The organism is Motilibacter peucedani, assembly GCF_003634695.1.
Lineage (GTDB): Bacteria > Actinomycetota > Actinomycetes > Motilibacterales > Motilibacteraceae > Motilibacter > Motilibacter peucedani.
On the sequence record NZ_RBWV01000009.1, the window covers coordinates 54,471 to 167,877 of the forward strand.

General features: G+C 73.3%; 104 protein-coding genes and 1 pseudogene (2 of these 105 only partly in view). 53 read left to right on the forward strand and 52 right to left on the reverse strand.

Going from position 1 to position 113,407, the window contains the following annotated elements; genetic code table 11:
* Positions 1-1,391 carry the 5' portion of a LamG-like jellyroll fold domain-containing protein gene (locus CLV35_RS20310; RefSeq protein WP_121191717.1) on the reverse strand. 943 nt of this gene lie to the left of the window's left edge, so 1,391 of the gene's 2,334 nt are visible here — the first part of the coding sequence; the start codon lies at positions 1,389-1,391; its stop codon lies off the left edge, out of view.
* Between the two features lie 153 nt (positions 1,392-1,544).
* Here CLV35_RS20310 and CLV35_RS01780 point away from each other — a divergent pair, with 153 nt between their 5' ends.
* Positions 1,545-2,012, forward strand: a complete 468-nt coding sequence (locus CLV35_RS01780; RefSeq protein WP_121191718.1) for a hypothetical protein — start codon at positions 1,545-1,547, stop codon at positions 2,010-2,012.
* A 2-nt stretch (positions 2,013-2,014) separates the two neighbouring features.
* Here CLV35_RS01780 and CLV35_RS01785 read toward each other — a convergent pair.
* Positions 2,015-2,656: pseudogene (locus CLV35_RS01785) on the reverse strand (TetR/AcrR family transcriptional regulator); the annotation flags it as partial.
* A 160-nt stretch (positions 2,657-2,816) separates the two neighbouring features.
* Between CLV35_RS01785 and CLV35_RS01790 the strand changes: the two are divergent.
* Positions 2,817-4,271, forward strand: coding sequence for an MFS transporter (locus tag CLV35_RS01790; protein WP_121191719.1), 1,455 nt, complete (start codon positions 2,817-2,819; stop codon positions 4,269-4,271).
* On the opposite strand, the gene CLV35_RS01795 is transcribed toward CLV35_RS01790, so the two are convergent.
* On the reverse strand, positions 4,231-5,646 hold the full coding sequence (locus CLV35_RS01795; protein WP_231121317.1) for an NAD(P)/FAD-dependent oxidoreductase: 1,416 nt from the start codon (positions 5,644-5,646) through the stop codon (positions 4,231-4,233). The genes CLV35_RS01790 and CLV35_RS01795 overlap by 41 nt on opposite strands.
* Positions 5,616-6,371, reverse strand: coding sequence for an SDR family oxidoreductase (locus CLV35_RS01800; RefSeq protein WP_121191720.1), 756 nt, complete (start codon positions 6,369-6,371; stop codon positions 5,616-5,618). The genes CLV35_RS01795 and CLV35_RS01800 overlap by 31 nt, the downstream gene beginning before the upstream one ends.
* A 102-nt stretch (positions 6,372-6,473) precedes the next feature.
* On the opposite strand from CLV35_RS01800, the gene CLV35_RS01805 reads away from it, so the two are divergent.
* Positions 6,474-6,947, forward strand: a complete 474-nt coding sequence (locus CLV35_RS01805) for an RrF2 family transcriptional regulator (protein WP_121192261.1) — start codon at positions 6,474-6,476, stop codon at positions 6,945-6,947.
* A gap of 10 nt (positions 6,948-6,957) precedes the next feature.
* On the opposite strand, the gene CLV35_RS01810 is transcribed toward CLV35_RS01805, so the two are convergent.
* Positions 6,958-7,818 (reverse strand): SDR family oxidoreductase, encoded by an 861-nt coding sequence (locus CLV35_RS01810; RefSeq protein ID WP_121191721.1) that lies wholly within the window; start codon positions 7,816-7,818, stop codon positions 6,958-6,960.
* Positions 7,815-9,116, reverse strand: coding sequence for a low temperature requirement protein A (locus tag CLV35_RS01815; RefSeq protein ID WP_183061603.1), 1,302 nt, complete (start codon positions 9,114-9,116; stop codon positions 7,815-7,817). The genes CLV35_RS01810 and CLV35_RS01815 overlap by 4 nt, the downstream gene beginning before the upstream one ends.
* A gap of 361 nt (positions 9,117-9,477) precedes the next feature.
* Here CLV35_RS01815 and CLV35_RS01820 point away from each other — a divergent pair, with 361 nt between their 5' ends.
* Positions 9,478-13,656, forward strand: a complete 4,179-nt coding sequence (locus tag CLV35_RS01820) for a carbohydrate-binding protein (protein ID WP_183061605.1) — start codon at positions 9,478-9,480, stop codon at positions 13,654-13,656.
* Positions 13,657-13,689: 33 nt separating this feature from the next.
* Here the strand turns inward: CLV35_RS01820 and CLV35_RS01825 are convergent, their stop codons facing one another.
* Positions 13,690-15,870, reverse strand: coding sequence for a glycoside hydrolase family 3 protein (locus tag CLV35_RS01825; RefSeq protein WP_121191724.1), 2,181 nt, complete (start codon positions 15,868-15,870; stop codon positions 13,690-13,692).
* Between the two features lie 115 nt (positions 15,871-15,985).
* Between CLV35_RS01825 and CLV35_RS01830 the strand changes: the two genes are divergently transcribed.
* A complete protein-coding gene (locus tag CLV35_RS01830; protein ID WP_121191725.1) occupies positions 15,986-16,588 on the forward strand; it encodes a TetR/AcrR family transcriptional regulator in 603 nt (200 codons plus the stop codon).
* Here CLV35_RS01830 and CLV35_RS01835 read toward each other — a convergent pair.
* Positions 16,585-16,902 (reverse strand): DUF3817 domain-containing protein, encoded by a 318-nt coding sequence (locus tag CLV35_RS01835; protein WP_231121320.1) that lies wholly within the window; start codon positions 16,900-16,902, stop codon positions 16,585-16,587. The two genes, CLV35_RS01830 and CLV35_RS01835, sit on opposite strands and share 4 nt — an antisense overlap.
* Entirely contained in the window at positions 16,899-17,705 is an 807-nt protein-coding gene (locus CLV35_RS01840) for an SURF1 family protein (RefSeq protein WP_183061607.1), read from the reverse strand. The genes CLV35_RS01835 and CLV35_RS01840 overlap by 4 nt, the downstream gene beginning before the upstream one ends.
* 41 nt (positions 17,706-17,746) lie before the next feature.
* Between CLV35_RS01840 and CLV35_RS01845 the strand changes: the two genes are divergently transcribed.
* From CLV35_RS01845 to CLV35_RS01865, 5 genes are all read left to right on the forward strand, one after another.
* Complete coding sequence (locus tag CLV35_RS01845; protein WP_121191727.1) at positions 17,747-21,778, forward strand: FtsK/SpoIIIE domain-containing protein; 4,032 nt, start codon at positions 17,747-17,749, stop codon at positions 21,776-21,778.
* A gap of 118 nt (positions 21,779-21,896) precedes the next feature.
* A complete protein-coding gene (locus CLV35_RS01850; protein ID WP_121191728.1) occupies positions 21,897-22,190 on the forward strand; it encodes a WXG100 family type VII secretion target in 294 nt (97 codons plus the stop codon).
* Between the two features lie 202 nt (positions 22,191-22,392).
* Positions 22,393-23,499 (forward strand): ABC transporter ATP-binding protein, encoded by a 1,107-nt coding sequence (locus CLV35_RS01855; protein WP_121192264.1) that lies wholly within the window; start codon positions 22,393-22,395, stop codon positions 23,497-23,499.
* A gap of 95 nt (positions 23,500-23,594) precedes the next feature.
* A complete protein-coding gene (locus CLV35_RS01860) occupies positions 23,595-24,908 on the forward strand; it encodes a DUF4032 domain-containing protein (RefSeq protein WP_121191729.1) in 1,314 nt (437 codons plus the stop codon).
* Positions 24,909-24,989: 81 nt separating this feature from the next.
* Complete coding sequence (locus CLV35_RS01865) at positions 24,990-26,285, forward strand: diguanylate cyclase domain-containing protein (protein WP_121191730.1); 1,296 nt, start codon at positions 24,990-24,992, stop codon at positions 26,283-26,285.
* On the opposite strand, the gene rlmB is transcribed toward CLV35_RS01865, so the two are convergent.
* The 6 genes from rlmB to CLV35_RS01895 all read right to left on the reverse strand — a co-directional run bounded on the left by rlmB (position 26,282) and on the right by CLV35_RS01895 (position 31,178).
* Complete coding sequence (gene rlmB / locus CLV35_RS01870) at positions 26,282-27,256, reverse strand: 23S rRNA (guanosine(2251)-2'-O)-methyltransferase RlmB (RefSeq protein ID WP_121191731.1); 975 nt, start codon at positions 27,254-27,256, stop codon at positions 26,282-26,284. The two genes, CLV35_RS01865 and rlmB, sit on opposite strands and share 4 nt — an antisense overlap.
* Before the next feature lie 10 nt (positions 27,257-27,266).
* Entirely contained in the window at positions 27,267-28,685 is a 1,419-nt protein-coding gene (gene cysS, locus CLV35_RS01875) for a cysteine--tRNA ligase (RefSeq protein ID WP_231121323.1), read from the reverse strand.
* Between the two features lie 20 nt (positions 28,686-28,705).
* Positions 28,706-29,344: an MBL fold metallo-hydrolase gene (locus CLV35_RS01880; RefSeq protein ID WP_121191732.1), complete on the reverse strand. Its 639-nt coding sequence runs from the start codon at positions 29,342-29,344 to the stop codon at positions 28,706-28,708.
* A 9-nt stretch (positions 29,345-29,353) separates the two neighbouring features.
* Positions 29,354-29,860 (reverse strand): 2-C-methyl-D-erythritol 2,4-cyclodiphosphate synthase, encoded by a 507-nt coding sequence (gene ispF / locus CLV35_RS01885; protein ID WP_121191733.1) that lies wholly within the window; start codon positions 29,858-29,860, stop codon positions 29,354-29,356.
* Entirely contained in the window at positions 29,857-30,606 is a 750-nt protein-coding gene (gene ispD, locus CLV35_RS01890) for a 2-C-methyl-D-erythritol 4-phosphate cytidylyltransferase (RefSeq protein ID WP_121191734.1), read from the reverse strand. Before ispD ends, ispF begins: the two co-directional genes overlap by 4 nt.
* Positions 30,607-30,695: 89 nt before the next feature.
* Positions 30,696-31,178 carry a CarD family transcriptional regulator gene (locus tag CLV35_RS01895; RefSeq protein WP_121191735.1) on the reverse strand — a complete coding sequence of 161 codons (483 nt, stop codon included), beginning with the start codon at positions 31,176-31,178 and terminating at the stop codon, positions 30,696-30,698.
* A 205-nt stretch (positions 31,179-31,383) separates the two neighbouring features.
* Between CLV35_RS01895 and CLV35_RS19840 the strand changes: the two genes are divergently transcribed.
* From CLV35_RS19840 to CLV35_RS19845, 3 genes are all read left to right on the forward strand, one after another.
* A complete protein-coding gene (locus CLV35_RS19840; protein WP_183061608.1) occupies positions 31,384-32,121 on the forward strand; it encodes a hypothetical protein in 738 nt (245 codons plus the stop codon).
* Between the two features lie 58 nt (positions 32,122-32,179).
* Positions 32,180-32,749 (forward strand): hypothetical protein, encoded by a 570-nt coding sequence (locus tag CLV35_RS01905; protein WP_121191736.1) that lies wholly within the window; start codon positions 32,180-32,182, stop codon positions 32,747-32,749.
* 200 nt (positions 32,750-32,949) lie between these two features.
* Positions 32,950-36,174 (forward strand): protease pro-enzyme activation domain-containing protein, encoded by a 3,225-nt coding sequence (locus CLV35_RS19845; protein WP_183061610.1) that lies wholly within the window; start codon positions 32,950-32,952, stop codon positions 36,172-36,174.
* Between the two features lie 108 nt (positions 36,175-36,282).
* Here CLV35_RS19845 and CLV35_RS01915 read toward each other — a convergent pair whose 3' ends face one another.
* A complete protein-coding gene (locus CLV35_RS01915; protein ID WP_121191737.1) occupies positions 36,283-36,963 on the reverse strand; it encodes a response regulator transcription factor in 681 nt (226 codons plus the stop codon).
* Positions 36,960-38,138 carry a sensor histidine kinase gene (locus CLV35_RS01920; protein ID WP_231121325.1) on the reverse strand — a complete coding sequence of 393 codons (1,179 nt, stop codon included), beginning with the start codon at positions 38,136-38,138 and terminating at the stop codon, positions 36,960-36,962. Before CLV35_RS01920 ends, CLV35_RS01915 begins: the two co-directional genes overlap by 4 nt.
* A gap of 203 nt (positions 38,139-38,341) precedes the next feature.
* Here CLV35_RS01920 and phoU point away from each other — a divergent pair, with 203 nt between their 5' ends.
* Both phoU and CLV35_RS01930 read left to right on the forward strand, forming a co-directional pair.
* Positions 38,342-39,007, forward strand: coding sequence for a phosphate signaling complex protein PhoU (phoU, locus tag CLV35_RS01925; protein WP_121191739.1), 666 nt, complete (start codon positions 38,342-38,344; stop codon positions 39,005-39,007).
* A gap of 63 nt (positions 39,008-39,070) precedes the next feature.
* Complete coding sequence (locus tag CLV35_RS01930; RefSeq protein ID WP_121191740.1) at positions 39,071-39,472, forward strand: hypothetical protein; 402 nt, start codon at positions 39,071-39,073, stop codon at positions 39,470-39,472.
* A 41-nt stretch (positions 39,473-39,513) separates the two neighbouring features.
* On the opposite strand, the gene CLV35_RS01935 is transcribed toward CLV35_RS01930, so the two are convergent.
* Both CLV35_RS01935 and mshA read right to left on the reverse strand, forming a co-directional pair.
* Positions 39,514-40,284: a phosphoglyceromutase gene (locus CLV35_RS01935; RefSeq protein ID WP_121191741.1), complete on the reverse strand. Its 771-nt coding sequence runs from the start codon at positions 40,282-40,284 to the stop codon at positions 39,514-39,516.
* A gap of 24 nt (positions 40,285-40,308) precedes the next feature.
* Positions 40,309-41,556 carry a D-inositol-3-phosphate glycosyltransferase gene (mshA, locus tag CLV35_RS01940; protein WP_121192268.1) on the reverse strand — a complete coding sequence of 416 codons (1,248 nt, stop codon included), beginning with the start codon at positions 41,554-41,556 and terminating at the stop codon, positions 40,309-40,311.
* A gap of 118 nt (positions 41,557-41,674) precedes the next feature.
* Between mshA and CLV35_RS01945 the strand changes: the two genes are divergently transcribed.
* Positions 41,675-42,484: a methyltransferase domain-containing protein gene (locus CLV35_RS01945; RefSeq protein WP_231121330.1), complete on the forward strand. Its 810-nt coding sequence runs from the start codon at positions 41,675-41,677 to the stop codon at positions 42,482-42,484.
* On the opposite strand, the gene CLV35_RS01950 is transcribed toward CLV35_RS01945, so the two are convergent.
* Genes CLV35_RS01950 through CLV35_RS01960 form a run of 3 tightly spaced genes read right to left on the reverse strand, consistent with a single transcriptional unit; the run spans position 42,481 to position 43,965 of the window.
* Entirely contained in the window at positions 42,481-43,008 is a 528-nt protein-coding gene (locus CLV35_RS01950; protein ID WP_121192272.1) for an O-acetyl-ADP-ribose deacetylase, read from the reverse strand. The two genes, CLV35_RS01945 and CLV35_RS01950, sit on opposite strands and share 4 nt — an antisense overlap.
* Positions 43,005-43,346, reverse strand: a complete 342-nt coding sequence (locus CLV35_RS01955; protein WP_231121334.1) for a DUF2516 family protein — start codon at positions 43,344-43,346, stop codon at positions 43,005-43,007. Before CLV35_RS01955 ends, CLV35_RS01950 begins: the two co-directional genes overlap by 4 nt.
* 4 nt (positions 43,347-43,350) lie before the next feature.
* Positions 43,351-43,965: an RsiG family protein gene (locus tag CLV35_RS01960; protein WP_231121336.1), complete on the reverse strand. Its 615-nt coding sequence runs from the start codon at positions 43,963-43,965 to the stop codon at positions 43,351-43,353.
* 78 nt (positions 43,966-44,043) lie between these two features.
* Here CLV35_RS01960 and dtd point away from each other — a divergent pair, with 78 nt between their 5' ends.
* Complete coding sequence (gene dtd / locus CLV35_RS01965) at positions 44,044-44,475, forward strand: D-aminoacyl-tRNA deacylase (protein ID WP_121192278.1); 432 nt, start codon at positions 44,044-44,046, stop codon at positions 44,473-44,475.
* 57 nt (positions 44,476-44,532) lie between these two features.
* Here dtd and CLV35_RS01970 read toward each other — a convergent pair whose 3' ends face one another.
* The 4 genes from CLV35_RS01970 to CLV35_RS01985 all read right to left on the reverse strand — a co-directional run bounded on the left by CLV35_RS01970 (position 44,533) and on the right by CLV35_RS01985 (position 48,234).
* On the reverse strand, positions 44,533-46,038 hold the full coding sequence (locus CLV35_RS01970) for a sugar transferase (protein ID WP_231121348.1): 1,506 nt from the start codon (positions 46,036-46,038) through the stop codon (positions 44,533-44,535).
* Between the two features lie 129 nt (positions 46,039-46,167).
* Complete coding sequence (gene ygfZ, locus CLV35_RS01975; protein WP_121191742.1) at positions 46,168-47,202, reverse strand: CAF17-like 4Fe-4S cluster assembly/insertion protein YgfZ; 1,035 nt, start codon at positions 47,200-47,202, stop codon at positions 46,168-46,170.
* Positions 47,199-47,618 (reverse strand): Fur family transcriptional regulator, encoded by a 420-nt coding sequence (locus CLV35_RS01980; protein WP_121192282.1) that lies wholly within the window; start codon positions 47,616-47,618, stop codon positions 47,199-47,201. Before CLV35_RS01980 ends, ygfZ begins: the two co-directional genes overlap by 4 nt.
* Before the next feature lie 40 nt (positions 47,619-47,658).
* A complete protein-coding gene (locus CLV35_RS01985) occupies positions 47,659-48,234 on the reverse strand; it encodes an FABP family protein (RefSeq protein ID WP_231121353.1) in 576 nt (191 codons plus the stop codon).
* 130 nt (positions 48,235-48,364) lie between these two features.
* Here CLV35_RS01985 and CLV35_RS01990 point away from each other — a divergent pair, with 130 nt between their 5' ends.
* On the forward strand, positions 48,365-48,736 hold the full coding sequence (locus tag CLV35_RS01990; protein ID WP_121192286.1) for a DsrE family protein: 372 nt from the start codon (positions 48,365-48,367) through the stop codon (positions 48,734-48,736).
* A gap of 105 nt (positions 48,737-48,841) precedes the next feature.
* Here CLV35_RS01990 and CLV35_RS01995 read toward each other — a convergent pair whose 3' ends face one another.
* From CLV35_RS01995 to CLV35_RS02015, 5 genes are all read right to left on the reverse strand, one after another.
* A complete protein-coding gene (locus CLV35_RS01995) occupies positions 48,842-49,138 on the reverse strand; it encodes a DUF1416 domain-containing protein (protein ID WP_121191743.1) in 297 nt (98 codons plus the stop codon).
* A gap of 5 nt (positions 49,139-49,143) precedes the next feature.
* The gene (locus CLV35_RS02000; protein WP_121191744.1) at positions 49,144-49,980 is read right to left on the reverse strand and encodes a sulfurtransferase; all 837 of its coding nucleotides are present in this window, start codon (positions 49,978-49,980) and stop codon (positions 49,144-49,146) included.
* Between the two features lie 280 nt (positions 49,981-50,260).
* A complete protein-coding gene (locus CLV35_RS02005) occupies positions 50,261-50,953 on the reverse strand; it encodes an LmeA family phospholipid-binding protein (protein ID WP_183061612.1) in 693 nt (230 codons plus the stop codon).
* A 42-nt stretch (positions 50,954-50,995) separates the two neighbouring features.
* The gene (locus CLV35_RS02010; RefSeq protein ID WP_231121355.1) at positions 50,996-51,259 is read right to left on the reverse strand and encodes a MoaD/ThiS family protein; all 264 of its coding nucleotides are present in this window, start codon (positions 51,257-51,259) and stop codon (positions 50,996-50,998) included.
* Complete coding sequence (locus CLV35_RS02015) at positions 51,247-52,011, reverse strand: alpha/beta hydrolase (RefSeq protein ID WP_121192289.1); 765 nt, start codon at positions 52,009-52,011, stop codon at positions 51,247-51,249. Before CLV35_RS02015 ends, CLV35_RS02010 begins: the two co-directional genes overlap by 13 nt.
* 127 nt (positions 52,012-52,138) lie before the next feature.
* Here CLV35_RS02015 and CLV35_RS02020 point away from each other — a divergent pair, with 127 nt between their 5' ends.
* From CLV35_RS02020 to CLV35_RS02030, 3 genes are all read left to right on the forward strand, one after another.
* A complete protein-coding gene (locus tag CLV35_RS02020; protein ID WP_121191746.1) occupies positions 52,139-52,852 on the forward strand; it encodes a winged helix-turn-helix transcriptional regulator in 714 nt (237 codons plus the stop codon).
* Positions 52,853-53,016: 164 nt separating this feature from the next.
* On the forward strand, positions 53,017-54,888 hold the full coding sequence (locus tag CLV35_RS02025) for a glycoside hydrolase family 55 protein (protein ID WP_231121357.1): 1,872 nt from the start codon (positions 53,017-53,019) through the stop codon (positions 54,886-54,888).
* A 97-nt stretch (positions 54,889-54,985) separates the two neighbouring features.
* Positions 54,986-55,807: a PHP domain-containing protein gene (locus CLV35_RS02030; RefSeq protein ID WP_183061614.1), complete on the forward strand. Its 822-nt coding sequence runs from the start codon at positions 54,986-54,988 to the stop codon at positions 55,805-55,807.
* Positions 55,808-55,825: 18 nt separating this feature from the next.
* Here the strand turns inward: CLV35_RS02030 and CLV35_RS02035 are convergent, their stop codons facing one another.
* Complete coding sequence (locus tag CLV35_RS02035; protein WP_121192290.1) at positions 55,826-57,439, reverse strand: purple acid phosphatase family protein; 1,614 nt, start codon at positions 57,437-57,439, stop codon at positions 55,826-55,828.
* A gap of 136 nt (positions 57,440-57,575) precedes the next feature.
* Between CLV35_RS02035 and CLV35_RS02040 the strand changes: the two genes are divergently transcribed.
* Together CLV35_RS02040 and CLV35_RS02045 are read left to right on the forward strand one after the other, a co-directional pair.
* Positions 57,576-58,661, forward strand: a complete 1,086-nt coding sequence (locus CLV35_RS02040; protein WP_121191749.1) for a LacI family DNA-binding transcriptional regulator — start codon at positions 57,576-57,578, stop codon at positions 58,659-58,661.
* 156 nt (positions 58,662-58,817) lie between these two features.
* Positions 58,818-59,990, forward strand: coding sequence for an endo-1,4-beta-xylanase (locus CLV35_RS02045; protein ID WP_121191750.1), 1,173 nt, complete (start codon positions 58,818-58,820; stop codon positions 59,988-59,990).
* Positions 59,991-60,106: 116 nt separating this feature from the next.
* Here the strand turns inward: CLV35_RS02045 and CLV35_RS02050 are convergent, their stop codons facing one another.
* A complete protein-coding gene (locus CLV35_RS02050; protein WP_231121359.1) occupies positions 60,107-62,428 on the reverse strand; it encodes a beta-xylosidase/alpha-l-arabinosidase in 2,322 nt (773 codons plus the stop codon).
* Between the two features lie 308 nt (positions 62,429-62,736).
* On the opposite strand from CLV35_RS02050, the gene CLV35_RS02055 reads away from it, so the two are divergent.
* The 5 genes from CLV35_RS02055 (at position 62,737) to CLV35_RS02075 (ending at position 68,850) form a co-directional block, all read left to right on the forward strand.
* A complete protein-coding gene (locus CLV35_RS02055; protein ID WP_121191751.1) occupies positions 62,737-64,050 on the forward strand; it encodes an ABC transporter substrate-binding protein in 1,314 nt (437 codons plus the stop codon).
* A gap of 6 nt (positions 64,051-64,056) precedes the next feature.
* On the forward strand, positions 64,057-65,073 hold the full coding sequence (locus CLV35_RS02060) for a carbohydrate ABC transporter permease (RefSeq protein WP_121191752.1): 1,017 nt from the start codon (positions 64,057-64,059) through the stop codon (positions 65,071-65,073).
* On the forward strand, positions 65,073-65,954 hold the full coding sequence (locus CLV35_RS02065) for a carbohydrate ABC transporter permease (protein WP_121191753.1): 882 nt from the start codon (positions 65,073-65,075) through the stop codon (positions 65,952-65,954). The genes CLV35_RS02060 and CLV35_RS02065 overlap by 1 nt, the downstream gene beginning before the upstream one ends.
* A gap of 61 nt (positions 65,955-66,015) precedes the next feature.
* Positions 66,016-67,251: an endo-1,4-beta-xylanase gene (locus tag CLV35_RS02070; protein WP_231121363.1), complete on the forward strand. Its 1,236-nt coding sequence runs from the start codon at positions 66,016-66,018 to the stop codon at positions 67,249-67,251.
* Between the two features lie 9 nt (positions 67,252-67,260).
* Positions 67,261-68,850: an alpha-N-arabinofuranosidase gene (locus CLV35_RS02075; protein WP_121191755.1), complete on the forward strand. Its 1,590-nt coding sequence runs from the start codon at positions 67,261-67,263 to the stop codon at positions 68,848-68,850.
* An 81-nt stretch (positions 68,851-68,931) separates the two neighbouring features.
* Here the strand turns inward: CLV35_RS02075 and CLV35_RS02080 are convergent, their stop codons facing one another.
* A complete protein-coding gene (locus CLV35_RS02080) occupies positions 68,932-70,701 on the reverse strand; it encodes a bifunctional metallophosphatase/5'-nucleotidase (protein WP_121191756.1) in 1,770 nt (589 codons plus the stop codon).
* Positions 70,702-70,810: 109 nt separating this feature from the next.
* Between CLV35_RS02080 and mshD the strand changes: the two genes are divergently transcribed.
* From mshD to pstB, 8 genes are all read left to right on the forward strand, one after another.
* Positions 70,811-71,797 (forward strand): mycothiol synthase, encoded by a 987-nt coding sequence (gene mshD / locus CLV35_RS02085; RefSeq protein ID WP_231121365.1) that lies wholly within the window; start codon positions 70,811-70,813, stop codon positions 71,795-71,797.
* 34 nt (positions 71,798-71,831) lie between these two features.
* Positions 71,832-73,958 carry an RNA degradosome polyphosphate kinase gene (locus CLV35_RS02090; protein ID WP_231121367.1) on the forward strand — a complete coding sequence of 709 codons (2,127 nt, stop codon included), beginning with the start codon at positions 71,832-71,834 and terminating at the stop codon, positions 73,956-73,958.
* Positions 73,951-75,543: a CYTH and CHAD domain-containing protein gene (locus CLV35_RS02095; protein ID WP_121191758.1), complete on the forward strand. Its 1,593-nt coding sequence runs from the start codon at positions 73,951-73,953 to the stop codon at positions 75,541-75,543. The genes CLV35_RS02090 and CLV35_RS02095 overlap by 8 nt, the downstream gene beginning before the upstream one ends.
* A complete protein-coding gene (locus CLV35_RS19620; RefSeq protein ID WP_183061616.1) occupies positions 75,540-76,427 on the forward strand; it encodes an NUDIX hydrolase in 888 nt (295 codons plus the stop codon). The genes CLV35_RS02095 and CLV35_RS19620 overlap by 4 nt, the downstream gene beginning before the upstream one ends.
* 210 nt (positions 76,428-76,637) lie before the next feature.
* Entirely contained in the window at positions 76,638-77,756 is a 1,119-nt protein-coding gene (gene pstS / locus CLV35_RS02105; RefSeq protein ID WP_121191759.1) for a phosphate ABC transporter substrate-binding protein PstS, read from the forward strand.
* Positions 77,757-77,888: 132 nt separating this feature from the next.
* A complete protein-coding gene (gene pstC / locus CLV35_RS02110) occupies positions 77,889-78,866 on the forward strand; it encodes a phosphate ABC transporter permease subunit PstC (protein ID WP_121191760.1) in 978 nt (325 codons plus the stop codon).
* Positions 78,863-79,936 (forward strand): phosphate ABC transporter permease PstA, encoded by a 1,074-nt coding sequence (pstA, locus tag CLV35_RS02115; RefSeq protein WP_121191761.1) that lies wholly within the window; start codon positions 78,863-78,865, stop codon positions 79,934-79,936. Before pstC ends, pstA begins: the two co-directional genes overlap by 4 nt.
* Positions 79,937-79,955: 19 nt before the next feature.
* Positions 79,956-80,732 carry a phosphate ABC transporter ATP-binding protein PstB gene (gene pstB, locus CLV35_RS02120; protein ID WP_121191762.1) on the forward strand — a complete coding sequence of 259 codons (777 nt, stop codon included), beginning with the start codon at positions 79,956-79,958 and terminating at the stop codon, positions 80,730-80,732.
* 47 nt (positions 80,733-80,779) lie between these two features.
* Here the strand turns inward: pstB and CLV35_RS19850 are convergent, their stop codons facing one another.
* Entirely contained in the window at positions 80,780-80,929 is a 150-nt protein-coding gene (locus CLV35_RS19850; protein ID WP_231121369.1) for a hypothetical protein, read from the reverse strand.
* A gap of 207 nt (positions 80,930-81,136) precedes the next feature.
* Between CLV35_RS19850 and CLV35_RS02125 the strand changes: the two genes are divergently transcribed.
* Positions 81,137-81,355 carry a hypothetical protein gene (locus CLV35_RS02125; protein WP_121191763.1) on the forward strand — a complete coding sequence of 73 codons (219 nt, stop codon included), beginning with the start codon at positions 81,137-81,139 and terminating at the stop codon, positions 81,353-81,355.
* A gap of 37 nt (positions 81,356-81,392) precedes the next feature.
* Here CLV35_RS02125 and CLV35_RS02130 read toward each other — a convergent pair whose 3' ends face one another.
* Genes CLV35_RS02130 through CLV35_RS02140 form a run of 3 tightly spaced genes read right to left on the reverse strand, consistent with a single transcriptional unit; the run spans position 81,393 to position 83,129 of the window.
* Positions 81,393-82,106 (reverse strand): DUF429 domain-containing protein, encoded by a 714-nt coding sequence (locus tag CLV35_RS02130; RefSeq protein ID WP_121191764.1) that lies wholly within the window; start codon positions 82,104-82,106, stop codon positions 81,393-81,395.
* 13 nt (positions 82,107-82,119) lie between these two features.
* A complete protein-coding gene (locus tag CLV35_RS02135; protein ID WP_121191765.1) occupies positions 82,120-82,344 on the reverse strand; it encodes a hypothetical protein in 225 nt (74 codons plus the stop codon).
* Positions 82,345-82,367: 23 nt separating this feature from the next.
* Entirely contained in the window at positions 82,368-83,129 is a 762-nt protein-coding gene (locus CLV35_RS02140; RefSeq protein ID WP_121191766.1) for a GntR family transcriptional regulator, read from the reverse strand.
* A gap of 119 nt (positions 83,130-83,248) precedes the next feature.
* On the opposite strand from CLV35_RS02140, the gene CLV35_RS02145 reads away from it, so the two are divergent.
* Positions 83,249-83,443 (forward strand): hypothetical protein, encoded by a 195-nt coding sequence (locus CLV35_RS02145; RefSeq protein ID WP_121191767.1) that lies wholly within the window; start codon positions 83,249-83,251, stop codon positions 83,441-83,443.
* A gap of 36 nt (positions 83,444-83,479) precedes the next feature.
* On the opposite strand, the gene CLV35_RS20315 is transcribed toward CLV35_RS02145, so the two are convergent.
* From CLV35_RS20315 to CLV35_RS02165, 4 genes are all read right to left on the reverse strand, one after another.
* Positions 83,480-83,650, reverse strand: coding sequence for a hypothetical protein (locus tag CLV35_RS20315; RefSeq protein WP_231121370.1), 171 nt, complete (start codon positions 83,648-83,650; stop codon positions 83,480-83,482).
* Positions 83,651-83,806: 156 nt separating this feature from the next.
* Positions 83,807-84,229, reverse strand: coding sequence for a hypothetical protein (locus tag CLV35_RS02155; RefSeq protein ID WP_121191769.1), 423 nt, complete (start codon positions 84,227-84,229; stop codon positions 83,807-83,809).
* Positions 84,198-84,413 carry a helix-turn-helix transcriptional regulator gene (locus CLV35_RS02160; RefSeq protein ID WP_121191770.1) on the reverse strand — a complete coding sequence of 72 codons (216 nt, stop codon included), beginning with the start codon at positions 84,411-84,413 and terminating at the stop codon, positions 84,198-84,200. The genes CLV35_RS02155 and CLV35_RS02160 overlap by 32 nt, the downstream gene beginning before the upstream one ends.
* Before the next feature lie 127 nt (positions 84,414-84,540).
* A complete protein-coding gene (locus tag CLV35_RS02165) occupies positions 84,541-88,128 on the reverse strand; it encodes a glycoside hydrolase family 3 C-terminal domain-containing protein (protein WP_231121372.1) in 3,588 nt (1,195 codons plus the stop codon).
* 277 nt (positions 88,129-88,405) lie between these two features.
* On the opposite strand from CLV35_RS02165, the gene CLV35_RS02170 reads away from it, so the two are divergent.
* Positions 88,406-89,404 (forward strand): alcohol dehydrogenase catalytic domain-containing protein, encoded by a 999-nt coding sequence (locus CLV35_RS02170; protein WP_121191772.1) that lies wholly within the window; start codon positions 88,406-88,408, stop codon positions 89,402-89,404.
* On the forward strand, positions 89,404-90,249 hold the full coding sequence (locus CLV35_RS02175; protein WP_121191773.1) for a PhzF family phenazine biosynthesis protein: 846 nt from the start codon (positions 89,404-89,406) through the stop codon (positions 90,247-90,249). Before CLV35_RS02170 ends, CLV35_RS02175 begins: the two co-directional genes overlap by 1 nt.
* A gap of 3 nt (positions 90,250-90,252) precedes the next feature.
* Here CLV35_RS02175 and CLV35_RS02180 read toward each other — a convergent pair whose 3' ends face one another.
* Both CLV35_RS02180 and CLV35_RS02185 read right to left on the reverse strand, forming a co-directional pair.
* The gene (locus tag CLV35_RS02180; RefSeq protein WP_121191774.1) at positions 90,253-90,420 is read right to left on the reverse strand and encodes a DUF1059 domain-containing protein; all 168 of its coding nucleotides are present in this window, start codon (positions 90,418-90,420) and stop codon (positions 90,253-90,255) included.
* A complete protein-coding gene (locus CLV35_RS02185; RefSeq protein ID WP_121191775.1) occupies positions 90,417-91,595 on the reverse strand; it encodes an EAL domain-containing protein in 1,179 nt (392 codons plus the stop codon). The genes CLV35_RS02180 and CLV35_RS02185 overlap by 4 nt, the downstream gene beginning before the upstream one ends.
* 151 nt (positions 91,596-91,746) lie before the next feature.
* Between CLV35_RS02185 and CLV35_RS02190 the strand changes: the two genes are divergently transcribed.
* Positions 91,747-92,442 carry an NADPH-dependent F420 reductase gene (locus CLV35_RS02190; RefSeq protein WP_121191776.1) on the forward strand — a complete coding sequence of 232 codons (696 nt, stop codon included), beginning with the start codon at positions 91,747-91,749 and terminating at the stop codon, positions 92,440-92,442.
* A 45-nt stretch (positions 92,443-92,487) separates the two neighbouring features.
* Here the strand turns inward: CLV35_RS02190 and CLV35_RS02195 are convergent, their stop codons facing one another.
* Positions 92,488-93,384, reverse strand: a complete 897-nt coding sequence (locus tag CLV35_RS02195) for a LysR family transcriptional regulator (protein WP_121191777.1) — start codon at positions 93,382-93,384, stop codon at positions 92,488-92,490.
* 90 nt (positions 93,385-93,474) lie between these two features.
* Here CLV35_RS02195 and CLV35_RS02200 point away from each other — a divergent pair, with 90 nt between their 5' ends.
* The 10 genes from CLV35_RS02200 to nagA all read left to right on the forward strand — a co-directional run bounded on the left by CLV35_RS02200 (position 93,475) and on the right by nagA (position 104,456).
* The gene (locus CLV35_RS02200; RefSeq protein ID WP_231121374.1) at positions 93,475-93,954 is read left to right on the forward strand and encodes a GNAT family N-acetyltransferase; all 480 of its coding nucleotides are present in this window, start codon (positions 93,475-93,477) and stop codon (positions 93,952-93,954) included.
* Positions 93,955-94,084: 130 nt separating this feature from the next.
* Positions 94,085-95,413, forward strand: coding sequence for an ROK family protein (locus CLV35_RS02205; protein WP_121191779.1), 1,329 nt, complete (start codon positions 94,085-94,087; stop codon positions 95,411-95,413).
* Between the two features lie 197 nt (positions 95,414-95,610).
* The gene (locus CLV35_RS02210; protein ID WP_269203881.1) at positions 95,611-96,591 is read left to right on the forward strand and encodes a Gfo/Idh/MocA family protein; all 981 of its coding nucleotides are present in this window, start codon (positions 95,611-95,613) and stop codon (positions 96,589-96,591) included.
* Complete coding sequence (locus CLV35_RS02215) at positions 96,588-97,562, forward strand: Gfo/Idh/MocA family protein (RefSeq protein ID WP_121191781.1); 975 nt, start codon at positions 96,588-96,590, stop codon at positions 97,560-97,562. Before CLV35_RS02210 ends, CLV35_RS02215 begins: the two co-directional genes overlap by 4 nt.
* Positions 97,563-97,565: 3 nt before the next feature.
* A complete protein-coding gene (locus CLV35_RS02220) occupies positions 97,566-98,585 on the forward strand; it encodes an ABC transporter permease (protein WP_121191782.1) in 1,020 nt (339 codons plus the stop codon).
* A gap of 57 nt (positions 98,586-98,642) precedes the next feature.
* On the forward strand, positions 98,643-99,725 hold the full coding sequence (locus CLV35_RS02225; RefSeq protein WP_121191783.1) for a sugar ABC transporter substrate-binding protein: 1,083 nt from the start codon (positions 98,643-98,645) through the stop codon (positions 99,723-99,725).
* 81 nt (positions 99,726-99,806) lie between these two features.
* On the forward strand, positions 99,807-101,345 hold the full coding sequence (locus CLV35_RS02230; protein WP_121191784.1) for a sugar ABC transporter ATP-binding protein: 1,539 nt from the start codon (positions 99,807-99,809) through the stop codon (positions 101,343-101,345).
* Complete coding sequence (locus CLV35_RS02235) at positions 101,342-102,346, forward strand: SIS domain-containing protein (RefSeq protein WP_121191785.1); 1,005 nt, start codon at positions 101,342-101,344, stop codon at positions 102,344-102,346. Before CLV35_RS02230 ends, CLV35_RS02235 begins: the two co-directional genes overlap by 4 nt.
* A complete protein-coding gene (locus CLV35_RS02240; protein WP_183061617.1) occupies positions 102,340-103,293 on the forward strand; it encodes an ROK family protein in 954 nt (317 codons plus the stop codon). The genes CLV35_RS02235 and CLV35_RS02240 overlap by 7 nt, the downstream gene beginning before the upstream one ends.
* Entirely contained in the window at positions 103,290-104,456 is a 1,167-nt protein-coding gene (gene nagA / locus CLV35_RS02245; protein ID WP_121191787.1) for an N-acetylglucosamine-6-phosphate deacetylase, read from the forward strand. Before CLV35_RS02240 ends, nagA begins: the two co-directional genes overlap by 4 nt.
* Before the next feature lie 78 nt (positions 104,457-104,534).
* Here nagA and CLV35_RS02250 read toward each other — a convergent pair whose 3' ends face one another.
* The 6 genes from CLV35_RS02250 to CLV35_RS02275 form a co-directional block, all read right to left on the reverse strand.
* A complete protein-coding gene (locus tag CLV35_RS02250) occupies positions 104,535-106,742 on the reverse strand; it encodes a catalase (RefSeq protein WP_231121375.1) in 2,208 nt (735 codons plus the stop codon).
* A 43-nt stretch (positions 106,743-106,785) separates the two neighbouring features.
* Entirely contained in the window at positions 106,786-107,760 is a 975-nt protein-coding gene (locus tag CLV35_RS02255; protein WP_121191788.1) for a M56 family metallopeptidase, read from the reverse strand.
* Positions 107,757-108,158, reverse strand: a complete 402-nt coding sequence (locus tag CLV35_RS02260) for a BlaI/MecI/CopY family transcriptional regulator (RefSeq protein WP_121191789.1) — start codon at positions 108,156-108,158, stop codon at positions 107,757-107,759. The genes CLV35_RS02255 and CLV35_RS02260 overlap by 4 nt, the downstream gene beginning before the upstream one ends.
* A gap of 53 nt (positions 108,159-108,211) precedes the next feature.
* On the reverse strand, positions 108,212-108,757 hold the full coding sequence (locus tag CLV35_RS02265) for a DUF2231 domain-containing protein (protein WP_121191790.1): 546 nt from the start codon (positions 108,755-108,757) through the stop codon (positions 108,212-108,214).
* A gap of 75 nt (positions 108,758-108,832) precedes the next feature.
* On the reverse strand, positions 108,833-109,801 hold the full coding sequence (pip, locus tag CLV35_RS02270) for a prolyl aminopeptidase (protein WP_121191791.1): 969 nt from the start codon (positions 109,799-109,801) through the stop codon (positions 108,833-108,835).
* Complete coding sequence (locus CLV35_RS02275) at positions 109,801-110,691, reverse strand: SAM-dependent methyltransferase (RefSeq protein WP_121191792.1); 891 nt, start codon at positions 110,689-110,691, stop codon at positions 109,801-109,803. Before CLV35_RS02275 ends, pip begins: the two co-directional genes overlap by 1 nt.
* Before the next feature lie 160 nt (positions 110,692-110,851).
* On the opposite strand from CLV35_RS02275, the gene CLV35_RS20715 reads away from it, so the two are divergent.
* Positions 110,852-111,859, forward strand: a complete 1,008-nt coding sequence (locus CLV35_RS20715; RefSeq protein ID WP_269203874.1) for a methyl-accepting chemotaxis protein — start codon at positions 110,852-110,854, stop codon at positions 111,857-111,859.
* On the opposite strand, the gene CLV35_RS02285 is transcribed toward CLV35_RS20715, so the two are convergent.
* The gene (locus CLV35_RS02285; protein ID WP_231121377.1) at positions 111,856-112,356 is read right to left on the reverse strand and encodes a DUF3291 domain-containing protein; all 501 of its coding nucleotides are present in this window, start codon (positions 112,354-112,356) and stop codon (positions 111,856-111,858) included. The genes CLV35_RS20715 and CLV35_RS02285 overlap by 4 nt on opposite strands.
* Positions 112,357-112,544: 188 nt before the next feature.
* Here CLV35_RS02285 and CLV35_RS02290 point away from each other — a divergent pair, with 188 nt between their 5' ends.
* Positions 112,545-113,407, forward strand: the 5' portion of a protein-coding gene (locus tag CLV35_RS02290; RefSeq protein WP_121191794.1) for an ATP-binding cassette domain-containing protein. It continues 100 nt past the right edge of the window; the window shows 863 of its 963 coding nt (coding positions 1-863); its start codon is at positions 112,545-112,547; its stop codon lies off the right edge, out of view.

The window sequence follows — 113,407 nt, forward strand, 5'->3', positions numbered from 1 at the left end:
TCGAGCGCGTACTGCACCCAGCCCTTCGTGTCGAAGGCGAGCCACTTGGTGCCGCTGTCGGCATCCCTCAGGTTGACGGCGACCTCGTTCGGCGCGTTCTCCGCGCTGGCGGTGACGGTCTTGACGTGTCCGGCGATGCTGCCGGGCAGGGCCGACGGGGCGCCGGACCCGATGCTGCGCGACACCAGGTCGTTCCCGTTGCCGGAGAGGTCCTTGATCCTCGTACCGGCGGCGACGGCCGCGCCGGCGATCCCGGCACCCGAGTAGCCGGCCGCGTCGAACCGCCAGTAGGCGAGCGTGCCGCGCGGGAGCACGGCGCTCGCCGGCCGGGGAGCAGGGAGCGCGAGCGGTGAAAAGCCCTTGAACCGCTGGGCGAAGTCGATGCCCAGCGTGAAGCGGTCGACGTCGCTGGTGAGCTCGACCGTCTCGGCGGCCAGCGGCGAGCGCTTCGCCGGGTCACGGTCCAGGAACCACGGGGAGAAGGTCTCGACGTCGATGACCCCGCGAGCGAGGTCGAAGTGGTAGAGCCGGACCATGCCAGCGCCGCCGTAGTAGCGGTCCTGGTAGTTCGTGATGTGGGCGTGCACCTCGTTGCCCGCGTCGTTGTGGAGCACCGTGCGCGCCGGTGGCCAGTAGTGCCCGTTCAGCATGAGGAACACCTGGTCGTTCTTGCGCACCAGTGCCTCCCAGAGCCGCTCTCCGTTGTCCGACAGCGCAGCCCCGCCGTCACCGGCCGGGGCGACGAGGTCGTGCGTGGTCAGAATCACAGGCAGGTCGTGGTGCGCGTCGATGACGCCCTGCACCCACGCCACGCCCTTGTCCGACGTGCGCCAGTCCAGCGCCAGAACCAGCCACTCCTGGCCGGCTGCCGTGAGGACGTGGTAGCTGTTGTAGCCGTCCGGTGAGGCACCTCCGAAGGTCGGCATCACCGCGAACCGGCTCGGGCCGAAGGCCTGGAGGTACGGTGTGGTGCCTCGCTGGTCGTCACCCGAGACGTCGTGGTTGCCGCCGAGGACGCTGTAGGGCATCTGGTCAGCGAGGCCCGCGTCGAAGGTGCTGGCTGCCAGTGAGATCTCGTCCTGCGTCCCGTGCTCGGTGACGTCGCCGAGGTGGGTCATGAAGACGATGTTGTCGTCCTTGCGCTGCTTCAGCAGGTAGTGGAACGTCTCCGCGAGCGGGCGCGGGTCCGCCGCGTCGTGGTCGAAGAGGTACTGCGTGTCGGGCAGTACGGCGAGGGTGAAGCGCGGGCTGTCGGCGTCGACGCGGCCATAGGCGGCGCCCGTGCTGGCGGCCGAGGCGCGCGCCGGGCCGGCGACCGCGGGAAGCGCGAGCGCGGCGGGGGCGACGGCGGCGGCCTGCAGGAGACTGCGGCGGCTGACGTGTGCAGGCACGAGGAACCTCTTCGGGGCAGTTCGGGTTGGTGCCCCGACTCTTCGAGGCGTCGGTGTCACGCCGCCGACGCGCAGGTGGACGACCGGTGTGACCTCGGAGAACACGGCCGGTCCCCTCTCGACACCCGCCCTTCCCCGGGGTGCACTGGCGGCATGGCTCTGATGGTCCAGGCGACCCGCATGCTGGCCGGTGGTCTTCCGGTGTCCGACACGACGCTGCGCTCGTGCGGCGTCGCTGCCGTCGGGCTGCTCGTGGAGCAGGACGTGACCGGCTTGTCCCTGCAGCAGATCCGTGACGTGGTGCACCTCGGCGTCAGGCAGGTCTCGGCGGAGCTCCACGCCCGCCAGCTCCACGACTTCGTCACGGCCGAGGAGGGGATCGCGGTCGTGACGGTCACCCGGCACGGCCAGCGGCCGCTCGCCGGGCGGATCACCGGTCCCTACCGCTACGACCCGGCGGGCTATCCCGGCAATCCGCACGTGCGCGACGTGCGGTGGGGTGCCTACCTGCCCCCGGGCGTCGAGATCTCAGACCGCTTGCGCCGCACGGTCTTCCCGGTCAACGGCGCGCTGGTCGCCCCGCTGGTCGAGCTGGCCGCCGGCCTGCCCGTGCCTGCCTGAGCGGACGCCTGCAGCCGCAGGCCCTCGAGGAGAAGGTCGAGCCCCGCGCGGAACTGCGCCGCGTCGTCGTGGCCGGCGAACTCCTCGACGACGTAGTGCACGAACGGGTACGCCGCAGGGTCGAGCTGGCGCCAGCTGTCGGCGAACCGCTCGAGGTAGGCCTCGCGAGTGACGGTGCCGTCGAGGACCTCCTGCGGCGGCTGCTGGCCGAGGTCGGCGGCCGTGCCCACGACGTAGCCGATGACCGCCGACACGGCGTCGAAGCTCTGGCGCGGCGGCAGCTCGAGCCTCAGGACCTGCTCGCCCATGCGCTCGAGGAGCATCAGCGCGTTCGGTTGCAGCTCGGTGTCGCGCATCAGGTAGGCGCCGAGCCAGGGCCGGTCGGCCACCGCGTCGAAGAGCGCGACGGCGATCGCGCGCAGGTCCGCGACCGGGTCCTCGCTCTCCGGCAGCTCGTCGGCGAAGGCGACCACGCCCGCCAGGACGTGGTTGGTCGCGCGGTCGAGCAGCTCGTCGCGGCCGGAGACGTACCAGTAGATGCTGCCGACGCCGCCGCCGAGGCGCGCGGCCAGCGCGCGGAAGGTGAGCGCCGACTCGCCCGACTCGTCCAGCAGCGCTACCGCCTCGCGCAGCACGGCCTCCATCGAGTGGGTGGCGCGCCGCCGCGGTGGGGCGCCGGCCGTCGGTGAGCGTCGCGGTGCCATGGCTCCATCCCATCACACCTTGCGCCCGGTCGAACGCTGTTCTATATTACCGAACAGTGTTCGACAATCGAACGCCGTTCGCTCCTTCGGAGGTGCCCCCATGAGCTCGACCACCGCGGCCGTCCCGGCCACGACCTACCCCTCCCTGCGAGCGGCGTGGATCCCGCTGTTCGCCCTGTGCCTGGCCTTCTTCGTGGAGATGGTCGACAACACGCTGCTGACCATCGCGCTGCCGACCATCGGTCGCGACCTCGGCAGCGGCACGACGGGCCTCCAGTGGGTGACCGGCGCCTACTCGCTGACCTTCGGCGGGCTGCTGCTGACGGCCGGGTCCGCGGCGGACCGGCTCGGGCGCCGACGGGTCCTCTCGGTCGGGCTCGCCGCCTTCGGCACCATCAGCCTGGCGGTCCTGGCCGTCAGCTCCGCCGGCGAGCTGATCGTGCTGCGCGCGGCCCTCGGCGTCGCGGCCGCGGCGATGGCGCCGATCACGAACTCGCTGGTGTTCCGGCTGTTCGACGAGGAGGCCCTGCGCATGCGGGCCATGACGGTGATGATCGTCGTAGGCATGAGCGGCTTCATCCTCGGCCCGCTGCTCGGTGGCACCGCGCTCGCCCACGTGCGCTGGGAGTGGCTGCTGCTCGTCAACGCCCCGCTGGCGCTCGTCGCCTTCGTCGGCGTGCGGCTGGGCGTTCCCGCCGACCGGCCCGAGGACCTCACGGCCGACCGCCTCGACCTGCCCGGTGCGGTCCTCAGCGTCGCGACGATCGGCCTCGCCTGCTACACGCTCACCAGCGGCGTCGAGCACGGCTGGCTCTCCGCCCTCACCTGCTGCTCCGCGCTCGGTGCCGTGGTCGCGCTGGTCGCCTTCCTGCGCCACGAGCGGCGCGCCGAGCAGCCGATGCTCGACCTCGGCGTCTTCACCAGCGGCACCGTCCGGGGCGCGGCACTGGCCCAGGTCGGCACCTCGATCGCCATGGCCGGCGTGATGTTCGGGCTGATCCTGCACTTCCAGTACGCCTACGGCTGGAGCCCCGTGCGCGCCGGCCTCGCGAACCTCCCGCTCATCGTCACGATGCTGCTGGCCACCCCGCTGTCCGAGACGCTGGCCACCCGCTTCGGCCACCGCGTCGCCTGCCTGGTCGGCGCCGTGCTGCTGGCCGGGTCGCTGGCCGGCCTGTCGTGGGGCGTCGACCACGGCTACGCCGCGATCGCGGTGTGCATGGTCGTCCTCACCGTCGGGCTGCGCACGGTCATGACGATCTGCGCGGTCGCCCTCGTCAGCGCGATGCCGGAGAACCGCACGTCGATCGCGGCGGCGCTCAACGACACCGCCCAGGAGGTGGGCACGAGCGTCGGCACCGCCGTCGTCGGCACGCTGATCGCCGCACTGGTGACCGTGAGCCTGCCCGACGGCCGGTGGAGCCGCGCGCTCGTGGCCTCGTTCTTCCACGGCGAGCGGGTCACCTACGCGACGCTGGCGGTGGTCGTCGGCCTGGTCGCCGGCTGGGGCGCGCTCACCCTGACCGACTCGCGCTCGACCGACGAGGGCCACTGAGCTCGGCGGCCACGCCCTGTGCCACGGCGGTGCGGGCGTCCTCCTCCCGCACGACGGACAGCTGCGTCGACTCCGGCGGCAGCACGGTCTGGAACAGCCAGTCGGCAGCGACGCGCACCCGGTTCGCCGTCGAGGGCAGCGCCCACAGGTGGTAGCCGCGCGTCACCACCTTCGCCAGCGGACCGGTGAGCGCGACGCCCAGGGGCCGGGCGACCGCGTCCCAGCCGCCGAGGTCGGCGACCAGGCCGAGGTCGCGGTGGCGGTACGCGGTGGGCGAGCCGACGCCCAGGCTGGCCGCGATGTTGCGGCCGAGAACGGTGCCCTGGCGCTGGGCGTGCTGGGCGGTGGGCGGCGTGTCCGGACCGGCCGCAGCCGTACCCCGCGCCACCAGGTCGGGAACGGCGGCGGCGTCGCCGGCGGCCCACACGTCCGGCGCGCCGGGCACCGAGAGGTCCGGCTCGACGAGCAGTCGGCCGTTCCGGGTCGGGAGCCCGAGCTCCGACACGAGCGGGTGGGCCACGACGCCCGCTCCCCACACCAGGGTGCGGGTCGGCACGGTCGTCCCGTCGCTGAGCCGCACCGCGCGCTCGTCGGCCGAGACGACGGAGACCTCGAGGCGGACGTCGACGCCGCGCCGCCTCAGCAGGTCCAGGGCCCTGGCGCCGAGCTCCGGCCCGAGCTCGGGCAGCACCGTCGGCGCGAGGTCGACCAGCACCCACCGGACGTCCTGGGCGCTGGTGCGGCTCCACCGGCCCTGGATGGTGCGCAGCCAGCGCTGGGTCTGCGCGACCAGCTCGGTGCCGGTGTAGCCGGCGCCGACCGCGACCACGGTCAGCAGCGCTGCGCGCTCGGCCCGTCCCTCGACGGTGTCGGGCTCTGCGTCGGCGAGGTCGAGCTGCTCGAGCAGGTGGTCGCGCAGGAACACCGCCTCGACCAGTTTCTTGAGCGCGCGACCGTGCTCACCGACGCCCGGCACGGGGATGCGGCGGGTCACCGAGCCGGGAGCGAGCGCGAGCCGGTCCCAGCCCAGCGTCGACCGCGTACCACCGGTGCGGCCCACGACCGTGACCGTGCGCGCGGCCAGGTCCACGTCCTCGACCCGCCCGAGCACCAGCCGCACCCGCGGCAGCATGCGGCGCAGGGACACGGCGATGTGCCGGGCCTCCACGACGCCGGTCGCGACCTCGGGCAGCAGCGGGCTGTAGAGCAGGTAGTCCGTCGGGTTGACCAGCACCAGCTCCGCGGCGTCGGGCGCGAGCAGCCGCTCGAGCCGGCGCAGGGCGTAGAACCCGGCGAACCCGCCGCCCACCACGACCACACGGGGCCGAGCGGGTCCGCCCGTCGTCATCGCCGGGCCGCCGGCGAGGCGAGCCACTGCTCGAGCGAGACCGCGCCGACGCGCGCGCCGGGGTGGGTGCACAGCGAGCCGCGCTCGAGCACGGCACCCGAGTAGAGCGCCTGCGCGTCGACGACGAGCTCGCGCTGCTCGCCGCGGGCGGCGAGGTAGCGACGGGCCAGCTCGCCGATCGGGAGCACGTCGGGGCCACCGAGCTCCACGGGGCCCTGCACCGGCTCCCCGACCGCCAGCTCCGCGAGGGCGTCGGCCACGTCGTCGGCGGCGACGGGCTGGATGTCGGCGTCGGGCAGGCGCACGACGCCGTCCTGGGTGGACATGGCGAGGATGCCGCCGGTGAACTCCATGAACTGGGTGGCCCGCAGCGCCGTGAAGGGGACCCCGGAGGACTCGAGGATGCGCTCCTGGGCGAGCTTGGCCCGCATGTAGGGGCTGTCCTGCATGCCGTCCAGCCCCACGATGGACACGACGAGGTGGTGCTGCACGCCGGCCGCGGCCTCGGCCGCGGCGAGGGTCCGCCCGGTGGTCTCGAAGAAGGCGAGCACCTCGTCGGGGGCCAGGGACGGCGAGTTCGTGACGTCGACGACGACGTCGGCACCGGCCAGCACCTCGTCCAGTCCCTCCCCGGTCAGCGTGTCGACGCCGGACGCGCGCGAGGCCGAGACCGCCTCGTGCCCGGAGCGCCCGAGCCGCTCGCGGACCCTGGTGCCGATCTGACCGGTGCCTCCGACGACGACGACGCGCATGACCCGCTCCTCTGCGGCGACGTGTCCGCTTCTCGGACACTGCTTGTCCGGGATGCTACTCGGACAGTCTGTGTCCGCGTCAAGTACCCTTGCGTCGTGAAGATGTCCGGTGGTGTCGAGTGGGCGCTGCACTGCTGCGTGGTGCTCACGGCGGCCGCGCGCCCGGTGCCGGCCCTGCGCCTGGCCGAGCTCCACGACGTCTCGCCCACCTACCTGGCCAAGCAGCTCCAGGCGCTGTCCCGCGCCGGCATCGTCCGCTCGACCCAGGGGCAGGCGGGCGGCTACGTGCTCACCCGTCCCGCCGATCAGGTCAGCGTGCTCGACGTGGTCGAGGCCGTCGACGGGGCGCGGCCGGCCTTCGTGTGCACGGAGATCCGCCAGCGCGGCCCGCTCGCGAGCCCGCCGGAGAAGTGCACGGCTCCGTGCGCCATCGCGCGGGCGATGTACGCGGCGGACGACGCGTGGCGCGCGTCGCTGCGTGCGGTGACGGTCGCCGAGCTGGCGCGCACGGTCAACGGCGACTCCGGCGCCGACGTCATGGGCACCGTCGGCGCCTGGTTGCAGCAGCGGGCCTGACGGCGTCGGGCTAGTACGCCGACCCGCCGCGCGCGAGCAGCTGGCGCAGCGAGGTCGCCGGGTGGCCGGTCAGCCGTGGCACGTCGCCGCTGACGGCGTCGAGCTCACCGGCCGCGATGGCGGTGTAGGTCGAGACCCAGGCGTCGAGCTGCCAGTCGGGAGCGCCGTAGGAGCGGCGCGACGCGTACGCCTCCTCGAGCGTCTCGGGCTCGTAGCGCACCTCGCGGCCCTGCGCCTCGCTCAGCACCGCCGCCGCCTCGGCCAGCGACAGCGCCTCCGGGCCCGTCATCGCGTAGGTCGCGCCCACGTGCGCCGACGGGTCGAGCAGCACGGCGGCTGCCGCGTCGGCGATGTCGTCCTGGGCCACCACGGCCGCGCGCCCGTCGCCCGCCGGTCCGCGGATGACACCGTCGTCACCGACCAGGGCCGGCACGAAGTCGGCGTAGAGGTTGTCTCGCAGGAAGGTGAACGACAGGCCCGACGCCCGGACGTGCTGCTCGGTCGCGAAGTGGTCGCGCCCCAGCGTGAACGTGCAGTCCGGCGCCGCCCCGTCGAACGACACGTAGACCAGGTGCTCGACCCCGGTAGCGGCTGCGGCGTCGACGAAGGCCGTGTGCGCCGCGACGCGGTCGGGCCGCTCGGACGCCGAGACCATGAAGAGGGTCCGGACGCCCGCCAACGCCGCGAGCGCGGCCTCCCGGTCCTCGAACGACGCGCGCACGACGGTGGCGCCGGCCAGCTCGGGTGCGCGGGACGGGTCCCGCACGAGCAGGCGGGTGGCGGCGCCCGCGGCGGACAGGCGCCGGGCGACCCGGCTGCCCAGCCGGCCAGTGGCGCCCGTGACGGCGATCTGCCCGGGACCACCCGTCACGAGACCTGCTCCTCGAGCGCGCGCACGGTATGACCGTAGGCCACCACCTCGTGGCCCACGACCTCGACCACCGCGGACGACGCGATCAGCGCGACCACGAGGACCAGCAGCGTGACCGAGGCGCCGTCGCCGGTCTTGACGCGGCGGTCGAAGCCGGTCGCCCACGCCAGCACGACGGCAGCGGCGCTCGGTGCGAGCGCCACGGCGAACAGCGGCAGGTGGGTCAGGTCGTAGGAGCTCATGAGCACGCTCCAGGTGGCGAAGACCATGACCAGCACGCAGACGACGGGGACCGCCATCGCGAGCGTGAGGTGGCCGAGCGACAGCTCCCCCGACTCGACCCCCTCGGCGGCCACCCGCAGCCCCGCGCCGACCGCTGCGATCGAGCCGAACATCGGCAGGTGCGCGTAGCGCCAGGCGAACGTGCGCTCCGGCAGCTGCTCGAGGACGACGCGCGAGGGGATGAGGAAGTACGCCCACCACAGGGAGGCGGTGAGCACGAGGCCGGAGGCGACGACGACCACGGCGCCGACCGACCAGCCCTGCTCACCCACGAGGGCGCTGACGGCCGAGACGGTGGCGGCCACGACCTCGCCGAGGGTGATCAGGGTGAGCAGGCTGAAGCGCTCGGCGAGGTGGCCGGCGTTCCAGGGCAGCCGTCCGCGGCGCTCCTCGAGCAGCACCGGGACCGTCATCTCGGCGACGGCGAGCAGCACCAGGGCCGCCACCGTCAGGGCCAGGGGCAGCGGCAGGAGCACCGTGGCCGCCCAGGCCGCCTGGGCGACGACGATGGTCGCCGCGTACCCCGTGCAGGTGCGCGCGTGCGCAGGGTCGGCCCGGGCGGCGCGCAGCCACAGCGCGACCAGCGGCAGCCGCATCACGACGTAGCCCGTGAGCATCAGCGGGTTGTTGGGACTGTCGCCCTGGGCCGCGTCATCGGCGCTGACGGGCAGCCCGAACGTCAGCACCACCACCCCGACCATCTGCACGAGCGTCGCGAGCCGGAGGACGACGTCGTCGTTGCTGTAGGCCGAGGCGAACCACGTGAAGCTCATCCACGCCCAGCTGATGGAGAACACGGCGAACGCGTAGGCCCCCAGGGCCGCCGCGACGTGGCCGTCGCTCAGGTGGGTGGCGAGCTGGTCGGCCGCCGCGCCGAAGGCGACGACGTAGGTCAGGTCGTAGAGCAGCTCCAGCGGCGTCGACGACCGCCCCCGCTCACGAGGGTCGCGCCCGCGCATCGGGCGGAGCCGGTGCCGCAGCTCGTCGAACAGCTGGCGCCGGACGTCCTCCTGCACCTCCGCCACCTCCACCGTCCTCGTGCGCCCGGAGCGCCACCGCGGAAAGGGCAGCGCTGCTGAGGCTAGGTGAACGGCGAAGATCCGTCGAGCATGAACACCTCCGACCAGCGCGTCATACCAGACCAGTCCACTGAGCTGCGGCGTGAGCCGGCCCCCTGATCATTGCCAGAGGACGCCTCGTCGGGGTTGACTACGGTCTGTCCCCACCTCCCCCGGGCCCGACTCTCGCCGTGCCCTCACCCCGGACAGGCCTGCACCGATGACGATGCGCGTACCGCGGCTCCCCTTCCCCCTGCCCCGACGCGGAGGAGGGCGGGCTGCGGCAGTCGTCGCGGCCGCCTTGCTCCTCGCGCCCGCCGTGGCGGCGACGCCCGCGCAGGCGGCCGGCGCACCGAGCGCCGGCACGGGGTCCGACGCGTGGACCTTGAGCACGACGACGAGCTCCGGCGACTACTCGCCCACCTTCGTCGGCAACGGCTACCTCGCCGCGCGGGTGCCGGCGGAGGGCGCCGGCTGGTCGAGCGCCCCGGTGCAGACCCAGGCCCAGGTCGCTGGCTTCTACGCGCACCCCGCGGGCGACGTGGAGATCCGGGCCGCCCTGCCGATGTGGACGACCCTCGGCTTCTCCGACGGCAGCGGCACCTACGGCAACCTGCCGGGCGACGCCGACTGCTCCTTCGGGACGGTCTGCGAGGCGGAGGCCGGCGTGCTGTCGGGCGGCGCCGTACGCGCCAGCGACCACAGCGGCGCCTCCGGCGGCGCGTTCGTCGCGGGCTTCGGCGACCAGGGCCACCCGGTCGTCGGTGCGACGACGACGCTGCGGGTCACAGACGTACCCGCCAGCGGCGACGCGACGCTGACCGTCCGCTACGCGAACAACGACGGCGGCGCCGGGGTCACCACCCGCAGCGTGAGCGTCGCCGTCAACGGCACGGCGGCGGGGACCGTCTCGCTGCCGCCGACGCCGAGCTGGGACTCGTGGGCCAGCGCCTCCGTACGCGTGCCGCTGACCGCGGGCACCGACGAGGTGGCGATCTCCTGCGGCGCGGGCGACGGCTGCATGTCGAACATCGACTGGGTCGCGCTCACCGACGACGGCGCTCCGGCACCGGCGCCGGGCGGCGGCACCACCACCGGCTACCGCCAGACCCTCGACCTGCACCGTGGCCTGCTCTCGACGTGGGCGACGTGGACCTCGCCCGGCGGGCGCACCACCGACCTGCGCTACGACGTCGTCGCCGACCGCTCGCGCGCCCACGTCGGCGCGGTCCGCCTGACGCTGACGCCGCACTGGAGCGGGACGGTCACGGCGACCGACGCCTTCGACGCCCGCGCCGCCCACGCGGCGACGGCCTCGGGGGTCGCGGTGGACGGCGCAGCCGGACAGCTGCGCGAGGCCGTGACGGCTGACGGCACCGGCGCGGTGGCCGGGCTCGTCTCCACGCTGCGCACCGGCGCCGGGCCGACCTCGACCTCGGCGGTCGGGAGCGGCGCTGCCCAGCGGGCGAGTTTCGCCGTGCAGGACGGCCAGACCTACACCGTCACGAAGTACGTCGGCATCGCCGCGAGCGTCGACACCGACCGCGTCGACGGGCTCGCCCCCGTCGCAGCTGCGGCGCAGGCGTCGGCCGCGGCGGCGTCGACAGGCTGGGACGCCCTGCTCGCCGAGCACGAGGCGGCCTGGGCGAAGCTCTGGACCTCCGACATCCGCGTCCCCGGCGACGACGCGCTCACCCTGCAGGCGCGGGCGAGCATGTTCTACCTGCTCGAGAGCGTGCGCCCAGGGGTCGACTGGAGCACCTCGCCGGGCGGGCTCTCCTCCGACGGCTACTCCGGCCACGTCTTCTGGGACATGGAGACGTGGATGTACCCCTCCCTGCTCGCCCAGCACCCGGACATCGCGGCCGGCGCCACCGCCTACCGCCAGCGGCTGCTCGCTGGGGCCGAGGCCTACGCGGCGCAGGGCGGCTGGCAGGGCGCGCGGTTCCCGTGGGAGAGCGCGTCGACCGGCGACGAGCAGACCCCGACGTGGGCCGACACGGGCAAGTACGAGATCCACGTGACCGCTGACGTCGCACTCGCGCAGTGGCAGTACTTCCAGGCCACCGGTGACACCAGCTGGCTCGGCGCGAAGGCCTGGCCGGTGCTGGAGGCGGCCGCCGACTTCTGGGCGAGCCGCGCCACCCGCAGCTCCGACGGCAGCTACCACGTCGACGACGTGATCGCGGCCGACGAGTACGCCGTGCGCGTCGACGACAACGTCTACACCAACGTCGGTGCGGCGACCGCCCTGCGGATCGCCACCGCTGCCGCGAAGACGCTGGGGCGCACGCCGGACCCGCGCTGGGCGACGGTGGCCGACGGGCTCGTGGTGCCGTTCGACGCCGGGCTCGGCATCCACCCCGAGTACGCCGGCTACAGCGGCCAGACCATCAAGCAGGCCGACGCCGTCATGCTGCAGTACCCGCTGGGCTACGACATGCCCGACTCCGTCGCCCAGGCCGACCTCGACTACTACGTCGGGCGCAGCGACCTCAACGGCCCGTCGATGACCGACGCCATCCACGCGATCGACACCGCCGAGCTCGGCACGCCCGGCTGCGCGAGCTGGACGTTCCTGCAGCGCAGCGTGAACCCCTTCATGCGCGCGCCGTTCGACCAGTTCAGCGAGACCCGCGGCGGTGGCGCCTTCACCTTCACCACCGGCGCCGGCGGCTTCCTGCAGGAGTTCCTCTACGGCTTCACCGGCATGCGGTGGGACACCGACGCGGTGCGGCTCGACCCCGTGCTCCCGCCGCAGCTGCCGGGTCTCGAGCTGACCGGCCTGGCGTGGCACGGGCGGCGCTTCGACATCAGCGTCGGGCCGTCGACCACCACGGTCCGGCTCGTCTCGGGCGACGCGATGCCGGTGGCGGTCGGTGGCGCAGCGGCGCGCGCTCTCGCGGCCGGCGGCACGCTGACCGTCCCGACCCGACGACCCGACCTCACACCCACGTCCGACCTCGCGCGCTGCGCGGCCGTCACAGCGAGCTCGGCCGACGCGAGCTTCCCGGCAGTGGGAGCGGTGGACGGCAGTGGTTCGACCCAGTGGCGGCCGACTGCGGCTGGCGCCTCGCTCACCGTCGACCTGGGACGCGCGACGACCGTGCGGCGCGTGAAGGTCACCTCGGGAAGCGGACGCACCACCGCGTACGACCTCGCGACCTCGCTGGACGGCACCTCGTGGTCCGCTCTGGGCAGCGTGCCCGCGAGCGACGCGCCCGTCAGCTCGGTGGCGGTGGCCCCAAGGCAGGTCCGCTACCTGCGCTACACCGCGGCTGAGGGCACCACCCCGTCGGTCGCGAGCCTCGAGGCCACCGACGTGTCGGCGCCTGACGCGCCGACGGGGGTCAGCGGCACAGCCGGCGACGGGTCGGTGGCGCTCTCGTGGAGCGCGCCCGCCTGGGACGGTGCCGCACCGATCGACCACTACGTGGTCACGCCCTACGTCGCCGGCGTCGCCCAACCACAGGTGACCACTCCTGACGCATCGACGTCCTTCGTCGTCACGGGACTGACCAACGGCACGGCCTACACCTTCACCGTAGCCGCCCACAACCGGCTCGGCACCGGACCGGCTTCGGCCCGGTCGGCCGCCGTGCAGCCGCGCATCTCGCTGGCCCGCATCGCGACCACGGTCGACCGGCTCGCGGGGTCGGGCGACGTCGCGAAGAGCACGGCACGCGACGTGAAGTCGCTACTGGCAGCCGCTTCGTCCGCCGAGGCTGCTGGTCAGACCACGACGGTCCTCCAGCGGCTCGCCGACGTGCGGGCTCTGCTCGACGCGTCGTCGACGAGCCAGTTCTCGACGCGGGCCGCGTCCGAGCTCGAGGGCCTGCTCGCGCAGTGGCTGCACGCGCCCACCGGTGTCGCTGCGGTGATCCACGAGCTCGGTGCGCGGACCCGTAGCGGCGACGTCGCGGGGGCCACGGGACGCGACCTGCAGGCGCAGCTCGCGTCGGCGCGCTCTGCCGAGCTGGCGGGCGACGGGTCGCGGATGCGTACGCTGCTTTACGCCGTGCGCAGCGACGTGGCCTCGGCGAAGGCCAGCAAGGTCAGCAGCACCGCCCGAGCTGCGCTGCTGCCGCTGCTCGACCCGCTGCTGGCGCAGACGTTGCAGGCCGAGGACGCCGCGCTCGCCGGCGGTGCTTGCACCGCCACCGACCACAGCGGCTACACGGGCTCCGGCTTCGCCGCCTGCTTCGGCGCCGCTGGGCCCTCGGCCATCTTCTCGGTCGACGCGCCGCACGACGGGAGCTACGACCTGCTGCTCCGCTACGCCAACGGCACCGGGTCGGACAAGACGCTGACCCTGACCGTCGGCAGCACAGCACCGCAGCAGGTGACGCTGCCGCCGAGCGACGGCTGGGACAGCTGGCTGGTCGTGACCGTCCGGGTGCCGCTTGGCGCCGGCGCCACCGCGGTCGCCTGGTCCTACGGCGCCGCCGACAGCGGCAACGTCAACCTCGACGACCTGGTGGTGCAGCCGCACTTCTGAGCGGGCAGGTGCGGCTGCACCGCGGGCCTCGGCCTAGGGCAGCCGCACCTCGACCGCACGGGCGTCGGGGTCACCCGCGTAGGACGCGGCCTCGACCCGCACCGCTCCCGCGGGCGTGACGAGGTCGCGCACCCCGGCGTCCCAGCGCGACAGCGGGCGCAGCGAGGCGCGTACGCGTACGGCCACCGTCTCGCCGGCGCCGACCTCGGCGACCGCGAAGCCGAGCAGCGCACGCTCGCCGGCACGGTCGCCGTCGAGGCGAGTGCCGTAGACCTGCACCACGTGGTGCGCGCGCACGTGCCCCGTGTTGGTCAGCGGCACCTCCACGTGCAGCGCCCCGTCGCCCGGCTCGACCGAGGGTTCGCCGAGCGAGAAGGTCGTGTAGGACAGGCCGAAGCCGAGCGGATAGGCAGCCGGCACCCCGAGCCGGTCGAGCAGCCGCTGCCCGTGCCACCGGTCGTAGGTCACCGCGGTGGCGTCGCGGTCGAACGCCGGCAGGTGCTCCTCGCTGGTGGGCACCGAGAAGGGCAACCGGCCCGAGGGGACCGCGTCGCCGAGCAGCACGTCGGCGAGCGAGTGACCGCCCTCCATGCCGGAGTACCACGCGAGCAGCAGGCCGGGCACCTGCTCCCGCCAGCCCTCCATGACGACCGCGCCGGCGGCCACCACCGCGACGACGGTGCGCGGGTTCGCCGCGGCGACGGCGCGCACGATCTCCTCGTCTACCGGGCGGAGCCGCAGGCTGCCGCGGTCGCCGCCCATCGCGGCGCTGCCGACCAGCAAGGCCTCGCCGGGCGCGGAGCCCATCTTGTCCATGACGGCGTCGGCGCCGTCCTGCGCCGGCGGGTAGAGCGCGAGCAGCTCGGGGCGGCTCGCGGCCTCGCCGGAGACGTACTCGCCCTCGTCCTCGGCGGTGTAGCCGACGACCACGACGGCGACGTCGGCGTCCGCAGCCGCACGGGCCGCCGCCTCCGGGTCGTCCGAGCCCTCGAAGCGCACGTCGGCGTCCGGCAGCGCGGCGCGCAGCCCGTCGAGGGCGGTGACCACCGAGGGGGCGCGGACGTCGGAGGAGCCGTGGTCGCCGGTGTTCGCGACGTCGCCGAGCCGGCCGACGACCGCGACCGACGACAGGGTGCTCGCGTCCAGCGGCAGCAGCGGACGGCCGTCGACGTCCTCGTTGCGCAGCAGCACCATCGCGCGGGCGCCGGCCCCCCGTGCCAGCGCCCGGTGGGCGTCGGAGACCACCACGTCGGCCGATGGCGCCTCGTCGGCGAGCGCGGCGGCGAAGCGCAGCTGGGTCGACAGGCTGCGCAGGCCGGAGCTCTCGACGTCGTCCCACGACGCGCGGCCCTGCTCGAGGTCGGCGGGGAGGTGCTGGGCGCGCTGCTGGCGCAGCGGCTCCTCGATGTCGAGCCCGTGGCGCAGCGAGGTGGCGGCGTCGCGCAGGCCCCAGATGAAGTCCGAGACGGTGACGCCCTCGAAGTGCCACTGGTCGCGCAGCACGTCGGTCAGCAGCTGCTCGTTCTGCCCGCACCACTGGCCGTTGACCGAGTTGTAGGCGCTCATCACCGCCGCGACGCCCTCCTCGACGACCCGGCGGAAGTGCGGCAGGTAGACCTCGTGCAGCGTCGCGTCGTCGACCGTGACGTCGACGGTGAAGCGGGCGTTCTCCATGGAGTTGAGCGCGTAGTGCTTCACGCACGCCATGACGTGGCGCTGCGTGCCGCGGGTCAGCGCCGCGCCCATCTCGCCGAGCAGCACGGGGTCCTCGGAGTAGGTCTCCTGGATGCGGCCCCAGGCGGGGTGGCGGGGGAGGTTGATGCAGACTCCGCCGAAGAAGTTGGCGCCCTGGGCGCGTGCTTCCGCGCCGATCGCGTCGCCGATGCGCTCCTCGAGCTCCACGTCCCACGTCGCACCGCGGGCCATCGACACCGGGAAGGCGGTGGAGCGGCCCATGACGACGCCGCGGGGGCCGTCGGAGAAGCGCAGGCCGGGGATGCCGAGCCGGGCGACGGCGCCGTGCACGTAGGGCCGCAGGTTGTAGCCCTGCTCGATCATCTCCTGCATGCCCGGCCAGAAGTCCTCGTCGCCGTCGAGCAGGCCGAGGCGCTCGTCCGGCGTCAGCTGCGCGTAGAGCGCCCGCGCCTGCTCGACGGGCGAGGCTCCGGCCCGCACCGCTGCCACTGCCGCGTCGTACGCCGTCGTCTCCGCCACGTCTCTCCCTCGAGGGTGCGCCTACCTAGCAGTCGCTAGGTAAGCAGCACCGTACGATGCGCCGGGCGGCGCGCACAAGGGCGTGGCCGCCGGGCGGTGTGCGACGCTTCCGCCCATGTCCGAGGCCGCTCCCCGTCGCCGCCGCCTCGAGCCGGAGGACCGGCGCGCGGAGATCGTCGAGGCCGCCACGCGCCTGATCGCCGACCGCGGGTTCCGCGGCGTGACGCTCCAGGCCGTCGCCGACGCCTGCGGCATGACGGCCGCGGGCGTGCTCCACCACATGGGCACCAAGGACGGCATCCTCGTCGCCGTCCTCGAGCACCGCGACGCCGTCGACGCCCTGGCCGCGCGCGAGCGGGCCGCTGGGGAGACCGACCCGCGCGGGTTCCTCGACGCGGTCATGCTGCGCAACAGCTCCCAGCCGGAGATCGTGCGGCTCTACAGCGTGCTGGCCGCGGAAGCCCTGACGGAGTCGCACCCGGCCCACGCGTACTTCCAGAAGAGGTACGCGGTCAGCCGCGCCGACATCGAGCGCTATCTCACCGGGCGGGTCGAGGACCCGGCCGCGGCGGCGGTGCACGTGCTCGCCGTCATGGACGGGCTGCAGCTGCAGTGGCTGCGCGACCCCGACGGCTTCGACCTGCTGCACCACTGGGCGGTTCTCGCCGATGCGGTGCTCGGGCCGCGCCGGGCCGCTTCCCGGTCACCCCGGGGCTAGCGCCGGGCGGCGACCGGCACCCGCGCGGCCTCGTCGTGCGCCACCTTGCGCTCGGCCACGAACGACATGCCGGGGACCGTGCCGGCCAGCATCACGAGCACGGTCTTCAGCAGCCCCCAGCGCGAGGACAGCGCGAGGTTGACGGCGGTGACGCAGTAGACGAGGTAGAGGTAGCCGTGCGCGGTCCACAGGACCTGCACGACGAGGTCGGCCTTGCCGGCGACCTGCAGCGGGATGCCCACGAGCACGCCGGTGGCCAGCACCACGCCCGTCACGTAGGCCATCACGCGGTAGCGGAGCAGTGCGGACTTCACGTCGAGGACCTCTCGTGGACGGGGCTGGCTGCGTCGGTGGGCGTCGGGGAGTCGGGGTCGTCGTCGAGCTCGTCGGGCTCGGGACCGTCCCCGGCGTCCACGAGGGGCAGGAAGCGCCACCACATGAAGACCGCGAACGCCGCGAACAGCCACCACTGGAGGGCGTAGGCGAAGTTGCGGAAGCCCGCACCCCCGGACGAGCGATGGTTCCACAGCTGCACCGGGCGCGGCTCGTGCGCGGTCGGCGGCGCCTCCGAGCGGGCGACGACGATGGCTGCGTACATCGGCCCCGGCACGCGGTCGAGCAGCTCGACCGGGCTGGCGGTGCTCGCCTGGCCGGGCGGGAGGGAGGTGTCGACCTCGTCGTGGGCGGGCTCGGCCGACTGGACGAGCCCGGTGACGGTGACCTCCCCGGTGGGGAGGGCGACGGTGGCGTCGGTCACGGAGGGCGCCCAGCCGCGTACGACTGCAGCCACCGCCCCGCCGTCCACCTGGACCGGAGCGAGCAGCCAGAAGCCGCGCCGGCCGTCGAGCGCCCGGTCGGGGAGCAGCAGCTGCCCGCCCGGCAGGTAGCGCCCGTGCAGGACCACCGGCTGGCCGGTCGCGCGCGCGGGCGGGTTCCTCGCCGGCTGGAGCACCGTGCGCAGGTCGAGCGCGGGGCCGCTGCGGACGACGACCTCGCCGCGGCGGCCCTCGGTGAAGCGGGAGTACTGCCACTGGCCCAGCCAGCCGCAGGCCAGCAGCGCGGCCACCAGGCCCAGGTGGAGCGGCAGCAGCCGGGTTGTCCACAGGTTGCGCCCCACGGGAGGCAACGGTACCGGCGGATGGCCGACCATCGGCTGCGATGCGCATCACCCTGACCGTCTCCGAGCCGGCGACCCGGCAGCGCCGCGACGTGCTCGTCGAGGTCGCCGCCGGCGCCCGCGCCGGCGAGGTGCTCGACGCCGTGGCGGGACTGCTCGGCTCCCCCGCGCCGAGGGCCGCCTGGGTCGACGGCCGCCGCGTCGACCCGGGCGCTGACGCCGGCGCGGCGGGCCTGCGCGACGGCTGCGTCCTGAGCCTCGACGCGCCCGACCGGTGGCAGGAGCCCTCCCTGGCGACGGTCGACCCGGCGGTCACCGTGCGCAGCGCGACCGGCGAGGTTCAGGTGACCCGCCCGCCGCGCCTGCCCGGGCCCGGGCGGGACGACGTCTTCCGCCTGCCGCCGCCACCGTCCGCCGCGGCCCACCGCCCGTTCCCGCTGCTCGTCGCGCTGACCCCGCTCGCCGGGTCCGTGGCCCTCGCGCTCGTCGCGGGCAGCGCTCGGTTCCTGCTGCTCGGCCTGCTCTCGCCGCTCAGCCTGCTGGCCGGTGCGTGGTCGGAGCGGCGGGGCGAGCGCGGCCGGGCCCGCGCGGCGGCTGCCGAGCACCGGGAGCTGGAGGCACGCGTGCGCGCCGCCGCCGCCGCGGCCGCGACGGAGGAGCTGGCTCGGCGGCGCCTCGGCTCCCCCGGCCCCGACGAGCTGCTGGCGACGGCGACGGCGCCGGGCGTACGCCTGTGGGAGCGGCGCAGCGGCGACCCCGACCTCCTCGAGCTCCGGGTGGGCACCGGGGAGCTCCCGGCCGAGGTCCGCATCGAGACCGGCGACCCGCTGGGCAGGCGGCGGGTCGAGCGGCCCGCGCTCCGCGACGCACCGGTGGTCGTGCCGCTCGGCCGGCTCGGCGTCGTCGGCCTCGCCGCGGCCGGGCAGGGGCTGGCCGACTGGGTCGTCGCCCAGGCCGCGGTGCTGCACGCCCCCGCTGCGCTGCAGGTGGTCGTGCTGACCAGCGGCGACGGCGCCGACCGGTGGGCGTGGACGCGCTGGCTCCCGCACCTGCGGCCGCGTCTCGGCCAGGACGCGCAGGCGCTGGTGGCGGTCGGCACGAAGGCCGCTGCGCGACGGGTGGGTGAGCTGAGCGCGCTGATGGCCCGGCGGGCGCAGAGCACCGGCTCGGCGGTCGCTGCCGGCGTCGCGCGCGAGCCCGACGTGATGCTCGTCGTCGACGGCGCCCGCCGGCTGCGCTCGCTGCCCGGACTCGCGGCGCTGCTCCGCGAGGGGCCGGCGCACCGCATCTCGGCGCTCTGCCTCGAGTCCGACGAGCGCGCACTGCCCGAGGAGTGCCGGGCCGTGGTGGCGCGCTGCACCGACGGGAGCCTGCGGGTGAGCGTCGCGGGCGCCGAGCCCGTCGTCGGTGTCCGGGCCGACGAGGTCAGCGCCGGGTGGGCCGAGCAGGTGGCACGTGCGCTCGCCCCGCTGGTCGACGCGACCCCCGACGACGACGCCGACCTGCCCGGGAGCCTGCGCCTGCTCGACGTCCTGGACGCGGAGGCGCCGGGACTCGGGGCAGCGCGCGCTGACGCGGTCCGCGGGCTGTGGCGGCGCACGGGCGGGCGGTCGACGCGCGCGCTGCTCGGCGTCTCCCTCGACGGGGCCTTCGCCGTCGACCTCCGTCGCGACGGTCCGCACGCCCTGGTCGCCGGCACGACCGGCTCGGGCAAGAGCGAGCTGCTCCAGACGCTGGTCGCCTCCCTCGCCGTGGCCAACCGTCCGGACGCCCTCGCGCTCGTGCTGGTCGACTACAAGGGCGGTGCGGCCTTCCGCGAGTGCGCCGACCTGCCGCACACCGCCGGTCTGGTGACCGACCTCGACGGCGCCCTGGTGGAGCGGGCGCTGCTCTCGCTGCGCGCAGAGCTCGCCCGGCGCGAGCGCGTGCTGGCCGCAGCCGGGGCCCGCGACCTCGACGACCACGTGCGCCGCGTCGCCGAGGGCCGGGCGACGGGCCCGGCCCTGCCCCGTCTGGTGATCGTCGTCGACGAGTTCGCCGCCCTGGCCCGCGAGCTGCCCGAGTTCGTGGCGGGCCTCGTCGACCTCGCGCAGCGGGGGCGCTCGTTGGGCATCTCCCTGGTCCTGGCGACCCAGCGCCCCTCGGGGTGCGTGTCGCCCGAGATCCGCGCCAACGCCAGCCTGCGCATCGCGCTGCGCGTGAGCGACGCCGCCGAGAGCAGCGACGTCATCGACGCGCCCGACGCGGCGTCCGTGCCGCGGACGACGCCGGGCCGCGGGCTGGCCCGGCTGGGTCCGGGCAGCCTCGTCCCCTTCCAGGCCGCACGGGTGGGCGGGCGCCGCGACGTCCCCGCGCGCACGAGTCCTTCGGCCGCCGACTCGCCGCTCGCCTCGCTCGCCCGGCCCGTCGAGCCGCCGGCCGACAGGGACGACCCCTGTGCCGGAGCCCCGAGCGACCTCGCCCTGCTGGTCGCGGCGGTGCGCGACGCCGCGGCTGCCGAGGGCGTGGGCGCACCGCCGAGCCCGTGGCTGCCGCCGCTGCCCGACGTCCTGCCGGCCGGTGCGCTGCGGCACAGCCCGGGCGCCTACGCGCTCGCCGACGTGCCTGCCCGCCAGGCGCAGCACCCGGTGGTCGCCGACCTGGCCGTGCTGCACCACCTGCTGGTGGTCGGCACCGCCCGCAGCGGCCGGACGACGGCGCTGAGGGCCTACGCGGCGGCGCTCGCCACCGCCCACCCGCCCTCCGCCGTGCACCTCTACGCGCTCGACTGCGCCGGCGGCGGGCTGCAGCCGCTCGCCGCCCTCCCGCACACGGGGGCGGTCGTCGACCGCTCCGACCCCGAGCGCGCCGCCCGCCTGCTCGACCGGCTGGTCGAGGAGCTCCGCCACCGCCAACGGCTGCTCGCCGACGGCGCAGGAGCTGCCGGCGAGCTGCCGAGGCTCGTGCTCCTGGTCGACGGCTGGGAGGGCTTCACCACCTCGCTGGGCGAGCACGACTCCGGCCGGCCGGGCGACGCGCTGCTCGTGCTGCTGCGGGAGGGCACCGCAGCCGGCATCACCGCGGTGGTGGCCGGCGACCGGTCGACGGTGGGCGGACGCCTCGGCGGGTTGGTCGCCGCGCGGCTGGTCCTGCGGCTGGCCGAGCCCTCCGACTACCCCCTCGCCGGAGTGCCTGCGCGGGCCGTGCCGGCGGGCGGCCCGCTGCCGGGGCGCGCCGTGCCGGTGGGGGTGCCGGGCCTCGACGCGCCCGGCACGACCGTGCAGCTGACCGCGTGCGGCGACGGCACCTCGTCCGACCAGCAGCGGGCGCTGGAGGCGCTCGCCGGCTCGTGGCCCGCGACGCACGACAGGCGCCCGTTCCGCGTGGACGCGCTGCCCGGACGCACGACGTACGCAGCGGCGCGCGCCCTGCGCCCCCACCGACCCCGGCACGCCCGCGACACGGGCTGGGCGCTCGTCGGGGTCGGCGGCGACGAGCTCTCGGCCCTGGGGCCCGAGCTGCGTGCCGGGCCTGGCACGTTCGTGGTCGCCGGGCCGCCCAGGTCGGGGCGGTCGACCGCGCTGGTGACCCTGGCACGCTCGCTGGTCGACGACGGCACGCCCGTCGGCGTCGTCGCTCCTCGCGGCGGGCCGCTCGCGCGCCTGGCGCTGGAGCGCGGACTGGGCTCGCTGGTCGGCGACGGGGCGCGCGCGCCGGGGTCGGGCGGTGCGCTGGCAGCGCTGGTGGCGCAGCTGGGCCCGCACGGAGCGGTGGTGGTCGACGACGGCGAGCTGCTGCGCGACGCCCACTGCAGCGAGATCCTCGGCGAGCTGGTCCGCGGCGCGGCGGACGGCGGGCCGGCGCTCGCGGTCGGCGGACTGGCCGAGGAGCTCTGCTCAGGGTTCTCCGGCTGGCAGGTCGAGCTGCGCCGCGGGGGGCGCGGACTGCTGCTCAGCCCGCAGGGCCTCGTCGACGGCGACCTGGTCGGCGTCCGCGTGCCGCGCTCGCTCGTCGGCGGGCGGGTCGAGCCGGGCAGCGGACTGCTCCACCTGGGTGACGGCACGCTGCAGCGCGTACGCGTCCCGGCACCCTGAGGCGCCACTCGCAGCCTGTGGACAACCGCCGACGCCCCGGCCGCCGGACAGCCACCATCAGTGCTGCCAGCACGTCCCGGCCACGGGCACGTCACCACGAGAACCAGGAGCGACACCGATGGCGAACCTCTCCGTCACCTACCACGACATGTCGGCGGCCGGAGCGCAGCTCAAGGCCGGCAAGGCCGAGATCGAGCAGACGCTGCGCCGGCTCAGCTCGCTGGTCACGGGCCTCGTCGCCCAGGGCTACGTCACCGACAGCTCGAGCAGGGCGTTCTCCGCGTCCTACGACGAGTTCGACGCCGGCGTCGTCCAGGTCGTGGGCGGGCTCGAGGGCATGGGCGCCTACCTCGAGACCGCGGCCCGCACCTTCCAGGAGGCCGACGCCACGCTGGCCCAGGCCTTCCGCTGAGCCCGGGCGCACCGGTGCCCGCCTGTGGCCGGCACCGGGGCGCCGCCTCTGGTCACGGAACGATCACGAAGTGCTCCGGGCGGCGGCGAGGGGTTCCGAGCGGGGCGCCCCCCACGTACGCTGCGCTCATCCGGACGGCGGTCGCCGCCCGGCCCTGTCACTCGGATCGTCCGGCACGTTCCTGCCGGTGAAGGGAAAGCTCATGGCCTCCGTGTCCTTCCGCAACGCCTCCCGGATCTACCCCGGTACTGAGAAGCCCGCGGTCGACAGCCTCAACCTCGAGATCGGCGACGGCGAGTTCCTCGTCCTCGTCGGCCCCTCGGGCTGCGGCAAGTCGACCTCGCTGCGCATGCTCGCCGGCCTCGAGGAGGTCAACAGCGGCAACATCTTCGTCGGCAACCGTGACGTCACGGACCTGCCCCCGAAGGACCGCGACATCGCGATGGTGTTCCAGAACTACGCGCTCTACCCCCACATGACCGTCGCCGAGAACATGGGCTTCGCGCTCAAGATCGCCGGCATCGGCAAGGACGAGCGCGCCACCCGCGTCCGCGAGGCCGCCAAGCTGCTCGACCTCGAGCAGTACCTCGACCGCAAGCCGAAGGCGCTCTCCGGCGGCCAGCGCCAGCGCGTCGCCATGGGCCGCGCGATCGTCCGCTCGCCCCAGGTGTTCCTCATGGACGAGCCGCTCTCGAACCTCGACGCCAAGCTCCGCGTCCAGACCCGCACCCAGATCGCCTCGCTCCAGCGCCGCCTCGGCGTCACGACGGTCTACGTCACCCACGACCAGGTCGAGGCCATGACGATGGGCGACCGGGTCGCGCTGCTCAAGGACGGCGTCCTGCAGCAGGTCGACACGCCGCGCGCGATGTACGAGAAGCCCGCCAACGTGTTCGTCGCCGGGTTCATCGGCTCGCCGGCCATGAACATCTCCCAGCTCCCGATCGTCGACGGCGGGGCCGACCTCGGCCACGGCTCGACCCTCCCGCTGCCGCGCACCTCGCTCGACGCGGTGTCGGGCGAGAAGACCATCACCGTCGGCTACCGCCCCGAGTCGCTCGACGTGGTGCCCCAGGGCACGCCGGGCTCCTTCCCGGTCATCGTCAACGTCGTCGAGGAGCTCGGCGCCGAGGCGTTCGCCTACGCCTCGTTCGTCGACTCGAACGGACAGCCCTCGGGCCTGACCGACATCATCGTCCGGGTGCCCGCGCGCTCGGTCCCGATGAAGGGCGAGACGATCTACCTGACCATCAAGGAGGGTCAGCAGCACCTGTTCTCCACCGCGAGCGGGCTGCGCATCAACGTCTGACCCCAGCACGTCGGTTCCGCCCCCGTCCGCACCTGCGGCCGGGGGCGGAGCTGTCTCCGCCACGGTGAGGAGGCCGGCGCGGCGAGTGGTCCACAATGGCTCGCGTGGCGCTCCAGATCACCGCCGTACGCGACGGCCAGCTCCTGCTCGACCTGCCGTGGTCGCTGCCGCTCGAGGAGTGGCCGGAGTCGCTGATCGTCGCGCTCCCCCGCGGCATCTCCCGGCACACCGTGCGCTTCGTGCGCATCGCCGGGGTGGTCTACGCGGTCAAGGAGGTCACCCAGCACTACGCCGAGCGCGAGTACCGCCTGCTGCGCGACCTCCAGCGCCTCGACGTGCCCTCGGTCGAGCCGGTCGCCGTGGTCAACGGGCGCACCGACCCCGACGGCGAGGAGCTGCTCTCCTGCCTCGTCACCCGGCACCTGCAGTTCTCGCTGCCCTACCGGGCGGTGTTCTCCCAGACGCTGCGCCCCGACACCGCCAACCGCCTGCTCGACGCCCTGACCGCGCTGTTCGTGCGGCTGCACCTCGTCGGGCTCTACTGGGGCGACTGCTCCCTGTCCAACACGCTGTTCCGCCGCGACGCCGGCGCGTTCGCCGCCTACCTCGTCGATGCCGAGACCGGCGACCTCCACGACTCGCTCTCCGACGGCCAGCGCGCCATGGACATCGAGGGCGCCCGCATCAACATCATCGGCGAGCTCATGGACCTGCAGGCCGGCGGGCTGCTCGACGAGGACGTCGACCCGATCCACACCGGCAACGCGATACAGCGCCGCTACGAGCGGCTCTGGGGCGAGCTGACCGGCGAGCAGGAGATCGACTTCGACGAGCGCTACCTCATCAACAAGCGGGTCGAGCGGCTCAACGACCTCGGCTTCGACGTCGGCGAGCTGCAGATCGTCACCGACTACGACGGCGCCACCGTGCACATCCAGCCGAAGGTCGTCGACGCCGGCCACCACAGCAGGCGACTGCTCCGGCTGACCGGCCTCGACGTCGAGGAGAACCAGGCGCGACGCCTGCTCAACGACCTCGACCAGTACCGCGTGGAGACCGACCGGCAGAACGAGGACGAGGAGATCGTCGCCCACGAGTGGCTGCTCGAGGTGTTCGAGCCGGTCGTCCACGGCATCCCGCGCCAGCTGCGCGGCAAGCTCGAGCCGGCCGAGGTCTTCCACGAGGTGCTCGAGCACCGGTGGTTCCTCTCCGAGCGCGCCCGCCAGGACGTCGGGCTCGACGCCGCGCTCGAGAGCTACGTCCGCGACATCCTGCCCAAGAAGCGCGACGAGCTCGCCGTGCTGCCCGAGGAGGACATGTCCGCGCTGCTCGTCGCGAACGACGACGACTCCTACGACGACGACGCGTACGACGACGAGAGCGACGACGCGGAGGACGCCACGCCCTGAGCGGCGCCATCTGCTCAGCCCCGGTCCGGTCCTGCCGAACCTGACCAGGAGCAGCTGCGCCGCGGAGGGGAGGTGGGAGGGATGGACGTCGACCTGGACCAGGTCTGCTTCTCCAACCTGCTGCTGTCCTCCCCCGAGGCGGTGTTCTTCAAGGACCTGGAGAACCGCTTCCTGCTGGTGAGCCGGGCGCAGGCCGCCCGGCTCGGCCTCGACGACCCCCGCGACGCCGTGGGCCGCACCGACGCCGACTTCTTCTCCTCCGAGCACGCCGAGCTGGCCGCCGCCGACGAGCGCGCGATCCTCGCCGGCGGCCCGCCCATCGCCGGCAAGGAGGAGCACGTCGTCACCGCGACGGGCGAGCACCTGTGGCTCTCGGTGTGGAAGTACCCCCTGCTCGCCGACGACGGCACGCGAATCGGCACCTACGGCATGGCGCACGACATCACCCGGCGGGTCGAGGCCGAGCGCCAGCTCGCCGACCGCGCCGGTGAGCTCGCCGTCGCCAACGCCGAGCTGGCGCGGGTGCAGGAGGAGATGCGTACGCTGCTCGACGGCTCGCCCGACGCGATGTGCCGCCTCGACACCTCGATGCGCTGGACCTACCTCAACCCCACCGCGCTCGCCATGCTGGGTCTCGTCGACACGCGCGGGCTGCTGGGTTCGGACGGGAGGGCGCTGGGCCTGCCCGACGACGCCCTCGCCGCGATCGAGCAGGGAGCGTCGCGCAGCATCGAGACGGGGCTGACGCAGGAGACCGAGTTCCTGTGGGCGCGCAGCAGTGGTGAGCGGTGGTACCACGGCCGCTTCGTGCCCGAGCGCGCAGTCGACGGCACCGTCACCGGGGTCATCCTCGCGATCCGCGACGACACCGACCGGCACGCGGTGAGCGTCTCGCTCACCCACCGCGCGACGCACGACGCGCTCACGGGGCTGATGAACCGTACGACGCTCACCGACGACATCGACCTGGCGCTGCACGGCCCGACGGCCGGCAGCAGCGTCGCGCTGCTCTTCGTCGACCTCGACCGCTTCAAGGACGTCAACGACACCTACGGCCACGCCTACGGCGACGAGATCCTGCGCGAGGCGGCCCGGCGGCTGCGGGCGTGCTCGCGGGAGGGCGACTCGGTGGCACGCCTGGGCGGCGACGAGTTCGTGATGCTGTGCCCAGGGCTGCGCACCGCCGAGGCCGCGCAGGAGCTCGCCTCCCGCGTGCAGGCGACGCTGTCGCAGCCCTACTGGTGCGACGGCGAGCTGCTGCACATCGGCGCGAGCGTGGGCTGCGCGGTGACGGAGCCCGGCGCGAGCACGCCGGCGCAGCTGCTGGCCTACGCCGACCAGCAGATGTACGCGGCGAAGCGCCGCGCCCGACGCTAGGCCGAGCGGCGGCGAGCCACCTCGTAGAGCGCGATCGAGGCCGCGATGCCGGCGTTGAGCGACTCGGTGCTGGCCGCGATGGGGATGCGCACGACCAGGTCGCAGGTCTCGCGCACCAGGCGCGAGAGCCCCTTGCCCTCTGAGCCCACCACGAGCACCAGCGGCTCGCTCGCGACCTCGAGGTCGCCGACCTCGACGGTGCCCTCGCCGTCGAGCCCCGCGACGAAGAAGCCCTGCTCCTTGAGGTCCTGCAGCGTTCGCGTCAGGTTCGTCACCCGCGCCACGCGCACGCGGACGGCGGCACCCGCGGACGCCTTCCAGGCGCCGGCCGTCATGCCGGCCGCGCGCCGCTCGGGCACGACGACGCCGTGGGCGCCGAAGGCCGCGCCGGAGCGGACGATCGCGCCGAGGTTGCGCGGGTCGGTGACGCCGTCGAGGGCCAGCAGCAGGGGCGTCTCGCCCAGGTCCTCGGCCCGGCGCACGAGGTCCGAGGGCTCGGCGTAGTCGTAGGGCGGCACCTGGAGGACGAGGCCCTGGTGCACGGCCCCCTCGGTCATGCGGTCGAGCTCGGTACGCGGTCCCTCCAGCACCGGCAGCCCGCGGTTGGTCGCGATGCGCAGCACCTCGCGCACGCGGTCGTCGGTGTCGATGCGCTCGGCGACGAACAGCGTGTTGGCGGGGACGCCTGCGCGCAGCGCCTCGACCACGCTGTTGCGGCCCGCCACCAGCTCGCTGCCCTCGCGCCCGGCGGCCCGGCGCACGCCGCGGGTGGACGAGCCGCCGGAGGAGCCGGCGCGCTTGGCCGCGGAGGCGGCGCGGCGGGCAGCGGGGTGGCCGGTGCGGATCTCAGCCGGCGGGGTCGGGCCCTTGCCCTTGAGGGCGCGGCGGGCCTGGCCGCCGGAGCCGACCGTCGGACCCTTGCGGGTGCCCTCGCGCCGCTTGGCGCCGTGGCGCTTGTCGTTGCCTGCCATGGGGACGGGTTCAGCTCCTGTCGGTTGCGGGGGCGAGCGACCAGCGCGGCCCCTGCGGGGTGTCCTCGACCGCGACGCCGGCGGCGAGCAGCCGGTCGCGCACCGCGTCGGCGGCGGCGAAGTCCTTGCGGGCGCGGGCGTCCTGGCGCTGCGCCAGGGCCGACTCGACGAGCGCGGCGACTGCCCGGCGCAGGCCGTCGTCACCCTCGCTCCCCTGCCGCCGCCAGACCGGGTCGAGCGGGTCGACGCCCAGCACGGAGAGCATGGCTCGCAGGGACCCCAGCGCGAGGGTGAGCTCCTCGTCGCTGCCTGACTCGAGCAGCTTGTTGGCCTCGCGCAGCGAGTCGTGCAGCACCGCCAGCGCCGCCGGCACGCCGAGGTCGTCGTCCATGGCGGCGACGAAGGCGTCGGGCAGCCGGCCCTCGCCGGCGGGATCCCCGAGCCGTTCGACCGCGCGCTCGACGAAGCCCTCGATGCGGGCGAAGGACACGGCGGCCTCGGCCAGCGCCTCCTCGCTGTACTCGATGTGGGAGCGGTAGTGCGCGGAGACCAGGTAGTAGCGCAGGGCGATGGGGCGTACGCGCTTGACGACCTCGCTGACCAGCAGGAAGTTGCCGAGCGACTTGCTCATCTTCTCGCCGGCGGTGGTGACCCAGCCGTTGTGCAGCCAGTAGCGCGCGAAGCCGTCGCCGGCGGCCCGCGACTGGGCGATCTCGTTCTCGTGGTGCGGGAAGACCAGGTCGAAGCCGCCGCCGTGGATGTCGAACTCGGGGCCGAGGTAGGCCTCGGCCATCGCCGAGCACTCGAGGTGCCAGCCGGGCCGGCCGCGGCCCCACGGCGTGGGCCACGACGGCTCGCCCGGCTTGGCCGCCTTCCACAGCGTGAAGTCGCGCGGGTCGCGCTTGAAGGTCTCGACCTCGGCGTCGGCGGCCGGCTGCACGTCGTCGAGCCGCTGGCCCGACAGCGAGCCGTAGGCGGGGTAGGCGCCGACCGAGAAGTAGACGTCGCCCGACGCGGCGTAGGCGGCGCCCCGCTCGACCAGCCGGTCCATCAGCTCGACCATCTGGGTCACGTGGCCGGTCGCGCGCGGCGTGACCGACGGGGGCAGGCAGCCGAGGACGTCGTAGGCCCACTCGAACGCGCGCTCGTTGGCCGCGGCGACCTGCCACCACGGCACGCCCTGCTCGGCGCCCTTGCGCAGGATCTTGTCGTCGATGTCGGTCACGTTGCGCACGAACGTGACGTCGTAGCCGCGGTGGACGAGCCAGCGCCGCAGCACGTCGAACACGAGCTGGGAGCGCACGTGCCCGACGTGCGGCGGCGACTGGACCGTCGCACCGCAGAGGTAGATGCCGACCTTGCCCGGCTCGAGCGGCTCGAAGGGGCGCAGCGACCGCGTCGCGGTGTCGTACAAGCGCAGGCCGGTCACACCGACAAGCCTATCGGCGCTCAGACGGTGAGCGGCTCGCCGTCGATCCGCGAGTAGGTGCGGCCCTGGGCGCCGAGGCCCTGCACCGTGCCGTCGAACACGCCCTGCGCGGCCTCGACGATGATCGCGTCGTGGATCGGGAAGGTGACCCGGGCCGCGACCGCGCGGGTGAAGTCGACGGTCTCGGAGATCTTCGACCAGGGCGCCACGACGGGCAGGGCCAGCACCTCGACGTCGAAGCCGGGCACCGCGAGCGAGTCGCCGGGGTGGAACAGCCGCCCGCCGATGAGGTAGCCGGTGTTGGGGATGAGGTCGGCCTCGGGGTGGAACAGCGCGTGGTCCTTGCCGAACCCGCGGACCTCGAGCCCGCCCAGCGTGGTCGTGTCGCCGTCGGTGAAGACCTGGGCGCCCGGGACGCCGGCCTCCTCCAGGACGCCGGCGGTGCCGGGGTCGACCACGAGCGTCGCTGACGGGTTGGCCGCGAGCACGGCCTTGAGCCGGTCGGTCGCGAGGTGGTCGAAGTGCTGGTGGGTGACGAGCACGCCGTCGAGGCCGGTCAGGTCGTCGTAGCCCTGCGAGAACGCACCGGGGTCCACGAGCAGGCGGGTGCCCTCGTCCTCGACGAGCAGGCAGGAGTGTCCGAGCTTGGTGATCTGCATGCCACCTCCCTACCCCAGCGCGGGCAGGTCTCCACCACCGGGGTCGCGCGGCACGACGAGCGCCGTTGCCAGCGCCGCGAGGCCCTCGCCGCGGCCGGTCAGGCCCAGCCCGTCGGTGGTCGTGGCCGACAGCGAGACCGGCGCCCCGGCGGCCTCGGAGAGCACCGCCTCGGCCTCGGCACGCCGGGTGCCGATCCTGGGCCGGTTGCCCACCACCTGCACCGAGACGTTGCCCAGCTCGAAGCCGGCGGCGCGTACGCGGCGGGCCGCCTCCGCCAGGAGCGTGGCACCCAGCGCGCCGGCCCACTGCGGCTCGCTCGTGCCGAAGTGCGCCCCCAGGTCACCCAGCCCGGCGGCGGCGAACAGCGCGTCGCACGCCGCGTGCGCGGCGACGTCGCCGTCGGAGTGCCCGGCCAGGCCGGTCTCGCCCGGCCACAGCAGGCCGGCGACCCGCAGCTCGCGCCCGGCCTCGAAGGGGTGGACGTCGAGCCCGGTGCCGACGCGCGGGAGCGTCACGGTGCCTCCTGGGGGTGGACGGCGGCGGCCTGGTGGAGCGCGGCGGCCTCGTGCGCTGCGCCGCGCCGTCCGGCCAGGACGGCCTCGGCGAGCACCAGGTCGAGCGGGTGGGTGACCTTCAGGGCGTCCGGCGAGCCCGGGACGACCCGCACCGGGTGGCCGAGCCGCTCGACCAGCCCGGCGTCGTCGGTGGCGACCGGTCCGCCGCCGGCGGCGGCGTGCGCCGCGCGCAGCACGTCCGCGGCGAAGCCCTGCGGGGTCTGCACCGCGCGCAGGTGCGCGCGCTCGGGGGTCTCCACGACGACGCCGTCGGCGTCGACGCGCTTGACGGTGTCGCTGAGCGGCACGCCGGGGACGACGGCGGGGGCACCGCTGCGTACGGCTGCCACCACCGCCTCGACGAGGGCGACCGGCACGAGCGGGCGGGCGGCGTCGTGCACCAGCACCACGTCGACCTCAGCCGGGACGGCCGCCAGCGCGGCGGTCACCGAGCCCTGCCGGTCGCCCGCGCCGGCGACGACCTCGAGGGCGGTGGTGCCGACGACACCGGCCAGCAGCGCCCGCACCTGCTCGACGGCGTCGGCGGGTGCGGCGACGACGACGAGGCCGACGCTCGGAGCGGCGGCGAGGGCCCGGACGGCGTGGACGAGCAGCGGCTCGCCGGCCAGCGCGCGCAGGGCCTTCGGCGCGCCGGGCCCCAGCCGCTCGCCCCGCCCGGCGGCGGGCACGAGGACGGCGGCGGGCACGACGCGACCCTAGTGGCTGCGACGCACGAGGCCCGGCCCCCTCGCGGGGACCGGGCCTCGGACGTGCGGCTCCGCGTGCGGAGCAGGGGTCAGGACGCGAGCACCTCGTCGAGGACGGCCTCGGCCTTGTCCTCGTTGGTGCGCTCGGCGAGCGCCAGCTCGCTGACCAGGATCTGGCGGGCCTTGGCGAGCATGCGCTTCTCGCCGGCCGAGAGGCCGCGGTCCTTCTCGCGGCGCCAGAGGTCGCGGACGACCTCGGCGACCTTGATCACGTCACCGCTCGCGAGCTTCTCGAGGTTGGCCTTGTAGCGCCGCGACCAGTTGGTGGGCTCCTCGGTGTGCGGCGCGCGCAGCACCTCGAACACCCGGTCGAGCCCGTCCTGGCCGACCACGTCGCGCACACCGACCAGGTCGACGTTGTCCGCGGGGACGCGGACCGTCAAGTCGCCCTGGGCGACCTTGAGCACCAGGTAGGTCTTGTCGACCCCCTTGATGGTGCGGTTCTCGATGGCCTCGATGAGGGCAGCCCCGTGGTGGGGGTAGACGACAGTCTCGCCGACCTTGAACGTCATTCATTTCCCCTTTCCGCTATCGAGGTTAACACGGCTCCGGGCGGTTGTGACCGTCCGATCGGAGGCATTTCCGCAGGTCAGGGGCTTGACAACACCCGCGCTGGCATGCTTGCGCCCGGCTTGCGGACCCGGCGCGGTCGTGCATGCACGCGCTGCGAGGTCCTCACAGGTGCGGGCCCGCTGCCCGGGTGGCACGATGGGCGGCATGGCCGAGGGCGGTGCTCCCACTCCCTGGCCGGCCGTCGTGGTCCCCGACGACGCCCGCGACCTCGAGCCGGACCGCAGGGCCTGGCTGCGCGAGCAGCGCCGCGCCCGCTGGCGGGCGGCCCTCACCTCCACGCGCTCGGGCCGCAGCCGACCCCTGGCCCTGCTGGTGACCCTCGCGGTCGCCGTCACCGCGACGCTGGGGGGCCTCGCCGCCGCGGTCCTCCCGCACCCGCTGCCCGCACGCGTACCCCTCGCCGTCGTCTCGGTCGCCGACGGCCGCACCGGCGGGCTGCTGCCCGCCACCGCGCTCGCCACCCGCGCCGGTCCCGTGCCCTCGCGCGCGGTGCGCCCGGCCGCCGTGCTCGTCACCGGCGCCTCCTGCGGGTGCGCGCCCACCGTCGACGCCCTGGCCCGCGCCGCCGCGGGCGTCGGCGTCGAGGTCTGGGTCGTCGCGCCCGAGGGCGCCCGCGACAGCGCGGTGCAGCTCACGCGCGGGCTCCACCCGGGCGTCGTCGTGACCGCCACCGACACCGGCGGCGCGCTGCGCTCGGGGCTCGACGAGGCGGGGGCGGCGCCCGCCGACGGCGGCCCGGTGCTGCTGCTCGTGCGCTCCGACGGCGTCGTCGAGGAGGAGCTCTCCGGGCCGGCTCTCGCCGGCGCCGTGAGCTCCACCGGCATCGACGTCACGCTCGCCTCGCTGACACGACCGCGCCCGGTGACCACCGCGTCGCGCTGAGGTCGTCCGCCCTGGCTACGCTGGCCCACGACCAACCCCCGTCGGAGGAGCACCCGCCGTGACCCGTCCGCTGCTGCGCGCCACCCGTCGAGTCCCCGCAGCTCCCGGCCGCGCGCTCCTGCGCAGCCGGGCCGCCGTGCTGGCCGGGCTCACGTCCTGCGCGGCGCTGCTCGCCGGCTGCGGGTCGGGCTTCGACGCGCAGACCAACCAGGTGCAGTACCCCGGCGACGGCACCAACGTGACCTCGGGCTCGCTCAAGGTGCTCAACGCGGTCATCGTCGCCGGCTCCTCCGGGAGCACGGTCACCATGACCATCGCCAACACCGCCAACGCCAACGCGCTCACCCCTGACATCGCGGCCCGTGCCGTCACGCTCGCGGGGGTCGCCAGCGGCGACGCGCAGGCGAGCATCAGCGGCCCCACCAAGGTCGCTGCCCAGAGCACCCTCCAGGTCGGCGGCTCGTCGGGCACCACCGCGCAGTTCAGCGGCGCGTCCTTCGAGCCGGGCTCCTACGTCCCGCTGACCGTGCAGCTCGACCCGTCGCAGTCGCTGAGCCTGACGGTGCCCGTGGTCGCCGAGGCCGGCTACTACGCCACCGCCACGCCCACCGCCGCACCCTCCAGCTGACCGCCCCCGGCTGACCTCCCGCTCGGCCCGATAGGGCACCTCCCGCGCCGTATCTGCGTGCGCAGCGCCTCCCTCTGCTGAGGAGGAAGGCACCTACGCCTCCTGGCACCCGCCCCGGTACGCACCGGGGCGGTGCCGGCGTCGCCGACAGCCCCGGGAGGGCCACCATGTCGTCGTCTCGACCACCTCGCCGCAGGCACGTGACAGGCAGCCTCGCTGCGCTCGCCGCGTTCGCCCTCGGCGTCACCCCGGCAGTCGCCTCGGCTGCCACCTCACCGTCCGCCGACGGGCCGGGCGGCTCCGCCGCCCCCACCGTCCCGACCTCCGCCGCGTTCCCCACCCACCAGCGCGGCAGCGCGCCGCAGGCCGTGACCAGCGGCTCGGCCCACCTGGTGCGCGCCACCGACGAGTCGCAGCGGCTGCGGCTGACCGTCGGGCTGCAGACCCCGCACGCCGACGACGAGGAGGCGTTCCTCGCCTCGCTGCAGGACAAGAGCTCGCCGAACTTCCACCGCTACCTCACGGCCGAGCAGTGGAACGCGCGCTTCGCGCCCAGCGCCGCCGACGAGCAGAAGGTCGTCGACTGGGCGCAGGCCAACGGCATCACGGTCACCCGCCGGTTCGCGAACCACCTCGTCGTCGACCTCGAGGGCGACGTCGGCACGGTGGAGAAGGCCCTCGGCGTCAGCATCAACGACTACACCCTGGGACAGCGGCAGTTCTACGCCAACACCGCCGCGCCGGCGCTGCCCGCGTCCATCTCCGACGTGGTCGAGGCGGTCGGCGGGCTGAACTCGCTCGAGGTCCTGCAACCGCAGGGCGCCACGGCCGAGCAGGAGGCGAGCACCGCGTACTCCGCAGGTGCCGCCGTCTCCGAGGGCCCGTCGCAGCACGCCGACGGCAGCACCGCGCTGCTCGCCGCGGCCATGAGCGCCGCCAAGGCGAAGTCCGCCACCACCGGCGGGTTCTACGACCCCAGCGACATCTACGCGTCGACGGCCTACGACACCGACGCGCTCAACCGGCAGGGCCACTGCTGCAACCCGACCCACGTCTCCACCGGGGCACCGCCGGCGACCTCGATCGCCATCGCCAGCGTCGGTCTCCAGCAGCTCAGCGACATGCAGGGTTTCCACGACCTCTACCCCTACCTCGCCTACAGCTACGACACCCGCTACATCGACGGGACGCCGAGCGGCAACGACCTCGAGGGCACGATGGACCTCGAGTGGTCGACGGCGATGGCCAACAGCTTCGGCAGCTACCTCGACACGGCCCACGTGCGGATGTACGACGGCGCCAACGCCCTCCTGACGACCTTCACCGACATCTACAACTCGATGCTGTCGGACGGCGTGGCGCGCACGATGAGCACCAGCTGGGGCTGCGCCGAGTCCTACTGCGCCTCCAGCGGCCTCATGAACACCCAGCACAACATCTTCAACGCGATGCTGGGCCAGGGCTGGTCGCTGACGGCCGCCTCTGACGACGCCGGTCCCTACGCCGACTGCTCGCACGTCAGCGTGTCCTACCCGAGCTCCGACCCGGACGTGGTGGCAGCAGGTGGTACGACCCTGCAAGCCGCCGGTGGCTTCTTCAGCGAGGTCGCCTGGACCGGTGGCTCGTCGGCCGGCAGCTGCGGTGTCAACAACGGCGGCGGCGGTGGCGGCTGCAGCGTGCAGTTCGCGCAGCCGGGCTACCAGAGCGGGCGCGTCAACGGCCTGTGCCCCGGCCACCGCGCGGTTCCGGACGTCTCGCTCAACGCGAGCATCGGCCAGAACATCTTCTTCGGCGGCGTACGGCGCGGCAGCGGCGGCACGAGCATCGTGGCACCGGAGCTGGCCGGCTTCTTCGCCCAGGCGAACGCCTACCGGATCTCGATGGGGAACATCTGCGGCTCGACGGGCAACCAGGCCTGCGGCCTGATCGGCAACCCGAACAACGCGATCTACCTGGGCGCCTCGACGGGCACCACGCACAACCCGGTCTACGACATCACCTCCGGCTGCACGAGCAACGACGTCGGGGGCGGGTGGTGCGCCGGCACCGGCTACGACCTGGCGACGGGTCTCGGCTCGCTCAACATGCTCCAGCTGGCGTGGGACATCAACTACTGGACGGTCCCCGAGGCGACGCCGCCGAGCATCGGCATCAGCGGCCCGTCGACCGGCGTCTGGTACACCAGCAACCCCTCGCTGAGCTGGTCCGTCGCTGACAGCGGCGGCAGCTACGGTGCCGCAGGCAACGCCGGCTACACCTACCGCTGGGACGCCGACCCCGGCAACCCGACCAGCCACGCCCACCCGGGCACGGGCGACCCGTTCTACTACGGCCCGACCTACCCGAAGGCCTCGACGGGCTCGGTCTCGCTGGCTTCCGCAGGCCAGGGCTGCCACACGCTCTACGTGCGGGCATGGGACAACCTGGGCCTCTCCACGCTGCGCAGCTACGGCCCGGTCTGCTACGACACGAGCACCCCGTCGGCCAGCATCAGCCTGAACAGCGGGGCGACCTACGCCAACAGCTCCACCGTGTCGGTGGCCCTCTCGGCCAGCAACCCGACCTCGGGCGACCCGGTCACGCAGATGCGGTTCTCCAACAACGGCGGCAGCTCCTACGGTCCGTGGCACCCCTACGCCTCGTCGACGACCTACGGTCTGCCGTCGGGCAACGGCACCCGCAGCCTCTCGGTGCAGGTCATGAACGCCGCCGGCACGGTGTCGGCCGGTGCGACCGACACGATCGTCGTCGACACCGCGGTCCCGACGATCAGCTCCGCACCGCACCCCAAGCTCATCACCGGCCAGACCTTCACCTCCTCCGGGGCGCCGGTCCAGATCCTGTGGTCGGGCAGCGACACCGGGGGCAGCGGGATCTCGGGCTACACGCTGCAGCAGAGCGTCGACGGCGGTGCCTACACCGGCGTGAGCCTGTCGTCGCCGGGCGCCACCTCGGCCATCGTCCACATCCACTCCGGCCACACCTACCGCTACCAGGTGCGGGTGACCGACCGCGCGGGCAACGTGAGCGGCTGGAAGGCCGGCAGCACCTTCACGCTGTCGAGCTACGAGAACACCAGCAGCCGCATCGCCTACTCCTCCGGCTGGACCCAGGTCAACGAGTCCGGGGCGTCGGGCGGCAACGTGAAGTACACGACCAGCGGAGGCAAGACCGCCAAGGTGTCCTTCACCGGCACGCAGGTCGCGTGGGTCACCCAGATCGCCTCCACCAACGGCTCCGCCACGGTGAAGGTCGACTCGGGCAGCTCGTCGAGCGTCAGCACCAACGGGTCGACGACCAAGCAGACGTACGTGGCTGCAGCGTCGACCGGGCTGACCGCAGGGGCCCACACCTACACGGTGACCTCGAGCGGCACCAGCGGGCACCCGCGGGTGGAGGTGGACACGTTCCTGGTCATCAGCTGACCAGGACCACCACCTGGCACCACCTGGCACCATCTAGCACCATCTAGCACCACGCGACACCTCAGCGCCCCCGCCGGTCGTCCGGCGGGGCGCTGGGCACGTCGGCGCCTAGGGCTCGAACTTGTAGCCGAGGCCGCGCACGGTGACCAGGTGCTTGGGCACCCCGGGGTCGGGCTCGATCTTGGCGCGCAGCCGCTTCACGTGCACGTCGAGGGTCTTGGTGTCGCCGACGTAGTCGGACCCCCAGACCCGGTCGATCAGCTGCATGCGGGTGAGGACGCGGCCGGCGTTGCGGAGCAGCATCTCGAGCAGCTCGAACTCCTTGAGCGGCAGCTGCACCGAGGCGCCGCCCACCGTGACGACGTGCCGGTCGACGTCCATCCGCACGGGCCCGGCCTCGAGGGCCACGGGAGCCGCCTCTTCCGGCTCGCCCCCGCGGCGGAGCACCGCACGGACGCGGGCCACGAGCTCACGGGCCGAGAACGGCTTGGTGACGTAGTCGTCGGCACCGAGCTCGAGGCCCACGACCTTGTCGATCTCGCTGTCCTTGGCGGTGAGCATGATGACGGGCACGGAGCTGCGCTGGCGCAGGGCCCGGCAGACCTCGGTGCCCGGGATGCCGGGGAGCATGAGGTCGAGCAGCACCAGGTCGGCCCCGCTGCGGTCGAACTCCTCGAGCGCCAGCGGCCCGGTGGGCGCGACGACGACCTCGTAGCCCTCCTTGCGCAGCATGTAGGACAGGGCGTCGCTGAAGGACTCCTCGTCTTCGACGACAAGGACGCGGGTCACTGGGCCTCCTGCGAGACGGGGCGGGGGGTGGGAGCGAGCGGCGCGTCGGGCGCCCCGTGCTCGTTGAGGGCGGCTGCCTCGGCCGCGACCAGCGGGTCGTCGTCGCCCCGGGTCGTCGCGTCCTGGGGCAGCCGGATGGTGAAGGTGGAGCCCGAACCCTCGGCGCTCCACACCGACACCTCGCCGCCGTGGTTGGTGGCGATGTGCTTGACGATGCTGAGCCCGAGCCCGGTGCCACCGGTCTCCCGCGAGCGGGCGGGGTCGACGCGGTAGAAGCGCTCGAAGATGCGGTCGAGGTCGGCCTCGGGGATGCCAATGCCCTGGTCGGTGACGCTGAGCTCGACCAGGTCGCCGCGGTGGCGCACGGCGACCGCGACGCGCGTCTTCTCGGGGCTGTAGGAGATCGCGTTGTCGATGAGGTTGCGCAGCGCCATGACGAGCTGCTGCTCGTCGCCGATGACGCACAGCCCTTCCTCACCGCCGGTGACCAGCGTGATCGACTTGGCACCGGCCGCCAGGCTGCAGCGGTCGACGGCCTCGACCACCACGCCGTCGACCTCGACGCGGCGCGCCGCCTTCAGCGGGTCGTGGCCCTGCAGCCGGCTCAGGTCGATGAGCTCCTGCACCAGGTCGGAGAGCCGGGCGGCCTCCCGGTGCATGCGCTGGGCGAAGCGGCGCACGGCCTCGGGGTCGTCGCTCGCGCCGATCACGGCCTCGGCGAGCAGGCTCAGCGCGCCGACCGGCGTCTTGAGCTCGTGGCTGACGTTGGCGACGAAGTCGCGGCGCACGGCGTCGACCCGCCGCGACTCGGTGCGGTCCTCGACGAGCACCAGCACCAGGTCGCCGTCGGCCAGCGGAGCGACGCGCGCGGTCACCGCGAGCGTCTCGCCGCCCAGCGGGCCCCGGGGCAGCTCGAGGTCCTGCTGGCGGATCTCGCCGTCGCGGCGCACCCGGCGCACGAGCGCGAGGATCTCCGGCGAGGCGAGCCGGTCGGAGCGGACCAGGCCGAACGCGTACGCCGTGGGGCTGGCGCGCAGCACGTCGTCCGAGGCGTCGAGCAGCACCGTCGACGAGCGCAGCACCGAGAGCACGTCGGCGATGCCCTCGGGCACCAGCTCGACCGGGCGCTCGGGCTGCGGGCGCGGGCGGCGGCGGCCGGCGGCGTACCAGGCCACGCTCACGCTCCTGCGCCCGGACGGCGGGCGGTGCCGCCGCGGAGTCGGTTCACGGCACGAATCGTATGCAGCACGCAGGCCCGCGGACGCCGCGCCGACGCGCTGTGCGCGACGCAGTGGGCCGATGTTCACGGATGCGTCGGGCACCGTTCACCTGCGTGCGGGAGACTGGTCGCTCCGCTCGTGCGAAAGAGGACCTCCCTGTGCGTGACGCTTTCCACGACGAGCTGGACGCCCTGAGCGACCAGCTCGTCGAGATGACCCGGCTGGTGCACTCCGCGGTGTCGCGGGCCACGACCGCCCTGCTCGACGCCGACCTCGACCTGGCCGAGAGCGTCATCGCTGCCGACGAGCAGCTCGACGCGATCCACCACGACCTCGAGGAGCGGTCCTACGACCTGCTGGCGCGCCAGCAGCCGGTCGCCACCGACCTGCGCATCATCGTGGCCGGGCTACGCATGAGCGCCGACCTCGAGCGCATGGGCGACCTCGCCCGGCACCTCGCGCAGGTCGCCCGCATGCGCTACCCGAGCTCGGCGATCCCGGCCGACATCCGCGCGATCACCGCGCAGATGGGCGCGGTCGCCGGGCGCATCGTCCTGAAGGCCGGCTCGGTCGTGGCCGACAAGGACGTGAAGGCGGCGCTCGAGCTCGAGCGCGACGACGACGAGATGGACGCGCTGCACCGCCAGCTGTTCACGGTGCTGCTCGACGACGACTGGGGCCAGGGCGTCGAGGCCGCGATCGACCTGACGCTCATCGGGCGCTACTACGAGCGCTTCGCCGACCACGCCGTGGCCGTCGCCCGCCGCGTGGTCTACCTGGTCACCGGCGAGCACCCGACCCCGGAGCAGGTCGCCGCCGTCTGACGCTGCCACCATGTCGTGGTGCCCCATCGCCCCGGAGCGGCGACCAGGGACCACGATGTCGTGGTGGACCCGGAGCTCGAGGCTGCCCTGACGGTGCTGCTGCGCGACCTGTCCGCCCCCGGCGGCGTCGTGCCCGACGTCCGCGACGTGCCCTGGCAGCCGTACCCGGGGACGGCGAGCTGCATGCTGCACGCCGCCGACGGGTCCGGGATGGGCGTCTTCATCGAGCTCGGCCGGCCGACGGCGGAGCAGGTGGCCCATCTCGCTGACCAGGTGCAGGAGTGGGCGGTGGAGGCCCTGTGGACGCTCAGCGCCTCCACCAGCTGGCCGCCCTGCCCGCACCACCCCGGCAGTCACCCGCTCCAGGCGGAGGAGCACGACGGCCGCGCGGTGTGGTGCTGCCCGGTCGACCGGCACGTCGTCACCGAGGTCGGGCGACTGGGTGTGCAGGACGCGTCGTCCTGACGGCGCATCCTGCACACCCAGTTGTGCTCAGCCGGAAGCGGCTACTTCTTGCCCTGGTTCTTGACGGCCTCGATCGCGGCCGCGGCGGTGTCGGGGTCGAGGTACTCCCCGCCCGGCGTCGTCGGCTTGAGGTCGGCGTCGAGCCGGTAGACCAGCGGGATGCCCGTCGGGATGTTGAGCCCGGCGATCGCCTCGTCGCTGATGCCGTCGAGGTGCTTGACCAGCGCGCGCAGCGAGTTGCCGTGCGCGGCCACCAGCACCGTGCCCGTGGCGCGCAGGTCGGGCACGATCGCGTCGTACCAGTAGGGGAGCATCCGCTCGACGACGTCCTTCAGGCACTCCGTGCGAGGCAGCAGCTCCGAGGGCAGTGCGGCGTAGCGCGCGTCGCCCGACTGCGAGAACTCGTCGTCGTCGGCGATCGGCGGCGGTGGCACGTCGAAGGACCGGCGCCACAGCATGAACTGCTCCTCGCCGAACTCAGCGAGGGTCTGTGCCTTGTCCTTGCCCTGCAGCGCGCCGTAGTGGCGCTCGTTGAGCCGCCACGAGCGGCGGACGGGCAGCCAGTGCAGGCCGGCCTCGTGCAGCGCGATCTCGCTGGTGCGGATCGCGCGGCGCAGCACACTGGTGTGGACGGCGGCCGGGGCGATGCCCGACTCGGCCAGCAGCTGCCCGCCGCGGCGGGCCTCCTCGCGGCCCTTGTCCGACAGGTCGACGTCGACCCAGCCGGTGAACAGGTTCTTCGCGTTCCATTCGCTCTCGCCGTGGCGGAGCAGGACCAGCGTGGAGCCGGCCCGGGTGTCGACGTCTGCCATGGCCTGCAGCCTAGTGGCGGGCGCTCAGCCGCCCGCGGCAGCGCTCGGCACCCGGGCGTCCTCGAGCGCGTGCTCGTAGACGTCGGCGACCATCTCGGCGGTGCGCGCCCAGCCGAAGCCGGCGGCGTACCGAGCTGCTCCCGCTCCGAGCGCGGCCCGCCGCGCCGGCGAGGCCAGCAGGTCGCCGATCGCGCCCGCCCACGCGACCGGGTCGTGGCCCGGCACCAGCACGCCGGACTCGCCGTCGGCGACGGCGGTGCGCAGCCCGCCGACCGAGGCCGCCACGACCGGCGTGCCGCAGGCCTGCGACTCGATCGCCACCAGCCCGAAGGACTCGCTGCGCGAGGGGATGACGGTGAGGTCGGCGGCGGAGTACCACAGCGGCAGCTCCTCGCGCGGCACCGGCGGCTGGAAGCGCACGACGTCGTCGACGCCGAGCTCGCGCGCCAGCGAGACCAGCGACTCGGGCCGTTCGAGCCCGGCTCCGCTCGGCCCTCCGCAGACCACGACCTGGAGGTGCTCGCGCAGCCCGGGCTCGCGGGCGAGCAGCTCGGCGGTCGCGCGCACGAGCACGTCGGGGGCCTTCAGCGGCTGCACCCGTCCGACGAAGAGCAGCACGAGCGCGTCGGGACGCAGCCCCACCTGCCGCCGCGCCGCCGCCCGCGGGTGCGGTCGGAAGGTGTCGAGGTCGACGCCCGGCGCCACCACGTCGACCCGCGCGGGGTCGGCGTCGTAGAGCTGCACCAGCTCGTCGGCCTCCTCGTCGGTGTTGGCGATCAGCCGGTCGGCGGCCTCGACGACCTGCACCTCGCCGATCTCGCGGGTCAGCGGCTCGGGGCGGTCGTCGGGACCGACGGTGAGGTTCTTGACGCGCGCCATCGTGTGCATGGTGTGCACCAGCGGCACCCGCCAGCGCTCGGCCGCCAGCCAGCCGACCTGGCCGGAGAGCCAGTAGTGCGAGTGCACGACGTCGTAGCGCCCCGGCTCGTGCGCCGCCTCCACGCGCAGCACCCCCGCGGCCAGGGCGCACAGCTGCGCCGGCAGGTCCTCCTTGGCCAGCCCCTCGAGCGGGCCGGCGACCACGTGGCGCACCAGCACACCCGGGGCCAGCTCGACGACGTGCGGGAGGTCGACGCGCGTCGCGCGGGTGAAGATGTCGACCTCGACGCCGAGCTGGGCCAGCCGGCGCGACAGCTCGACGACGTAGACGTTGAGCCCGCCCGCGTCACCGGTGCCCGGCTGGTCGAGCGGCGAGGTGTGGATGCTGAGCATCGCGACCCGGCGGGCGGGACGGAGCCGGCGGCGGGGCCGCAGCGGGCTCGCGAGGTCGCGGGTCACACCCCCATCCTCCCCGATGCCCGGCCCATGCACTCGTGGGACCCTTCGCCTCGTGGTGCAGCCGGCCGGACGCGTACGCCGCCCCCTCGGCGCGCTCACCCGCGGCACCACCGCGCCCAACCGACTGCGCCGCGTCGACCGCTGGACGGCCGCGTCGTACGCGTCGCTGCTGCGCGCCGCTGCCGACCCGCTCGTCGTCGACCTCGGCTACGGCGCCTCGCCCGTCACCACGCTGGAGCTGGCGCACCGGCTGCGCGCGGTACGGCCCGACGTCGAGGTGGTCGGCGTCGAGATCGACCCCTCCCGCGTCGCGGCCGCCGCACCGTACGCGTCGCCCGGCGTCTCGTTCCGCCTCGGCGGGTTCGAGCTGCCGCTCGACGGCCGCTCACCGGTGCTGGTGCGTGCGCTCAACGTGCTGCGGCAGTACCCCGAGGCCGAGGCGCTGGCGCACTGGCGCACGCTGTGCGCCCGGCTCGCGCCCGGCGGGCGGCTGGTCGAGGGCACGTGCGACGAGCTCGGCCGGCGGGCGAGCTGGGTGGCGCTCGGGCCGGAGGGGCCGCGCACGCTCACCCTGGCCGCGCGGCTCGCCGGACTCGACCGGCCCGGCAGCCTCGCCGAGCGGCTGCCGAAGGCGCTGATCCACCGCAACGTGGGCGGTGAGCCGGTCCACGACCTGCTCACCGCCTTCGACGCGGCGTGGGACGCCGCGGCACCGTACGCGGCCTACGGCGCCCGGCAGCGGTGGGCGCGGGCGGCGGCGACGCTGCACGAGCGCGGCTGGCCGGTGCTCGACCGTCCCGCGCGCTGGCGGCTGGGCGAGCTGACCGTGGCGTGGTCGGCGGTGGCGCCGCGCGAGGGCTAGTCGCGGCGGGTGGCGGCGTCGAGCGCGACGCGGAACGCTTCGTACGCGTCGTGGCCGAACAGCACGAAGCGCACCTCGCGCATGACGACGGGGCTGCCGAGCACCGCGCGCACGGCGACCTCCGCCGCGGCGGCGAGCGGCCAGCCGTAGACCCCGGCGCTGATCGCCGGGAACGCGACCGTCTGGGCGCCGAGCTCGGCCGACACCCGCAGCGAGCTGGTGTAGGCGCTGCGCAGCACCGGGCTGCGGTCGATGCTGCTCGACCACACCGGTCCGACGGTGTGCACGACCCAGCGCGCCTGCAGCTGGCCGGCCGTCGTCGCGACCGCCTGGCCGGCCGGCAGCCCGTCGGGCAGCGTGGTCGCCCGCAGGTGCTGGCACTCGCGCAGGATGTCCGGCCCGCCGCGCCGGTGGATCGCGCCGTCGACCCCGCCGCCGCCGAGCAGCCCGGAGTTGGCGGCGTTGACGATGACGTCGACGCGCTGCTCGGTGATGTCGCCCCGGATCAGGCGGACCGGGCTCACCACGGGCCGTAGGGCCCCTGACGGCCGCCGCCGCGCCCGCGCATCTGCTCGAGGGCCGGCTTGGCGTCGACGAGGTAGACCGCCGAGGCGACCAGCGCCGCGAGCGGCAGGAGGTTGACGGGGCTGAGCACGGGGTTGCTGAGCACCGCCTTGATCGGACAGGCGAGCAGCACGAGCAGCAGGCCGAGCCCGAGGATCAGCAGCCAGATGCGCTTGGTCAGCTTGCCCGCGGCGACGTAGGCCGCGGCGCGGTGGCGCACGGCGTCGACGACCGCGGCCACGACCAGGCCGATCTCGACCAGCCACACCAGCGCCAGCAGCCAGGAGGTGCTCAGCACGCGCTCAGCCCCGCCCGAGCAGGTCCTCGACGTGCGCGACGCCCTCCTTGTAGCGGCGCCCGATCTCCGCCGTGCAGGCGTCGACCACCGTCTGGACGTCGCGGCGCGAGTGCGAGACCTCGTCCTCGAAGGCGCGCAGGCGCGAGACGGCCGAGGCGATCTCGTCGTCGGAGAGCGCGCCGAGGTCGGAGAAGCCGACCTCGGCGGCCAGCTGCTCGACGCGGCGGCGGGTCTCGCCGATGCGCGAGGGGTCGACGTGCGGGAGCCGGGCGTGGCTCTGGTCGGCGCGGGGGCCGGAGTCGGCCAGGGTGCGCGCGAGGCGGGCGACGAAGTCCTCCTCGCTGCCCTCGTCGATGGGCTCGCCACCGGTCGCGCGGCGGGTCTGCTCGGCGCGCAGGATGTCGAGGCGGCCCTGCAGCAGGCGCCGCACGTAGGAGAGGTCGGACTCCTCCTGCTCGGCCTCGCGGCGCAGGGTGCGCACCTCGTCGAGGTCGCGCTCCGCGAGGTTCTCGAGGTAGCCCGAGGACAGCACGCGGTCGATGCGGCGGCGGCCCCCGTCGAGCGGGCCGGCGACCGGCGCTGACGGGTCCGGCGACGAGGGGTCGGTGGGCTCGGTCATCGTGCTCGGGGGCTCCTCGCTCGGGCTCTGCAGGGTCTCCCCCGCATCCTGCCACCCGCGAGCCTCATCATGGGACCCGTGCGGGCGGTGGTGCAGCGGGCGAGCAGCGCCCACGTGGTGGTCGACGGGGCCGTGGTCGGCGCGCTGCCGCGCCCCGGGCTGGTGGTGCTGGTCGGCGTCACGCACGGCGACAACGCCGGTGTCGCGGCCGCACTGGCCCGGCGGGTGCACGGCCTGCGCATCCTCGAGGGCGAGCGCAGCTGCGCCGACCTCGACGCCCCGCTGCTGGTCGTCAGCCAGTTCACCCTCTACGCCGACACCCGCAAGGGTCGGCGCCCGAGCTGGTCCGCCGCCGCGCCCGGCGCCGTCGCCGAGCCGCTGGTCGAGGCGTTCGTCGCCGAGCTGCGCGAGCGCGGAGCGCACGTCGAGACCGGGGTGTTCGGCGCCGACATGGCCCTCACCCTCACCAACGACGGCCCCGTGACGATCCTGCTCGACAGCGCCGGCTGACGACGTCGTGGTCCCTGGTGGTCGCCCCAGGGCGACCACGCCCCACGGTGTCGTGGGCTAGTAGGCGCCGGAGCCGCGCACGACCGCCGCGAGGGTCTTCCAGAGGATGAGCATGTCGGCGGTCATCGACCAGTTCTCGACGTAGTACAGGTCGAGGCGGACGGTGTCCTCCCACGAGAGGTCCGAGCGCCCGCTGACCTGCCACAGCCCGGTCATCCCCGGCTTCACCAGCAGCCGGCGCCGGGCGTCGAACGCGTAGTTGGCCACCTCGCTGGGCAGCGGCGGCCGCGGCCCGACCAGGCTCATCTCGCCGCGCAGCACGTTGAGCAGCTGCGGCAGCTCGTCGAGGGAGTAGCGCCTGATGACGCGCCCGACCGGCGTCACCCGCGGGTCGGCGCGGATCTTGAACAGCACGCCGTCGTGCTCGTTGAGCTGAGCCAGCCGGCTCACCATGTGCTCGGCGTCGGCGACCATCGAGCGGAACTTGTAGAGGGTGAAGCTGCGGCCGTCGCGCCCCACGCGCACCTGCCGGAAGAGCACCGGGCCCGCGCTGGTCAGCCGCACCGCCAGCGCGATGCCGACGATGAGCGGCGAGAGCACGAGCACCAGCGCCAGCGCGACCACCCGGTCGAAGACGCCCTTGGCGACGCGCATCGGGCCTTCGTACTGCGGCGGCTCGACGTGCAGCAGCGGCAGGCCGGCCACCGGGCGCACGTGCACGCGCGGGCCCGCCACGTCGGTGAGCGCGGGGGCGACGACCAGGTCGACACCCGTACCCTCCAGCGCCCAGCCGAGCCGACGCAGCGCGGCGGGCGTCAGGCCCACCGAGGGCGTGACGGCGACCGTGTCGACGCCGGTCGCGACGACGGCTTCCGGGATGGTCGTCAGCGAGCCGACCACGTGCAGCCCGTCGTCGACCTCGTCGTAGGCACCGCCCGGGACGCAGACCCCGACGACCTCGAAGCCGGCGTAGGCTTCGCGCGCCAGCTCGGCGGTGAGGTGCGCGACGTTGTCGCGGCTGCCCACGACCAGCACCCGGTGCGCCCAGCCGCCGCGTCGCCGGTGCCAGTGGAGCCACTTGCGCGCGACCCAGCGCTCGAGCACCAGGCCGACCGCCCCGACCGGGAAGGCGACGGCGACGAAGGGGCGCGCGAAGTCGGCCCGGCCGAGGAAGGCGAGGATCGCGAAGACGCCGAACAGTCGTACGGTCGCGGTGACGACCCGCTTGTACTCCTCCGGCCCGCTGCCGGCGATGCGCCGGTCGCGCGACATGTGCAGCGAGAGCGTGGTCATCCACGTCATGGCCAGGACGACGGCGAGGGCGAGGTAGGCGGTGTCGCGCTCCGGGCTCGCCGAGCGGCTCAGCGCCTCGCCGGAGACGTTCCAGCGGACGGCGACCGACGCGGTGACGGCGAGCAGGATGACGACCAGGTCGCACGCCCACAGCGTGGACTCGAGCCGGCGCATCCAGGGCGCGCGCCCCGCCGCGGCGACTGCGGCCGGCCGCCTGGGAGGCCGGCGCGACGGCGCCGCGAGTGAGACCTCGCGCTCGACCTCGAGCATCGCGCCACCTCTCGCCGCACCGCACCGACCGGAGCCGCAGCGCCCTCCCCGGCACCGCGCTGACCTGCAAGGCGGCTCAGGCTACTGCGGTCGGGCGCGGGTGCCCACCCCCCGCGGGGGTGGCGTGCTTCACCGCGCGACGCGCAGCCCCTGCTGGGCGGCGCGCCCCGCACCGCCCAGCGGGCCGGCCACGAGCAGCGGCGGCACCTCCTGCGCGGCGGACGCGTCGCCCACCGCGAGGACGGCGTCGTCGGGCACCCCGCGGCGCAGCAGCGCGAGCCCCACCGGGCCGAGGTCGGCGTGCTGCACGACGCTGCCGAGCCGGCCGACCTCGCGGCCCTCGAACGACACCTCGTCGCCCGGGCGCGGGTCGTCGCCGGCCGAGCCGTCCAGGTGCAGGATGCTGAGCCGCCGCGGGGGGCGCCCGAGGTTGTGGACCCGCGCGACGGTCTCCTGGCCGCGGTAGCAGCCCTTGTCGAGCGCGACCGCCGTCGCCAGCCAGCCCACCTCGTGGGGGATCGTGCGGTCGTCGGTGTCGAGGCCGAGGCGCGGCACGCCGGCGGCCACCCGCCGGGCTTCCGCCGCCCACATCCCCGCGGGCGGGCCCGCCGACGCCGCGAACGCGGCCAGCTCGTCGCGCGGCACCAGGACCTCGCGGCCGGGCAGCGGCGAGCCGGGGCCCGACACCCACGACAGGTGCGCCGGGTGCGGCTCGGCCTGCGGCTGCAGCACGAGCGCCCACTGCGCGGTGACGTCCTCGACCTCGACCTCGGTCCAGAAGCGCATGCGGAGCAGGTACGCGGTGAGAGCCGCCGCCGTGCCGACCCCGCCGACGCCGGTGCCGGGGAGCAGCCAGGTGGACGTGCCGTCGTCGACGACGTGGAGGGCGTGCTCGACGCGGCCGTTCGGGTCGAGCACGAGCGTCTCGGTCGAGGCGCCGGTCGGCAGGTGGCGCAGCTCCTGGCTGGTCAGGTCGTTGAGCCAGCCGAGCCGCGCGGGGCCGGTGACGCGTACGACGCCGCTGTGCGACAGGTCGACGAACCCCTCGCCAGCCTCGAGCCGGCGCTGCTCGCCGAGGGGGTCGCCGTAGTGCCAGGCGACGCCGGCGTCCGGGCCCTCGGCGGGCACCGCGCCGGGCAGGTCGAGAAGGGGCGAGCCGGTCACGGGGTGCCTCCAGGGGCAGCGGCGGCCTCGGCGCAGCGGGCGCAGCGGCCGTAGATCGCGAAGTGGCGGACGTCGGTCTGGAAGCCGCTCGAGCTCGACACCTTCGCGACGAGGTCGTCGGCGACCGAGACGTCGGCCTCGCTGACGCTGCCGCAGTCGCGGCAGACCAGGTGCAGGTGGTCGTCCTCGTGCGCGGGGTGGTAGGTCGGCGAGCCGTGCCCGAGGTGGGTGTGGGAGACCAGGCCGAGCTCCTCGAGCAGCTCGAGCGTGCGGTAGACGGTCGAGAGGTTGACCCCGCTGGCGGTGCGCTGCACCTCCGCGTGCACCTCGTCGGGGGTGGCGTGGCCGAGCGCGGTGACGGCCTCGAGCACCAGCTGGCGCTGCGGGGTCAGGCGGTAGCCCCGGGCCCGGAGCATCGTCTGCCAGTCGGTCACGGCGCCACCTCCCGAGGCACGGCTAGGCCCGCGGCGCGACGTCGGGCAGGTCGAACCGGCTCGGGCGCTCGCCCGCCGGCTGGGGGTCGTCGAGCTGCTGCTCGGCCGAGACCCGGCGCAGCCGCGCGGAGGCGTAGGGCGACATCGGCTGCTCGAGCGCGGCCTTGTCGTAGGCGTAGAGCAGGTCCCCCTGCACCAGGCCGTAGAGCCGGTGGCCGGCCTTGTGCTCGTCGGCGGTGAGGGTGTGGGTGACGACGTCGGTGCGCAGCTCGATGCGCGCGGTGGTGATCTCGCCGACGTAGACCTCGACCACGCCGCCGGGCTGCACGATCAGGGCCTCGACCTCGTTGCCCATCACCGGGCGCCAGTAGCCGGTCTCAGCGGTGATCACCGCGCCCGGGACGCCCTCGGCGTCGAGCGCCCACAGGGTGCTGGAGTAGGTGAGGTAGTCGGCGCCGTGGTGGCCGAAGACCACCTGCTGGCCGAACTGCTGCTCCTGCATGGTCGGGTAGCCGATCACGCCGGCGCCCTGCCACGTGCCGACCAGCCACGCCAGCGGCACCAGCGCGGGCGGGAGGTCGGCGGGCAGCTCGAACACGGGACTAGGCCTGCGCCTTGAACAGGCGGTAGACCACGTAGACGGCGAACCAGGTGATCAGCAGGGCGGCGACGGTCAGCAGGCCCGTGTAGAAGTACTCCAGCACGCCCGCGAGTCTACTGTGCTGGGCATGGTCGAGCCCTCCCGGACGCTGGTCGTCAAGCTCACGGCCGGGGCCGACGCGCCCGAGCGCTGCTCCCAGGCCTTCACGGTCGCGGCGACGGCGGTGGCCGCCGGGGTGCCGGTCTCGCTCTGGCTCACCGGCGAGTCGGCGTGGTACGCACTGCCCGGCCGGGCCGCGGAGTTCGAGCTCCCGCACGCGGCGCCGCTCGAGGACCTGCTCGCGGCGGTGCTCGGGGGCGGCACCGTGACGCTCTGCACCCAGTGCGCCGCGCGGCGCGGCATCGGCGCGCAGGACGTGCTCGACGGCGTACGCATCGCCGGCGCAGCCGCGTTCGTCGAGGAGGCGCTCGCCCCCGGAGCCCAGGCGCTCGTCTACTGACGCGGCGCGTCACCCCCCCGGACCGTTGGCACGATGTGCCTCCTTGCCGATCAGATTGGCAAGAAGGCACATCGTGCCAACGCGGGCAGGGGGTGGGGCGGCGCCTCAGACCGAGACGTCGACCCGCGCGACCTCGCCGACGGCCGCGACGACGCTGCGGTCGACGGGCTGGGCCTTCGGCGCGAGCGTGCGCACGGTCCAGGTGCCGGGCGCGGCGTAGAAGCGGAACTGCCCGGTCGCCGAGGTGGGCACCTCGGCGGTGAACTCACCGGTCGAGTCGAGCAGCCGCACGTAGGCACCCGCCACCGGGTCCTCGCCCCTGGTGACGAAGCCGGCGATGACCGCCTCCTTGGAGAGGTCCACGCCGGTCAGGTCGAGGTCCTGGTTCGGTGCACCGCACATCGGGCTCAGGCCCCCGTCTCGACGGGGACGCCGACCAGCGAGCCGTACTCGGTCCACGAGCCGTCGTAGTTCTTCACGTTCGGCTGGCCGAGCAGCTCGTGCAGCACGAACCACGTGTGGGCCGAGCGCTCGCCGATGCGGCAGTAGGCGATGGTGTCCTTGGTGTCGAACTCGACGCCGGCGTCGCCGTAGATCGAGCGCAGCTCGTCGTCGGAGCGGAACGTGCCGTCGTCGTTGGCCGACTTCGACCACGGGATGTTCTTGGCGCTCGGGATGTGGCCGCGCACCTGGGCCTGCTCCTGCGGCAGGTGGGCCGGAGCGGCGATCTTGCCCGAGAACTCGTCGGGGCTGCGCACGTCGACGAGGTTCTTGGTGCCGATGGCGGCGACGACCTCGTCGCGGAACGCGCGGATCGAGGTGTCGGGCTCGGTCGCGGTGTAGGTCGTGGCCGGGCGCTCGGCGACCTCGCTGACGAGCTCGCGCGCGTCGAGCTCCCACTTCTTGCGGCCGCCGTCGAGCAGGCGGACGTCGCGGTGGCCGTAGAGCTTGAAGTACCAGTAGGCGTAGGCGGCGAACCAGTTGTTGTTGCCGCCGTAGAGCACGACCGTGTCGTCGTTGGAGATGCCCTTGGCCGACAGCAGCGCCTCGAAGCCCGCCTTGTCGACGAAGTCGCGGCGCACCGGGTCCTGGAGGTCCTTCTTCCAGTCGATGCGCACGGCGCCCGTGATGTGGTTCAGGTCGTAGGCGCTGGTGTCCTCGTCGACCTCGACCAGGACGACGTTGCTGTCGCCGAGGTGGGCCTCGACCCAGTCGGCGTCGACGAGCGCTGTCTCGCGGCTCATGGCTGCTCTCTTCTCACGTGGATGGGTGCTGGGCTTGGCAGGTGGCGGGGCGTACGGGTGCGGGCCGGCTGCTGCTGCAGGGGCGGGCCCACGAGGGTGCGGTGCGGCTCGCACGGACGCCGCGAGGTCGGGCGCGACGGGGCGGTCAGCGGCGACAGAGGGAGGCGGCGACGCGGCACAGGTCGACCGTGCGTCGTGACACGAGAGTCCCCACCATGGCCCGCATCGTAGTGCGGCGCTCCGCGGCGCGAGAGCGCGGGTCCACGATCCGAGACGCCGCTCAGCGCTCCAGCCGGGCGTCGCGCCCGGTGAAGTCGACGAGCAGCCCGCCGGCCACCGGGCTCACCGCGCTCACCCGCAGGCCCGCCGGCAGACCTTCGATGGCGTACGTCGTGGCCAGCTGCCTGCGCACCGACGAGAGCAGCGCCGCGCCGGCCGCGGCGCCGTCGACCGTCACCGCGGTCGGCGTGACGACCAGGCGCGAGCCCGAGACGCGTACGGTGCCCTCCCCCGAGACGGTCACCCGGCGGCCCAACGCGGTGAGCGTGCGGGTGAGCCGCACGCGGCTGCCGTCGGTCGAGAGCGAGCCGGCGGGCTGGCCGGTGCGCTGCTCGACCTCGCTGTAGGGGACGGTCAGGTGGCCCTGCACGCGGTCGACGTCGGCCGCGCGCGACCCGTCGGGACGCACCCCCCACATCTCGACCACCACGTCGTTGCCGACGAGGCCGTCGCGCCGGATCGCCCGCGCGGTGACCTCGACGTGGGAGAAGTCGCGGTGCACCAGCTGGGTGAGGAACGGGAACCCGCGCAGGTGCACGTGCGGCGCCCGCGCGCCCTCGTCCTTCAGGCTGGACTCGACGGCGCGGCCGACCACCCACGTGGCGCTGCGGTCGACCGCGAGCGTGAGCAGGGCGAGCGCGACGAGGGCGGCGACCACGGGCACGAGCAGGGCGCCCAGGCAGCTGCGACGCACGAGGCCCATCAGCGACGGGCCGTTCGGGGAGCGGGCACGGGGTCAGCCTCCCGCGAACGGGGGCAGCACCTCGACGACGGCCCCCTCCTGGAGGGGTCGCGGGTCGTCCTTGTCGGTGCGCACGCCGTCGACCAGCACGCTCGCGGCGCCCAGGACGCGCGCCAGCTCGGCGCCGTGCGTACGCCGCGCCGCCTCGAGCGCCTCGGCCACCGAGCGCGCCTCGACGGAGTCCTCGGCGCGGCCCGCGGCCGCCTTGGCCGCCGCCCAGTAGCGCACGGTGACCGTCGGCCTGCTCAGCCCTGGCACGGGACCCCCACCGCGGTCGAGATCCAGCCCGAGATGCGCTCGAGCAGCTGCGGAGGAGCGGCGTTCTCGGCGTGGGCGTAGCCCTGCTCGACCCACAGCTCGACCGGCTCGCCGGCGGCGTCGGCGAGGTCGTGGGCGTGGTCGAGCGGGAAGTAGGGGTCGGAGTCGCCGTGCACGACGAGCAGGGGGACCGGCGCGATGGCCCCCACGACGGCGCGCGGCTCCGGGCACCAGGTCTCGGGGTGGCGCACGTCCCAGTGACGACGGGCCACGCGGGTGCCGTAGAACCGCTCGAGCACGGCCGGCCCGAGCGGCCAGCCGAGGGCGCGGTGCAGCCGCTTGGTCGGCTTGGTGCCGCGGTAGTACCACCGGCTGGGCGCGCTGACCGCGGCGACCGCGTCGACGTCGCGGAACGTACCGGCGTGGCGCACGACGACCGCGCCGCCGAGCGAGAAGCCCAGCGTCGCGACCCGCGCGTAGCCCGCCTGGCGCGCCCACTGCACCGCCGCCTCGACGTCGTGGACCTCGAGGTCGCCGATGGTGGAGGCGCCCCCGGACTCACCGTGGCCGCGCAGGTCGAGCGTCACGACGCCGGCCCGCCGGCGCAGCACGTCGACGACGCGGCGGACGGCGTCAGAGGTGCCCCGGTGGGTGAAGCCGTGGGCGACGACGACGGCCAGCTCGGTCGACCACGAGGACGCCGGCTCGTGCGTGGCCGCGATGTCGACGCCGTCGCTGGTCCGTAGCCGCATCGCGTGCCCGTCCGGGCGTGGGTGCTGCCTCGCGGTCTCCATCCCACTATCCTGCCCGCACGACCCGCCGACATCGACGCAACGGTGCACGATCCACGCGCGGCCCTGCTGCGAGAGGAAGGGCCCCATGGCCAGTGTCCTGCTGCTGACCAACGCGCTGCAGCCCTCTGCCGAGGTGCTGCCCGCACTCGGTCTGCTGCTGCACTCGGTCAGAGTCGCGCCCGCGGAGGCCTCCGCCCTGCTCGACGTGCCGCCGGTCGACATCGTGCTGCTCGACGCCCGGCGCGACCTCCCGCACGCCCGGGCGACCTGCCGGCTGCTGCGCACCACCGGGCTGTCCTCGCCGCTGCTGCTGGTGGTCACCGAGGGCGGGCTCGCCGCCGTGACGGCCGACTGGGGCATGGACGACGTGGTGCTCGAGTCGGCCGGCCCGGCCGAGGTCGAGGCGCGGCTCCGGCTGGCGGCGGGCCGGGCGGGCGCGCCCGCCGAGAGCGAGCTGCCGAGCGAGATCCGCAGCGGCGAGCTCTCGATCGACGAGGCGACCTACGTCGCCAAGGTCCGCAACCGGGTGCTCGACCTGACCTTCAAGGAGTTCGAGCTGCTCAAGTTCCTCGCCCAGCACCCCGGTCGGGTCTTCACCCGGGCCCAGCTGCTGCAGGAGGTGTGGGGCTACGACTACTTCGGCGGCACCCGCACCGTCGACGTCCACGTGCGCCGGCTGCGGGCGAAGCTGGGCGCCGACCACGAAGCGCTGATCGGCACCGTGCGCAACGTCGGCTACCGCTTCGTGACGCCCGACAAGCACGACAAGGCCGCTGCCGAGGCTCCTGCCCCGGTCTGAGCCGGGCCGCCGCCGGGCGGCGGTGATAACGATTGCGCCAACCTCGCGGCGCGCCCTTCCACGCACCGCCGCGCGGGCGTAGGTTCTCCGCTGCAGTGCGATGTAAGCGCTTGCACCCATGCCGCGGCCCGGCCGCGCCAGACGTCTCAGAGAGGCGAAGCTCTATGGCAGTGCACGCACGACCAGCAGCACCTCGCGCGGGGGGCCGCAGCCGACGGCCCTACCTCCGCGCCCTCGTCGGGGCGGCGGCCCTCGTCGCCGCCGCCGGTGCGGCGACCGCCCCCGGGGTGGCCTCCGCGGCACCGGCCGCTCCCGACCTCGGCCCGAACGTGCTGGTCTTCGACCCCTCGATGTCGACCGCCCAGATCCAGGCGAAGGTCGACGCGGTGGCGGCCCAGCAGGTCGACAACGAGATGGGCAGCGAGCGCTACGCGCTGCTGTTCAGGCCGGGCACCTACGGCAGCGTCCAGCACCCGCTGGCGTTCCAGGTGGGCTACTACACCGAGGTCGCCGGCCTCGGGGCGTCCCCGAAGGACGTCACCATCAACGGCAGCGTGAACGTCTACAACCGCTGCCTGCCGACCACCGACGGCTCGAGCAACTGCATCGCGCTCGACAACTTCTGGCGCTCGCTGTCCAACATGACGATCAACGTCGCCGGCGGCACGGACTGCCGCACGGCGACCGAGTTCTGGGCCGTCTCGCAGGCGGCCCCCATGCGCAAGGTCAACGTCGTGGGCAACACGACCCTGATGGACTACTGCACCGCCGGCCCGCAGTACGCCAGCGGCGGGTTCATCGCCGACTCCGCCTTCAGCGGCGGCATCGTCAACGGCAGCCAGCAGCAGTTCCTCACCCGCAACAGCACCCTGGGCGGCGCGTGGTCCAACGGCGTGTGGAACCAGGTCTTCGCCGGGACCGTCGGCGCACCGGCGACCGACTTCGGCTCGGCCGGGCACACCTACACCACGCTCGACAAGACCCCCGTCTCGCGCGAGAAGCCCTACCTCTACGTCGACCCGGCCGGCGCCTGGAAGGTCTTCGTGCCCTCGGTCAAGACCGGCAGCCGCGGCACGTCGTGGCAGTCGGGTGCCCAGGCCGGCCGCTCGTTCGCGCTCAGCTCGTTCTACGTCGCGAAGCCCGGTGACCGCATCGCCACCATCAACGCGGCGCTCGACAAGGGCAAGAACCTGCTCTTCACCCCGGGCGTCTACGACGTCGACCGCAGCATCAAGGTGACGCGCAAGAACACGGTCGTGCTGGGGCTCGGCATCGCCACGCTGACCGCGACGCACGGCTCGGTGCCGCTGCGCGTGTCCGACGTGGCCGGGGTCGACGTGGCCGGCCTGACCATCGACGCGGGCGCGCAGAACTCGGCCGCCCTCATGGAGGTCGGCAGCGGCCACCGCGACGGCAGCCGGCCGACCAAGGCCAACCCGATCGGCGTGCAGGACGTGTTCTTCCGCGTCGGCGGGCCGCACGTCGGCAAGGCGACGACCAGCCTGGTGGTCAAGAGCGACCACACGGTCCTCGACGACCTCTGGGTGTGGCGCGCCGACCACGGCCAGGGCGTGGGCTGGACGGTCAACACGGCCGACACCGGCGTCATCGTCTCGGGCGACGACGTGACCGCGACCGGCCTGTTCGTCGAGCACTTCCAGAAGTACAACGTGCAGTGGAACGGCAACGGCGGCAAGACGGTGTTCTTCCAGAACGAGATGCCCTACGACAGCCCGGACCAGGCCTCCTGGTCGCACGGCGACGTCAACGGCTACGCCGCCTACCGGGTCGCGCCCTACGTCAAGACCCACGAGGCGTGGGGGCTGGGCAGCTACATCTACACCAACGTGAACCCCGGCCTGCACGCCACCAACGCCTTCGAGGTCCCCGACCGCAAGGGCATCACGATGCACGACCTGCTCACGGTCTCGCTCAACAAGGCCGGCACGATCGACTCCGTCATCAACGGCGTGGGCGGCACGGTGACCCCGGACGTCCAGGGCCCCGCGTTCGTCACGCAGTACCCCATGCCCTGACCCCTCCCGGGAGCATGGCCGAGGGGCCGGAGCGCGCTGCGCTCCGGCCCCTCGGGCTGTGACGGGGCGCGCTCCGGCGCTGTGACAGGGTTTGCGCGTGCGTCCCCTGCCGTCCGACAACCACGTCCACTCCCAGTTCTCCTACGACCGCAAGCCCGAGAGCTCGATGCTCGCCGCGTGCGCGCGGGCGGTCGAGCTCGGCGTCCCGTCGGTCGCGTTCACCGAGCACCTGGACTTCTCCGTCTGGCAGGCCGGTGACGCCGTCGCGGCTCGCGTGTCGGCCGTGGAGCCGGACCCGCGGATCCAGCCCCTCGACCTGGAGCACTACCTCGCCTCGGTCGCCGAGTGCCGCGACCGCTTCCCGGACCTGCGGGTCCTGACGGGTGTCGAGTCCGGCGAGGCGCACCTGTTCGGCGCGAGCCTCGACCAGGTGCTGCGTACGGGTCGGTTCGACCGCGTGCTCGGCTCCTGCCACGCCGTCGTCCACGAGGGCGTCCTCGTGGAGGTCGACACGCTGGTCGACGTGCTGCCGACCCCCGAGCTGATGCACCGCTACCTCGCCGAGGTGCTCCGGCTGGTGGAGGGCAGCTACGCCTTCGAGGTGCTCGCCCACGTCGACTTCGCCCGCCGCTACGTGCGCCCCGGCACCTTCGACGAGGCCGCCCACGAGGAGGACTACCGGGCGGTCTTCCGCGCCCTGGCCCGGTCGGACCGCGCGCTGGAGGTCAACACCAAGAGCCCGCTCGCGTCGGTCGACCAGGTCCGCTGGTTCCGCGAGGAGGGCGGCCGGGCGGTGTCGTTCGGCAGCGACGCCCACGTCCCGTGGATGGTCGGCAGCGACTTCGAGCTGGCCGTGGACGTGGTGGAGGCCGCCGGCTTCCGCCCGGGCCGCGACCCCTACGACTTCTGGCGCGCCTGACCCCGCCCCTGGCGATGATCATGGGTGGGGGTGGCGGGCGTCGGAGCGCGGGCGGCGCAGCGTGAAGCGCTCGAAGACCTCGAGCTGGCCGTAAGGCCCGGTCACGTCGTAGTACGTCACCTCGATGCTCGTCACGCCGCCGTCGCGGGTGCCGGGATCGACCGCGAAGGCCGCGAAGCCGTACGAGTGCGCCGCGTCTCGCACGGCCGACCAGGGCGCGTCCTCGACCACGTAGACCGGCGGCCGCTTCCCCGTCGCCGGGTTGACCGGACCGACCGAGGTGATGACCCGGCACTGCGGCGGGTCGAAGAACAGCTGGTTCGACGGGGCAGACGTGCCACCGCCGCCGAGCACCATGTGGACGGTGCCCTGAGTCGTGTCGATGACATCGGTACGCGTCGAGCGCGGCACCGGCGTGAGCGTCGGGTTCGAGACCTGGCCGCGGACCGGGTGCGAGCGCTCGTAGTGGTGCTCGTGGCCGCAGACCACGAGGTCCACTCCATACCTGTCGAACAACGGCACCCACTCCTGGCGAACCCCGAGGTCGGCGCCGTTGAACATGTCAGCGGTGCTGATCGCCACCTGGTGCATGCACACGACGATCCAGTCGACGTCACGGTCGCTCCGAGCAGCCTGGAGCTCCTTCTCGAGCCAGGCCTTCTGCGCGCCCGCGGAGTAGCCGCGCACGTAGTTGTCGCCGCCGTCCTGGTAGCAGACGTCGTCGTTGTTGAGGCTGATGACGCGTACGCCGCCGACCGTGAACGAGTACCAGAGGCCTCGTGTGGTCTCGTCCTGCCCGCTGGCAGACGGGACGGAGAAGTAGGTCTGGTAGGCGGAGTAGCCGATCGGACCGTTGCCCTTCTCGTCCTCGTGGTTGCCCGCCGAGGGCATCCACGGGCGGTTGCGCGCGCTGCGCGTGTTGTTCTCCCAGAAGTCCGACCAGGTGCGCACCCGGTCGGTCGCGAGGTTCGCGTAGCAGAGGTCGCCGTTGAACAGGTGGAACAGCGGCTCCACCCGCTCGACCCCGGCTGTCGTGTCGCCGGCAGCCGGTGACCCGAGGTTGTCGTTGACGAAGGGCGGGTTGGCGATCTCCACACCGGCCGGCGGGACGTAGCGCTTGCCGAGGGTGGGCGTGCCCTGGTCGCCGAAGCTGGTGAACGTGAAGGCGGCGCGGCCGCGGGGGGCGGTACGGAAGGTGCCGAGCTCGGGCTCCGCGCCGTCGTGCACCGCGGCGTAGGTGTAGTCGGTGTCGGCGTGCAGGCGTGGGATGCGCGCGTGGTGGGCGTAGACGACCTGGCCGGACTTCCCGTCGGTGTAGCTCGTCGTGCGCGCGGGCCAGGGGTCCACGAGCGCGCGACCGGTGCGGGCGACGAGCACGCGCGGGTGGCGCACGGGCTGCAGCGAGTGCCACGACACGACGACCTCGTGGGCCGCGTCCGCGCCGAACTGCAGGTGCAGCCCGGCCACGCGGGGGGTGGTGAGCGGGTCGCCGCCGCCGAAGGGTCCGGGGTCGGGGGTGGCAGCCTGCGCGCTGGGCGCGAGCACGGGCCCGGCGGCGACCGCGGCGGTGCCCACGCCGGCGGCCGCGAGCAGGGCGCGGCGGGTCAGTCCGGTGTCAGGGGGGTTCGTCATGCCCGCCAGCCTGTCGACCGCGAGGTGTCGCACCCCAGGGCATCTCGGTGAACTTCGGGCAGCTCGCGTGAACATCCGGCGAACTCGGGCGCAGGGTCAGCGCCCGCAGCGCAACGAAATACCATACGCTGCAGGCATGCGACGCGGCCGGACCACCATCCAGGACGTCGCTCAGCAGGCCGGCGTGTCCGTGGCCACCGTGTCCAAGGTGATCAACGCCCGCTACGGCGTCGCGGCCGCCACCGCTGCGAAGGTGCAGGCGGTCATCGAGGAGCTCGGGTACGAGTCGAGCCTGGTCGCCCGCAGCCTGCGCAGCCACCGCACCGGGGTGATCGGCATCCTCGTCGCCGAGCTCGAGCCCTTCACGGCGGAGCTCCTCAAGGGCGCCGGGCGCGCCGTGGAGGGCTCCGGCTACGAGCTGATGGTCTACGCCGCAGGCGGTCCAGGCATCGAGCGCGTCGGCTGGGAGCGTCGCAACCTCTCGCGCCTCGGCGGGACCCTCATCGACGGCGCCATCCTCGTGGCGCCCACCGTCGTCACGCCCGACGACACCATCCCGCTGGTGGCGGTCGACCCGCACCGCGGCCGCTCGGGCCTGCCGATGGTCAACTCCGACAACCGGGCCGGCGGCCGTGCGGCGACCGAGCACCTGCTCGCGCTCGGGCACCGGCGCATCGGCTTCCTCGCGGGCCGGCCCGACCTCGAGTCGGCCGAGCAGCGCGAGGCCGGCTACCGCGACGCGCTGGCCGCCCACGGCATCCCGGTCGACCCGGCGCTCATCGAGGTCGGCGGCTACGAGCAGGAGCGCGCGGAGCGGGCGGCGCGGGCGCTGCTGACGCTGCCCGACCGGCCGACCGCCGTGTTCGCGGCCAACGACCGCTCAGCCATCGAGACGCTCGAGATCGCACGCACGCTGGGGATCTCCGTCCCGGGCGAGCTCTCCGTCGTCGGGTTCGACAACATCCCCGAGTCGGTCATGTGCCACCCGCCGCTCACGACGGTGGACCAGTTCATCCAGCACATGGGCTTCGACGCCGTCGAGCTGCTCCTGCGCATGCTGGCCGGCAAGACGCCCGAGCAGACGCACCTGACCCGGCCGACCACGCTCGTCGTGCGCCAGTCGTCCGGCACCGCGCCCGGCCGGCGCGCCCCGCGGCCCGCCAAGGTCGCCGCCGCGCGCTCTCGGACGACCGCCACGGTCGCCCGCGCCGCTCGCGCCTGATCTTCCGGAAGACCTGACCTCCCAGGCACCCGTGCGTGCCGATTCTTCCTGCTGCGCAAGGCTTGACCTGCGGACGGCGGTCTGCCTACCTTTGCGCGCAGCTTCCGGAAGACTGGCTGCAAGATCACGGAAACTTCCACCGTCTCGAGGAGTCCCATGCCCGCACTACGTCGTTCAGTGGCGATCGGCGTCATCTCAGCTGCTGCTGTCGCCGCCGCGCCGCTGGCATCCGCGATCGCCGCCTCCCCGGCGACCGCCGCCACCGCGAAGACCAGCTCGGCGAGCGCCAACGCTCCGAAGTACCCCAAGGACTCGCTGCGCGAGCTGGGCCAGAAGGTCGGCCTGCGGATCGGCGCGGCGCTCAACCCCGACCTGCTCGGGACCGACGCGGCCTACACCAAGATCGCCAAGCAGCAGTTCTCCACCGTGACCCCGGAGAACGTCATGAAGTGGGAGGTCGTCGAGCCCGCCAAGGGCACCTACGACTGGTCGGGCGGCGACAAGCTCGTCGACTTCGCCCACGCCAACCACCAGCGCGTCCGCGGCCACAACCTGGTCTGGCACAGCCAGCTGCCGAAGTGGCTGACGCCCGACGGCTTCACGACGACCTACAGCTCGGCGCAGCTCAAGGCGATCCTGAAGAAGCACGTCCAGGACGAGGCCCGGCACTTCAAGGGCAAGATCTGGCAGTGGGACGTCGTCAACGAGGCGTTCAACGACGACGGCACCCCGCGCGAGGACATCTGGTACAAGGCCTACGGCAACCTCGACTACATCGCCGACGCCTTCACCTGGGCCCACCAGGCCGACCCGAAGGCGCTGCTCTTCTACAACGACTACAACATCGAGTTCACCGGGCCCAAGAGCAACGCGGTCTACAGCCTGGTCAAGAAGCTCAAGGCGCGCGGCGTGCCGATCCAGGGCGTCGGGTTCCAGACGCACCTCGACACCCAGTACCCCTACCCCGACCTGCGCGCCAACCTCACGCGCTTCGCCGCGCTGGGCGTCTACGTCGCGGAGACCGAGGTCGACGTGCGTACCTTCACCAAGCCCGACGCCATGAACACCCCCGTCGACGGGGTGCACGAGTCGGCGCAGGTGGCCTACTGGTCGCGCACCATCCAGGACTGCCTGTCGGTCAAGGCGTGCATCTCCTACACGCCCTGGGGCTTCGGCGACGCCTACTCGTGGGTGCCCGGTGTCTTCGCCGGTGAGGGCGCGGCGCTGCTCTACGACGAGCAGCTGCAGCCCAAGCAGGCGTACACCGTCATCCAGCAGGACCTCGAGCTGGCCGACGGCGCGACCCACCGCTCGCACAGCCAGGACTAGCGGGACCCGGAGCCGGTCCGGCGGCTCCTGAACGCACTGCGGGGTGCTCCTCCTCCGGGAGGAGCACCCCGCAGTCGTGTCCGGAGGGGTTGCGGCGGGGACCGCCCCCGACGGGCTCAGTCGACCCAGGAGGTGGCGGCCAGCACGCGGCCGTGGCCGACCTCGCGCCGCTCGCCCGTCATCTCGAGCGGCAGCGCCGCCCGGACGTCGACCGAGGACGCGCCGACCTGGAGCTCGACGTGGCCGGTGTCGACGATCCGCCGGCCCGCGCGGCCGGTGTAGGACGTCTGGTCGGCGTGGACCTGCAGGTGCGCGACCGTCGACTCTCCCGGCGCGAGGCGTACGCGCAGGGCGCCCACCAGCTGCTGCACCGGGCGCACGACCTCGGCGGCCGGGTCGTTGAGGTAGACCTGCACGACCTCGGAGGCCTCGCGGTCGCTCGCGTTGGAGAGCTCCACCGAGACGGTGACGGTGCCGTCGGTCGCCCAGACCTCCGTGTCGACCGAGACGCGGCCCCAGTCGAGCGAGGCGTAGGACGTGCCGTGCCCGAAGGCGAACAGCGCGCCGGGGTCGATGTTGCTGACCTCGCTCTTCCTGCCGAGCGGCGGAGCGAGGTACGTGCTCGGCTGGGTCGCGCCCTCGCGCGGGAAGTGCACGGGCAGCTTGCCGCTGGGGTTCACCGCTCCGGTCAGCACGCCGGCCAGCGCCGGGCCGCCCTCCTCGCCGGGGAAGAAGCCGACGACGCTCGCGGCGAGCCGCTCGACCTGCCGGCCGATCTCGTAGGGCCGCCCGACGAGCAGCACGAGGACCACCGGGGTCCCCGTCGCGAGCAGGGCCTCGAGCAGCTCCTCCTGACGGCCGGGCAGGCGCAGGTCGGAGGCGTCGCAGCCCTCGCCCGAGGTGCCCCGGCCGAACAGCCCGGCCCGGTCGCCGAGCACGGCGACGCACACGTCGGCCCCGCGCGCCGCGGCGACAGCCTCGGCGATCTCCTCGTCGGTGCCGTCGACGACCCCGCAGCCACGGGCGTGCGTGACCTGGCCCTCGACCACCGCGCGCAGCGACTCGAGGACGGTCGGCACGTCGACGCCCATGGCGACGTCGGGGTGCTGGGCGCCCACGTGCATCGGGAACGAGTAGCAGCCGAGCATGGCGGAGGAGTCGTCGGCGCGCGGGCCGACGACGGCGATCCGCCTGCCGGGCGCCAGCGGCAGGGTGCCGTCGTTGGCGAGCAGCACCACCGAGCTCTCGGCGATCGTCCTGGCCAGCGCGCGCGACTCCGCGTCGTCGAGGTCGACGCCGGCGAGCGCGAGCGCCTCGGGCTCCGGCGACCAGTCGGGGTCGAGCAGGCCGAGCTCGGCCTTCTGCGTCAGCACGCGGGCGCAGGCCCGGTCGACGAGGGTCTCGGGCACGGCGCCGGAGCGCACCGCCTCGACGAGGGTGTCGCCGAAGCAGTTGACCGTGGGGAGCTCGACGTCGATGCCCGCCAGCAGGGCGAGGTGCGCCGCCTCGGCCGGGGTGCCGGCGACGTTGTGCAGCGTGTGGAGGAACGCCACGGCGAAGTAGTCGGCGACGACGGTGCCCTCGAAGCCGAAGGTGCCGCGGAGCAGGTCGGTGAGCAGCCGCTCGTCGGCGGCGGCCGGGACGCCGTCCATGTCGGTGTAGGCGTTCATGACCGAGCGCGCGCCCGCGGCCAGCGCCATCTCGAACGGCGGGAGGATCACGTCGGCGAGCTCGCGGGGGCCGATCGAGACGGGCGCGAGGTTGCGCGCCGCGCGCGAGGCGCTGTAGCCGGCGAAGTGCTTGAGGGTGGCGACGACGCCGGCGGACTGCAGGCCGCGGACGTAGGCGGTGGCGATCTCCCCGACGAGGTACGGGTCCTCGCCGATCGTCTCCTCGACGCGGCCCCAGCGCAGGTCGCGCACCACGTCGAGCACGGGCGCGAGGCCCTGGTGCACGCCGAGCAGCTGCATCGAGCGGCCGATGCGTGCAGCCATCTCCTCCACGAGCGAGGGGTCGAAGGTGGCACCCCAGCACAGCGGGTTCGGGTAGATCGTCGCCTGCCACGCGGTGAGGCCCGTCAGGCACTCCTCGTGCACGAGGGCGGGGATGCCGAAGCGGTTGGCGCCGGTGATCTCCTCCTGGCTGCGGGCGAGGCCCTGGGCGCCCGTGCGCGGCTCGACCGGCCGGGTGCCGAACGGCCGGGTGAGCTGGCCGAGCCCGCGGGCGATCAGCGAGGTCCAGTCGAGCTCGGGGCCGGCGAAGTCGTGCTGGTGCGGCGCGACGCCGTCACCGGTGTCGTCGAGCCCCACCCAGACGCCGTAGAGCTGGGCCACCTTCTCCTCGAGGGTCATCTGCTCCAGGAGGTCCGCCGCGCGCGACGCAGGCGCCGCGGAGGGGTCCTGCCACACGGAGGCAGGTGCTGCCTGCGAAGTCGTCACAACGTCTCACTCCCAGAGGTTTCGTCCGTGCGGGCGGCGGCGGCGCAAGGTGTCCGCGTCCGTGCTCCCGCGCCCGCTGCGGCGTGCGCGGGGGGCTGCCAGGCCGCTCAACCTACCGGAAAAGTATCGCAACGTAATCGTTATCGACAACGTTTGACACTCCCCCGCGACGCTCCTACCTTCGGACTCAGGTCCCGTCGGGCGAGTACCCCCGACGACCACCCACATGCCGCCCGCTCGGGCCGTCATGACCACTTCCGCACGAGGCCCTGCCTCGCCTAGTCCCGGAGCATGAGACGACGATGAGGATGAAGAAGTTCTCGGTGGCCTCGGCCGCCGCCCTGCTCTCCGTGGGGGCCCTCACGGCCTGTGGCGGCAGCAGCGGCTCGGGCTCGAGCGCGAGCTCCGGCTCGGGCGAGAAGTCCGGTGGCAACGTCACGATGACGCTGTGGCACAACTCGACCACCGGCCCCGGCAAGGCGTTCTGGGACCAGACGGCGAAGGACTTCACCGCCGCGCACCCGAACGTCAAGATCAACGTCCAGGCCATCCAGAACGAGGACCTCGACGGCAAGCTCCAGACCGGGCTCAACTCCGGCTCGGGCCCCGACATCTTCCTGCAGCGCGGCGGCGGCAAGATGGCCGCGATGATCCAGGCCGGGCAGCTGCTCGACCTGAGCCCGCTGGTCACGGACGCGACGAAGAAGGCCATCCCGGCCGGCTCGTTCAACGCCGAGCAGCAGGACGGCAAGACCTACGCGATGCCGATGGCCGTGCTCCCGGGCGGCTTCTGGTACAGCAAGGACCTCTTCCAGAAGGCGGGCATCACGGCCACGCCGAAGACCATGGACGAGTTCAACGCCGCGGTGACGAAGCTCAAGACGGCCGGCATCCAGCCGATCGCCCTGGGCGCCAAGGACGCGTGGCCGGCAGCGCACTGGTACTACTTCTTCGCCCTCCGCGAGTGCAGCTCCGACGTGCTCAGCGCGGCGACGCAGTCGCTCAAGTTCGACGACCCGTGCTGGACCAAGGCGGGCCAGGACCTGCAGAACCTCAACGGCACCAAGCCCTTCAACCAGGGCTTCCTCACCACCTCGGCCCAGCAGGGCGCCGGCTCGTCGGCCGGCCTGCTCGCCAACCACAAGGCGGCCATGGAGCTCATGGGTGCGTGGGACCCGGGTGTGATCGCCTCCCTCACGCCCGACAAGAAGCCCCTCGGCGACCTCGACTGGTTCCCCTTCCCCGAGGTCTCCGGCGGCCAGGGCAAGCCGGGCTCCATCCTCGGCGGCGTCGACGGCTACAGCTGCTCGGCCAAGGCCCCCAAGCAGGCCTGCGCCGACTTCCTGAACTACATCGCGACGACCCCGGTGCAGGAGGCCTACTACAAGGCCTACAACTCGCCGCCGGTCAACACCGAGGCGCAGAGCGTCGTGACGGAGCCCTACCTCAAGACGGTGCTCTCGTCCTACAACTCGGCGCCGTTCGTCTCGCAGTGGCTCGACACGCTCTACGGCCAGAACGTCGGCAACGCCCTCAACGTCGGCGTGGTCAACATGCTGGCCGGCAAGTCCGACCCGGCCGGCATCATCAGCGCCGTCAACACTGCCGCCAAGAAGTCCTGACGGCGCATGGCATCCATCGGTGACAGCCGGCGCGGCACCGCGCCGGCGTCCCGGTCGGACCTGGTGGCGAAGGGGGGCAGCGCGGCGCTCGCGCTGCCCCCTCGGCGGCGCGCACCGCGCAACAGCTGGCGCACGCGCCTCGAGATCGCCTTCCTGTCCGTACCGGCCCTGGTCATCTTCCTGGGCTTCGTGATCTTCCCCGTGGTGATGGCCAGCTACTACGGCTTCTACTCGTGGAAGGGCTACGGCCGCCCCACGGACTTCGTCGGGCTCCAGAACTACCGCACCATCCTGGGCGACCCCGACTTCCGCTCGGCGCTGTGGCACAACGGGATCCTGGTCGTCTTCTCGATCGTCATCCAGGGCCCGATCGCGGTCCTGCTCGCGCTGCTGCTCAACCGCAAGATGCGCGGGCAGTCGCTGATCCGCGTGCTGCTGTTCGTCCCCTACGTCATCGCCGAAGTCGTCGTCGGCACCGGCTGGTCGTTGATGCTCCAGTCGAAGGGCGCGGTCAACGACCTGCTCCACAACGTCGGTCTGGGCGGGCTCCAGCAGGACTGGCTGTCCAACCCGCACGTGGCCATCTGGACGCTGATCGGCATCATCACCTGGAAGTACGTCGGCTTCGCGGTCATCATCGTGCTGGCCGGGCTCCAGGGCATCCCGCACGAGCTCTACGAAGCGTCGGCGATCGACGGAGCGTCCTACTGGCAGACCCAGCGCTCCATCACGCTGCCCCTGCTCGGCCCCACGCTGCGCATCTGGGCGTTCCTCTCGATCATCGGCGCCCTTCAGCTGTTCGACCTGGCCTACATCATCTGGGGCCAGTACATCGCCTCGACCGCAGGCACCTCGACGATGGCGACCTACATGGTCGGCAACGGGCGCAACGCCGGGAGCTACGGCTACGGCAACGCGGTGGCCGTCGTGCTCTTCGTCATCTCCCTCGTCGTGGCCCTCGTCTACCAGCGGTTCGTGCTGCGTCGCGACACCGAGGGCGCTATCACAGGAGGTGGCCGCTGATGGCCGCGGTGGACGTCGCAGCCCGCACCGACCGGCCGGCCGGCCGCGCTCGGGAGTCCAAGAAGCTCGAGTGGGGCAGCCCGGCGGTCTACGCCGTCGCCTTGCTCATGGTCGCCGCGATGCTGGCCCCGGTGGTCTACATCGTCCTGGGCGGGTTCCGCACCAACGCCCAGATCACCACTCACCCTGCCGCCTTCCCCGGCCCCTGGCAGCTCGGCAACTACACCGACGTGCTCGGCAGCTCGGTGTTCTGGCGGGAGGTGCTCAACTCCACGATCTCCGCCGGCGTCACCACCATCGGCGTCGTGGTGCTCGGGCTGATGGTGAGCTACGCACTGGCCCGCTACAGCTTCCGGGGCCGCGGGTTCATGTACGCGCTGTTCGCCTCGGGGCTGATGTTCCCGGTGACCGTCGCGATCACGCCGCTCTACATCCTCATCAAGGACCTGGGGCTGCTGGACAGCCTCGTCGGCGTGATCCTGCCGCAGATCGCCTTCGCGCTCCCGACCACGGTGATCATCCTGGTGCCCTTCCTGCGGGCGATCCCGCGCGAGCTCCAGGAGGCGGCGGCGGTCGACGGCTGCAGCTCGCTCGGCTTCTTCTGGCGGATGGTGCTCCCGCTGTCGAAGGCCGGCGTCATCACCGTCGGCATCCTCGCGTTCATCGGGGCGTGGAACAGCTACCTGCTCCCGCTGTTCATCCTGAACGACCAGGGGTCGTTCACCCTCCCGCTGGGGGTGCAGGCGTTCTCGTCGCAGTACTCCGTCGACACCGCGAAGGTGATGGCCTTCACCTCGCTGTCGATGCTCCCGGCGCTGGCGTTCTTCAGCCTGTTCGAGCGCCGCATCGTCGGGGGGCTCACCGGTGCCGTCAAGGGCTGACGCCCCCGTGCAGGCGCCGGGTCGCGCGAGCGGCCCGGCGCACCGCACGGGCGAGGCTGTCGTGACCGTCCTCGGCGCCGACGGCCAGCCGCTGCGCGACACCGAGCTCGTGGTCCGCCAGACGGGCCACGAGTTCCTCTTCGGGTGCATCGGCTTCGACCTGATCCCCTACGCCAACGGCGAGGTGGGCCAGGAGGGCGAGGGCTCCGTCTTCGGCGGCGACGTGCCCGTGGTGCAGGCCGAGGACTTCGCCGAGAAGTGGCTGCAGCTGTTCAACTTCGCCACGCTGCCGTTCTACTGGGGCGACTTCGAGCCCGTGCGCGGGCGGCCCGACACCCAGCGCCTGCTCGCGGCGGCCCGCTGGTTCGCCGACCGCGGCGTCGTGGTCAAGGGCCACCCGCTCGCCTGGCACACCGTCACCGCGCCCTGGCTGCTCGAGCTCTCCGACGAGGAGGCCCTCGAGGCGCAGCGGGCGCGCATCCGGCGCGACGTCGGCGACTTCGCCGGGCTCATCGACTCCTGGGACGTGATCAACGAGGTCGTGATCATGCCCGTGTTCGACAAGTACGACAACGGGCTGACCCGCGTGGCACGACGCTTCGGGCGCATCCCGCTGATCCGTACGGTGTTCGACGAGGCGCGCGCCGCCAACCCGAGCGCGACGCTGCTGCTCAACGACTTCGACATGTCGACCGCCTACGAGTGCCTCATCGAGGGCGTCCTCGAGGCCGGCATCCAGGTCGACGCTCTCGGCCTCCAGAGCCACATGCACCAGGGCTACTGGGGCGAGGAGAAGACGCTCGAGGTGCTCGACCGGTTCGCGCGCTACGGGCTCCCGCTGCACCTGACCGAGAGCACGCTGCTGTCGGGCGCGATCATGCCGCCCGAGATCGAGGACCTCAACGACTACCAGGTGAGCGAGTGGCCCTCCACGCCCGAGGGCGAGGCGCGGCAGGCCGACGAGGTGGTGCGCCACTACCGCACCATGCTCAGCCACCCCGCGGTCGAGGCGGTCACCTACTGGGGGCTCTCCGACGCGGGCGCCTGGCTGGGTGCGCCGGTCGGCTTCCTGCGGGCCGACGGCACGCCCAAGCCGGCCTACGACGCGCTGCACGCGCTGGTCAAGCAGAAGTGGTGGCTCGAGCCGACTCCGCTGCGCACCGACGGCGAGGGCCGGGTGCGCGTGAGCGGCTGGCGCGGGTCCTACGAGGTCGAGGCGGCCGGCGCCACTGCCGGCTTCCAGATCGCGGCGGGGGCCGGCACGCTCGACGTACGCCTGGGCCGCTCGGAGTCCTAGTCTGGCTGGATGGCCAGCCAGCCGACCCCCAGCCAGCAGCACTCCACCACCGGCGAGGCCGGGGGCGCCGTCGTCTCGGGCGCCCTCGACCTCGACCTCCTCGGTCCCCGCATCAGCCGCCACGTCTACGGCCACTTCGCCGAGCACCTGGGCCGCTGCATCTACGGCGGCTTCTTCGTCGGCGAGGACTCCGGCATCCCGAACGAGGGCGGCATCCGCCTCGACGTCGTCGAGGCCCTGCGCGCGCTCGACATCCCGAACCTGCGCTGGCCCGGCGGCTGCTTCGCCGACGACTACCACTGGCGCGACGGCATCGGCCCGCGAGAGAAGCGCCCCCGGATGGTCAACAGCCACTGGGGTGACGTGGTGGAGGACAACTCCTTCGGCACCCACGAGTTCATGCACCTGTGCGAGCTGCTCGGCGCCGAGCCCTACGTCTCCGGCAACGTCGGCTCGGGCACGCCCCGCGAGATGAGCGAGTGGGTCGAGTACCTCACCCGCGGCGACGACAGCCCGATGGCCTCGCTGCGGCGGGCCAACGGCCGCGACGAGCCCTGGGCGGTGCGGTTCTGGGGCCTCGGCAACGAGCCGTGGGGCTGCGGCGGGAACATGCGTGCCGAGCACTACGCCGACCTCGCGCGCCAGTTCGGCACCTACGCCCGCGACCACGGCACCAACGAGCTCTACCGGATCGCGGCGGGCGCCGCCGACGACGACTACCGCTGGACCCAGGTGCTGATGGAGGGTCTCGGGCGCCGGCTCGGCACGCGCGGCCCGCACCGGGGGCACGGCCTCAGCGTCTACCAGGCCGTCTCCTTCCACTACTACACCGTGCCGGGTCCGTGGGAGCACAAGGGCAGCGCCACCGAGTTCGAGACCGACGACTACTACCGGACCATGGTCGAGGCCCAGCGCATCGAGGAGCTCCTCGCCGGCCACGCCGCCGTGATGGACGCCTACGACCCCGAGAAGCGCGTCGGGCTGGTCCTCGACGAGTGGGGTACGTGGTTCGACGTCGAGCCCGGGACGAACCCCGGCTTCCTGTTCCAGCAGAACACCCTGCGCGACGCGCTCGTGGCGAGCGTCCACTTCGACGCCTTCCACCGGCACGCCGACCGCCTGGTGATGGCCAACATCGCCCAGACGGTCAACGTCCTCCAGGCGATGCTGCTGACCGACGGCGGGACGCTCGTGCGCACCCCGAGCTACCACGCCTTCGAGATGAGCAAGGGCCACCAGGACGCGCAGGTGCTCCCCCTCGTCCTGCGCTCCCCCGCCCCCGCGCTCGACGTCGACGGCACGCCGCTGCGTACGTTCTCGGCCTCCGCAAGCGCGAAGGACGGCAGGGCGCTGGTGTCGCTCACCAACCTCGACGCCGACCGCCCGGTCGACGTCGAGCTCGACCTGCGCGGCGCCGGCGTCGGCACGCCGAGCGCGCGCATCCTCACCGCCGACTCGCTCGCGCGGCACAACACCGCCGACGAGCCCGACGCGGTCGTGCCGCAGGCCTTCTCCGGCGCGCGGGTCGAGGGCGGGGCGCTGCGCCTGGAGCTGCCAGCGCACTCGTTCGTCACGGTGGAGCTGCCGCTCCAGGCCTGAGCGGCTCCCGCGACGCAGCGAGGCCTCCCACCCCGCGTCAGGCACGCGGTGGCGGGAGGCCTCGGACGGGGCCGCCGGCTGCTAGGGCAGCAGGGTGATGCGGTCGAGCGCGGGCACCGCGAACGGCGACGACGGTGACGAGTGCGCCGTCAGGTAGGCCGCGAAGGCGTCGATGTCGATGCCGCCGTAGAGCGGGTCGGCGCCGTCGGCGAAGGTGGTGAAGCCGTCACCGCCCTCGAGCAGGAAGTTGTTGCCCGCCACCCGGTAGGAGCCCCCCAGGTCCAGCGGGGTCCCGTTGACCCGGATGTCGCTGACCTTGGAGCCGAGTGGCGCCGAGGTGCTCCAGGAGTAGGTCAGGCCCGAGACGCCGAGGACGCGCACCTGCCCGGGCTGGGGGTTGTCGAACTGCTGCTCGAGCACCGCCTTGACCTGGACGCCGGTCAGCGTCTTCGAGACGACGTAGTTCGAGAACGGCTGCACCGAGAACGCCTCGCCGTAGGTCACCTTGCCGTCGTCGTCGATGAGGTCGGAGCGGATGCCGCCGGGGTTGGTGAACCCGATGTCGACCGGGCCGCGGCCCGCGACGCTCGGGTCGGCCTTCGCCGCGTCGGCGATGACGTCGCCGAGCTGGGACTCGCCGCTCGCGCTGGTGGAGCGGGTGAGGTCCTGGTCGACGTAGCCGAGCACCCGGCTGGCGATGGGGCCGAGGTAGCCGCGGTAGCGGTCGAGGATCGTGGTGATCGCGGGGTCGGGTGCGACGTCGCGGCTGTTGAGCAGGTTGACCGCCGAGGTGGCGCTGCGGTCGACGTCACCGGTGCGCCGGTCGAGCACCAGGTCGACGTCGGTGATGAACCGGCCGTAGTTGCCGGCCTGGACCACGAGCCGCTTGTTGCCCGCCGGGTCGTCGAGCTTGCAGTTGTAGGCCTGGTGGGTGTGGCCGGTCACCAGCACGTCGACCGCGGGCGTGACGTTGGCGTTGATCGTCGTGATGGGGGCCGACAGGCCCTCGCACGCGTTGTAGGAGCCGGTCGTCTCGCCGCCCTCGTGGAGGACCGCCACGATCGACTGGACGCCCTGGGCCTGCAGCCGGGCGGCGTACTTGTTGATCACGGTCGCCTCGTCGCGGAAGGTGAGGCCCTTGACGCCCGAGGCGGTCACGATCGAGGGGGTCGTCTTGGTGACCACGCCGATGAAGCCGACCTTGGCGCCGCCGTGGAACTTCTCGACGTGCGTGGCCGCGAGGATGGGCTCGCCGGTCGCGGTGAGCTCGACGTTGGCGGCGAGGTAGTCGAAGTCGGCGCCGCGGAACCGCTTGCCGCCGTTGTCCTTGTCGGCGCAGCTGTTCTGGTTGTTGGCACCCTCGACGCCGTCGCGGATGCAGCCGCCCTTCTGGATGCGGAAGAGCTCCTTGTAGCCCTCGTCGAACTCGTGGTTGCCCACCGCCGAGAGCTGCACGCCCATCGCGTTCAGCGCCTGGATCGTCGGCTCGTCGTGGAACGCGGCCGAGAGCAGCGGCGAGGCACCGATGTTGTCGCCGGCGGTGAGGGTGAAGCTGTCGCGCTGGCCGGCGCGCAGCTGCTTCAGGTGCGTCGAGAGGTACTCGGCACCGCCCACGACCGTCACGGCGGGCGTGCCGTCCGGGTTGGTGCCCGTGGTCACGCGGCTGCTCGACCCGGTCAGCGGGTCGAGGTTGCCGTGGAGGTCGTTGAAGGAGAGCAGCTGGATGTGCTGCAGGGGCGCTGACCTGATCGACTGCGCCGACGCGGTGGTCGGCAGGCTCGCGGTCGCGAGCGCGGCGCCGGCGGTCGCGGCCAGTGCGACGATCCGCGCGGTTCGGGAGGTTCGGCTCATGTCCGTGCACGTTAGGCATCCGGCGCGCGGCGCGCCAGACCCCGCGGCCCAACTCGCGGGGAAGTCCGGGCGTCCGGAGCCTCGCGACGCTGTCGGTAGGGTGTCCGCGGTGGACAGGCCGTACTCCCCCGCGCACCTCGAGACCGTCGAGCGCCTGAGCGAGCCCGAGGTCGACGCGGTCACCTGGACCCTCGAGGCCGCCACCGAGGCCGACGGCGTGCGCCCGCTGTCCGAGCACGTCGAGCTGCACCTGCGCGACGGCGGCGAGCGCCCGGCGCGCCACGTCCTCGCCTGGCACGGCGACACCCTCGCCGGCTACGCCCACCTGGACACCACCGACGCGGTCGCCGGTCCGAGCGCCGAGCTCGTCGTCCACCCCGCCGCCCGGCGCGCGGGCGTCGGGACGGCACTGCTGCGTACGCTGCTCGGCGAGGCCGCGCCGGCCTCCCTGCGCGTGTGGGCGCACGGCTCGCTGCCCGGCGCCGACGCTCTCGCCACCTCGGTCGGCATGGCCCGCGTGCGCGAGCTGCTGCAGATGCGCCGCGCGCTCCCCTACGGCGGCGCCGTGCCGCCGCTGCCGGTCGACGTCGACGTGCGCGCCTTCGACCCGGACCGCGACGCCGAGGAGTGGGTGCGCGTCAACGCCGAGGCGTTCGCCGACCACCCCGAGCAGGGACGCCTCACCCTGCTCGACCTGGGGATCCGGATGCGGGAGCCGTGGTTCGACCCGGCCGGGTTCCTGGTCGCCGAGCGCGACGGCGCCATGGTCGGCTTCGCGTGGACCAAGGTGCACGGCGGGGCCGAGCAGCCCCGCCTGACCCTCGTCGGGGCCGCGCCCGTCGACCACCCCCACCCCCCGCTCGGCGAGCTCTACGTCCTCGGCGTCGCCCCGTCGGCGCGCGTCTCGGGCCTCGGGCGGGCGCTGACGGTGCGCGCGCTGCGGCACCTGGGCGAGCGCGGGCTGCGCCACGCGATGCTCTACGCCGACGCCGACAACGTGCCCGCGGTGCGGCTCTACACCTCCCTGGGGTTCACCCGCCACAGCTCCGACACGATGTGGCAGGGGGCGGCGGCGTGGCAGGCGCCGGGCTCCTGAGACGGGAGCCCGGCCAGGTGCGACGATGACGCCCATGAGCACGGACGCGACGGTCACCGCGGTCGGCAGCGACCCTGCGGGCACGACGGACGACGACCTCCCCGACGACCGCTTCCTCGACCGCGAGCTGTCGTGGCTGAGCTTCAACCAGCGCGTGCTGGAGCTGTCCGAGGACCCGACGGTGCCGCTGCTGGAGCGGGCCCGCTTCCTCGCCATCTTCGCGAGCAACCTCGACGAGTTCTTCATGGTGCGCGTGGCGGGGCTCAAGCGCCGCATCGCGACCGGCCTCGCCGTCCGAGCGGCGAGCGGGCTCCAGCCGCGCGAGGTGCTCACCTGCGTGGCCGAGAAGACCGCGCAGCTGACCCACCGGCACGCCGACGTCTTCCGCGACGAGATCAAGCCCGGTCTCGAGGAGCTCGGCATCCGGCTCTCGCGGTGGGACGAGCTCGAGCCGGCCGAGCAGGAGCGGCTGCACACGCTGTTCCGCGAGCGGATCTTCCCGGTGCTCACGCCGCTGGCGGTCGACCCGGCCCACCCGTTCCCCTACATCTCCGGCCTGAGCCTCAACCTGGCCGTCATCGTCCGCAACCCCAGCACCGGGCTCGAGCACTTCGCCCGCATCAAGGTGCCGCCGCTGCTCCCCCGCTTCACCAAGGCCTCCGACCAGCGCTTCGTGCCGCTCGAGGACGTCATCGCGGCCCACCTGCACCTGCTCTTCCCGGGCATGCAGGTGCTGCAGCACCACACGTTCCGGGTCACGCGCAACGAGGACCTCGAGGTCGACGAGGACGAGGCCGAGAACCTCCTGCAGGCGCTGGAGCGCGAGCTCATGCGCCGCCGCTTCGGGCCGCCCGTGCGCCTCGAGGTCGAGGAGGCCATCGACCCGCACCTGCTCGACCTGCTCAAGGGCGAGCTGGGCGTCGACGACGACGACGTCTACAGCCTGCCGTTCCCCCTCGACCTGACCGGCCTGCACGCCATCGCCGACATCGACCGGCCCGAGCTGAAGTTCGCGCCGTTCGTGCCGGGCACCCACCGCGACCTCGTCGACGTCGAGGCGCGCGAGGCCAGCATCTTCGCCACCCTGCGCCGCGGCGACATCCTCGTGCAGCACCCCTACGACTCGTTCGCCACCAGCGTGCAGGCCTTCATCGAGCAGGCCGCCGCCGACCGCAACGTGCTCGCCATCAAGCAGACGCTCTACCGCACCAGCGGCGACTCACCGATCGTCGACGCGCTCATCGACGCGGCCGAGGCGGGCAAGCAGGTCCTGGTGCTCGTCGAGATCAAGGCCCGCTTCGACGAGCAGGCCAACATCAAGTGGGCGCGCAAGCTCGAGCAGGCCGGCTGCCACGTCGTCTACGGCCTCGTCGGGCTGAAGACCCACTGCAAGGCGGCGCTGGTCATCCGCCAGGAGGGTGACCGCCTGCGCCGCTACGCGCACGTCGGCACGGGCAACTACAACCCCAAGACCGCCCGCCTCTACGAGGACTTCGGCCTGCTGACGGCGTCGAACGAGGTCGGAGAAGACCTCACGAACCTCTTCAACACCCTCTCCGGCTTCTCCTTCGGCGTCGGCTACAAGCGCCTGCTGGTGGCGCCCGAGGACGTGCGCGACGGCATCATCGAGCGCATCGAGCAGCAGGTCGAGCTCGCCCGCAGCGGCCGGCCGGCGCGGGTGCGCATCAAGGTCAACTCGCTGGTCGACGAGGCCACCATCGACGCGCTCTACCGCGCCAGCTCGGCCGGCGTCTCGGTCGACCTCTGGACCCGCGGCATCTGCGCCGTCCGGCCAGGAGTGCCTGGCCTGTCGGAGAACGTGCGCGTCCGCAGCATCCTCGGCCGCTTCCTCGAGCACTCGCGGGTGTTCGAGTTCGGCGTGGGCGAGGAGTCCGAGGTGTGGATCGGCAGCGCCGACATGATGCACCGCAACCTCGACCGTCGTGTCGAGGCGCTGGTGCGCCTGACCTCCCCCGAGCACGTGAGCGAGCTGCGGGGCTTCCTCGACCTCGGCTTCGACGAGGCGACGGCGTCGTGGCACCTCCAGGGCGACGGCGAGTGGGTGCGGCACCACGTCGACGAGAACGGCACCCCGCTGCGCGACCTGCAGGAGTACCTCATCGGGGTCAAGCAGCGACGAGCGAGGAGCGCGCGTGTCTGAGCAGCAGCCCGACGAGCACTCGGCCGGCACGGAGGACCCGCAGCCGCCGAGCGGTGCGGTCTCCACCTACCGCGAGGTCGAGCGCAAGTTCCGCGTCCACGGCCTGTTCCGGGTGCCCGACCTCGCCGGCGCCGGCCCGGTGGCGACGACGCAGGAGCGCGAGGTTCTGCAGCTGGCGGCGAGCTACCACGACACCAGCGACCTGCGCCTCGCCCGCGAAGGGGTCACGCTGCGCCGCCGCGAGGGCGGGCACGACGCCGGCTGGCACCTCAAGCTGCCGGTCGGCGAGCTCGGCTCGGGCGCACGTGACGAGCTGCGCCTGCCGCTCGAGGCGGGCGCGGTCGGCTCGGTCCCCACCGAGCTGCGCGAGCTCGTCACCGCCTACACCCGCGGCGCCGAGCTCCGGGTCGTCGCCACCCTGCGCACCGAGCGCACCCCGCTGGCGCTGCTCGACGCCGAGGGCGCCGAGCTCGCCGAGCTCACCGACGACACCGTCTCGGTCGTCGACGGCGAGCGCGTGCTGGTGCGCTTCCGCGAGCTCGAGCTCGAGGAGCACGCCGAGCTGGAGCCGGGCGCCCTCGACGAGGTGGTGGCCCGGCTCGGGCGCGCCGGCGCCGTGCCCGGCGAGTTCGTCTCCAAGGCGGTGCGCGCCCTGGGCCCCCTGGCGACCGCGCCCTCCGACGTCCCCGAGCCGCCCGAGGTCTCGCCGAAGTCGCCGGCGGAGGTGCTCGTACGCCGTCACCTCGCCACGCACGTACGCGCCCTGCGGGTCGCCGACCTCGGCGTGCGCCGGGGCGAGGACGACGCCGTGCACCAGATGCGGGTCTCCGCCCGACGGCTGCGCAGCGGGCTCCGGGTGTTCCGGCCGCTGCTCGACCGCGAGTGGGCCGACGCCCTGCGCGCCGAACTCGGCTGGATGGCCGAGGAGCTGGGCGCCGCCCGCGACCTCGAGGTGCTGCGCGAGCGGCTCGAGGCCGCGACCAGCTGGCTCCCCGACTCCGTCGAGCCCCTCGCGGCGCGCACGCTGGTCGACACCACGCTCACCGAGCGGTTCGACCGGGCGCGCGAGGAGGCGCTCGAGGCGCTGCGCTCCGAGCGCTACACCGCGCTGCTCGACGCGCTGGTCGCCGCCGCCGCCGAGCCGAAGCTCACGGAGGCGGCCGCCGAGCCGTGCGCGAGCGCCCTCCCACCCCTGGTCTCGGCGGCGTGGAAGCGGCTGGCCAAGGACGCGAAGCACCTCCACCTCGAGGGCCACGACGACGACTGGCACGAGACCCGCAAGGCCGCCAAGCAGGTGCGCTACGCCTGCGACGCGGTCGCGCCGGCGCTCGGCCGTCCGGCGAAGGCCCTGGCCAAGCAGGTGACCCGGGTGACCGAGCTGCTGGGCGAGCACCAGGACGCCGCCATCGCGGCCGACGTGCTCGTCGAGCTGGCGGCCGGTCCGCACGTCAGCGGCCGCGCCGGGTTCGCGCTCGGGCTGATGCACCGCGACCAGCGCGACGCGGTGCACCTCGCCCGGGTCGAGTTCGGCCACGTCTGGCGCGGGGTGTCGGCGTCGCGCCACCGGGCGTGGCTGCGCCGGTGAGCCCCCGGTCGAGCACGAGCGTGCAGGCGGCAGGGACCGTCGTGCACCGGCCGGGCCCCGAGGGCCCGGAGGTGCTGCTCGTGCACCGGCCGCGCTACGACGACTGGTCGTTCCCCAAGGGCAAGCTCGACGGCGACGAGCACGTGGTGCTCGCCGCGGTCCGCGAGACGCGCGAGGAGTCGGGGCTCGGCGTGCGGCTCGAGCGGCCTCTGCGTACCCAGCGCTACACCGTCTCGGGCCGCCCGAAGGAGGTCCGCTACTGGGCGGCGACCGCCACCGGCGGGGAGTTCACCGCCAACGACGAGGTCGACGAGGTGGCCTGGCTCCCCGTGCCGGCCGCGCGCGAACGGCTCACCTGGAGCCGTGACACCACGCTCCTCGACGACGTCGAGCGCGGGCCGCTGCCCACCACCGCCGTGGTGGTGCTGCGCCACTGCCGGGCGGTCCCCCGAGACGACTGGGCCGCCGACGACGACCTCCGCCCGCTCGACGCGCTAGGCGTCGCGAGCGCCGCGGCGCTCGCACCGGTCCTGGCGGCCTACGCGCCCCGACGGATCCTCTGCTCCGACACCGTCCGCACCCTCGAGACCGTGCGTCGCCTCGCCGAGCAGGAGGGCATCGCCGTCGAGGTGACGCCGATGCTGGGCACGAGCGCCATCAGCGCCGCGCCCGCCGCCGCCCAGGCCGCTGCCGACGCCGTGCGCTCGTCGACGGAGCCCGTCCTCCTGTGTACTCACCGGCAGGTGGTCCGTGACGTGCTAGGCGGGCTGATGCGCACGACCGACGAGAAGCCACCGCAGACCACTTTGCAGCCGGGCGAGTTCTTCGTGCTGCACTTCGCGGCCGGCGTCTTCGTCGCGCTCGAGCGGCACAGCGGCGTCTGAGCAGCCCGGGTCCCCCGGACGGGTCGAGCTCGTCGAAGTTCTTGGCGCAAGGGCGGTTCACCTGCTAGCCCTCGGCTGTGCAAGGGGGCGACATGGAGCCCACACGCCATGTTCACCACGCGTTCACCTCTCTCCGAGATTGCCGTCACCTGCGGCTCCTACGGTGACGGCGCAACCTACGAAGACCCCCGAAGAGAGAGATCCCTCGACGTGAAGTTCCAGCACCTCGGCCGCGTGTCGGCGCTCGCCCTCGCCGGCGCCCTGGCCCTGACCGCCTGTGGCTCGGACGACAACAGCGACAGCACGGCCGCCTCGTCGGGCTCCGGCTCCTCGGCTGCGAGCGGCGACTGCCCGAGCGGCACGTTGAACGCTGAGGGCTCGAGCGCTCAGCAGAACGCGATGGGCGCGTGGATCAAGGCGTACCAGTCCCAGTGCTCCGGCACGACGATCAACTACAACCCGACCGGTTCCGGCGCCGGCGTCACCGCCTTCATCGGCGCCCGTGAGCCGCTGGTCGGGTCCGACTCGGCGCTCAAGCCCGACGAGAAGACCCAGGCCGACGCCCGCTGCAAGACCGGCAAGGCCATCGACCTGCCGATGGTCATCGGCCCGATCGCCGTCGCCTACAACGTGAAGGGCGTCGACGACCTCCAGCTCTCCGCCTCGACCGTGGCCAAGATCTTCGCCGGCACGGTCAAGACGTGGGACGACGCGGCGATCAAGGCCGAGAACCCCAGCGCGAAGCTGCCCTCGACGCCGATCCAGACCATCCACCGCTCGGACGCGTCGGGCACCACCGACAACTTCACCAAGTGGCTCGCGGCTGCGGCGCCGTCCGACTGGACCTACGCCAACGACAAGCAGTGGAAGGCCCCCGGCGGCCAGGGCGCCGCCAAGTCGGCCGGTGTGGCTGACGCGGTCGCCAACGGCGACGGGACCATCGGCTACGTCGAGTACTCCTTCGTGCAGTCGGCCAGCCTGAAGGCCGCGAAGATCTCCAACGACGGCAAGAACTTCGTGGAGCTGACCCCGGCCAACGCCTCGACCGCGGTCGAGAGCGCCAAGCCCGCCGACGGCGCGACCGGCAACGACCTCGCGCTCAAGCTCGACTACGCGACCACGGCCGCCAACGCGTACCCGATCGTCCTGGTGACCTACGAGATCACCTGCGAGAAGGGCCTCTCGGCCGGCGACGCGAAGTTCGTCAAGTCGTTCCTCTCCTACACCTCGGGCGACGGCCAGTCGCAGCTCACCCCCGACCTCGGCTACGCGCCGCTGCCGGCGAGCATCCAGGCCAAGGTGAAGACCGCCGTCGCGGCGATCAGCTAGTACGCACCACCGAGGGCGCTCCGTCGGGCTCCGGCTCGACGGGGCGCCGTCGTCTGTACGACACTGCGGCCGACCGGCCCACCCGCACCAGCCCTCGCCGACCCTGGCAGGGCAGCACGACACGGAGGACACGTGGCAGCCGACACACAGGCGCCGGAGGGGCTCCGGACGACGAGCTCGCGCAGCGGCGTACGCCTGGGTGACCGCGTCTTCAGCGGCCTGGCCCTCGGGGCGGGTGTGACGCTGCTCGTGGTCATGGCCGCCATCGCCGTCTTCCTGCTCGTCAAGGCGGTCCCCGGCATCCGCGACGACAGCACCAACTGGCTGACGACGACCCGCTGGGAGCCCGACTCCCTGCCCTCGGTGTGGGGCATCGCCGCGCTGGCCTTCGGCACCGTCCTCAGCAGCGTGATCGCCCTCCTGCTGGCGGTCCCGGTGGCTCTCGGCATCGCGCTGTTCATCTCGCACTACGCGCCGCGCCGGCTCGCGGTGGTCCTCGGCGCCCTCGTCGACCTGCTGGCCGCCGTGCCGAGCGTCGTCTACGGCCTGTGGGGCCTGCGCTGGCTGCAGGGCCAGATGGTGCCGTTCCAGGGCTGGCTCAACCACTGGTTCGGCTGGATCCCGCTGTTCGGCGGCACGGTGACCGGCGCCCGTACGCTGTTCACCGCCGGCGTCGTGCTGGCCATCATGATCCTGCCCATCGTGGCGGCGGTCAGCCGCGAGGTCTTCCTCCAGGCGCCCCGCACGCTCGAGGAGGCGGCACTGGCGCTGGGCGCCACGCGATGGGAGATGATCCGCACCACGGTGCTGCCCTTCGGCCGCCCCGGCGTGATCTCCGCGATCATGCTCGGACTGGGCCGGGCGCTCGGCGAGACCATCGCCATCGCCCTGGTGCTCAGCACCAGCTACGAGCTCAACTGGCACATCCTCGAGCCGGGCGGCACGACCGTCGCCGCCAACATCCCCCTCCAGTTCGCCGAGGCGAGGGACACCGGCCGCAGCGCCCTCATCGCCTCCGGCCTCGTGCTGTTCGTCATCACGATGGCCGTGAACATGGGCGCCCGCGCGATCGTCGCGCGGCGCAAGGACTTCTCCGGAGCCTCGGCATGAGCGCCGTCCTCGACGCCTCGCCCCGCGAGCGCGACCCGCAGCTGCACACCCGCCCCCTCGCCCGCTGGATGCCGTGGGCGGTGGGCGGCGTGGCCGTCGTCCTCGGCCTGCTGGTGGCCACGGTCCTGCACGCGAGCGCCCGCGGCGGCCGGGTGCTGGTCGCCGCTGTGATGGCCGACGCGCTGTTCGGTGTGGGCATCTACGCCTTGTCCTCCGCCCGCGAGGGCAGCCGACGGGCCACCGACCGGCTGGTGACCACCGTGGTCTACAGCTGTTTCGGGCTCGCCGTCCTGCCCCTCGTCGGACTGCTGGCGACCACCGTCAAGCGCGGCTACAGCCGCATGACGCCCGACTTCTTCACCCACTCCATGCGCGGCGTCGGGCCGCGCGACGACGCCGGCGGCATCTACCACGCCATCGTCGGCACCGTCGAGCAGGTCGGCATCGCCAGCCTGATCGCCGTGCCGCTCGGCCTGCTCGTCGCCGTCTACCTGGTGGAGTACGGCCGTGGCGCGCTAGCCAAGGCGGTCACCTTCTTCGTCGACGTCATGACGGGCATCCCCTCGATCGTGGCCGGCCTGTTCGTCTTCACGCTGTTCATCGTGATCCTGCCGTTCCACTACAACGGGTTCTGGGGCGCGCTGTCCCTCTCGATCCTCATGGTGCCCACCGTCGTGCGCAGCTCGGAGGAGATGCTGCGGCTGGTGCCGAACGAGCTGCGGGAGGCGTCGTTCGCCCTGGGCGTCCCGCGCTGGAAGACCATCCTGTCGATCGTCTTCCCGACGGCGATCGCCGGCATCATCACCGGCATCATGCTCGCGGTGGCGCGCATCATCGGCGAGACGGCCCCCCTGGTGCTGACGACGTTCTTCACGGACTCGATCAACATGAACCCGTTCAGCGGCCCGCAGGTCTCGCTGCCGCTCTACGTCTTCAACCAGGCGACCTCCTCGGGGCCCTACACCCAGCAGCGGGCGTGGGCCGCGGCCCTGACGCTCATCCTCATCGTGCTCGTGCTCAACCTCGTGGCTCGGCTCGTCGCCTGGTGGCGCGCGCCCAAGGCCCGCTGAAACAGGAGACAATCCCACCATGGCCAAGCGCATCGACGTCAGCGGTCTGAACGTCTACTACGGCTCCTTCCGCGCCGTCGAGGACGTCAACATCACCATCGAGCCCCGCTCCGTCACGGCCTTCATCGGGCCCTCGGGCTGCGGCAAGTCGACCTTCCTGCGCACGCTCAACCGCATGCACGAGGTCATCCCCGGCGCCCACGTCGAGGGCAAGGTCATGATCGACGACGAGGACCTCTACGCCCCCGGCGTCGACCCCGTCGCGGTCCGGCGCATGGTCGGCATGGTGTTCCAGCGCCCGAACCCGTTCCCGACGATGTCGATCTACGACAACGTCGCGGCTGGGCTGCGCCTCAACGGGGTCAAGAAGCGCTCCGTGCTGGACGACGTGGTCGAGAAGTCGCTGCAGGGCGCCAACCTGTGGAACGAGGTCAAGGACCGGCTGGGGCGCCCCGGCGCGGGGCTGTCCGGCGGCCAGCAGCAGCGGCTGTGCATCGCCCGGGCCATCGCCGTCGAGCCCGAGATCCTGCTCATGGACGAGCCCTGCTCCGCCCTGGACCCGATCTCCACGCTGGCGATCGAGGACCTGATCTCGACGATCAAGGAGCAGTACACCATCGTGATCGTCACCCACAACATGCAGCAGGCCGCCCGCGTGAGCGAGACCACGGCCTTCTTCAACATCGCGGGGGCAGGCAAGCCGGGCCACCTGATCGAGGTCGGCCCGACCGCCAAGATGTTCTCGAACCCGTCGGTGCGGGCCACCGAGGACTACATCTCGGGCCGCTTCGGCTGACCGGCGGCACTGCTGACGGGCGCTGCGCCTGCGGACGGGCGCAGCGGCTAGTGCTCGACGAGCCCGAGGACCTCGTCGAGCTCGTCCGGGCTGAGCGGGTGGTCGCTCGAGGCGGCCGCCACCATGACCTCGCCGAACAGCTCGATCTCGGCCAGGGCCGCCGGGTCCTGGAGCCGGAGGTCGGGCTTGACGATCACGCTCGGCCGCCTCCTCTTCGCCTCGTCACGCTCCGCGGCAGCCCGGTCGCCGCCGACTGCCAGGCTATCGGCGTCGGACTCCTGGCGGACACGGATCGCGTTCATCACTCACCCTATGGTGAACGATCCACCCGTCCGGCGTCCGCCGAATCGATGCTTCCGTCAGCAACCAGCCGCCGTCGCGCTCAGGACCGGTACGGTGGGCGCGTGGTTCCCGTCCGGCACACCTGCACCGTCGTGCACACCGGCAGCTTCGCCTCCGCCCGGTGCACCTGCGGGTGGCGCGGCTCGGCCCGCCGCAGCATCGGGCGGGCCCGTGCCGACGGCGCGGCGCACGAGGAGACGGCCGCAGCGGCGGCCGCAGCGTCCGCTCTGCCGGCCCAGCGGACGCGCGACGACGCACCGGCGGACCTCGCCGCGCGCTGAGTCACCCCAGCGCCGCCGAGACCCCTGGGCGCGGCGTTCAGGCCCAGATGGCGGCGAGGACGCCGTCCTCGAGCTCCTCGGGCGGGTCCGGCAGCGAGCGCGCCGCCCCGGTCGCCACCCGCGCCGCGCTCCAGGCCGCGACCGCCGCGTCGAGCACGTCGTCGGGCCCGGCGCGCTCCCCCGCCTCGCCGAGGTCGCCCGCCAGCTCGATGCCGGCGGCGCGCAGCGCGGCCCGGCGCTCCTCGGAGCCGGCCCAGGTGCGCTTGGGGTGGCGCGCCGGGGCGCCGGTCAGCACCGCGTACGACAGCTCCGGGTGCACCTCGACGACCCGCGGCCCGGCGGTGCGGTCGCGCAGCCAGGCGTCGACCTCGAGGACCTTGGTGCGCAGCGCGTACGCCTGTGCCGAGACCCCCTCGCCACCGGCCGCGCGGCTCCGGGCGTTGGCCTCTGCGTGGGTGGGCGCCTCGAGCGCCGCGCGCGACGGTGTGCGGAAGACGGAGGAGCGGCGGGCGCCCAGCTCGCGCGCGGCGAGCAGGTCGGCCTGGCGCGGCCCTCCCGCGGACAGGCCGACCGGGATGTCGATGCCGACGACGGTCAGTGCCGCCGCCGCCGCGCCGGCTCGCGCGACGAGCTCCGCGGCCCGCGGTGCGAACAGCGCGACCGACGGACGGCCCAGGGCGAGCAGGACGCCGACCCAGCCGCCGCGGCAGGCGTCGACGCCCAGCACCGGCGGCGGGCCGCCCGCGGCCACGTCGTCGACTGCGCTACTTCTTCGCCGACGCCGACTTGGCGGGCCGGGCGCTGACCGCCCACACGTGCGACATGTGCACCCGTGCCTCGCCCTTGGCCACGGGGTGCGAGACGACCCCGCCCTCGCGCATCTGCTGGGCGATGACGTCGAGCAGCTCGGGCAGCGGGGTCTCGGCGGGATAGCTCAGCTCGAGGGGCTCGCCCGGGCCGTGCAGGACGATCGTGTGCGTGGATGCCATGCCCAGAACGCTAGCCCACCGGGTCAGCGGCGGGACCCGCGAGAGACCGAGGTGCTGAACTGGTAGTACTCCGGCCGGTAGAGCGTGGTGCCGAGCTCGAAGGCCACGTCGTCCTGGTCGGAGGTGGTCTGGCTGATGACGAGGACCGGCGCGCCGCTGCGCAGGCCCAGCAGCTTGGCGTTCGGCGCCTCTGCCGCCGCGGCGGAGACGGTGAGCTCCGACCGGCTCGGCTGCACGTCGAACTCGCTGGCCAGCAGCTCGTAGAGCGAGGCGTCGGTGAGGTCGGCGCCGCGCAGCGAGCGGAAGCGGCGCAGCGGCAGGTGGCTCGTGGTCAGAGCCACGGGCGCGCCGTCGACGACCCGCAGGCGGGTGACCGCCAGCAGCTGCGTGCCGGAGCGCAGGCCCAGCGACTTCGCCTGGGCGGGTGTGGCCGCCTCGGTCTCGGTCGAGATGTGCCGGGTCTGCAGGCTGTGCCCCTCGGCGAGCACCGTCTCGGTGAAGCTGCGGAGCGCCGAGGGCACCTCGCTCAGGGCTGCGGAGGTGACGAACCAGCCACGGCCGTGGGAGGGGGTGAGCACGCCCTCGTTGACGAGCTCCTGCAGCGAGCGGCGGATGGTCACGCGGCTCACGCCGAGCTCGGTCGCCAGCACGCGCTCCGGCATGAGGCGGGAGCCCTCGTGGAGGTGGCCCTGCGCGATCTGGTCGGCGAGGTAGTTGCGCACCTGCACGTAGGCCGGGTCCGGCCCGCGGCTGAGGTCAGGGCGGTCGAAGGACGTCGAGGTCACGCACCGAGCCTAGTCCCAGAGGGACGCTCCTCGTTGCTCATCCAACGAGAATCGTCCCAGTGGTGCCGTGTGGGCCCCGCTCGGCGGCCACTCGGCCGCGCGTGGGCGAGAATGCGTGCATGAACGGTCTGCGCGTCGTCCTCGGCGTCATCGAGATCTGCGTCGGCGTCGCGCTCGGGCTCGGCGTCTGGCGCGGGCGCGACAACGCGCCGGAGGCGATCCGCACGGGCGCACGGCGCGACTGGCGGCTCACGATCGCCATCGCCCTCGTGGTCGTGGGACTCGTGCAGGTCGTCCAGTCGCTGGTCTCCTGAGCCCGGCACCGTCCTCGCAGCACCACACGACACCTCTCACCGCCCCACCGGGAGCAGCACGGCAGCCGGCAGCCACTCCTCGACGAGGTGCACCCGGTCGCCCTCGGCGACGGCGTAGACGACGCGGCCCTGCCAGCCCTGCGGGCCGCGGCGCCACTCGGCCAGGAGGCCCGGCCAGGTGCCGGGGTGGCCGGGCGGATCGCTCACCCAGCAGTGCCGTGCACCGGGAGGCTGCGCAGCAGCCGCGGCCCGGGCGGGCTCCGGACGCGGCAGCCCGCCCGTCCAGCCCCTGCGGTGCATGCCCCCGGCCACGCCACCAGGATGGCAGACGGTCGAACACGTGTTCGACCGGATCCGGCCTTGCTACATCCGCCGGCGCACCCAGGCCTGGGCACCGAGCGACACCGCTCCGTGGAGCGCCGCCAGCGCGGTGAACGGCCCCGCGTGGCCGTGGGCGAGCTCGAGGACCGCCCCGACGGCGAGCACCGGCGCCAGCGCGGCGGCCGCCGCGGAGGACGCCGTCGCCTGCACGCGCCGGTCGCGCTCGTCGGCGGCCGGCAGGAGCAGGTCGTGCACGACGTCGCGGTCGGGGACCAGGCGCGCCAGCGCTGCCCACCCGGCGAAGCCCACCGCTGCGACGACCGCGGCGGGGCGGTTGCCGCCGGCGAGCGCGGCGACAGTGACCGCGGTGCCCAGCGCGAGCAGGAGCAGCGGCCACCAGCGCGCGGCCCGTGGCTCGCAGTCGACCGCACCGTCACCCGCGGGTTGCTGGGACGTCGGCGTCATCGTGGAAGACCTCCTCGACCGGGGTGCGGAAGAGCCGCCCGATGCGCAGCGCGAGCGGCAGGCTCGGGTCGTAGCGACCGTTCTCGATCGCGTTGACCGTCTGGCGGGAGACCCCGAGCTGCGCCGCCAGGGCTCCCTGGCTGAGGCCTGCGCGCGTGCGCAGCTCGGCGACCTCGTTGCGCACCTCGCCACGATGCGCCGCGACAGGACCACCTGTCAAGCGTCCTTGACAGCCCGACCGTGCCCGGACACACCGCAGCGGCGCCCCCCGAGGAGGGGAGCGCCGCTGCGGGTCGTACGTGCCGGCTGGCCTAGAAGTGGAACGGCCAGGAGGCGTTGACCCAGGTGGTGGCCTGGCCCGCCGTCAGCGTGACGGTGGAGGCGCCGGCCTGGTCGGCGGAGCCGTTCGGCGTGCCGTTGAACCACTGCGGCGCGTAGCCGCTGGCGGGGTTCACGAACTCGACCTGGTAGTCGCCGGGCGCCACCCCGTCGAACTCGTAGCTGCCGTTGCTGCCCGTCGTGGCCGCAGGGACCGCGTCGGTGGTGCTGCCCACCGGCACGAGGTGGACCGCGACGCCTGTCGCCGGGAAGCTGAAGCTGTTGCCCCCGAACGAGATCGACAGGTTCGTCGAGCCGGCGAGGACCGCGGTGGTCGACGTCGGCGCCTGGCCCAGCACCGTGAGGTGCAGCTGCTGGGTGGCAGCGGGCAGGCCGTTCGACGCGGACAGCGTCACCGCGTACCCGCCCTGGGTGCCGGCCTCCGGAGTGCCGGACAGGGTGGCGGTGCCGTCACCGTTGTCCTTGAAGGTCACGCCGGTCGGGAGTGCGCCCGACTCGGTGATCGCCGCGGTCGGGAACCCGGTCGTCGTCACCGTGACGGTGCCCGCCGAGCCGGCCACGAACGTCGCGTTCGCCGAGGAGGTGATGGCCGTACGCGTGCCGACGCTCAGCACGAACTGCTGCGTCTGCGTCGGCGAGACGCCGTTGGAGGCCGTGATGGTGACCGGGAAGCTGCCCGTCGTCGCGGGCGCCGTGCCGGCGATCGTCGCCGTCCCGTCGCCGTTGTCGGTGAAGGTGATGCCCGCGGGCAGCGCACCCGACTCGGTCAGCGTGGCCTGAGGCACCGCGTTGGTGGTCACCGTGAAGGTGCCCGCCGCGCCGGCCTCGAAGACGGCCGAGGGGTTGGACGTGATCTGCAGCGGGGCCACGTTGACGGTGAAGTCGGTGGACACCTTGGTGCCGCGGTACTTCAGCGTCGCCGTGACGGTGGCGATGCCGCTGCCGACCGTGCGCAGCGTGCTGCCCTGGACGGCCACGACGCTGCTGCGGTTGGAGGAGAAGGACACGGTCGCCCCGGCGGGGAGCGGCGTGCTCTTGCCCTTGGTGATGTAGCCGTAGAGGCTCTGGTCGTCCATCGAGACCGTGAGCTGCGGGTCGATGGTCGTGCCGACCGCGACCTGCACGCGCTGCGCGACCTGCTTGGCCGCGTCACCCGCCTGCACCGGCTTGGCCGTCAGGACAGCCGGCTCGGCAGCGATGGTGCCGCTGACCGACAGGGTGCCCTTGAGCTTGACGTCGGTGGAGGACGCCGCGACCTGGAGGCCGTAGCGGCCCGGGTCGACGACGTACTTGTTGGAGGCCTCGTCCCAGAAGGCCAGCTTGCTGGCCGGCACGCGGAACTCGACGGTCTTGCTGTGGTTGGCGCGGATGTCGACCTTGTCGGAGGCCAGCAGGCGCTTGACCGGACGTTGCTTCGAGGCGGGCTCGAACGGCGTGGTCGCGTAGAGCTGCGCCACCTCGGCGCCGTCGACGTCACCGGTGTTCTTCACCCGGGCCCGCACGACGATGTCCTGGTTCGGGTCGACCGCGTCGCGCTGGATGCGCAGGCGCTCGTAGGAGAACGAGGTGTAGCTGCCGCCGTAGCCGAAGGGGTAGGTCGGCTTGCCGGTGAAGTACTGGTACGTGCGGCCCTGCGTGGTGGCGGTGGGCCGGATCGTGTAGTCGCTGATGGGCGGCAGCTGGCTGTCGTTGGCGTACCACGTGAAGGGCAGGTGGCCGCTCGGGTTGACCTTGCCGAAGAGGACATCGGCGAGGGCGTTGCCCTGCTCCTGACCGTTGTAGGAGCTCCACACCAGCGCGTTGGCCTTCGACTGGAACGCCGAGACGTCGACGGCGCCGACGGTCTCGAGGTAGACGACGGTGCGCGGGTTGGCCGCGACGGCCTGGCGGATCATCTCCGACTGGGCGCCGGGCAGCGCGATCGTCTCGCGGTCGTTGTCCTCGGCGGAGGTGCCGTTGTCGGTGCCGGCGACCACGATCACCGCGTCGTAGCCCTTGGCGGCCGCGATCGAGGCCTGGTCCACAGTGGTCAGGCTGGAGGCGGAGGTGCCGCCGGTGACGCCGGGCAGGAAGTCGACGGTGGCGGCGGGGTTGACTGCCTGCACCGCGGCCTTGATGCCCTGGTAGGAGTCGACGTTGTTCGCCGAGCCGGAGGCAGCCTGGATGGCCGAGTAGCCACCGAGGTAGAGCCCGCCGCTCGGGTGGCCGAAGTAGCCCATGACCGCGACCTTGTAGGAGCCCTTCGCGGGCACCTGCAGCGGGAGCAGCGGGTTCTTCTTGACCTTGGAGTTCTTCAGCAGCACCAGGCTCTCGTCGGCCGAGGCGCGGGCCTGGGCCAGACGCTCCGGGGTCTCGGTGATCGCCTTGTTGGCGTCGCTGCTGACCCAGGTGGTGCCACCGAGGCGCGTGCGGGCGGCCTGCACCCACGGCACGAGGTTCTCGGCGTCGAACTCGCCGGTCTCGATGCGCGCGGTGAACAGGCGCACGGCGGAGACGTCGACGTCACCCTCGTTGTAGATGTCGGTCTGCGTCTGGATGTGCTGCGCGACCGCGGTGGGGATCGTGTTGCCGTAGCCGTACTGGTCGGAGTAGCCCGCGTTGCAGTCGAGGTCCTCGCCCGCGGAGTTCGCGAAGGCGGTGCGGCCGTACTGGTCGAGCGGGGCGGACGCCTCCGGCGGCTGCCAGTGGTGGTCCTTCTGGATGACCTCGACCGCGTCGCAGTCGCTGGTGAAGTAGCCGTCGAAGCCGAACGTCTGACGCGCCAGGGTGTCCATGAGCTGCACGCTGGCCGCGGCCGGGACGCCGTTGACCTCGTTGTAGGAGCTCATGATCGAGCCGGGGTGCGCCTGCTGGACGATCTGGGCGAACTGCGAGGTGTAGTACTCGCGCAGCGTGCGCTGGTCCATGTTGGCCGTGCCCTGGCGGCGGTCGACCTCGCTGTTGTTCGCGGCGTAGTGCTTCAGCGTCGCGATGGCCTTGTAGTAGCCGTTGGCAGACGGGAGGAGCTTGCCGTCCTGCGTCTGGCCCTGGAGGCCGTCGACGTACTGAGAGGCGAGGTTCGCCGTCAGCGTCGGGTCCTCGCTCCACGACTCGTCGTTGCGCCCCCACCGCGGGTCGCGCGTGAGGTTGACGGTCGGGGCGTAGAAGTCGAGGTTCTGCGTGTTGAAGGGCGCGACGTCGCGCGCCTCGTCGCCGATGAGGCTCGACTCCTTGTAGACCAGGTCAGGGTTCCACGTGCTGCCCAGGGAGAGGTCCGAGGGGTATGACGTGGTATTGGTCAGGGTCGTGGCGTTGCCCGAGGGCGTCAACGTCAGCGCGTTGATGCCGTGGTTCGCCTCGTTCCACCAGCCCCACTCGGCGATCCCCAGCCGGGGGATGGCAGGAGCACGACTGCTGTTCATCTCCGAGGCCTTCTCGGCCAAGGTCATCCGGGAGACCAGGTCCGCGGCCCGCTCGACGGGCGAGTAGCTCCGGTCGAGGTAGATCGGCGTCTCGGACGCCGATGAGGATGGAGCCGCAGCAGCGGTCGCCGCCATTCCGGCGACCGCACTGGTGATCACCACGCCTACCGTGGTGAGGGATGAAGCCCAACGGTGCATCGATGCACTCCGTTCTGCCCGGGCGTCCTCGCCCGGCGCTCGCCGTAGCCGGGCAGAATCATCCCCAGGAAGGGACGTGTCCGGCATCTCGGGACAGTAGGACGACGGTTTGTACAAGTCAAGAACAATCTCGGGCCGTCCCACCCACCGGGACGGAGCACGGTACAGACCGCCGGACGGGCCCTCCGCACGACCCCGTGGTTGGCTAGGGCAGAGCAGGCGACGAGAGGAGCGAGCGGTGCGCGCAGTCCAGGTCCCCACAGCCGGCGGCAGCTTCGAGCTGGTCGAGCGGGAGGCGCCGCGACCGGGTCGCGGACAGGTGCTCGTACGCGTCGCGGCCTGCGGCGTCTGCCACAGCGACGTCATGGCGCGGGTCGGGATGGCGAGCTCCTACCCCCGGGTGCCCGGTCACGAGGTGGCCGGCACGGTCGAGGCAGTCGGCGAGGGCGTCGACCGCTGGCAGGCGGGGCAGCGCGTCGGCGTCGGCTGGTTCGGAGGTGCCTGCTTCACCTGCGTCCCGTGCCGCGAGGGCGACTTCATCTCGTGCACCGCCCGCAACGTCACGGGGCTCACGGCCGACGGCGGCTACGCCGACCTCGTGGTCGCCCCGCAGGACGCGCTGGCCGCGATCCCCGACGCGCTGACCGACGTCGAGGCGGCGCCGCTGATGTGCGCCGGCGTGACGACCTTCAACGCGCTGCGCGAGAGCGGCGCCCGCGGCGGCGACCTGGTCGCGATCGTCGGGCTGGGCGGCCTCGGGCACCTCGGCGTCCAGTACGCAGCGGCGATGGGCTTCGAGGTCGTCGCCGTCGCGCGCGGGGCCGAGAAGGGCGAGTTCGCCTCGCAGCTCGGCGCGCACCACTACGTCGACAGCACCAGCTCCGACGTGGCCGCGGAGCTGCAGCGCCTGGGCGGCGCGCAGACCGTGCTCTCGACCGTCACCGACGCCGGCGCCACCAGCGCCACGGTGGGCGGACTGCGCCACCGCGGCCGGCTCGTCGTGGTCGGGGCCCCTCAGGAGCCGCTGCAGCTCGAGGCCGGCGCCATGATCGGTCCGAGCCTCGTGGTCGCCGGCCACGCATCGGGCTCGGCCAAGGACAGCGAGGACGCCCTGCGCTTCGCCGCGCTCTCCGGCGTGCGGCCCATGACGGAGACCGCGCCGCTCGAGCAGGCCGAGGACGCCTTCGGCCGCATGATGGCCGGCAAGCCCCGCTTCCGCATGGTGCTCACGGTCTGATGGAGGTGCTGCGCTACGCGGCGTTCACGACCACGCCCGAGGGTGGCAACCCCGCGGGCGTCGTGCTCGACGCGACGGGCGCGTCCGACGTCGAGATGCAGGCGGTCGCGGCGGAGGTCGGCTACTCCGAGACGGCGTTCGTGACCGAGGGGGCGGGCACGCGTGCGGCGCGCGTCCGCTACTTCAGCCCGCTGGTCGAGGTCGACTTCTGCGGCCACGCGACCATCGCGACCGGCGTCGCCCTCGCCGAGCGGCTGGGCGTCGGGGACTTCGAGCTGCGTACCAACGCCGGCGTCGTGCCGGTGGCCGTCGCGCCGACGCCCCAGGGCCTGCGGGCGGCCCTCACCAGCGTGGCGACGTGGAGCCGCCCGGCGACACCCGAGGAGGTCGAGCCGACGCTCTCCTGCCTCGGCTGGTCGGCGACCGACCTGGCCGACCCGGCCGTGCTGCCCGCGCACGTCGCCTGGTCCGGCAACGAGCACCTGGTGCTGCCGGTGGCCACGCGCGCGCGGCTTGCCGACATGGCCTACGACTTCGACCGCCTCCGCGCCCACATGCTGGCGCACCGGTGGCCGACTGTGCTGCTCGTGCACGTGGAGAGCGACGAGCTCGTCCACGCCCGCAACCCCTTCGCCACGGGCGGGGTCGTCGAGGACCCCGCGACGGGTTCGGCGGCGGCAGCGTTCGGCGGCTACCTGCACGCCCTCGGCCGCGTCACCGGGCCGCGCGAGGTCCTCGTCCACCAGGGCGACGACATGGGACGACCGAGCCGGCTGACCGTGCAGCTGCGGCCCGGCGACCTGCGGGTCACGGTCGCAGGGACGGCGGTGCCGATCCCCGCCTGAGCGTCAGCGGATGTGGGCGATGACCGCGTCGACGACCGGCTGCGGCACGACCTCGAGCCCGTGGTCCTCGCGGGCGTGAGCCGCGACCTGCCAGAGGATGCCCTCCTGGTCGTCAGCGGTGAAGCGGCGGTGGCAGCCGGGGACGACGTCGCCGCAGGCGAAGCTCTTCATGGGCGGTTCTCTCCTTCGAGGGTGCGCTCGACCAGGGTGGCCAGGGCGTTGGTGAGGTCGTCGATGCCGACGGTGCCGAGCAGGAGGCCCCGGTCGTCGACGCACACGAGCGGGTCGAGCCTGTTCGCGGCCGGCCGGGCCATCGCCCGGCGCGCGGCGTCGTGCACGGGGGTGTCGTCGCGCACGAGCAGCATCCCGGCGGCGGCGCGGTGCTCCGGCGCGTCGTCCGCGCGGCGCAGCGGCAGCAGCAGGGAGGTGGGGCAGCCGTACTCGTCGACCACGACCTGCGGTCCGTCGCTCGGGGCCGGCGCCGAGCCGGGAGCGAGCGCCGGAGCCGTACGCAGCACCGCGCGTACGAGTGTCACGTCGTCCGCGCGCCGCGCGGCGAGCAGGATGCGGGCGGCGAGCTCGTCGGGCAGCTCGGTGAAGGTCGCGGCGGGGCGGCCCAGCAGGTAGCCCTGCGCGAGCGGGATGCCCAGAGCGATGCAGGTCTCGAGCTCCTCGACGCGCTCGATGCCCTCGGCCAGCAGCCACGCGTCGAGCGAGCCGGTGATGGCGCCGAACAGCCGCGCCATGGACGCCTTGGCGGCGTCGGTGTCGATGTCCTCGACGAGGGCGCGGTCGAGCTTCACCAGCTGCGGGCGCACGTCGAGCAGCTGCGAGAGGCCCGCGTAGCCGCTGCCCGCGTCGTCCATGGCGATCAGCGCGCCGGCCGCACGCAGCGCGTCGAGGTGCGCGGCGAGCCCGTCGCCGGAGTCGTACTGCACGTGCTCGGTGAGCTCGACGACGACGCCGGTCAGGTCGCCGCCGGAGGCGAACGCCGCGCGCACGGGCTCCGACGGCAGCAGCGTGGGTGTGATGTTGACCGTCAGGAAGCGCGACTCCTCGAGGTGGCGGCGCTCCTCCAGCGCGCGGCGCACGACCCGCGCCTCCATCTCCTCGGCGCAGCCGTAGAGGTGCGCCTGCTGGAACCAGACGTCCGGCGGCGCCTGCAGAGGTCCCGAGAACCGCGCGAGGCACTCGTAGCCGGCGACGCGCGCGCGGGCGAGGTCGACGATGGGCTGGTAGACGAGCGCCGGCTGCGCGGGGTCGTCGAGGACGGTGCGCAGCGCCTCGTCCCAGGTGACCGGCGACTCCGACCCGGCCGCGGGCAGGGTGAGGTCGACGGCGGTCATGCGGACCTATCGGCGGTCCACCGGTGGACCTGAGCGTGTGAGAGGCGCCACGCGTACGCGCCGAGCGGGTTCTCGGGGACTAGGCGCGGGCATCCGGTAGTTGGCACCCGCAGAGCGGGCCGCAGGCCCGACAGCTCGGACTGGAGGCAACGTGAAGATCGGCATCATCGGAGCAGGCAACATCGGCAGCGCCCTGGCGCGGCGGCTGACGCCCCTCGGGCACGAGGTGGCCATCGCCAACTCCCGCGGGCCGGAGACGCTCGAGGACCTGGCCGAGGAGACCGGCGCGCGTGCGGTCGAGGTGACGGAGGCCGCCAAGGGCGCCGACATCGTCGTGGTGACGATCCCGGAGCACAAGGTCCCCGACCTGCCGGCCGGCGTCCTCGACGGCGCAGCGGCCGACGGCGCGTTCGTCGACACCGGCAACTACTACCCGCGCGAGCGCGACGGCCGGATCGACGCGATCGAGGACGGCACGCCGGAGACCCGCTGGGTCGAGCAGCAGCTCGGGCGCCCGCTGGTCAAGGCGTTCAACAACATCTACGCCCAGAGCCTGCAGGACAACGGCAAGCCCGCCGGCACCCCCGGCCGCATCGCGCTGCCGGTCGCCGGTGACGACGAGGCCGCCAAGGCCAAGGTGCTCGCACTCGTCGAGGAGCTCGGCTTCGACGCCATCGACGCGGGCGGCATCGACGAGTCGTGGCGCCAGCAGCCCGGCAGCCCGGTCTACACCAAGGACTTCGACGCCGAGGGCGTGCGCTCGGGGCTGGCCGCGGCCAGCAAGGAGCGCCCCGAGGGCTTCAGCGCGACCCCGTCGAGCCCGGGGACGTTCGAGAACCCGGCGTAGCCCGCCCGGCAGGCGCCCGCGACCCCCGGGTCGCGGGCGCCTCCGTCATCCCTGGCCCCGGGCGGTGGCTGTCGCCAGCGCCTCGAACGTCGCGACCATCGACCGGGTCTCCCCCACCCGGTGCACCAGCGAGACCTCGCTCCGCACGCGCGCCTCCGGCAGCGAGAGGCAGCGGACCTCGGGAGTGGCCAGCACGCGTACGCACTCCGGCGCGATCGTCACCCCCAGCCCGGCGCCGACCAGGCGCACGATCGTCAGCCAGTGCGTGGCCTCGTGAGCGACGGTCGGGCGGAAGCCCTGCTCCTCGCAGATGCTCAGCGGCTTCTCGTAGGCACGGGTGCCGGCCCCGCGGATGGGCGACACGAACACGTCGCCCCGCAGGGCCAGGGCCGAGGTCTCGTCGCCTGCGGCCGCCGGGTGCGCGGCCGGGACCACGGCGACGAACGGCTCGACGAGCAGCGGCGCCGCGACCAGGCCGGCGACCGGCTCGGAGTCGCGCACCACGCCCACGTCGACGCTCCCGTCGAGCAGGCCCTCGACGACGCGCGAGGTGTAGGACTCGTGCAGGCGCAGCTGCACCCCCGGGTACCGCTCCAGGTGGGCGCGCAGGACGTGCGGCAGGAGCGTCAGCATGACCGACCCGACGTAGCCGACGTTGAGCACCCCGGCCTCGCCCCGGCCGATGCTTCGCGCCTCGTCGACGTCGCGCGCGACGTTGCGCAACGTACGCCGTGCGCGGTCGAGGAACGCCTCCCCCGCGGGCGTGAGCCCGACCGAGCGCGAGCTGCGGGTCAGCAGCTGGTGGCCGACGATCTCCTCGAGCTGGCGGATCGCCTGCGAGAGCGGCGGCTGGGCCATGTGCAGCCGCTGCGCGGCTCGCCCGAAGTGCAGCTCCTCGGCGACGGCGACGAAGTAGCGCAGGTGGCGCAGCTCCACGTCCATACCTGCAGCGTCTCACCCGAGAGGAACGAGATGTTGGACGTCCGGACCTCCCGGCGCTGCAATGGAGGCATGGACGTGACGATCCGACCGATGCAGACAGCCGAGGACGCCGCGGCGTTCCGCACCCTCAACGAGGAGTGGATCCGCCGCTACTTCACCGTCGAGCCGGAGGACGAGCGCCAGCTCGGCGACCCCTTCGGCGTCATCGTCGAGCCGGGCGGCGAGGTGCTCATGGCCGAGGTCGACGGCGAGGTCGTCGGGTGCGTGGCGCTGCGCCCGGCGGGCGACGGAGACTACGAGCTGTCGAAGATGTCGGTCAGCCCCTCGATGCGCGGCGGCGGGATCGGGCGGCGCATCCTCACCGCGGCCGTCGACCGGGCCCGCGAGCTCGGCGCCACCTCGCTGTTCCTCGGCAGCTCGACGCAGCTCGGCCCCGCCGTGCACCTCTACGAGTCGGTCGGCTTCGAGCACGTGCCGCCGGAGTCGGTGCACATGCCGTACGCGCGTGCCAGCGTCTTCATGCGGATGCCGCTCAGCGCGGTGGACGGCTCGCTCTCCTCGACCCCGTGATCAGACCAGTGCGGTCCACTTGGTGACCGGGAAGATCTCGTCCTCGTCGGCGCACTGGTTCCTGGTCCCGGTCGGCGCGACGGGGGTGACCAGTTCCGCAGACGGCTTGTGGATCCGGTAGGGTCCCCCCGTGTCCAGAGCCACCACGGACCTCGCGCAGCACGCGCGGCAGGGCAGTGGTTGGCGCTCGCTGACCTGGCCCCTCGGCAACACGCGCAGGCGGAGCGCAGACCCCGTCGGGCAGCCGCCCTCGGTCGCAGTTGCGGACCTGCGCGGACGGAACGCCGCGGTCGTGCTCACGACCCTGCGCAACGCACCCGAGGGCATGAAGGTAGCCCCCTTGGCGGACGTGACGGCGCTGTCCCGGCCGACGATCGAGGTCATCGTCGACGACCTGAAGTCAGTAGGACTGGTGGTCGAGCTCCCCCCGACCAGCTCGGTCGGTCGTCCCGCTCGCCGGTTCGCCTTCAACCCCGGGGCTGCGCACGTCGTCGGCGTGGATGTCCGCGCCCACGAGGTCGCTGCCTCGGTCGTGGACCTCGACGGTCGCGTGCTCGCCCGCGAGCGCAAGCGTGTCCGTCGAGACCTCCGCGGCAGGGCGCGAGCTGCAGCCACCGTCGAGGTCGTGAGGGTGGCGCTGTCACGTGCCGACGTCTCGGTCGACACCGTGGCCGCGGCGGTCGTCGGGACACCCGGGTGGGTGGAGGACAACGCCAGGGTCCGCTACGTCGACAACCTGCGCGACTGGGCCGAGACCGACATCGCAGGCATCCTGGCGGCAGAGCTGAAGTGCGCTGTCGCTGTGGACAACGACGCCAACCTCGCCGCAGTCGGGGAGCACTCCCAGGGCGTGGCGCACGGCGTGGACGACCTCATCTTCATCCTGCTCGGGGAGCGCGTAGGGGCCGGCATCATCGCCGGCGGAAGACCGCTGCACGGGCACCACGGTGCTGCCGGCGAGATCGGCTTCATGGTCCACCCAGCAGGCAGCAGGCTCGCCGCGCGCGCCATCGGCGAGAAGGGCAAGTCCCGTCCCGGCCTCGACCCGCTGGACTTCAGCGCCGCCCACCTGGCGCAGGGCGCGCCAGGTGACCTCACCGCCGGACGCGAGGACCTGGAGTCCGTCGGCACGCGGCTCGCGCACGCGCTCGCTCCCACCCTGCTCGCCCTCGACCCCGCCATGGTGGTCCTCGGCAGCAACCTGTTCGGCGCCGCTGACAACGAGTCCGCGCGCGAGCGCGTGGTGTCCGCCGCCCGGGAGGAAGCACGAGCGCTCCTGGTCGACCCGCCGGAGTGGAGGGTCTCAGCGCTCGGCGACGACGTCGTCCTCGCCGGCGCCGCGACCTTCGCCCTGAGCGGCGTGGAAGCCGTGCTGGCCAGTGAGCCCCTGAGCCTGTTCCCGTCGTGGAGCTCGCCGAGCGCTCCGGCGACGCACCCCGCCGCGTCTCGTACTTCCTAGGACGGCCCAGCCACCTCGGACCTGTCGAGGGTTCCGAGGTGTCCGCATCTCCTCCGGCGCACTCCCCCTGTCGACGCCCGACGTCACTTGACAGCGGCCTTGGCCGGCCCTAGATTCCCAGCCATTCTGAAACGCAACTGCGTTGCAGAACGAAGCCAAGGCTTGGGAGTCAGCAGTTGAACCAGATCCGCGTGGGGGTGATCGGTGTCGGTGCGCTCGGCAGCATGCACCTCCGCAACCTCGCAAGCCTCCCTGCCTGCCGGGTGACGCACGTCGCTGACACCCACCTGTCAGAGGGCGGTGCGGCGACGGCCCACCTGCACGGAGCCACGCTCACCGACGTCGCCTCGATGCTGGCCCCGGGGACCGTCGACGCCGTCGTCGTCTCCACCCCGACCGACACCCATGCGCAGCTGGTGGTGGCAGCTCTGCGCGCGGGTGTGTCGGTGTTCTGCGAGAAGCCGATGGCACGAACGGCCCAGGAGGCACGGACTCTCGTCGACCTGGCTCGGTCAAGGGGGGCGAAGGTCGCCGTCGGGCACGTCGTGCGCTACTTCCCGGAGTACGCAGCCGCCTACGACCTCGTGCGCGGCAAGCAGCTCGGCACAGTGCGCTCAGCGCGCATGGCGCGGCTGAACGCCTCACCCGGGCGCGTCCAGCAGTGGTACCGGCAGAGCGGTCGCAGCGGCGGGGTCCTGCTCGACATGGCCATCCACGACATCGACTGGGCCTTGTGGACGTTCGGGCCTGCTGCTCGCGTGTTCGCCACCCGTGCAGGGGAACCGGGAGCCGAGGTCGTGTCCGTCACCCTCAAGCACCTCGACGGGCAGATCACCTACCTGGACGCCAGCTGGCGCGACGACGCCTTCAGCACGTCGCTCGAGCTGTGGGGGTCCGAGGGGTTCTACCGGGTGGCAGGTTCCTCGTCCGCAGGGTTCGAGGTGTCCTGCCCGAGGACCGACCAGTCCGGCGACTACCTCCCCGGGCCCGACTCGAGCCCGGTCCCCGACGACCCCTACCGGCTGGAGCTGGCCGCAGCCGTCGACTGGTTCGCCGGCACGGGTCCGGCTCCGCTGGCCACCGCCGAGGAGGGGCTCGCCGCCCTCCGCGTCGTCGAGGCAGCCGAAGCGAGCATCCAGAGCAGGCAGCCCGTCATGGTCGAGGAGGAGGCAGCATGACCAGGGTCGGGTTCCTGGGCTGCGCGCACGTGCACGCGACCACCTACTGCGACGAGCTGGGCCGTGCTTCGTCGGGGGCGGAGGCCGTCGCCGTCTACGACCACGACCCGCAGCGGCGCGACGCCTTCGCCCGCGACAACGGTCTCGCGGCCATGCCGACCCCGGAGAGCCTGTGCGAGGTTGTCGATGCGGTCATCGTCACCAGCGAGCACGTCCACTACGCGGACCTGGTGGCCGCCGCAGCTGCCGCCGGCCTGCCCATCCTGTGCGAGAAGCCCCTCGGTGACACACCAGTCGCCTCAGACCTGCTGCGCTGCAGCGGCTCCTGGCTCTCGATGGCGCTCCCCGTGAGGTACGCACCGGCTGTGCAGTCGACCAGGGCCCTGGCGCAGTCCGGTGCCCTGGGCCGCCTGCTTGCCGCCAGCGGGGTCAACCACGCACCCAACCCGGGCGGCTTCTTCACCGACCCCGCCCTCGCCGGTGGCGGCTCACTGCTCGACCACGTCGTCCACCTCGCGGACGCGCTGCGGTGGATCAGCGGTGCGGAGTACTCCTCGGTGTTCGCCGAGACGAGCCAGGCGTCCGACCTCGCCGTCGAGGACATCGCGCAGGTCGTCGCCTTCACCACGGACGACGCCTGGCTGACCATCGACGCGAGCTGGTCACGGCCGCGCGGCATGCTGGGCGGGGTCGACTTCCTCATGCGGCTGTGGTTCGAGCGCGGCCGGGTCGAGATCGACGCCTTCGCCCGGCGCGCGGAGATCGTCCGACCCGGCGGCGCGGTGGAGCACCTGCCCTACGGCCGCGGCATCAACTCGAGCCTCCTGCAGCACTGGCTGCGGGCCATCCGCGACGGGGCACCCCCGCCCATCCCTGTCGAGGACGGCTGGCGTGCGACCGAGGTCGCGTTCGCCGCACTGCAGTCCGCCGCCAGCGCCTCGCTGGTCACACTTCCCACGAAGGAGCGCTGAGCCATGCCTGCTGCACCTGCCCGCGCGAGCCTGCTGCGCCGAGGGGGCCTCTGGCTGGTCCTCGCGCTGGTCGTGGCCGTCCTGGCCGCGGTGTCCCCCACCTTCCGACAACCCCTCAACCTGCAGAACATCCTCGAGCAGAACTCGATCATCGGCATCGTCGCCTGCGGCATGATCGTGATGATGGTCTCGGGGGGCTTCGACCTCTCCGTCGGGGCGGTGGGGGTCTCCGCCTCCGTGCTCGCCGCCGTCGTCTCCGGTCGCGCGCCGGTCGCCGTCACGATCGGGGCGGCACTCGCCCTCGGGCTCGGGATCGGACTGGTCAACGGGTTCCTCATCGCCAGGGTCCGCATCAACGCCTTCGTCGCCACCTTCGCGATGGCGAGCGTCGTGTCCGGCCTGCTGTTCGTCTCGACCGGCGCAGAGTCCAAGCCCGCGGACGTCCGCCTGCTGGCCCAGGCCGCAGGCGACCGCGTCCTCGGCATCCCCGTCGTCTTCGTCATCTTCGTGCTGTGCCTGCTGTCGGTGTGGGTCTTCCTCACCCGGACCCGCTACGGCCACTACGTCTACAGCGTCGGCGGCAACGACGAGGCGAGCCACCTGTCCGGGGTGCCCGTCGAGCGCGTACGCATGCTCGCCTTCGCCCTCGGCGGCCTGTTCGCCGGCGGAGCCGGGCTCCTGCTCCTCGGCCAGACCGCGGTCGGTCAGCCGACAGCAGCCTCCAACTGGCCGCTCCAGGCGATCGCCATCTGCGTCGTCGGAGGGGTGGCCCTGACGGGCGGGGTCGGGCGAGCCGAGGACGTGCTCGCTGCGACCCTCCTGCTCGGCGTCATCGCCAACGGCCTCAACCAGCTCAACGTCTCGCCGTACTGGCAGCCCACCGTCACCGGCCTCGTGATCCTCGTCGCCGTGGTCCTCGAGCAGTACAACCGGCTCCACCGGCCGAGTCCGCGACCCGCGCCCGTGGCTCCGCAGACGGTGAGCCAACCCGTGACGGCGTCTGCGGCACGCACCGCCGACTGACCTGCCAGCCCCTTCCGCCCACGCGACCCCACTCCCTCGAGCTCCCAGGAGAGACCCATGTCCCGACGCACGACCCACCGCCCGGCGCTCCGCGTGCTCACCAGCTCGGTGACGCTGGCGGCCGCGCTCACCGCGCTCGCCGCCTGCGGTGCGAGCAGCGACCCGGCCCCCGCCGACGCTGCCTCGTCGGCCGCACCCGTACAGGCGTCACCCGCTCCTGCAGGGGCAGCGCAGCAGGCGGCCGACCCCCACCTCCCCGCCGGGACGTGCAAGGGGAAGAAGGTCGGCCTGTCCAACATCTCCACGACCATCCCCTTCCTCGCCTCCATGGACGACGCCTTCAAGCAGGAGGCCGAGCGCCTGGGCATGAAGGCGACGATCCTCAACGGCAACCTGGACAACTCCACGCTCGTCAGCAACACCCAGAACCTCATCGCGCAGAAGGTGGACCTGCTGCTGGTCACGTCCTCGAGCCCGACAGCACCGCTCGGCGCGATCGGCCAGGCCCGCAGCGCCAAGATCCCCGTCATCGCGCTGAACGCGAAGCTCGACCCGAAGGCGGACGTGGTGACCTACGTCGGGGCCTCTGACTACCAGTACGGGCAGTCCTTGGGCGCACTGCTCAAGCAGGCACTGCCGGGCGGCGGCAAGATCGCCGTCATCCTCGGGCCGCTCGGCGGGACCCCGCAGGTGCAGCGGCTCAAGGGGATGCAGGACGCGCTGAAGGACTCGCCCGACTACACGATCGTCGCCAAGCCCGTCGACGAGTTCGACAACAGCAAGAACCTCTCAGCGACGCAGGACCTGATGTCGAAGTACCCCAAGGGCAGCCTCGACGCAGTCGTCGCACAGGGCCCGCAGATGTACGTCGGCGCCAACTGGGCCAAGGACCACGGGCGCACCGACGTGAAGTTCATCGCCGGTGACTACTCGAAGCAGGTCGAGGACGCGATCCGCACCGGAGCGCTGTACGGCACCGTGAACCAGAGCCCGCGCCTGGAGGGACTGCTCGGAGCCGCGTACGCATGCATGCAGCTGAGCGGCCGCGGCGCCGACATCCCCGCACCGGACGCCCAGATCGCCCTGCCCACCATCACCAAGGACGACGTGGACGCCAACCCCTCGGAGTGGAGCGGCTGAGAACGACGCTCGAGGAGCCGATGCACCTCGGTGGGCTCCGCCTCAGAACCGCCGCACCCAGCAACCCGGGAAGGGAACCCCATGCCCACCGTCCGGCTGAAGACCAGGGGCCTCACCAAGCAGTTCGGCTCCGCAGTCGTCCTCAAGGGCGTCGACTTCGACGTGCGCGAGGGTGAGATCCACGGGCTGATCGGACAGAACGGCGCCGGCAAGTCGACCTTGGTCAAGACCCTGGCCGGGCTCTACCCCGACCACGGCGGCACCGTCGAGGTCGACGGCCAGCGCGTCGGCCTGCGCACCCCGCGCCAGTCGCGGGCAGAGGGCATCGCGGTGATCTACCAGGAGTTCAGCCTGGTGCCCTCGATGACCGTCGCCGAGAACCTGCTGCTGGGACGCGAGAAGCACGCGGTCCGCTACAGCTCGCCGGCCACGCGGCAGGAGGCCGCTCGCCTGCTCGAGTCCGTGCAGATCGACATCGGGGCGTCCTTGGACACGCCGGTCGCCGAGCTCAGCCCCGCCGTCATGCAACGGATCGAGATCGCCAAGGCGCTCGCCCAGGACGCCAGCGTCCTGGTCATGGACGAGCCCACGGCCCGGCTCTCGGAGGAGGAGCGGGGTTGGCTGTTCTCGACGATGCGACGGCTCTCCGACAGCGGAGTGGGCATCATGTTCATCTCCCACTTCCTCGAGGAGGTGCGAGGGGTCACCGACCATCTCACCGTCCTGCGCAACGGGGCGGTGGTCGGCGAGGGCAGCACCAGCGCGTTCAGCGTCGCCCGGATGGCCGAGCTCATGCTCGGCGAGGGGCTGAAGTCCGCCCTGGAGAGCGAGAGCCACATCAGCCGGGCGGGCCCGGCCAACCCCGTCGTGCTCAGTGCTCAGCACGTCGTCGGCGGGGAGCGGCTCGGCCCCGTCTCCCTCGAGCTCCGGGCGCGGGAGATCGTGGGAGTCGCCGGCCTCGTCGGCTCCGGGCGTACGCGGCTGGCCCGCGTGCTGACGGGAGCGGACCGTCCGACCGGCGGCCACATCGCGGTCGAAGGCCAGACCGTCACCTTCCGCAGCCCGCGCCAGGCGATCGCCAGCGGCGTGGTCCTCGTGCCCGAGGACCGGAAGCACCAGGGGCTCAGCCTGGTCGCGCCGGTCGCGGACAACCTGAGCCTGATGTCCCTGCAGCAGCGACGGGGCAGGGCCGGCTTCGTCGGCAGGAGGTACGTCAGGTCCCTCGCCCAGAGCCTGGTCACCGACCTGCAGGTCGCCCCTCCGCGCATCGACCTGCCTGCCAGCGCCCTCAGCGGCGGGAACCAGCAGAAGGTGCTGCTGGGCAAGGCGATCGCGGCGAGGCCGCAGGTCCTGGTCATCGACCAGCCCACCGCCGGCGTCGACGTCGGGACCAAGGCGCAGATCCACGGCCTGCTCCACGCGATGGCCGACGACGGGGTGGCGCTGATGGTGGTCTCCGACGACATCGACGAGCTGTACGCGCTGAGCGACCGGCTCTGTGTCATGCGCAAGGGAAGGATCGTCTGGCAGGGCACACCCGGCCAGGTCGGACGCGAGGAGCTGCTGGCCATGATGTCCGCCGCCACCGACGACGCCACGGACGAGGAGGCCTGCGGATGAACCGGCCCGGCGAGGCGATGCTTGCCGAGATCGCCGAGCAGCCCGCCGCCCTCCAACGGCTCCTGCACGACGGCTCGGAGGAGATCGCGAGCGCCCGTCGCCGCATCGCCTCGTTCGCGCCGCGCCTGGTCCTGTTCGTCGGGCGCGGCACCAGCGGGCACGCGGGCGTCTACGCCAAGTACCTCACCGAGGTGCACGGTGGTCTGCCCACGGGCTTCATCTCCCCCTCGTCCCTGACGGTCTACAAGGCCCGCCCTGTCCTCGACAAGGCGGTCGTCATCACCGTCAGCCAGTCGGGAGGGTCACCGGACCTCGTCGAGGCGACGGCAGCCCTCAAGGCGCTCGGCGCGCTGACGGTGGCGGTGACCAACAACGCCGCCTCTGCGCTCGCGGCGGTCGCCGACCTGCACGTCGACGTCCTCGCCGGCCCCGAGAAGGCGGTCGCGGCGACGAAGACCTACACCTCCGAGCTGCTCGCCCTCTACCTGCTGCTGGTGGGCGGTGACGCCTCCGCCGTCCCGGGCGCGGCCCAGGCGACCCTGGAGCACGACGAGCAGGTCGACCGCGCCGCCGAGAGGTACCGGTTCACCCAGCGCGTCATCACCACCGGACGCGGCTTCTCCTCGGCCACCGCGAGCGAGGCGGCCCTCAAGCTGATGGAGACGAGCTACCTCTCGGCCCAGGCCTTCTCCGCGGCTGAGCTGCTGCACGGGCCGATCGCCGTCCTCGGGCCAGGGGTCCCCGTCATCGCGGTGCGCACGCCGGGCGCCGGGGCCGACTCCATGAGCCCGCTCCTGGAACGGCTGGCCGCCGAACGGGTGGACGTGCTGACCGTCGGTCCGGCGGGCGGTCTCGAGGTGGCGACGGACGGGCTGCCGGAGGAGCTGCACCCAGTCGTGAACATCCTGCCCCTGCAGCGACTCGCGTGGCGCCTCGCGCTCGACCGCGGGGAGGACCCCGACCGTCCGCGCGGGCTGCTCAAGGTCACCGAGACGTGGTGACGGCACCGCTCGGCACGGACGGGTACGTGGTGGCGGTCGACGTGGGCGGGACCTCGCTCAAGGGTGCTCGGACCGCCACCGGCGGAGAGGTCCTCGAGACGGTCGAGGTCCCCACGGGTCGGGGTGCCGACGCGGTCGACCAGGTCCTGTCGCTGTGCCGGTCCCTCGCCGGTCCGCGCACCGTCGCAGTCGGCCTGGCGGTCCCCGGACTCGTCGACAGCGACCGCGGTGTGGTGCGCTACGCCGCCAACCTCGGCTGGCGCGACCTCCCGCTGCGTGACCTCGTCGCCGACGAGCTGGGTCTGCCGGTCACCGTCGAACAGGACGTCCGTGCCGCGGGCAGGGCCGAGGCGGCCCTCGACCGGGACGGTGCGGGCGGCAGCCTGCTGCTCGTGGTCCTCGGCACCGGCGTCGGCGCCACCGTGGTGTTCGACGGTCTCCCCGTCGTGGGCGACACCAGCACGGCCGGCGAGTTCGGCCACGTGGTCACCCGACCCGGCGGCTTGGCCTGCACCTGCGGGCAGCGGGGGTGCCTCGAGGCGTACGCGTCCGCGGCGTCCATCGCTCGCAGGTACCACGCAGCCGGCGGCGACAGGAGCGCCACGGCCGCCGAGATCGCGACGTCCGTCGACCCGCTCGCCCTGCAGGTGTGGCAGGAGGCGGCCGACGCGCTCGGGCTGGCACTCGCCGGGGCCACGGTCCTGCTCGACCCGGCGGCGATCGTCCTCGCCGGCGGGCTCAGCCGGGCCGGCAGCCGCCTCGTCGATCCCGTCCACCGCTCGCTCCAGCAGCAGCTCGCCTGGCGCGACGCCCCACCCGTGCGGCTCTCCCGCTTGGGCTCGAGGGCCGGGCAGGCCGGCGCCGCGCTCGTCGCCTGGGAAGCCGCTGCAGCGCTCGGCACCGGTCGGCCCGCGGGCCGGACGCCCGCACCGCGGCTGCGCAGATGACCACGTACGTCGCAGCGACGCGGCTGGTCACGCGTGACGGTGTGCTCAGCCCCGGCTGGGTCAGCGTGGAGAACGGCGTGTTCACCGAGGTAGCGAGCGGGTCACCGCCGGAGTCGGCCTCGGTCCAGCGAACGCTGGACGGGTGGGCGGTCCCGGGGTTCATCGACCTGCACATGCACGGCGGCGGCGGGTTCGACGTCGCGGCCTCCCCCGAACAGATGATGGGCGCCGTCGAGTTCCACCAGCGGCACGGGACGACCCGGACCCTGGTCTCGCTCGTCGCGGCCCCGTTGACCGACCTGCGGACGCAGCTGGGCTGGGTCGCCGGGTTGGCCGGCGACGCCTGCCTCGGGGCCCACCTGGAGGGGCCCTTCCTGGCTGCATCCGCGTGCGGCGCGCAGAACCCGCTCTTCCTGCGTCACCCCGACCCCGCCCTGGTGGAGCAGCTCGCGGGAGCGGCTCGGGGTCACCTGCGCACGATCACCGTCGCACCGGAGCTGCCCGACGCGCTGGCCTCCACCCGCGCCGCGGTCGAGCTCGGAGTGGTGGTCGGGGTCGGGCACACGGCCGCGTCCTACGACGAGGCCAGCGCTGCGTACGAGTCGGGCGCGACGCTCGCCACGCACCTCTTCAACGCGATGCCGGCCATCCACCACCGGGAGCCCGGAGCGGTCACTGCCGCTCTCCGGTACGCGGTGGGCTGCGAGGTCGTCAACGACGGCGTTCACGTCCACCCGGCCATCTCCTCGCTGGTCGCAGAGGTCCCGGGGCGCCTCGCGCTGGTGACCGACGCCATGGCGGCCGCCGGCGCGCCCGCCGGCCGCTACCGCCTCGGCGGCCAGGACGTCGACGTCGTGGACGGCCAGGCCCGGCTCTCCCGCTCCGGGGCACTGGCCGGCAGCACCCTCACGATGGACGCGGCGTTCCGCCGCTCGGTGCGGCAGTCCGGGCTCACCGTCGAGGCGGCCTCACGGGCCGCGTCCGCGAACCCCGCACGCGTCCTCGGCATCGCCGCCACGCACGGCTCGATCGCGCCCGGGTACGTCGCTGACCTCGTCGACCTCGACGACGACCTGCACGTCCGGGCCGTGATGCGCGCCGGGAGCTGGCTGCCCGCTCACGCCCCCCGGCGCTCCCCCGTGCGCGCACGGGCGCAGACGTAGAGCGCAGGACGCCCCCGTCCGACGGGAGGGCCGCCACAGGCGGCCCTCCTCGCGTCCTGTCCCGACAGGTCAGCCTGCTCAGCTGATGCGCGACACCCCCGTCCGGGACCAGTGCCGGTGGGCGGCGACGGCGGCGACGAAGCTGGGGGCCGCCGCCTGAGCGGTCGCGGCCACCACGACACCGGGCTCCCGCGAGAGGGACCCCAGAGCGGCGCGCGGCACGGCTGAACCGTCCCCGGACGCTCCGATCGCCTTGTAGTGCATGAAGGCCTCCTCGACGAAGTGCACGGCCGCACCGTTCGAGGTGAGGGACGCCGTGCCGCCTGCGACGAACAGCGCGTCGAACTGGACCGACTTGGACGTCAGGTAGGTCATGGTCGCGGTGACGGAGCCACCCGACGCGGGGATCGGCCCCAGCCGAGGGCCCACGACGACCGGCGTCACCCTCGCCCGCCGCAGCGCGGCGCTGATGGCGGCGACATCGGTCGCGGAGACGCCCTCCGCCACGAGAACGCCCACCTTGCGCGTCGCCGCGTCGGGCTTCGAGATGCGCTCCTGGCTGAGCGAGGGCGCGGTCCCGATCCGGGTGTTGGGCGAGCCGGACGGCACCGGCAGGCCGAGGTAGCCGGCGACCTCCCTCACCAGCCGGTCGTCGATGTTGGCGAGCAGCCCGAGCATGCGCTCCTGCACTGCCTTCACCGTCACGTGGCCGAGCTCGAACTGCAGGGCCTGGATGATGTGCTGCTTCTCCGGCTCGGTCATGCTCTGGAAGAACAGCGTCGCCTGGCTGAAGTGGTCTGCGAAGGTACTGCTGCGTGCCCTGATCTTCGTGCCGGACACGGGCTCGGCGTAGGAGACGTAGCCGCCGGCCGCAGCGCTCGACTCGTGACCCGTGCCACCGGGCAGCGAGTTCGGCTCGTAGTTCACGCGTCCCGGCCGGTTCGCGTAGCGCATGAACCCGTCCTGCTGGAAGTTGTTGACGGGCGAGCGGGGCTGGTTGACCGGCAGCTGGGTCCAGTTGGGCCCGTTGAAGCGGTTGAGCTGGGTGTCGAAGTAGGAGAAGTTGCGGCCCTGCAGCAGGGGGTCGTCGCTGAAGTCGATGCCCGGCACCACGTGGCTGGTGCAGAAGGCGACCTGCTCGGTCTCGGCGAAGTAGTTCTGCGGGTTGCGGTTCAGCGTCATGGTGCCGACCAGCTGGACGGGGACGACCTCCTCCGGCCACAGCTTCGTCGCGTCGAGCACGTCGAACGTCACCTTGTCGACGTCGTTCTCCGCGAGCAGCTGGACGCCCAGGTCCCACTTCGGGAAGTTGCCGGCGTCGATCGCCTCGGCGAGGTCGCGGCGGTGGAAGTCGGGGTCGACGCCTCCGAGCTTCTGCGCCTCGTCCCACACGAGCGAACGGACACCGAGCCTGGGCTTCCAGTGGAACTTGACGAGGGTGGAGCGACCCGACGCGTCGACCAGCCGGAAGGTGTGGATGCCGAAGCCCTCCATCATCCGGAAGCTGCGCGGGATGCCGCGGTCGGACGTGACCCACATCAGCATGTGGGCCGACTCCGGCGTCAGGGAGATGAAGTCGTAGAACGTGTCGTGAGCGGTGGAGGCCTGCGGGACCTCGATGTGCGGCTCCGGCTTGAACGAGTGGACCAGGTCGGGGAACTTGATGGCGTCCTGGATGAAGAAGACCGGGATGTTGTTGCCCACGAGGTCCCAGATGCCCTCGCTGGTGTAGAACTTCGTCGCGAAGCCCCGGGCGTCCCGGGCGGTGTCGGCCGACCCGCGGGAGCCGTTGACCGTCGAGAAGCGGACGAAGACCTCGGTGCGCGCGCCGACCTGGGTGAGCACCTTGGCGCTGGTGTACTGCGCGAGCGAGGTGTGGAGCTCGAAGACGCCGTGCGCGCCCGCACCGCGGGCGTGCACGACGCGCTCCGGGATCCGCTCGTGGTCGAAGTGCATCATCTTCTCGCGGAAGAAGGGGTCCTCGAGCAGGGACGGGCCCCTCGTCCCGGCCCGCAGGGTGTTCTGGTCGTCGGAGATGCGGACGCCGAGGTTGCTGGTCAGCGCCGCGCCGTGCTTGACCTGCGGACCGGGGGCGCCCGGGACGGCGCCGGGCTCCAGCCGCGTCGTGGCCGCCTCAGCGTCGCCGGCGCCGGCGACGGCGCCGGCCAGGGCGATCGCACCTGCTCCGGCGCCTGCGGCGGCCATGAAGTGCCGGCGCGAGAGTCCGGAGGCGCCCTCGTCGGAGGGCTGCTGACTGTCCTGGGGATTGCGGACCGACTCGGTCACCTGGAGCTCCTTCGCCCGGTGCGGCGCTTCGCCGCATGTCGGCTCAGTGTGTGCTCTGGGTCACGGTGATCGCAATACGACCGTTTCGTGTAGTAGCCGACGGTTCGGCGCTCGTGGCAGCCGACCGCCGGAGACGCTCGTAGCCGTCCTCGACGCCGTGAGCCGCGTCGCCGACGGCCAGGTTCACGGCGACGACGGAGGCGATCACCGCCAGGACGGCGGCGCGCCGGTCCGGGGGCCTCGGCCGCACGAGTGCAGCGGCTCGCGCGGCGGCACCGCCCTGCGACATCGCGAGGTGGCCGCCGCCCGTGCTGGCGCGCCGGCGGGCGAGGGACGCCCGAGCCACGGTTCGCGCCGCGGCGGCCCGGTCACCGACCCGGTCGGCAGCGTCCTCGTCGGCCCAGCGCTCCACCGACTCGTGCACGGCGTGGACCAAGGGGCGGAGCAGCGGGTTCAGCACGGCCCCCGTCCTCGCTGCGAGCACGTGCACGCCGTGGTGCCGGGCCAGGTGCGCCTGCTCGTGGGCGACGACCACCGCGCGCTCGACCTCAGCCAGCAGGTCGAACAGGCCCGTGTGGACCACGACGACGCTGCGCGGCCCGGCCACCGCGTACGCCTCCGGAGCGTCGTCGCTCAGGAGCAGGACGCCACCCGCCGGACGGTCCCCCAGCGCCCTGTGAGCGGCCCACCAGTCCCGCGCCGCGGCGCACCCGGCGGGCAGCGCCCCCGTCACGGCGAGGAGGGCCGCACCGAGCACCAGCGCGCACGTCGCGAGCGAGCCCGGCGGCAGGTGGACCAGGACGGCGGGCAGCAGGCTCGACCACCGCAGCAGCAGCAGGTCTGCGGCGACGGAGGCGATCCCCAGGCAGGTCGCGAAGCCGATGCCGACCGACAGCAGCGTCAGGCACCAGGTCGCCGTCGCGGGATGGGTGCGCCCGAGGGCTCTCGCCGCGCGGCGGGCGAGGAGTGCGGCGAGGCAGGGCAGGCCGAGGACGAGCAGCAGCGCGGCGGCGCTCACCCGTCGTCGCGCCCGAGCTCGTCGAGGAGCGCCCGGAGGGTCGCTTCGTCGGCCTCGTCCAGCCCGCCGACGAAGCGCGCGAGCACGCCCCGACGGTCCGCGCCGGAGTCGAGGACGCGGCGCATCCGCTTGGCGAGGGCGCTCGCCCGCACGGCCCCGTCGTCGGCGACGGCGGAGTACGCGTAGGCCCGACCGACGCGTACGCGGGTGACGGCGCCCTTGTCGTGCAGTCGAGCGAGCGTGGTCATGACGGTGGTGTAGGCGAGGGCGTCGCCGCCGGGCAGCGCGTCCCTGGTCTGGCCCGGTGTGAGCGGGTCCGGAGCGCCGCGCAGGACCTGGAGCACGTCGTGCTCGAGCGAGCCGCGCTCGCGACGGCCTCGCAGCCGGTCGCCCACCATGCCGTCCTCCTGCCCGCGTCCTCGGTCGTTGCGAGACAGTCTGCGCCCGGGCGTCAGTCCTCGCCGTGCGGAGTCTTCGAGAAGGAGTCGTGCCACGACGCCTTCGCGCCCGAGTCGCCGATCCGGTAGACCGTGACGACGGACCCGATCGTCGCGACGACCGCTAGCACGGCGAGCGCCGCGGCCAGGGGCAGGGCGAAGCCGCCCTCACGACGCAGCGCCGTGGCGCCTCGGGCAGCTGGGTCGGCGTGAGCGGAGGTGCCACTGCCGGCGAGGGACCAGCGGTGGGCGGCCCACACCAGCACGGACACCACGAACAGCCCGATGGCCCACGGCAGCATCTGGTCGCCGAGCTCGGCGTGCCGCTCGACCAGGGGGTCCGGGTCGACCCGGTGCTCGAGCCACTCGCCCGCGTGCGTGGTGACCGGGACGCTGACGAGCGTGACGAGGGCCAGGACGGGCAGCGCGACGCCGATCCTCGCTCTGGCCGCCGGCCAGAACACCGAGAGCAGCAGCAGCAGCCCGGTCAGCGGCACGAGCGCCACGACCACGTGGACGAGCAGGACGTGGGCGGGGAGCCCGTTGACCTCGGTCGGCATCGCGTTCTCCTCGAGTCGTCGTGACAGCGACGCTACTACTGGAGTCTGTAGCAGCAACTCGAGACGTGGCCGCCCTCAGCCGCCGGCAGCACCCACCAGGTCCGCGAACCGGTCGGTCGTCGCCACGAGCAGGGCGGTCGAGCCAGAGAGCGCATGGCCCTCGTCGTCGACGACGTGCAGCTCGGAGCCGGGCCACGCCTGGTGCAGCTCCCAGGCCGTGACCGGCGGGGTGCACACGTCGTGCCTGCCCTGCAGGAGCACCCCGGGGATCCCCTCGAGCAGACCGGCGTCCCTGATCAGCTGGCCCTCGTCGAGGAACCCCCGGTGCGCGACGTAGTGGCTCTCGATGCGCGCGAAGGCCACCGCGAAGCGCGGCTCGGCGAACAGCGCCTCCACCTCAGGGGTGGCGTGCATCGCGGCCGTCTCCCAGCGCGTCCACGAGAGGGCGGCGGCGACGCGTACGTCGTCGTCCCGGGACTCGAGCCGACGGCGGTAGGCCGCGACGAGGTCGTCCCGCTCCTCGGCCGGCACGGCACGACGGAACTCGTCCCACCGCTCCGGCAGCATCCGGGAGGCGCCGTCGCGGTAGGCCCAGTCGAGCTCGCTGCGGCGAAGCGTGAAGATCCCGCGCAGGACCATCGCGGCCACACGGGCCGGGTGCCGCTGGGCGTACGCGAGGGCGAGCGCGCTCCCCCACGACCCGCCTGACAGCACCCACCGCTCGACGCCCAGCTCCACCCGCAGACGCTCGATGTCGTCGACGAGGTGCCACGTGGTATTGGTGTCGAGGGAGACCTCGGGATCGCTGGCGTGCGGCTCGCTGCGCCCGCATCCGCGCTGGTCGAGAAGCACGATGCGGTAGCGCGCCGGGTCGTACGCGCGTCGCATCGACGGTACGCACCCGCCACCCGGCCCGCCGTGGACGACGAGCAGCGGCACGCCCTCGGGGTTGCCGCACTCCTCCCACCACAGGCGCTGGCCGTCACCGGGCTCGAGCCAGCCGGTGCGGTAGGGCTCGAGCGGCGGGTAGAGACCGTGCGGCACTACTCGGCCCGTCGCCCCACGGTGATACCCGGCGCGCCCGACGGCGTGGGGAGCGATGCGACGTCGACGAGTCCCGCAGCGCCCAGCAACGAGGCAGCGCCTGCGGCGTCGAGCAGCGTGCCACCGAAGACCAGCGTCCGCAAGGCGGTCAGCGCGCGCTCGACAGGCCTGCCCTGGTCCGGCTTCCCGTGGGCCAGCAGCAGCCAGCCGTCCGGCCGCAGCGCGCGGGCGACACGGCCGACGCCCTCGCGCAGGGCTGCCGGCGGCACGAACGGCGCGGGGATCCAAGCCAGGTCGTACGCCGCTGGCTCGTCGAGCGCGCCGACGTCCTCGAGGCGCAGGTCCACGCGGTCGTGGACGGCCAGGGCGTCGATGCGCTGCCGCGCGAGGTCGAGCACGCGCGGTGCGACGTCGATGCCGGTCACGTGGAGTGCAGAGAACTCCGCGGCGAAGGCTGCGGCGAGCGCGCCGACACCCGTACCGACGTCGAGCATCCGGGCGCCCGGCGCGGCCAGCCGCTCACCCAAGCCGGGGAGCGCGGGCAGGACCAGCTGGCGGAACGCCGCGGCGGTCTGGCCGCTGGCGACTCCCTGCGCGAGGAGCACCTCGTCGGGGAGCCCCGCCCAGCCCGCGGAACCCTGCACGACCGCGGCAGCCTGCAGCAGCCCGGCCGAGGCCTGCGCCGCCACCTGCTGAGGTGAGGCACCGAAGCCTGTGCTGAGAGGGGCACCGGGCGCGAGGAGTCCCGATGCCTCGAGCACCGCCCTGGCCGCCTGCCCCTCGTCGCCCTGCGGGTCGCGGGCCAGCAGCACCACGGCCGCGAGGCACCAGGCGCCCTGGTCCCACGCCGTCAGGGTGTCGAGCACGGGGTCGACCGGTCCTGACGCCACCGCTGGTCCTCCTCGCGCTCACCGGGACGGGCTGCGGCCAGCGTGCCCCGCGGGTCACGTCGTGTCTATAGCCCTCGCAAGGCTCAGGTGCCACTCCGGACTGTCGATGGTGGAGCAGGTCCGCGGCCACGCAGACGTCACAGCTCAGAGTTGGAGCGACATGTCGATCTTCAGGACGAACCGTGCTGCCACGGACGCAGCTGCGCCGGCACCGGTCCCCACCGGGCCCGACGAGACCGTGCTCGCGCTCGAGCGGGAGCTCGCTGAGGTCCGCCGGCTCGCGGCCGTGAGCACCGAGCGCTACGAGCTGATGGTGCAGGCGGCCGGGATCGGCCTGTGGGACATGGACGTCGTCGCCCACGACCCCGTCAACCCGAACAACGCCTTCAACTGGTCCCACGAGTTCCGCACCATGCTCGGCTACACCGACGAGCGCGACTTCCCGAACGTCCTGAGCAGCTGGGCCTCCCGGCTGCACCCCGACGACGTCGAGCGGACCGTCAACGCCTTCCTGAACCACATGAACGACCGTTCCGGCCGGACGCCGTACAACATCGAGTACCGCCTGCAGCTGAAGACCGGCGAGTACCGCTGGTTCATCGCCACCGGGGCGACCGCTCGTGACACGTCGGGCACTCCGCTGCGGGTGGCCGGCGCACTGCGCGACATCGACAACGAGCGGCGGCTGATCGAGAGCTCCGAGCGCCAGGTGGACCAGCTGTCGGCGTCCTCCGCCCAGCTCGCCGGCGTCAGCGCCGACCTCTCCCGCGCTGTCGAGGCCGCCGCTGCCCGCGCGACCGAGGCGGCCGGGACGATCGGCCAGCTCGACGAGAGCAGCGCCGAGATCGGCGCCGTCGTCAAGCTCATCACCGGGATCGCCTCGCAGACGAACCTCCTGGCCCTGAACGCCACCATCGAGGCCGCCCGTGCCGGCGAGTCGGGCCGTGGCTTCGCCGTCGTCGCCAACGAGGTCAAGGAGCTGGCCAACGAGACCGGCCGTGCGACCGGCGACATCGCGAACCAGGTCGACGGGATCCGGTCGCAGACCTCCGACGCGGTGCGCAGCATCGAGGAGATCAACACCGCCGTGCGGGCGCTGACCTCGACCCAGCAGGCCATCGACGAGATCGTCCAGCAGCAGGCGGCCGCGGCCACCCTCACCCGCTAGCCCTCGTCGTCGCGGCCCTCGCTCGGTCGCACGGCCCGTCCGGCCGAGAAGGCGTACGCGGACGGGCCGTGCGCACGAAGGTGGCGCAGGCGCTCGGCGGCCTCGGCCATCCGCGGGCGGTGCCCTTCCGGCACCCACCACAGCGCGGAGGTCGCCTCGGGGTGCCTGGAGAACCAGCACCGCCGCTGCCTCAGCGCGTCCAGGTGCTGGCCGCTGTGGACGAACCGGTCCAGCGCCTCCAGCGACTCCCACACCGACAGGTTGACCACCAGGCCTGCACTGTCGCCGAGGTCCCAGGCGAACGGGTGCGTACGCATGCCGGGCGGGACCTCGGCGGCCGTGCGCCACACGAACCCCGGTGCCGACCTGCCCTCGGCCTCGACCGGCCCCGCGGCAGCCACGAAGCCGGCGAGCCGTTCGGACGACATCGGCGCGATCAGGCGCGACACGTTGACCTGGGCGAGGTGCACGGTCGACTCCCTTCCCTGCAGCGACACGCGATGCACCTGGCGTCAGCGCTGTGGAAGCGGCTCCCCGATGCGCGGGAAGTCATCACATGTGCCTAGGCGGAGGTCGTCACATCGGCTGGCCCCCCTCGCCGAAGCTCATCCCGCCGCCTGACGCGGCGCAGGGCGGCCCGCTCCTACGGTCGAGGTGACACCAGATGGTCACGTGGAGCGGACACATGATCGAAGCACGAGGACTGACCAAGAGGTACGGACCGAAGACCGCCGTGGACGACCTGACGTTCACCGTGCGGCCAGGGATGGTGACCGGGTTCCTGGGGCCGAACGGCGCGGGCAAGTCGACCACCATGCGGATGGTGGTGGGGCTCGACGCGCCCTCGAGCGGCACGGTGACGGTGAACGGCAAGGCGTACGCGGAGCACGCCGCGCCGCTGCGGGAGGTCGGGGTGCTCCTCGAGGCGAGGGCCGTGCACACGAGCCGCACCGCGGAGAACCACCTCCTGGCGCTGGCCGCCACCACCGGCATCGGCCGCAAGCGCGTCAAGGAGGTCATCGACCTCGTCGGGCTGCAGGACGTCGCGTCCAAGCGGGCGGGGGCCTTCTCGCTCGGCATGGGCCAGCGGCTGGGGATCGCCTCGGCCCTGCTCGGCGACCCGGCGACGGTGATGCTCGACGAGCCGGTCAACGGGCTCGACCCGGAGGGCATCCTCTGGATCCGCACCCTGCTGAAGGACCTCGCGGCCGAAGGCCGCACCGTGTTCGTCTCCTCGCACCTGATGTCCGAGATGGCGCTGACCGCCGACCACCTCATCGTCGTCGGGCGCGGCCGGCTCATCCGCGACGTCTCGGTGCAGGACTTCATCCAGAGCGCCTCGGCCAAGAGCGTCCTGGTGCGCTCGCCCCAGGCGTCCGAGCTCCGCGGGCTGCTGCTCGGCGAGGGCGTCTCGGTCTCCAGCAGCTCACCCGGTGACCTGCACGTCACCGGCCTCGAGAGCGAGGAGATCGGGACACGGGCGGCAGCTGCCGGCATCACCCTCTACGAGCTGACGCCGGTCCAGGCCTCCCTCGAGCAGGCCTTCAT

What these genes read in the sequence shown, in the direction of transcription:
- CLV35_RS01780 (WP_121191718.1), top strand. Translation starts at nt 1,545, where the DNA reads ATGGCTCTGATGGTCCAGGCGACCCGCATGCTGGCCGGTGGTCTTCCG.
- CLV35_RS01790 (WP_121191719.1), top strand. Translation starts at nt 2,817, where the DNA reads ATGAGCTCGACCACCGCGGCCGTCCCGGCCACGACCTACCCCTCCCTG.
- CLV35_RS01800 (WP_121191720.1), bottom strand. Translation starts at nt 6,371, where the DNA reads ATGCGCGTCGTCGTCGTCGGAGGCACCGGTCAGATCGGCACCAGGGTC.
- CLV35_RS01805 (WP_121192261.1), top strand. Translation starts at nt 6,474, where the DNA reads ATGTCCGGTGGTGTCGAGTGGGCGCTGCACTGCTGCGTGGTGCTCACG.
- CLV35_RS01830 (WP_121191725.1), top strand. Translation starts at nt 15,986, where the DNA reads ATGTCCGAGGCCGCTCCCCGTCGCCGCCGCCTCGAGCCGGAGGACCGG.
- CLV35_RS01845 (WP_121191727.1), top strand. Translation starts at nt 17,747, where the DNA reads ATGCGCATCACCCTGACCGTCTCCGAGCCGGCGACCCGGCAGCGCCGC.
- CLV35_RS01850 (WP_121191728.1), top strand. Translation starts at nt 21,897, where the DNA reads ATGGCGAACCTCTCCGTCACCTACCACGACATGTCGGCGGCCGGAGCG.
- CLV35_RS01855 (WP_121192264.1), top strand. Translation starts at nt 22,393, where the DNA reads ATGGCCTCCGTGTCCTTCCGCAACGCCTCCCGGATCTACCCCGGTACT.
- CLV35_RS01860 (WP_121191729.1), top strand. Translation starts at nt 23,595, where the DNA reads ATGGCTCGCGTGGCGCTCCAGATCACCGCCGTACGCGACGGCCAGCTC.
- CLV35_RS01865 (WP_121191730.1), top strand. Translation starts at nt 24,990, where the DNA reads ATGGACGTCGACCTGGACCAGGTCTGCTTCTCCAACCTGCTGCTGTCC.
- rlmB (WP_121191731.1), bottom strand. Translation starts at nt 27,256, where the DNA reads ATGGCAGGCAACGACAAGCGCCACGGCGCCAAGCGGCGCGAGGGCACC.
- CLV35_RS01880 (WP_121191732.1), bottom strand. Translation starts at nt 29,344, where the DNA reads ATGCAGATCACCAAGCTCGGACACTCCTGCCTGCTCGTCGAGGACGAG.
- CLV35_RS01895 (WP_121191735.1), bottom strand. Translation starts at nt 31,178, where the DNA reads ATGACGTTCAAGGTCGGCGAGACTGTCGTCTACCCCCACCACGGGGCT.
- CLV35_RS19840 (WP_183061608.1), top strand. Translation starts at nt 31,384, where the DNA reads ATGGCCGAGGGCGGTGCTCCCACTCCCTGGCCGGCCGTCGTGGTCCCC.
- CLV35_RS01935 (WP_121191741.1), bottom strand. Translation starts at nt 40,284, where the DNA reads ATGGCAGACGTCGACACCCGGGCCGGCTCCACGCTGGTCCTGCTCCGC.
- mshA (WP_121192268.1), bottom strand. Translation starts at nt 41,556, where the DNA reads ATGCTCAGCATCCACACCTCGCCGCTCGACCAGCCGGGCACCGGTGAC.
- CLV35_RS01960 (WP_231121336.1), bottom strand. Translation starts at nt 43,965, where the DNA reads ATGACCGAGCCCACCGACCCCTCGTCGCCGGACCCGTCAGCGCCGGTC.
- CLV35_RS01970 (WP_231121348.1), bottom strand. Translation starts at nt 46,038, where the DNA reads ATGCTCGAGGTCGAGCGCGAGGTCTCACTCGCGGCGCCGTCGCGCCGG.
- CLV35_RS01980 (WP_121192282.1), bottom strand. Translation starts at nt 47,618, where the DNA reads ATGCTCCGGGCCCGGGGCTACCGCCTGACCCCGCAGCGCCAGCTGGTG.
- CLV35_RS01990 (WP_121192286.1), top strand. Translation starts at nt 48,365, where the DNA reads ATGGTCGAGCCCTCCCGGACGCTGGTCGTCAAGCTCACGGCCGGGGCC.
- CLV35_RS01995 (WP_121191743.1), bottom strand. Translation starts at nt 49,138, where the DNA reads ATGTGCGGTGCACCGAACCAGGACCTCGACCTGACCGGCGTGGACCTC.
- CLV35_RS02000 (WP_121191744.1), bottom strand. Translation starts at nt 49,980, where the DNA reads ATGAGCCGCGAGACAGCGCTCGTCGACGCCGACTGGGTCGAGGCCCAC.
- CLV35_RS02015 (WP_121192289.1), bottom strand. Translation starts at nt 52,011, where the DNA reads ATGCGGCTACGGACCAGCGACGGCGTCGACATCGCGGCCACGCACGAG.
- CLV35_RS02020 (WP_121191746.1), top strand. Translation starts at nt 52,139, where the DNA reads ATGGCCAGTGTCCTGCTGCTGACCAACGCGCTGCAGCCCTCTGCCGAG.
- CLV35_RS02025 (WP_231121357.1), top strand. Translation starts at nt 53,017, where the DNA reads ATGGCAGTGCACGCACGACCAGCAGCACCTCGCGCGGGGGGCCGCAGC.
- CLV35_RS02035 (WP_121192290.1), bottom strand. Translation starts at nt 57,439, where the DNA reads ATGACGAACCCCCCTGACACCGGACTGACCCGCCGCGCCCTGCTCGCG.
- CLV35_RS02040 (WP_121191749.1), top strand. Translation starts at nt 57,576, where the DNA reads ATGCGACGCGGCCGGACCACCATCCAGGACGTCGCTCAGCAGGCCGGC.
- CLV35_RS02045 (WP_121191750.1), top strand. Translation starts at nt 58,818, where the DNA reads ATGCCCGCACTACGTCGTTCAGTGGCGATCGGCGTCATCTCAGCTGCT.
- CLV35_RS02055 (WP_121191751.1), top strand. Translation starts at nt 62,737, where the DNA reads ATGAAGAAGTTCTCGGTGGCCTCGGCCGCCGCCCTGCTCTCCGTGGGG.
- CLV35_RS02060 (WP_121191752.1), top strand. Translation starts at nt 64,057, where the DNA reads ATGGCATCCATCGGTGACAGCCGGCGCGGCACCGCGCCGGCGTCCCGG.
- CLV35_RS02065 (WP_121191753.1), top strand. Translation starts at nt 65,073, where the DNA reads ATGGCCGCGGTGGACGTCGCAGCCCGCACCGACCGGCCGGCCGGCCGC.
- CLV35_RS02075 (WP_121191755.1), top strand. Translation starts at nt 67,261, where the DNA reads ATGGCCAGCCAGCCGACCCCCAGCCAGCAGCACTCCACCACCGGCGAG.
- CLV35_RS02080 (WP_121191756.1), bottom strand. Translation starts at nt 70,701, where the DNA reads ATGAGCCGAACCTCCCGAACCGCGCGGATCGTCGCACTGGCCGCGACC.
- CLV35_RS02090 (WP_231121367.1), top strand. Translation starts at nt 71,832, where the DNA reads ATGAGCACGGACGCGACGGTCACCGCGGTCGGCAGCGACCCTGCGGGC.
- pstA (WP_121191761.1), top strand. Translation starts at nt 78,863, where the DNA reads ATGAGCGCCGTCCTCGACGCCTCGCCCCGCGAGCGCGACCCGCAGCTG.
- pstB (WP_121191762.1), top strand. Translation starts at nt 79,956, where the DNA reads ATGGCCAAGCGCATCGACGTCAGCGGTCTGAACGTCTACTACGGCTCC.
- CLV35_RS02135 (WP_121191765.1), bottom strand. Translation starts at nt 82,344, where the DNA reads ATGGCATCCACGCACACGATCGTCCTGCACGGCCCGGGCGAGCCCCTC.
- CLV35_RS02145 (WP_121191767.1), top strand. Translation starts at nt 83,249, where the DNA reads ATGAACGGTCTGCGCGTCGTCCTCGGCGTCATCGAGATCTGCGTCGGC.
- CLV35_RS02155 (WP_121191769.1), bottom strand. Translation starts at nt 84,229, where the DNA reads ATGACGCCGACGTCCCAGCAACCCGCGGGTGACGGTGCGGTCGACTGC.
- CLV35_RS02175 (WP_121191773.1), top strand. Translation starts at nt 89,404, where the DNA reads ATGGAGGTGCTGCGCTACGCGGCGTTCACGACCACGCCCGAGGGTGGC.
- CLV35_RS02180 (WP_121191774.1), bottom strand. Translation starts at nt 90,420, where the DNA reads ATGAAGAGCTTCGCCTGCGGCGACGTCGTCCCCGGCTGCCACCGCCGC.
- CLV35_RS02185 (WP_121191775.1), bottom strand. Translation starts at nt 91,595, where the DNA reads ATGACCGCCGTCGACCTCACCCTGCCCGCGGCCGGGTCGGAGTCGCCG.
- CLV35_RS02195 (WP_121191777.1), bottom strand. Translation starts at nt 93,384, where the DNA reads ATGGACGTGGAGCTGCGCCACCTGCGCTACTTCGTCGCCGTCGCCGAG.
- CLV35_RS02200 (WP_231121374.1), top strand. Translation starts at nt 93,475, where the DNA reads ATGCAGACAGCCGAGGACGCCGCGGCGTTCCGCACCCTCAACGAGGAG.
- CLV35_RS02215 (WP_121191781.1), top strand. Translation starts at nt 96,588, where the DNA reads ATGACCAGGGTCGGGTTCCTGGGCTGCGCGCACGTGCACGCGACCACC.
- CLV35_RS02220 (WP_121191782.1), top strand. Translation starts at nt 97,566, where the DNA reads ATGCCTGCTGCACCTGCCCGCGCGAGCCTGCTGCGCCGAGGGGGCCTC.
- CLV35_RS02225 (WP_121191783.1), top strand. Translation starts at nt 98,643, where the DNA reads ATGTCCCGACGCACGACCCACCGCCCGGCGCTCCGCGTGCTCACCAGC.
- CLV35_RS02230 (WP_121191784.1), top strand. Translation starts at nt 99,807, where the DNA reads ATGCCCACCGTCCGGCTGAAGACCAGGGGCCTCACCAAGCAGTTCGGC.
- CLV35_RS02235 (WP_121191785.1), top strand. Translation starts at nt 101,342, where the DNA reads ATGAACCGGCCCGGCGAGGCGATGCTTGCCGAGATCGCCGAGCAGCCC.
- nagA (WP_121191787.1), top strand. Translation starts at nt 103,290, where the DNA reads ATGACCACGTACGTCGCAGCGACGCGGCTGGTCACGCGTGACGGTGTG.
- CLV35_RS02260 (WP_121191789.1), bottom strand. Translation starts at nt 108,158, where the DNA reads ATGGTGGGCGACCGGCTGCGAGGCCGTCGCGAGCGCGGCTCGCTCGAG.
- CLV35_RS02265 (WP_121191790.1), bottom strand. Translation starts at nt 108,757, where the DNA reads ATGCCGACCGAGGTCAACGGGCTCCCCGCCCACGTCCTGCTCGTCCAC.
- CLV35_RS20715 (WP_269203874.1), top strand. Translation starts at nt 110,852, where the DNA reads ATGTCGATCTTCAGGACGAACCGTGCTGCCACGGACGCAGCTGCGCCG.